The organism is Rugosimonospora acidiphila (assembly GCF_039543385.1).
GTDB classification, from domain to species: Bacteria; Actinomycetota; Actinomycetes; order Mycobacteriales; family Micromonosporaceae; genus Rugosimonospora; species Rugosimonospora acidiphila.
Map to the genome: position 1 here is coordinate 1 of NZ_BAABJQ010000004.1, position 115,015 is coordinate 115,015.

104 protein-coding genes, 3 tRNA genes and 1 pseudogene (1 of these 108 cut by a window edge) are annotated in these 115,015 nt (G+C 72.0%); 47 read left to right on the plus strand and 61 right to left on the minus strand.

The genetic code is table 11. The annotated features are described in order from the left end of the window. Nucleotides 1-73: 73 nt before the first annotated feature. The 5 genes from ABEA87_RS07645 to ABEA87_RS07665 form a co-directional block, all read right to left on the minus strand. The gene (locus tag ABEA87_RS07645; protein WP_345627390.1) at nt 74-1,318 is read right to left on the minus strand and encodes a hypothetical protein; all 1,245 of its coding nucleotides are present in this window, start codon (nt 1,316-1,318) and stop codon (nt 74-76) included. Nucleotides 1,319-1,321: 3 nt separating this feature from the next. Next, nucleotides 1,322-1,834 carry a SigE family RNA polymerase sigma factor gene (locus ABEA87_RS07650; RefSeq protein WP_345627392.1) on the minus strand — a complete coding sequence of 171 codons (513 nt, stop codon included), beginning with the start codon at nt 1,832-1,834 and terminating at the stop codon, nt 1,322-1,324. 168 nt (nt 1,835-2,002) lie between these two features. After that, nucleotides 2,003-2,548 carry a 2'-5' RNA ligase family protein gene (locus ABEA87_RS07655; RefSeq protein WP_345627394.1) on the minus strand — a complete coding sequence of 182 codons (546 nt, stop codon included), beginning with the start codon at nt 2,546-2,548 and terminating at the stop codon, nt 2,003-2,005. Between the two features lie 78 nt (nt 2,549-2,626). Next, nucleotides 2,627-3,253, minus strand: a complete 627-nt coding sequence (locus tag ABEA87_RS07660) for a DUF2625 family protein (RefSeq protein ID WP_345627395.1) — start codon at nt 3,251-3,253, stop codon at nt 2,627-2,629. A 185-nt stretch (nt 3,254-3,438) separates the two neighbouring features. After that, entirely contained in the window at nt 3,439-4,323 is an 885-nt protein-coding gene (locus tag ABEA87_RS07665; RefSeq protein WP_345627397.1) for an NAD(P)H-binding protein, read from the minus strand. 162 nt (nt 4,324-4,485) lie between these two features. Here ABEA87_RS07665 and ABEA87_RS07670 point away from each other — a divergent pair, with 162 nt between their 5' ends. Beyond that, entirely contained in the window at nt 4,486-5,403 is a 918-nt protein-coding gene (locus ABEA87_RS07670) for a LysR family transcriptional regulator (RefSeq protein WP_345627398.1), read from the plus strand. Here the strand turns inward: ABEA87_RS07670 and ABEA87_RS07675 are convergent. Continuing rightward, nucleotides 5,350-6,123, minus strand: coding sequence for an SDR family NAD(P)-dependent oxidoreductase (locus ABEA87_RS07675; RefSeq protein ID WP_345627400.1), 774 nt, complete (start codon nt 6,121-6,123; stop codon nt 5,350-5,352). The two genes, ABEA87_RS07670 and ABEA87_RS07675, sit on opposite strands and share 54 nt — an antisense overlap. A gap of 267 nt (nt 6,124-6,390) precedes the next feature. On the opposite strand from ABEA87_RS07675, the gene ABEA87_RS07680 reads away from it, so the two are divergent. The 3 genes from ABEA87_RS07680 to ABEA87_RS07690 all read left to right on the plus strand — a co-directional run bounded on the left by ABEA87_RS07680 (nt 6,391) and on the right by ABEA87_RS07690 (nt 9,081). Further along, entirely contained in the window at nt 6,391-7,011 is a 621-nt protein-coding gene (locus ABEA87_RS07680) for a TetR/AcrR family transcriptional regulator C-terminal domain-containing protein (protein ID WP_345627402.1), read from the plus strand. Nucleotides 7,012-7,086: 75 nt separating this feature from the next. Then, entirely contained in the window at nt 7,087-7,776 is a 690-nt protein-coding gene (locus ABEA87_RS07685) for a putative quinol monooxygenase (RefSeq protein ID WP_345627404.1), read from the plus strand. 120 nt (nt 7,777-7,896) lie between these two features. Beyond that, complete coding sequence (locus tag ABEA87_RS07690; protein WP_345627406.1) at nt 7,897-9,081, plus strand: epoxide hydrolase family protein; 1,185 nt, start codon at nt 7,897-7,899, stop codon at nt 9,079-9,081. Here ABEA87_RS07690 and ABEA87_RS07695 read toward each other — a convergent pair. The 4 genes from ABEA87_RS07695 to ABEA87_RS07710 all read right to left on the minus strand — a co-directional run bounded on the left by ABEA87_RS07695 (nt 9,074) and on the right by ABEA87_RS07710 (nt 12,886). Further along, nucleotides 9,074-9,805, minus strand: coding sequence for a TetR/AcrR family transcriptional regulator (locus ABEA87_RS07695; protein WP_345627408.1), 732 nt, complete (start codon nt 9,803-9,805; stop codon nt 9,074-9,076). The genes ABEA87_RS07690 and ABEA87_RS07695 overlap by 8 nt on opposite strands. A gap of 24 nt (nt 9,806-9,829) precedes the next feature. Beyond that, complete coding sequence (locus ABEA87_RS07700) at nt 9,830-11,197, minus strand: MFS transporter (protein WP_345627410.1); 1,368 nt, start codon at nt 11,195-11,197, stop codon at nt 9,830-9,832. Between the two features lie 452 nt (nt 11,198-11,649). Further along, nucleotides 11,650-12,234, minus strand: a complete 585-nt coding sequence (locus tag ABEA87_RS07705; RefSeq protein WP_345627411.1) for an SUKH-4 family immunity protein — start codon at nt 12,232-12,234, stop codon at nt 11,650-11,652. Nucleotides 12,235-12,412: 178 nt separating this feature from the next. After that, entirely contained in the window at nt 12,413-12,886 is a 474-nt protein-coding gene (locus ABEA87_RS07710) for a helix-turn-helix domain-containing protein (protein ID WP_345628161.1), read from the minus strand. Nucleotides 12,887-12,915: 29 nt separating this feature from the next. Between ABEA87_RS07710 and ABEA87_RS07715 the strand changes: the two genes are divergently transcribed. From ABEA87_RS07715 to ABEA87_RS07725, 3 genes are all read left to right on the plus strand, one after another. After that, a complete protein-coding gene (locus tag ABEA87_RS07715; RefSeq protein ID WP_345627413.1) occupies nt 12,916-13,509 on the plus strand; it encodes a hypothetical protein in 594 nt (197 codons plus the stop codon). 68 nt (nt 13,510-13,577) lie between these two features. Beyond that, nucleotides 13,578-14,240 (plus strand): tyrosine-protein phosphatase, encoded by a 663-nt coding sequence (locus tag ABEA87_RS07720; RefSeq protein ID WP_345627415.1) that lies wholly within the window; start codon nt 13,578-13,580, stop codon nt 14,238-14,240. A 66-nt stretch (nt 14,241-14,306) separates the two neighbouring features. Next, nucleotides 14,307-14,528: a hypothetical protein gene (locus ABEA87_RS07725; protein WP_345627417.1), complete on the plus strand. Its 222-nt coding sequence runs from the start codon at nt 14,307-14,309 to the stop codon at nt 14,526-14,528. Between the two features lie 98 nt (nt 14,529-14,626). On the opposite strand, the gene bla is transcribed toward ABEA87_RS07725, so the two are convergent. Both bla and ABEA87_RS07735 read right to left on the minus strand, forming a co-directional pair. Beyond that, nucleotides 14,627-15,547 (minus strand): class A beta-lactamase, encoded by a 921-nt coding sequence (gene bla / locus ABEA87_RS07730; RefSeq protein ID WP_345627418.1) that lies wholly within the window; start codon nt 15,545-15,547, stop codon nt 14,627-14,629. A 299-nt stretch (nt 15,548-15,846) separates the two neighbouring features. Continuing rightward, complete coding sequence (locus tag ABEA87_RS07735; RefSeq protein WP_345627419.1) at nt 15,847-16,230, minus strand: hypothetical protein; 384 nt, start codon at nt 16,228-16,230, stop codon at nt 15,847-15,849. A 320-nt stretch (nt 16,231-16,550) separates the two neighbouring features. Between ABEA87_RS07735 and ABEA87_RS07740 the strand changes: the two are divergent. Both ABEA87_RS07740 and ABEA87_RS07745 read left to right on the plus strand, forming a co-directional pair. Further along, nucleotides 16,551-16,695 (plus strand): annotated as a pseudogene (locus ABEA87_RS07740) (DNA-binding protein). Continuing rightward, on the plus strand, nt 16,695-16,901 hold the full coding sequence (locus ABEA87_RS07745) for a hypothetical protein (protein WP_425570794.1): 207 nt from the start codon (nt 16,695-16,697) through the stop codon (nt 16,899-16,901). The pseudogene ABEA87_RS07740 and the gene ABEA87_RS07745 overlap by 1 nt, the downstream one beginning before the upstream one ends. Before the next feature lie 184 nt (nt 16,902-17,085). Here ABEA87_RS07745 and ABEA87_RS07750 read toward each other — a convergent pair. The 8 genes from ABEA87_RS07750 to ABEA87_RS07785 form a co-directional block, all read right to left on the minus strand. Then, nucleotides 17,086-17,160: transfer RNA gene (locus ABEA87_RS07750), tRNA-Val, on the minus strand. Between the two features lie 12 nt (nt 17,161-17,172). Further along, a tRNA-Cys gene (locus tag ABEA87_RS07755) sits at nt 17,173-17,243 on the minus strand. A gap of 25 nt (nt 17,244-17,268) precedes the next feature. Then, nucleotides 17,269-17,341, minus strand: a tRNA-Gly gene (locus tag ABEA87_RS07760). 390 nt (nt 17,342-17,731) lie between these two features. Continuing rightward, nucleotides 17,732-18,694, minus strand: coding sequence for a TAXI family TRAP transporter solute-binding subunit (locus ABEA87_RS07765; protein WP_345627420.1), 963 nt, complete (start codon nt 18,692-18,694; stop codon nt 17,732-17,734). Nucleotides 18,695-18,813: 119 nt separating this feature from the next. Continuing rightward, nucleotides 18,814-19,227, minus strand: coding sequence for a roadblock/LC7 domain-containing protein (locus ABEA87_RS07770; protein WP_345627422.1), 414 nt, complete (start codon nt 19,225-19,227; stop codon nt 18,814-18,816). 98 nt (nt 19,228-19,325) lie between these two features. Further along, nucleotides 19,326-22,130 carry a sensor histidine kinase gene (locus ABEA87_RS07775; protein WP_345627424.1) on the minus strand — a complete coding sequence of 935 codons (2,805 nt, stop codon included), beginning with the start codon at nt 22,128-22,130 and terminating at the stop codon, nt 19,326-19,328. Between the two features lie 360 nt (nt 22,131-22,490). Next, nucleotides 22,491-23,246, minus strand: a complete 756-nt coding sequence (gene bioD / locus ABEA87_RS07780; RefSeq protein ID WP_345627426.1) for a dethiobiotin synthase — start codon at nt 23,244-23,246, stop codon at nt 22,491-22,493. Continuing rightward, the gene (locus tag ABEA87_RS07785; RefSeq protein ID WP_345627428.1) at nt 23,234-24,514 is read right to left on the minus strand and encodes an 8-amino-7-oxononanoate synthase; all 1,281 of its coding nucleotides are present in this window, start codon (nt 24,512-24,514) and stop codon (nt 23,234-23,236) included. Before ABEA87_RS07785 ends, bioD begins: the two co-directional genes overlap by 13 nt. A 75-nt stretch (nt 24,515-24,589) precedes the next feature. On the opposite strand from ABEA87_RS07785, the gene bioB reads away from it, so the two are divergent. The 4 genes from bioB to ABEA87_RS07805 all read left to right on the plus strand — a co-directional run bounded on the left by bioB (nt 24,590) and on the right by ABEA87_RS07805 (nt 28,295). Continuing rightward, complete coding sequence (gene bioB, locus ABEA87_RS07790; protein WP_345627430.1) at nt 24,590-25,627, plus strand: biotin synthase BioB; 1,038 nt, start codon at nt 24,590-24,592, stop codon at nt 25,625-25,627. Next, nucleotides 25,624-25,836: a biotin synthase auxiliary protein BsaP gene (gene bsaP / locus ABEA87_RS07795; RefSeq protein WP_345627432.1), complete on the plus strand. Its 213-nt coding sequence runs from the start codon at nt 25,624-25,626 to the stop codon at nt 25,834-25,836. The genes bioB and bsaP overlap by 4 nt, the downstream gene beginning before the upstream one ends. Nucleotides 25,837-25,922: 86 nt before the next feature. After that, entirely contained in the window at nt 25,923-26,486 is a 564-nt protein-coding gene (locus ABEA87_RS07800; RefSeq protein WP_345627434.1) for a DJ-1/PfpI family protein, read from the plus strand. A 261-nt stretch (nt 26,487-26,747) separates the two neighbouring features. Then, nucleotides 26,748-28,295, plus strand: coding sequence for an aldehyde dehydrogenase family protein (locus ABEA87_RS07805; RefSeq protein ID WP_345627436.1), 1,548 nt, complete (start codon nt 26,748-26,750; stop codon nt 28,293-28,295). Between the two features lie 5 nt (nt 28,296-28,300). Here ABEA87_RS07805 and ABEA87_RS07810 read toward each other — a convergent pair whose 3' ends face one another. After that, a complete protein-coding gene (locus ABEA87_RS07810) occupies nt 28,301-28,543 on the minus strand; it encodes a hypothetical protein (RefSeq protein ID WP_345627438.1) in 243 nt (80 codons plus the stop codon). 142 nt (nt 28,544-28,685) lie between these two features. Here ABEA87_RS07810 and ABEA87_RS07815 point away from each other — a divergent pair, with 142 nt between their 5' ends. The 5 genes from ABEA87_RS07815 to ABEA87_RS07835 all read left to right on the plus strand — a co-directional run bounded on the left by ABEA87_RS07815 (nt 28,686) and on the right by ABEA87_RS07835 (nt 33,224). Then, nucleotides 28,686-28,940, plus strand: coding sequence for a hypothetical protein (locus tag ABEA87_RS07815; RefSeq protein ID WP_345627440.1), 255 nt, complete (start codon nt 28,686-28,688; stop codon nt 28,938-28,940). A 145-nt stretch (nt 28,941-29,085) separates the two neighbouring features. Then, a complete protein-coding gene (locus tag ABEA87_RS07820; RefSeq protein ID WP_425570812.1) occupies nt 29,086-29,577 on the plus strand; it encodes an NUDIX hydrolase in 492 nt (163 codons plus the stop codon). Between the two features lie 96 nt (nt 29,578-29,673). After that, a complete protein-coding gene (locus ABEA87_RS07825) occupies nt 29,674-30,657 on the plus strand; it encodes a hypothetical protein (RefSeq protein ID WP_345627443.1) in 984 nt (327 codons plus the stop codon). A gap of 88 nt (nt 30,658-30,745) precedes the next feature. Continuing rightward, a complete protein-coding gene (locus tag ABEA87_RS07830) occupies nt 30,746-31,549 on the plus strand; it encodes a hypothetical protein (protein ID WP_345627444.1) in 804 nt (267 codons plus the stop codon). Between the two features lie 172 nt (nt 31,550-31,721). Next, on the plus strand, nt 31,722-33,224 hold the full coding sequence (locus ABEA87_RS07835) for a cellulase family glycosylhydrolase (protein ID WP_345627446.1): 1,503 nt from the start codon (nt 31,722-31,724) through the stop codon (nt 33,222-33,224). Nucleotides 33,225-33,289: 65 nt separating this feature from the next. On the opposite strand, the gene dpgB is transcribed toward ABEA87_RS07835, so the two are convergent. Beyond that, entirely contained in the window at nt 33,290-33,982 is a 693-nt protein-coding gene (gene dpgB / locus ABEA87_RS07840) for an enoyl-CoA-hydratase DpgB (protein ID WP_345627447.1), read from the minus strand. Nucleotides 33,983-34,052: 70 nt separating this feature from the next. Next, nucleotides 34,053-35,102, minus strand: a complete 1,050-nt coding sequence (dpgA, locus tag ABEA87_RS07845; protein WP_345627449.1) for a 3,5-dihydroxyphenylacetyl-CoA synthase DpgA — start codon at nt 35,100-35,102, stop codon at nt 34,053-34,055. Between the two features lie 413 nt (nt 35,103-35,515). On the opposite strand from dpgA, the gene ABEA87_RS07850 reads away from it, so the two are divergent. Continuing rightward, on the plus strand, nt 35,516-36,277 hold the full coding sequence (locus ABEA87_RS07850; protein ID WP_345627451.1) for a polysaccharide deacetylase family protein: 762 nt from the start codon (nt 35,516-35,518) through the stop codon (nt 36,275-36,277). Nucleotides 36,278-36,317: 40 nt separating this feature from the next. Then, nucleotides 36,318-37,349: a glycoside hydrolase family 26 protein gene (locus ABEA87_RS07855; RefSeq protein WP_345627452.1), complete on the plus strand. Its 1,032-nt coding sequence runs from the start codon at nt 36,318-36,320 to the stop codon at nt 37,347-37,349. Nucleotides 37,350-37,483: 134 nt separating this feature from the next. Here ABEA87_RS07855 and ABEA87_RS07860 read toward each other — a convergent pair whose 3' ends face one another. From ABEA87_RS07860 to ABEA87_RS07880, 5 genes are all read right to left on the minus strand, one after another. Beyond that, nucleotides 37,484-38,818, minus strand: coding sequence for a hypothetical protein (locus tag ABEA87_RS07860; RefSeq protein ID WP_345627454.1), 1,335 nt, complete (start codon nt 38,816-38,818; stop codon nt 37,484-37,486). 101 nt (nt 38,819-38,919) lie between these two features. Further along, nucleotides 38,920-39,918, minus strand: coding sequence for a glycosyltransferase family 2 protein (locus tag ABEA87_RS07865; protein ID WP_345627456.1), 999 nt, complete (start codon nt 39,916-39,918; stop codon nt 38,920-38,922). A gap of 40 nt (nt 39,919-39,958) precedes the next feature. Next, entirely contained in the window at nt 39,959-42,412 is a 2,454-nt protein-coding gene (locus tag ABEA87_RS07870; RefSeq protein ID WP_345627458.1) for a hypothetical protein, read from the minus strand. Continuing rightward, entirely contained in the window at nt 42,409-43,398 is a 990-nt protein-coding gene (locus tag ABEA87_RS07875; RefSeq protein ID WP_345627459.1) for a DUF1616 domain-containing protein, read from the minus strand. Before ABEA87_RS07875 ends, ABEA87_RS07870 begins: the two co-directional genes overlap by 4 nt. Beyond that, the gene (locus ABEA87_RS07880; protein ID WP_345627461.1) at nt 43,395-45,356 is read right to left on the minus strand and encodes a hypothetical protein; all 1,962 of its coding nucleotides are present in this window, start codon (nt 45,354-45,356) and stop codon (nt 43,395-43,397) included. Before ABEA87_RS07880 ends, ABEA87_RS07875 begins: the two co-directional genes overlap by 4 nt. Nucleotides 45,357-46,101: 745 nt before the next feature. On the opposite strand from ABEA87_RS07880, the gene ABEA87_RS07885 reads away from it, so the two are divergent. Then, entirely contained in the window at nt 46,102-46,305 is a 204-nt protein-coding gene (locus ABEA87_RS07885) for a hypothetical protein (protein ID WP_345627463.1), read from the plus strand. Between the two features lie 1,078 nt (nt 46,306-47,383). Here ABEA87_RS07885 and ABEA87_RS07890 read toward each other — a convergent pair. The 4 genes from ABEA87_RS07890 to ABEA87_RS07905 all read right to left on the minus strand — a co-directional run bounded on the left by ABEA87_RS07890 (nt 47,384) and on the right by ABEA87_RS07905 (nt 52,697). Next, nucleotides 47,384-48,778 (minus strand): glycosyltransferase family 2 protein, encoded by a 1,395-nt coding sequence (locus tag ABEA87_RS07890; protein ID WP_345627464.1) that lies wholly within the window; start codon nt 48,776-48,778, stop codon nt 47,384-47,386. Then, nucleotides 48,775-49,758, minus strand: coding sequence for a glycosyltransferase family 2 protein (locus tag ABEA87_RS07895; RefSeq protein WP_345627466.1), 984 nt, complete (start codon nt 49,756-49,758; stop codon nt 48,775-48,777). The genes ABEA87_RS07890 and ABEA87_RS07895 overlap by 4 nt, the downstream gene beginning before the upstream one ends. A 5-nt stretch (nt 49,759-49,763) precedes the next feature. Continuing rightward, complete coding sequence (locus tag ABEA87_RS07900; RefSeq protein ID WP_345627467.1) at nt 49,764-50,654, minus strand: glycosyltransferase family 2 protein; 891 nt, start codon at nt 50,652-50,654, stop codon at nt 49,764-49,766. A 639-nt stretch (nt 50,655-51,293) separates the two neighbouring features. After that, the gene (locus ABEA87_RS07905; RefSeq protein WP_345627469.1) at nt 51,294-52,697 is read right to left on the minus strand and encodes a nitric oxide synthase oxygenase; all 1,404 of its coding nucleotides are present in this window, start codon (nt 52,695-52,697) and stop codon (nt 51,294-51,296) included. Between the two features lie 261 nt (nt 52,698-52,958). Here ABEA87_RS07905 and ABEA87_RS07910 point away from each other — a divergent pair, with 261 nt between their 5' ends. Beyond that, nucleotides 52,959-53,291: a PadR family transcriptional regulator gene (locus tag ABEA87_RS07910; protein ID WP_345627470.1), complete on the plus strand. Its 333-nt coding sequence runs from the start codon at nt 52,959-52,961 to the stop codon at nt 53,289-53,291. On the opposite strand, the gene ABEA87_RS07915 is transcribed toward ABEA87_RS07910, so the two are convergent. From ABEA87_RS07915 to cydD, 3 genes are read right to left on the minus strand one after another with little or no spacing between them, the layout of a single operon-like run. Next, nucleotides 53,266-53,970 (minus strand): permease prefix domain 1-containing protein, encoded by a 705-nt coding sequence (locus ABEA87_RS07915; protein WP_345627472.1) that lies wholly within the window; start codon nt 53,968-53,970, stop codon nt 53,266-53,268. The two genes, ABEA87_RS07910 and ABEA87_RS07915, sit on opposite strands and share 26 nt — an antisense overlap. A 4-nt stretch (nt 53,971-53,974) precedes the next feature. Continuing rightward, on the minus strand, nt 53,975-55,849 hold the full coding sequence (locus tag ABEA87_RS07920; protein WP_345627474.1) for an amino acid ABC transporter ATP-binding/permease protein: 1,875 nt from the start codon (nt 55,847-55,849) through the stop codon (nt 53,975-53,977). After that, entirely contained in the window at nt 55,846-57,693 is a 1,848-nt protein-coding gene (gene cydD / locus ABEA87_RS07925) for a thiol reductant ABC exporter subunit CydD (protein WP_345627476.1), read from the minus strand. Before cydD ends, ABEA87_RS07920 begins: the two co-directional genes overlap by 4 nt. A gap of 502 nt (nt 57,694-58,195) precedes the next feature. On the opposite strand from cydD, the gene ABEA87_RS07930 reads away from it, so the two are divergent. Both ABEA87_RS07930 and ABEA87_RS07935 read left to right on the plus strand, forming a co-directional pair. Beyond that, nucleotides 58,196-59,590, plus strand: coding sequence for a sensor histidine kinase (locus ABEA87_RS07930; protein ID WP_345627478.1), 1,395 nt, complete (start codon nt 58,196-58,198; stop codon nt 59,588-59,590). After that, nucleotides 59,587-60,261, plus strand: coding sequence for a response regulator (locus ABEA87_RS07935; RefSeq protein ID WP_345627480.1), 675 nt, complete (start codon nt 59,587-59,589; stop codon nt 60,259-60,261). The genes ABEA87_RS07930 and ABEA87_RS07935 overlap by 4 nt, the downstream gene beginning before the upstream one ends. On the opposite strand, the gene ABEA87_RS07940 is transcribed toward ABEA87_RS07935, so the two are convergent. From ABEA87_RS07940 to ABEA87_RS07975, 8 genes are all read right to left on the minus strand, one after another. After that, complete coding sequence (locus tag ABEA87_RS07940; RefSeq protein ID WP_345627482.1) at nt 60,251-61,324, minus strand: GNAT family N-acetyltransferase; 1,074 nt, start codon at nt 61,322-61,324, stop codon at nt 60,251-60,253. The genes ABEA87_RS07935 and ABEA87_RS07940 overlap by 11 nt on opposite strands. Before the next feature lie 8 nt (nt 61,325-61,332). Continuing rightward, entirely contained in the window at nt 61,333-62,115 is a 783-nt protein-coding gene (locus ABEA87_RS07945) for an ACT domain-containing protein (RefSeq protein ID WP_345627484.1), read from the minus strand. Between the two features lie 257 nt (nt 62,116-62,372). Then, complete coding sequence (locus ABEA87_RS07950; RefSeq protein WP_345627486.1) at nt 62,373-63,419, minus strand: LacI family DNA-binding transcriptional regulator; 1,047 nt, start codon at nt 63,417-63,419, stop codon at nt 62,373-62,375. A 39-nt stretch (nt 63,420-63,458) separates the two neighbouring features. Beyond that, nucleotides 63,459-64,889: a GH1 family beta-glucosidase gene (locus tag ABEA87_RS07955; protein ID WP_345627488.1), complete on the minus strand. Its 1,431-nt coding sequence runs from the start codon at nt 64,887-64,889 to the stop codon at nt 63,459-63,461. Then, a complete protein-coding gene (locus tag ABEA87_RS07960) occupies nt 64,886-65,797 on the minus strand; it encodes a carbohydrate ABC transporter permease (RefSeq protein ID WP_345627489.1) in 912 nt (303 codons plus the stop codon). Before ABEA87_RS07960 ends, ABEA87_RS07955 begins: the two co-directional genes overlap by 4 nt. A gap of 10 nt (nt 65,798-65,807) precedes the next feature. After that, on the minus strand, nt 65,808-66,797 hold the full coding sequence (locus ABEA87_RS07965; protein WP_345627491.1) for a carbohydrate ABC transporter permease: 990 nt from the start codon (nt 66,795-66,797) through the stop codon (nt 65,808-65,810). 150 nt (nt 66,798-66,947) lie between these two features. Next, nucleotides 66,948-68,267: an extracellular solute-binding protein gene (locus tag ABEA87_RS07970; RefSeq protein WP_345627493.1), complete on the minus strand. Its 1,320-nt coding sequence runs from the start codon at nt 68,265-68,267 to the stop codon at nt 66,948-66,950. Between the two features lie 474 nt (nt 68,268-68,741). Further along, nucleotides 68,742-70,361 (minus strand): AMP-binding protein, encoded by a 1,620-nt coding sequence (locus ABEA87_RS07975; RefSeq protein ID WP_345627494.1) that lies wholly within the window; start codon nt 70,359-70,361, stop codon nt 68,742-68,744. Between the two features lie 153 nt (nt 70,362-70,514). Here ABEA87_RS07975 and ABEA87_RS07980 point away from each other — a divergent pair, with 153 nt between their 5' ends. Next, nucleotides 70,515-71,165: a PadR family transcriptional regulator gene (locus ABEA87_RS07980; protein ID WP_345627496.1), complete on the plus strand. Its 651-nt coding sequence runs from the start codon at nt 70,515-70,517 to the stop codon at nt 71,163-71,165. 194 nt (nt 71,166-71,359) lie between these two features. Then, nucleotides 71,360-72,034 carry a class I SAM-dependent methyltransferase gene (locus ABEA87_RS07985; RefSeq protein ID WP_345627498.1) on the plus strand — a complete coding sequence of 225 codons (675 nt, stop codon included), beginning with the start codon at nt 71,360-71,362 and terminating at the stop codon, nt 72,032-72,034. 86 nt (nt 72,035-72,120) lie between these two features. On the opposite strand, the gene ABEA87_RS07990 is transcribed toward ABEA87_RS07985, so the two are convergent. Further along, the gene (locus ABEA87_RS07990; protein WP_345627500.1) at nt 72,121-72,666 is read right to left on the minus strand and encodes a plasmid pRiA4b ORF-3 family protein; all 546 of its coding nucleotides are present in this window, start codon (nt 72,664-72,666) and stop codon (nt 72,121-72,123) included. A 237-nt stretch (nt 72,667-72,903) separates the two neighbouring features. Here ABEA87_RS07990 and ABEA87_RS07995 point away from each other — a divergent pair, with 237 nt between their 5' ends. From ABEA87_RS07995 to ABEA87_RS08025, 7 genes are all read left to right on the plus strand, one after another. After that, nucleotides 72,904-73,635, plus strand: coding sequence for a pyrimidine reductase family protein (locus tag ABEA87_RS07995; RefSeq protein WP_345627502.1), 732 nt, complete (start codon nt 72,904-72,906; stop codon nt 73,633-73,635). A gap of 74 nt (nt 73,636-73,709) precedes the next feature. Beyond that, complete coding sequence (locus tag ABEA87_RS08000) at nt 73,710-75,461, plus strand: ATP-binding protein (protein ID WP_345627504.1); 1,752 nt, start codon at nt 73,710-73,712, stop codon at nt 75,459-75,461. A gap of 16 nt (nt 75,462-75,477) precedes the next feature. Continuing rightward, entirely contained in the window at nt 75,478-76,632 is a 1,155-nt protein-coding gene (locus ABEA87_RS08005; protein ID WP_345627506.1) for an exonuclease SbcCD subunit D, read from the plus strand. After that, entirely contained in the window at nt 76,629-79,172 is a 2,544-nt protein-coding gene (locus tag ABEA87_RS08010; RefSeq protein ID WP_345627507.1) for an SMC family ATPase, read from the plus strand. Before ABEA87_RS08005 ends, ABEA87_RS08010 begins: the two co-directional genes overlap by 4 nt. Beyond that, nucleotides 79,169-80,107 (plus strand): hypothetical protein, encoded by a 939-nt coding sequence (locus ABEA87_RS08015; RefSeq protein WP_345627509.1) that lies wholly within the window; start codon nt 79,169-79,171, stop codon nt 80,105-80,107. The genes ABEA87_RS08010 and ABEA87_RS08015 overlap by 4 nt, the downstream gene beginning before the upstream one ends. A gap of 10 nt (nt 80,108-80,117) precedes the next feature. After that, nucleotides 80,118-81,053, plus strand: a complete 936-nt coding sequence (locus tag ABEA87_RS08020; RefSeq protein ID WP_345627510.1) for a DNA-3-methyladenine glycosylase family protein — start codon at nt 80,118-80,120, stop codon at nt 81,051-81,053. 21 nt (nt 81,054-81,074) lie between these two features. Beyond that, entirely contained in the window at nt 81,075-81,698 is a 624-nt protein-coding gene (locus tag ABEA87_RS08025; protein WP_345627512.1) for a hypothetical protein, read from the plus strand. 7 nt (nt 81,699-81,705) lie between these two features. Here the strand turns inward: ABEA87_RS08025 and ABEA87_RS08030 are convergent, their stop codons facing one another. The 4 genes from ABEA87_RS08030 to ABEA87_RS08045 form a co-directional block, all read right to left on the minus strand. Continuing rightward, the gene (locus ABEA87_RS08030) at nt 81,706-82,701 is read right to left on the minus strand and encodes an ROK family protein (RefSeq protein WP_345627513.1); all 996 of its coding nucleotides are present in this window, start codon (nt 82,699-82,701) and stop codon (nt 81,706-81,708) included. Between the two features lie 126 nt (nt 82,702-82,827). Beyond that, nucleotides 82,828-83,823 carry an ABC transporter substrate-binding protein gene (locus ABEA87_RS08035; RefSeq protein ID WP_345627515.1) on the minus strand — a complete coding sequence of 332 codons (996 nt, stop codon included), beginning with the start codon at nt 83,821-83,823 and terminating at the stop codon, nt 82,828-82,830. A gap of 23 nt (nt 83,824-83,846) precedes the next feature. Next, complete coding sequence (locus ABEA87_RS08040) at nt 83,847-84,908, minus strand: ABC transporter permease (protein ID WP_345627517.1); 1,062 nt, start codon at nt 84,906-84,908, stop codon at nt 83,847-83,849. Continuing rightward, nucleotides 84,905-85,666, minus strand: a complete 762-nt coding sequence (locus ABEA87_RS08045; protein WP_345627519.1) for an ATP-binding cassette domain-containing protein — start codon at nt 85,664-85,666, stop codon at nt 84,905-84,907. The genes ABEA87_RS08040 and ABEA87_RS08045 overlap by 4 nt, the downstream gene beginning before the upstream one ends. 316 nt (nt 85,667-85,982) lie before the next feature. Between ABEA87_RS08045 and ABEA87_RS08050 the strand changes: the two genes are divergently transcribed. The 3 genes from ABEA87_RS08050 to ABEA87_RS08060 all read left to right on the plus strand — a co-directional run bounded on the left by ABEA87_RS08050 (nt 85,983) and on the right by ABEA87_RS08060 (nt 89,179). Beyond that, a complete protein-coding gene (locus tag ABEA87_RS08050; protein WP_345627521.1) occupies nt 85,983-86,990 on the plus strand; it encodes a LacI family DNA-binding transcriptional regulator in 1,008 nt (335 codons plus the stop codon). Between the two features lie 295 nt (nt 86,991-87,285). Next, nucleotides 87,286-88,833 (plus strand): alpha/beta hydrolase, encoded by a 1,548-nt coding sequence (locus tag ABEA87_RS08055; RefSeq protein ID WP_425570813.1) that lies wholly within the window; start codon nt 87,286-87,288, stop codon nt 88,831-88,833. A 151-nt stretch (nt 88,834-88,984) separates the two neighbouring features. After that, nucleotides 88,985-89,179, plus strand: a complete 195-nt coding sequence (locus tag ABEA87_RS08060; protein ID WP_345627524.1) for a hypothetical protein — start codon at nt 88,985-88,987, stop codon at nt 89,177-89,179. A gap of 78 nt (nt 89,180-89,257) precedes the next feature. On the opposite strand, the gene ligD is transcribed toward ABEA87_RS08060, so the two are convergent. Next, entirely contained in the window at nt 89,258-90,268 is a 1,011-nt protein-coding gene (gene ligD, locus ABEA87_RS08065; RefSeq protein ID WP_345627526.1) for a non-homologous end-joining DNA ligase, read from the minus strand. Nucleotides 90,269-90,508: 240 nt separating this feature from the next. On the opposite strand from ligD, the gene ABEA87_RS08070 reads away from it, so the two are divergent. The 3 genes from ABEA87_RS08070 to ABEA87_RS08080 are packed head-to-tail and all read left to right on the plus strand — an operon-like array spanning nt 90,509 to nt 92,731. Further along, the gene (locus ABEA87_RS08070) at nt 90,509-91,786 is read left to right on the plus strand and encodes an acyltransferase family protein (RefSeq protein ID WP_345627528.1); all 1,278 of its coding nucleotides are present in this window, start codon (nt 90,509-90,511) and stop codon (nt 91,784-91,786) included. A gap of 32 nt (nt 91,787-91,818) precedes the next feature. After that, a complete protein-coding gene (gene msrB, locus ABEA87_RS08075; RefSeq protein WP_345627530.1) occupies nt 91,819-92,235 on the plus strand; it encodes a peptide-methionine (R)-S-oxide reductase MsrB in 417 nt (138 codons plus the stop codon). Next, entirely contained in the window at nt 92,225-92,731 is a 507-nt protein-coding gene (locus ABEA87_RS08080) for a GNAT family N-acetyltransferase (RefSeq protein WP_345627532.1), read from the plus strand. Before msrB ends, ABEA87_RS08080 begins: the two co-directional genes overlap by 11 nt. A gap of 83 nt (nt 92,732-92,814) precedes the next feature. Here ABEA87_RS08080 and hemQ read toward each other — a convergent pair whose 3' ends face one another. Together hemQ and hemG are read right to left on the minus strand one after the other, a co-directional pair. Beyond that, nucleotides 92,815-93,516 (minus strand): hydrogen peroxide-dependent heme synthase, encoded by a 702-nt coding sequence (hemQ, locus tag ABEA87_RS08085; RefSeq protein ID WP_345627533.1) that lies wholly within the window; start codon nt 93,514-93,516, stop codon nt 92,815-92,817. Continuing rightward, nucleotides 93,513-94,934 (minus strand): protoporphyrinogen oxidase, encoded by a 1,422-nt coding sequence (hemG, locus tag ABEA87_RS08090; RefSeq protein WP_345627534.1) that lies wholly within the window; start codon nt 94,932-94,934, stop codon nt 93,513-93,515. The genes hemQ and hemG overlap by 4 nt, the downstream gene beginning before the upstream one ends. A gap of 31 nt (nt 94,935-94,965) precedes the next feature. Between hemG and ABEA87_RS08095 the strand changes: the two genes are divergently transcribed. Next, nucleotides 94,966-95,721: an SDR family NAD(P)-dependent oxidoreductase gene (locus ABEA87_RS08095; protein ID WP_345627536.1), complete on the plus strand. Its 756-nt coding sequence runs from the start codon at nt 94,966-94,968 to the stop codon at nt 95,719-95,721. A gap of 72 nt (nt 95,722-95,793) precedes the next feature. Here ABEA87_RS08095 and ABEA87_RS08100 read toward each other — a convergent pair whose 3' ends face one another. Beyond that, nucleotides 95,794-96,162, minus strand: a complete 369-nt coding sequence (locus ABEA87_RS08100; protein ID WP_345627538.1) for a DUF3140 domain-containing protein — start codon at nt 96,160-96,162, stop codon at nt 95,794-95,796. Between the two features lie 309 nt (nt 96,163-96,471). On the opposite strand from ABEA87_RS08100, the gene ABEA87_RS08105 reads away from it, so the two are divergent. The 3 genes from ABEA87_RS08105 to ABEA87_RS08115 all read left to right on the plus strand — a co-directional run bounded on the left by ABEA87_RS08105 (nt 96,472) and on the right by ABEA87_RS08115 (nt 98,710). Continuing rightward, a complete protein-coding gene (locus tag ABEA87_RS08105) occupies nt 96,472-97,053 on the plus strand; it encodes a hypothetical protein (protein ID WP_345627540.1) in 582 nt (193 codons plus the stop codon). A 164-nt stretch (nt 97,054-97,217) separates the two neighbouring features. Continuing rightward, a complete protein-coding gene (locus tag ABEA87_RS08110) occupies nt 97,218-98,174 on the plus strand; it encodes a hypothetical protein (protein ID WP_345627542.1) in 957 nt (318 codons plus the stop codon). After that, nucleotides 98,171-98,710, plus strand: coding sequence for a hypothetical protein (locus tag ABEA87_RS08115; protein WP_345627544.1), 540 nt, complete (start codon nt 98,171-98,173; stop codon nt 98,708-98,710). The genes ABEA87_RS08110 and ABEA87_RS08115 overlap by 4 nt, the downstream gene beginning before the upstream one ends. Here ABEA87_RS08115 and ABEA87_RS08120 read toward each other — a convergent pair. Further along, on the minus strand, nt 98,707-100,803 hold the full coding sequence (locus tag ABEA87_RS08120) for a hypothetical protein (RefSeq protein WP_345627546.1): 2,097 nt from the start codon (nt 100,801-100,803) through the stop codon (nt 98,707-98,709). The two genes, ABEA87_RS08115 and ABEA87_RS08120, sit on opposite strands and share 4 nt — an antisense overlap. 136 nt (nt 100,804-100,939) lie before the next feature. Further along, nucleotides 100,940-101,980, minus strand: a complete 1,041-nt coding sequence (gene hemE, locus ABEA87_RS08125) for a uroporphyrinogen decarboxylase (protein ID WP_345627547.1) — start codon at nt 101,978-101,980, stop codon at nt 100,940-100,942. 86 nt (nt 101,981-102,066) lie between these two features. On the opposite strand from hemE, the gene ABEA87_RS08130 reads away from it, so the two are divergent. Further along, entirely contained in the window at nt 102,067-102,636 is a 570-nt protein-coding gene (locus ABEA87_RS08130; protein WP_345627549.1) for a DUF3000 domain-containing protein, read from the plus strand. Between the two features lie 15 nt (nt 102,637-102,651). Here ABEA87_RS08130 and ABEA87_RS08135 read toward each other — a convergent pair whose 3' ends face one another. After that, nucleotides 102,652-103,674, minus strand: a complete 1,023-nt coding sequence (locus tag ABEA87_RS08135; protein WP_345627551.1) for a hypothetical protein — start codon at nt 103,672-103,674, stop codon at nt 102,652-102,654. Nucleotides 103,675-104,203: 529 nt separating this feature from the next. Here ABEA87_RS08135 and ABEA87_RS08140 point away from each other — a divergent pair. The 3 genes from ABEA87_RS08140 to ABEA87_RS08150 all read left to right on the plus strand — a co-directional run bounded on the left by ABEA87_RS08140 (nt 104,204) and on the right by ABEA87_RS08150 (nt 109,215). Next, nucleotides 104,204-105,586, plus strand: a complete 1,383-nt coding sequence (locus tag ABEA87_RS08140; RefSeq protein ID WP_345627553.1) for an HRDC domain-containing protein — start codon at nt 104,204-104,206, stop codon at nt 105,584-105,586. Between the two features lie 256 nt (nt 105,587-105,842). Then, nucleotides 105,843-107,075 carry a thiolase family protein gene (locus ABEA87_RS08145; RefSeq protein ID WP_345628163.1) on the plus strand — a complete coding sequence of 411 codons (1,233 nt, stop codon included), beginning with the start codon at nt 105,843-105,845 and terminating at the stop codon, nt 107,073-107,075. A gap of 76 nt (nt 107,076-107,151) precedes the next feature. Further along, on the plus strand, nt 107,152-109,215 hold the full coding sequence (locus ABEA87_RS08150; protein WP_345627555.1) for a 3-hydroxyacyl-CoA dehydrogenase NAD-binding domain-containing protein: 2,064 nt from the start codon (nt 107,152-107,154) through the stop codon (nt 109,213-109,215). A 58-nt stretch (nt 109,216-109,273) separates the two neighbouring features. Here ABEA87_RS08150 and ABEA87_RS08155 read toward each other — a convergent pair whose 3' ends face one another. The 6 genes from ABEA87_RS08155 to ABEA87_RS08180 all read right to left on the minus strand — a co-directional run. After that, the gene (locus tag ABEA87_RS08155) at nt 109,274-109,747 is read right to left on the minus strand and encodes a VOC family protein (RefSeq protein ID WP_345627556.1); all 474 of its coding nucleotides are present in this window, start codon (nt 109,745-109,747) and stop codon (nt 109,274-109,276) included. 41 nt (nt 109,748-109,788) lie between these two features. Then, on the minus strand, nt 109,789-110,304 hold the full coding sequence (locus ABEA87_RS08160; protein ID WP_345627558.1) for a gluconokinase: 516 nt from the start codon (nt 110,302-110,304) through the stop codon (nt 109,789-109,791). Between the two features lie 24 nt (nt 110,305-110,328). Further along, nucleotides 110,329-111,534, minus strand: coding sequence for a sensor histidine kinase (locus tag ABEA87_RS08165; RefSeq protein WP_345627559.1), 1,206 nt, complete (start codon nt 111,532-111,534; stop codon nt 110,329-110,331). After that, the gene (locus tag ABEA87_RS08170) at nt 111,531-112,208 is read right to left on the minus strand and encodes a response regulator transcription factor (protein WP_345628165.1); all 678 of its coding nucleotides are present in this window, start codon (nt 112,206-112,208) and stop codon (nt 111,531-111,533) included. The genes ABEA87_RS08165 and ABEA87_RS08170 overlap by 4 nt, the downstream gene beginning before the upstream one ends. Nucleotides 112,209-112,327: 119 nt before the next feature. Next, on the minus strand, nt 112,328-113,818 hold the full coding sequence (locus tag ABEA87_RS08175) for an outer membrane protein assembly factor BamB family protein (RefSeq protein WP_345627561.1): 1,491 nt from the start codon (nt 113,816-113,818) through the stop codon (nt 112,328-112,330). Then, nucleotides 113,815-115,015, minus strand: partial view of an outer membrane protein assembly factor BamB family protein gene (locus tag ABEA87_RS08180; protein WP_345627562.1) — the 3' portion only. 125 nt of this gene lie beyond the right edge of the window; 1,201 of the gene's 1,326 nt are visible here — the last part of the coding sequence; the start codon falls outside the window, past its right edge — the gene reads right to left on this strand; its stop codon occupies nt 113,815-113,817. Before ABEA87_RS08180 ends, ABEA87_RS08175 begins: the two co-directional genes overlap by 4 nt.

A 115,015-nucleotide genomic window follows, 5' to 3' on the forward strand; every position in this document is an offset into this window, starting at 1 on the left:
GTCACCAGCGCGGCGCGGCGGGCGCCCGTTCCCGGTTGGGGGGACCTGTCCGGGAATCCGGTGGGGTCGAGGGTCAGTGGCAGTGCCAGACGGCGGCTTCCTGCTCGCCGTTGGGTGCCACGGCCTGGCCGGCCAGCGTGCTGCCGTCGTCGCTGATCACGTACGCGATGTTGGCGATCTGGTCCGGGGCGCCGGCCAGGTTGGGCAGGGCGAGTTCCTTGCCGTCGGCCAGCAGCCCGGCGTGCTTGCCCTTGTCCGTGTCACCGGCGATCCACCCCTGCGCGTTGACCGACACGGCCAGCCCCTGGGGCTTCGTGACGTCGATCTTGCCGGTGGTCAGGTTCCACCGGATCAGGTCGCCGTAGGCCGGGGCTTTAGCCCCCGAGTTGTTTCCTCCTGCCGCCGGTGCGCCGCTCAGGTCGCCCATGCCGATCACCCAGCCGTCCCGGATCGCCGAGGCGAAGTACCCGTTGACCGGCTTGCCGTTCACAGTGGGTGCGGGCAGTTCCTTGCCGGTACCGTCGGCCGACCACTCGTACCCGAGGGCGGGAGTACCGGGCGCACCCTGCACCCTCCCGACGATGGTGCCGTCTTCGTCGATTCCAGTGGCCGAACCGGTTCCGCCCGCCGGCACCACCAGCATGGTCGGCTGGGCCGAGGCGGAGCTCCACATCGCCGGCTTCTCGTCGACCGACCCGACGATGACGCCCCGCTCGTTGATGCCGAGAACCTCGGAGTTCGAGCCGGCCAGGCGGGTGAGCCTGCCGTTCTGGTAGGCCCAGGACATCTCGCCGCTGGAGCCGAAGCTGTTACCGATCGCCTCGCCGGCCGAGTTCATGTCGGTGAAGTTCTGGTCGGTGCCGCTCATCGCCACCGTGTGCGGCTGCCCGTTGTCCCAGATGATCAGCGGGTGGTTGTCGTCTCCGGTCGGGTACGACCGGCCGAAGACGTACCGCCCGGACGGGTCGCCGCCGGTCGCGACGCTCTCGGTGCCCTGCCCCGCCGGCATCGGCAGCCGCGCGATGGTGCACGAGTTCGGTGCGGGCGCGGCGGCCGGCGTGCTCGGGCCGGACGAACCGGCTCGGGCCGGCGCGCCGGCGAGCGGCGCCGGCGTGTGGTCGTGCCGCACCACCAGCGCGCTGCCGCCGACCACCAGCCCGACCGCTACCACGGCGGCCGCCGATCCGGCCAGCCCCAGCGCAAAACGGCGCCTGCGCCCGGCCGCGATGGCCCGCGCCACGTCGATGGCGGGTGGTCCGGCCGGCTCCCGGTCGAGCGGGCGCAGCAGCGAGACGCCGTACTCCTCGTCAGATTCCATGGGTTATCTTCTCCTCTGTGCCGCGATCAGCTCATTCCCGTCCAACATCCGGCGCAGCGTGGCCAGCCCGCGTGAGGTCTGACTCTTCACCGTCCCCTCGGAGCAGTTGAGGGCCCGCGCGACGTCCTCGACCGACTGGTCGTAGAGGAACCTGAGCACGAGTACCGCCTGCTGACGTCGGGGCGTGCGGGCCAGCGCCTTGCGCAGCACCATCCAGTTCTCCACGCGGTCGTCCCCGGGCATCGGCGCGTCCGGCACCTCCGCCACCAGACCGACCCGCGACCACGGCCGGCGCTTCTCGTCCACGAACGTGCGCACGAGCATGGTCCGCACGTACTGGTCCAGGTGCTCCATCGCGCTGGTCCGCTGCCATCGCACGTACAGCTTGGTGATGGTCTGCTGGACCAGGTCGTCGGCGCGGTGCTCGTCCCCGCACAGCAGGAAGGCCAGCTTGCGTAGCGAAGGTAGCCGGGCGGTCACGTAGTCGACGTACTCCTGCTTCGCCCTCGCCTGCATCCATCGCTCCTTTGCCGGGTGTCGAGACTTGAACGGGCGCCGGGCCGCGGCGGGTTGCGTCCGGCACGGAATTCTTCGCGCCGGATCGCGCAGACGCCGCTTACCGGGAGACGCCCGCCAACGGGCGGCACCGCTGCGCGGGAGACGCCGGCCAGCGGGAGACGCCGCTCAGCGGGAGACGTCGTCAGCGGGTCGGCCATGCCCCAGCGGGTGGGCTATGTCGTTGGCGTGGTCGGTGACGGCCGCTCCGGTCACCGTCGCCCGCACCGGCAGGATCTCCAGGCACCGCCGGATCGCGTGCCCCATCAACGGATTGGGTACCCGCATCGACACCGTGCAGTGAGGTACCCACCGGCCCGGCCGGTAGTGGTCCCAGACCTCGACGCCCGCGGCGGTCAACCGTTCGTGTACCGCACGGTGATGCGCCAGCAACTCCTCGGTGACGGTGGCCCCCAGCCACAGCACCCGCCCGACGAACTGGCCGACGAAGTCCAGCTCCAGCGCCAACCCGCGCCCCACGTCGAGGTCGCGCAGCGCCTCCGCGACCGCGTCGGGCGCGAGCCGGTGCGCCGCGGCGAGGGACAGGTGCGGGCGGTGCCGCTCGTTGAGCAGCGAGGCCAGCGTGGGGATGCCTTCCGCCTCCAGGGCATGCCACAGCGCCCGGATCCGCCGCGTCGCGTCGGTGTCCAGGTACAGCTCGATGGCGGCGACCACCATCTCACCGTAGTGGTTGGCCGGGCGCGCCCGACGCCGCCTGGAACCGCCGGCCGGGCGGCGCCCGGCGGGTCGCGGTCAGGACTGTTCCGGCGATCCCAACTGGTCGGCCGTGTCCTGGTAGAAGGAGACCACCTCGGCGAGCGGGACCGCCTTGCGGGACGCCGCGGAGACGTCCTTGCCCTCGCGGCTGAACGGCGGGGGCCACGCGCTGATCCCCTGGTCCGGGGTGAGCCCGCCGACCTCGGCCTCCCAGCCCGCCCACCGCAGGGTGCGGTAGAAGTCGGTGAGCGCCCCGCCGAGCATGGCCGCCAGCCAGCCGGCGTACCCCTCCTTGAGGTCCTCCCAGCCAAGGCTGTCCGGTCCGAAGTAGTGCACGGTCGCCGGCGCGCCGGGCTGGGCCTGCATCCAGGCGAACTGGCCGCCCATCACGTCGTACGCGACGATGAGTCGCTGCGCCTGCGCGTCCGCCGCGGCGTCCACGCCCGGCAGTCCGTCGTGCCCGCAGCCGAGCACCCGCAGCCAGCCGTGGTCGACCACGAGCGCTCCGACGTTGGAGACCACGGCGCCGAGCCACGACCGGGTGGTCATGCCCAGCGTCGCCAGGCATTCCTGGGCGCGGGCGGGGTCGGCCGGCAACACCTCGACCGGGTACGGGGCCGCGCTCACCGCGGCGGCCACCTCGGTCCACGCCGACTCTTCCATCCCCCGTACACCTCCCGAGCGCCTTACCCTGACCGGCTCATTGGATCATGACCGGCGGCAGCGCCCGACCATGGGGCGCTGCCAGCGACCACGGAAGCTACGCCGGCCGGCCCTCGCCGTGTCCGGCGGTCACGGCGTCAGGCGGTCACGCCGGCCGGTGGCCACGGCGTCAGGCGGTCACGGCGTCAGGCGGTCACGGCGGGCCTGAGCGTCTCCTGGCACCACTGACGGAAGCTGGTGGGCGTGCCGGTCCGCTCGGTGCGGGTGACCGCGTTGTCGAGGCCGGCGTCCTTGGCCTGCCCCATGTCGACCAGGCCCTGCGCCATGGCTTCGGACATTCCGAACCGCAGCATCGCATCCTTGAAGGCACCGCCCGGTACCCGCTGGTAGCGGATCGGGCGGTCCAGCACCTCGGACATGATCCTCGCCAGGTCGTCGCAGGAGAGGTCCTCGGGGCCGAGCACGGGCACCTCATCCACGCCGCTCCAGGAGCCGTCGAGCAGCAGCTCCACGGCGACCGCCGCGATGTCGCGGGTGGCACAGGCGGGGGCCTTGTGGTCGCCGGCGACGAGGTCGGCGAAGACGCCCTCGTTCTTGATCCGCTCCACCTGGCGCAGCAGGTTGTCCATGAACGACGGCATCGTCAGCGCCCGGTAGCTCACGCCCGTACCGGCGATCAGATCGTCCATGGCCAGGGACGCCGTCACGTGTCCGGCGCGGCCGGCCATCGGCGTACCGCGGCCGAGCGCCGAGACTCCGACCACCCGGCGGACGCCCTGGGTCCGCAGTGCCTCGGCCGCCGGCCGGGTGAAGTCGACGAACGCTGACTCCAGGCTCGCCGCTCGCGGATTCGGCGGCGGCAGCCAGAAAACCGCGTCCGCGCCATCGAATGCCTTGGTGGCCACCGTCAGGTCTCCGTGCGAGCCCTCGACGACCTCGACGCGGGCGCGCACCGACGCGGGAAGGCGCGAGGCGTCCCGCACCACCACCCGGACGGGAACGTCCCGCACCACGAGGCGCTCGAGGACCTGCCCGCCGATGTTTCCGGTGGGCGTAGTGACGACGATCATGACAACTCCTGAACACACATGAGAGAGACAGCGGGCGCGAATGCCCGAGCCGAGGCGGACCCGGTGGGAACCGGTCGCCCGTCGGCGATGACGCTGTTCAGTAAATGCCCGCCGGCCGCGTACCTGAAGGACCGATCCGGGCCGCACTGATACCCTGCCGGTATGAATGATCCGGAGGTACGCCAGCTCCGCTACTTCGTCGCCGTCGCCGAGGAACTGCACTTCGGGCGCGCCGCGCAGCGGCTGGGCATGGCGCAGCCACCGCTGTCCCGGGCGATCCGGCACCTGGAGCACGACCTGGGCGTGCGGCTGCTGGAGCGCACCACGCGCCAGGTCACCCTCACCCCGGCGGGGCAGGTCCTGCTCGACGACGCCCGGATCGCCCTCGACGCGATCACCGCCGCCGCCCAGCGCGCCCGCAACGCCGGGCGGCGAGAGCCGATGCTGCGCGTGGCGCTGAAGGCCGACTACGACGGCGGCCTGCTGCCCCAGATCCTCGCCGCGTACCGCGACGACCCGGCCGCCCTTCCGGTGGACCTCGTGATGGGCGGGCCCGGAGACCAGCTTCGGGCCCTGCGCGAGGGGAACGCCGACGTCGCGCTGCTGCCGCACCCGTTCGACACCCGGGGCCTGGACGTCGAACCGCTGGTGACCGAACCCCGGATGGTCGCGCTGCCCGCGGCCGATCCGCTCGCCGCCCGCACGTCCCTGTGCCTGGCCGATCTGGCCGGTTGGACCCTGCCCGACGGAACCCCCGCCGAGCGGGACGGGCAGTTGGTCCGCCCCGCCAGCGTCGGTTCGCCGCCTCGACGCCTGGACCTGGCGCAGCTGCTCAGCCACATCGAGCTGGGTACCTTCGTCTGGTTCCCGCCCGTGACCATCGTGCGGAGCCATCCACGCCCCGGCATCGCCTACCGGCCGGTCAGCGACCTTCCTCCGCTGGAACTCGCGCTGGCCTGGCCGCGACACTCCCGCTCGCTTGCCGTCGGAGCCTTCGTCCGCACCGCCACCCTCATCGCGGCGACCTCATCCGAAGTACCCGCCGTGAATGGTGAGGATCTGACCCGTCAGGCTCCGTGACTCGTCGGAGGCGAGGAAGACGGCGGCGTAGGCGATCTCGACGGGCTCGATCATGCCCATCACCTGCCGCGCCATCGTGGCCCGCGCCACGCTCGACGCCTCCAGGAGCTTCACGATCCGCTCGGTCCGCACGCCGGCGGGTGCGATCGCGTTGACGCGGACGCGGTCGGCCGCGAATTCCCGCGCCGTCGACTGGGTCAGGGTGAGGACCGCCCCCTTGGCGCTGCTGTAAGCATCCCGGTCGGTCACCAGGCCCAGGCCCGCCAGGGACGCCATGTTGATGACCGAGCCGCCACCGCTGGCGATGAGCTCCGGGATCGCGACCCGATTACACAGGAAGGTCCCGAACAGCTCCACGTTTATCTTGTTCCAGAACTCCTCGATCGAGGCGGTGGTGACCCGACCGTCGGCCGCCGTCGATCCACCGGCGTTGTTCACCAGGACGTCGAGTGAGCCGAAGGTATCCACGGCTGCCCGGACCGCGTTGGAGACCGACTCCTCGCTCGTGACGTCGAGGCTCACGTAGATCGCCTCACCACCCCGCGCGCCGATCGCCTCGACGACCTCCTGCCCCTCGGCGCGACGCCGGCCGCCCACCACGACCCGGGCACCCTCCTGGGCGAACACCTCGGCGATCGTGCGGCCGATGCCTCCGGTGGCACCGGCCAGAAAGGCCACCTTGCCGCTCAGCCGACCGGCAGCCGGCGCAGTCTCGCTCATCAAACTTCCCTCTCATCGGCATGCCGTGGACGACCCGACCGGTCACCGGACCGGCGACGGCGGACCCATCGGGTGTCCGCTTTGTCGACCACGGGCGAATCGGCGCCCGGCGCGCTATTCTTCCTGCTCAAGGCGTTGTCCACTGGACAACTCTTGTCCGGTGGACAAGAGTACTCGACCGACGGAACCGCCGCACCGGGGCGCCAGAGCCGCGCGCCAGTACAGTTCTGCCGGACACGAGCGCCAGACATGCCGAGGAGGATGGCGGTGGGCACGACCCGGGCCGACGTCGTTTCGGCCGCGTTGCGGATCCTGGACGAACGAGGGCTGGACGGACTCACCATGCGTGCCGTCGCCGACCGGCTCGGGGTGCGGCACAACACCGTACGCTGGCACGCCGCGAGCAAGGGGCGCCTGCTGGAGCTGGCCTCCGATGAGCTGCTCGCGCACTGCGCCGACGAGCCGTTGCCGGAGGCATGGGACGAGCGGATCCGGACACTGAGCCACCGGCTGCGCGACGCCCTACTCTCCCGCCGCGACGGGGCCAGAATGATCACCATCGCGTGTGGTCCGGACCCGCACTCGCTGCGCTACGCCGAAGCGGTCGTGTCGACCCTTGTCGAGGCCGGTTTCGGCGGCCGTACCGCCTCCTGGGCGCACTGGACGATCTTCTATCTCACCCTCGGCATCACCCAGGAGCAGCAGGTCGCGCGGGACTCGCCCGCCATCATCACCGCGGCGCAGGTGCCGGCCGACCGGTACCCGGCGCTGGGAGCGACGCTGGCGCACGTCGGCCCCGCGGACTTCGACCAGCGCTTCGAGTTCGGCCTCGACCTGATCCTCGACTCCCTCCGGGCGCGGCTGTCCGCCCGACCCGCGACAGACTGAGCGGCTTCCCGGAGTTACTCGGTTGCCTGCCCGGGTAGCAGCGTGGTCAGAAAGCGTAAGGCCGGGAGGACCGCCATGTCCGACACGCCGTCGCCGTCACCGGTGCCCGATCTGGTCGGGGTACTGGCGCAGTTCATCGCCAGAGCCGGCCGGGCGGCACAGGTCTGCGAGGGGCTGCTGCGGGTGGTCGACGGTGCGCGCGCCGAGGACGGCAGCCTCGACTACGACCTGTACCAGGTCGACGACCGGCCCTGGGCGTTCTACGTGCTGGCCAACTGGGCCGACCGGGCGGCGGCCGACGCCCACCTGACCAGCGCGCACGTGCGGAATTTCGTCGCCGCGCACGCCGAGGCGGATCTGGCGGCGCCGCCCACCCGCACCAACGCCCGGATGCTCTCCCGCCCCAACGGGCAAAAGGACCGGCCCCGCCCGGTACCCGGGTCGGACCAGCTCACGTTCTTCCCGTTCTTCACCATCCGGCCGGGGCAACTCGACCCGGTGCGCGACGCGCTCCTCGGTGCCGTGGACTCGACCCGCGCCGAACCGGGTTGCCTGGAATACGACCTGTACCAGGCGTCCGACGACCCGACCGTGCTGTTCTACCGGGAGACCTGGACGAGCGGGTCCGCGCTCGACGAGCACCTGAACCGGCCGGGCTTCTACGAGATCGTACGGCGCCAGGTCGATCCGCTGCTGGCGGTGCCGTGGACCGGTTTGAGCATGACGATGGTGAGCCAGCCCGGCCCCATCCGCCTTCCCGGCTGAGTCGGTACCGATCGACAGCACCGCTGTCCCGATGGCAGGGAGTGTCCCGTGTCGCGCCGCGACTCATCGCACCCACCGGCATCCGGCCGCCACGACGCGGGCGGCACTACGCGAACGCTGGTGGCGGCGACCGACCTGGAACGCCTGTCCGTCCCGCCCGCGACGCCGGCCGTCACACCCCTGACGTTGCGCGTACCGGAGCACCTGCTCGACGATCTGCGCCGCCGGCTCGACGCCGCCCGGCTGCCGGAACGGGAGACGGGCACCGGCTGGTCCCAGGGGGTGCCCCTGGACCGGTTACGGGACCTGGTGGAGTACTGGCGCCGGCACTACGACTGGCGACGCCTGGAACGGCAACTCAACGACCTCGGCCAGTTCCGTACGCTGATCGACGGGCTCGGCATTCACTTCCTGCACATCCGATCCGCGCACGCCGACGCCGTGCCTATCCTGCTCACCCACGGCTGGCCCAGTTCGGTGGTCGAGTTCCTGAAGTGCGTCGGCCCGATGACCGATCCGCAGGCCCACGGCGGCGGCGCCGAGGACGCGTTCCACGTTGTCATCCCCTCCCTGCCCGGGTTCGCGCTCTCCGACAAACCCACCGCCACTGGCTGGCATCCGTCCCGCGTCGCCGGGGCCTGGGACGCGTTGATGACCCGGCTCGGCTACGAGCGCTACCTCGCCCAGGGCGGCGACTGGGGCGGCATCGTGACCACCCAGCTCGGAAAGCTGCGGCCGGCCGGCCTCGCCGGCGTGCACTTCACCCTCCCCGAATTCCCGATCGGCGCCCCGCCGCTCGCCGGACAACCGACCGCCGAGGAGCAGGCCGCCCTGGCGCAGATGCGTTCCCTGGACACCGGCTCGGGGTACGCGAAGCAGCAGTCGACGCGCCCGCAGACCCTCGGGTACGGGCTGGCCGACTCCCCCGTTGGGCAGGCCGCCTGGATCTACGAGAAGTTCGGCGAGTGGACGGACACCGACCACGACCCGGAGCAGGTCCTGACCCGCGACGAGGTGCTGGACGACATCACGCTCTACTGGCTCACCAACACCGCGGCCTCCTCCGCCCGGATCTACTGGGAGTACGCGGTCGCGAACACCACCACGGTCGAGTTGGATCTGCCCGTGGGGGTCAGCGTGTTTCCTCGCGAGATCGTCCGCGTCCCGCGGATCTGGGCGCAGCGCGCGTTCCACGACCTCGTCTACTTCAACGACCAGGTCCCCGCCGGCGGCCACTTCGCCGCGTTCGAACAGCCCGAGATCTTCGTCGAGGAGATCCGGAAGTTCGCCCGCCTGTTCAGGTGACCGAGCCCTCGCCGCCCGTTTCCGTTGCGGTTGACGGCGAGTCGAGCCGTAGCCCATCGACGAGCAGGTCCGCGACCAGCCTGGCATGCTCCTCGACCTCTTGTGGGGCCAACGGCGGGGTCGGGTCGAAGTGTTCGGCCAGCGCGGTCAGCGTGTGCGAGGCCGCGCCGCCGTGGACGACGAGGAAGTGGAAGGTGCGCAGCGGGACGCGCCGGATGCGCCCGGCGTCCGCGAGATGTTCGAGCAGTACCGACGCGGGTGCCATCGCGGGCTGCACGTAGGTGTCGTAGAGGTACGCCAGCCGTGGCGTGTCCTGCCGACCCTCGATGTTCATCAGGCCGACGAGTTCCGGGTGTCGCGCGGACAGTTGCAGGAAGCGGCGGATCCACAGGCGCAGCTGCTCCAGCGGATCGGTGAGCGTCGGATCGAACACGCCGGCCAACTCGCGGGTGATCTCACCAAAACCGTAATCGACGGCCGCCCGCCACAGCCCCTCCTTCGACCCGAAGCGCTGGTTGATCAGGCTGTGGCTGACGCCGATCTCGCGGTTGAGCGTGCGGACCGAGACGCCGTCGTACCCCTGGGTCGCGAACGCGTGCAGCGCCGCGTCGAGGATGCGCTGCGCCGACACGGCGTCGCCGGTGGCCGGCGGCCGGCCCGGCCCTCGGCGTCGCTGCCCGCTGGAGCCACCCTCCGGCCGGCCCGGCTGTCGGGTCGGTTGCATCACTGTCCGCCTTTCCAGGTGCGATCAGATGCCGTGTCGGGCGGCAGAGCCGAAAAGCCCGGCGACGACCGCGATTATCCCACCGGCGATGAACACCAGGCTCAGGCCCGCGGAGTCGACGAGCACGCCTCCGAGAGCCGAGCCGACGGCGATCGCCAACTGCAGCACACTCATCAGCACGGCGGCCGATGCCTCCGGCGCGTCGGGAGTCGCCGTCAGCATCTGGGTCTGCAGGGCGAGCGGTACCAGTCCCCAGATCAGTCCCCAGACCACGAACAGGACGCCGACGACGACCGGTGCGTCGCGCAGGGCGGGGAGCAACACCAGCACGGCCCCGAACGCGACGGCCGCCCCGACGAAGGTCCAGATCCGGCTGCGCGCCACGAGCCCGCTGCCGAGCAGCGTCCCGGCGATACCGGCGAGCCCGTAGCCGAGCAGTACCACGGTCGCCAGATCGGAGGCCAGGTTGGCCTTCTGCAACAGGAACGGGGTGATGAAGGTGGAGGCGGAGAACTGCCCGACGGTGACCACCGCACCGGCGATCAACGCGGTCCGGGCGATCGGCACCCGGAAGACCGTGGCCAGATGGGTGAAGCGCATGCCTCCGCTGGACGGAATCCTCGGCAGGAGCACGCGTTGCGCCGCGACGATCAGGATCGCCGCGCCCGCGGCACCGGCGAAGGTCGCTCGCCAGCCGATCAGATTCCCGAGCAGTTGCCCGGCGGGGAGCCCGACGACCGTGCCCGCGGACAGGCCGGCGAGAATGACCGAGGTCGCGCGGGTGCCGGCTCGGGCGCCGGCCAGCCGGAAGCCGAGCGGGGGTACGACACCCCAGAACCCACCGATCGCGATGCCCAGGAACACCCGCGCCAGCAGCACGACCGAGAAGGTCGGCGCCACCGACGCGAGCAGGTTGGACACCGCCACCAGCAGGCCCAGCACCACGATCATGCGGCGACGGTCGAGGCGCCCCGCGCCGACGATGACCAGCGGCGCCGCCACCGCCGCGCTCAGGCCCGGTACCAGCACCATCAATCCGGCGGTCCCGAGGGACACGTGCAGGCCGGTCGCGACGTTCGGGAGGAAGCCGACCGGGATGAACTCGCTCGTCACGATCATCGCCGCGCCCAGCGCCAGCGAGAACACCGCCAGCCAGGTCCGCAGCGACGGCCCGCCGTCCGGCGTTAGCGGAGCGTCCGGCGTTAGCGGAGCGTCCGGCGTTAGCGGAGCGTCCGGCGTTAGCGGAGCGTCCGGCGTTGGAGCGTCCGGCGTTGACGGAGGGATCGTCGCGGCCGTGGCCGGTCCGCTGGATTCGGGCGCGGCGGTCGCGGCGCAGGTCTGGTCGGCACCGTCGGTGATCGTCGAGTTGTGGTCGACACAGGTCAGGCTCATGACGGGCTCCGTTCTGTCAGGGGGTCGCCTATGACTCGGGAAATTTAGCACTTGTCTAGTAACAAGCCGTCGACTGACTAGTATTTCCGGGGTGACCCCGGTCACCGGCACGGAGGCCTCCCGGTATGCGCCCGCTCCACACCTCCGCACCGCCCGCGACGAGGCCAGGCATGGCGAAACTCGGCGGCTCGCCGCACGGACAGGTGGCCGACGCGGGGAGGAGGCGGCGCGATCCCCTGCGGCGGCACGCCTCGGTGACCGGCGCCGTGGATGCCGGATCGTGCGCGGCGAGGCCCACGCGCAGCGGGCTTGTCCGGGTGGCCAACGCCGCGGAGGGGTACGTCACCAGCCGGCTGATCTTGCGGCTCGGATCGGGTGCGGCGCCGTGGCCGCTCGACGGGCTCCTGGACGATCCCCCGGCGGACGGCCGCGTGGTCGCCTCCCGGGCGACGCTACCGGGGCTGGCGGGGGTACATGCCGCTGCCGAAGGTCTCGATGAATCCGGTCCAGAAGCCGTCCGGGTCGGCGAAGGGCGCGGGGTCGACGGCCCGCATCTCCGCCTCGATCTCCTCGGCGGCACGCACGTACAGCGGTAGGGCCTCCGCGGCGTAGAGCCCGGGGTCGGGCGACTTCGACTCGACCAGCAGCAGCAGTTTCGCCAACGAGGAGACGTCCGAGTTGAGCCGCTCGTACTCCTCGTCCGCGCTCTCCGACGTCGCGAACACCACGCCGTCGGCGCGGCGCACATACACCAGGGCATATTGGAGTGCACCCAGCGAGCCCAGCTCGCCGAAGGGCGTGTCGATCACCATCGGCAGGCCGCCCTCTTCAATCACCAACCGGCCAGGCGTCGACGCCGCGGCGAGCGAGGCGGACAGTTGGAACGCGCCGCCGCACCACGGCACCCCGACCTCGCTGAGGAACCCGACAGCGTCGGGATCGCCGATCACCTGCGCGGCAGCCGCTGGATCGACCCGAACCACCTCGTCGGCCGGGACGACGGCAGAAAGGTCGGCCCGCGTCAGGGAGAAGAGCACGAGATCTCCTGGTGGATCGCTGAGTTTGGTGGTTCCGGTGCGCGCCACGGCGCCGCGGGGCCAGCAATGCCCCGACCCCTGGTGCCAGCCGTCCCACCGTAGTCGAGCGCGCGTCCAGCACGATCGGGCGCCCCGTCGCCTGGCCGCTACGTCGCCTGGCCGCTACGTCGCCTGGCCGCTACGTCGCGGCGGGGAACTGCGCCGAGGTGCTGATGGCCCGGGACTTGCGATATTCCGTCGGCGACTGGCCGGTCACCCGCTTGAGGGTGCGGCTGAAGGCGCTCTCGGAGCTGGAGCCGAACTCGGTGGCCAGCGACCCCACCGTGCGGTCGGTGGCCCGCAGAATGCGGCTGGCGGAGTGCACGCGCCATCTCGCGAGATAGTCCAGCGGCGGCAGTCCGACGATCGCCCGGTAACGTTCGGCGAATGCACTGCGGCAGCCCGTAGCGGGGAGTGAGCCTGCTGAGCTGGGTGGCGTTGAGCTTCCTCCGACACGAACCGCGCCGCGGCCGATGGCCGACGACGCCTCACGATGCTCACGCGATGCCGGGTTGACGCGGAGACGGGCGTGGGCAGAATGGTGGCGTGAGGTTCGGGGGCGTCGTCGGCGAAGACGAGCCCGACCCGCGCCTGCGGTGGAGTGAAGAGGCACGGCGTCTGCCAATGCCGATCATCGGTCTCTTGCCGCAGCCCCATCTGGAGGACTGGGGTGCGATCGGCGTGGGCTCGGGAACTCGCAACGGGATCCTGGACTCGTGCGAGGCGAGCATTAGCTATACGCTGTGGCGCAACCCCGACGAGCCCGACGACCCGGCGAATCTAGCGGCGTTGGACGAGCAGGAACGCCGCGCACCGGAGATGGAGCCTCCATGGCCCCGTCCGCCATGGCTCGTCGAGCAGGTCCGGCGAATGCGTTACCCAACGCTCTGGGAATGCGTCCGGACCCAGTGGAGCCGTGAGCCGGGCGCGTCCGACGCCGCCCAGACACTGCTGGTCGCACACGTGAACCACGTCCTGGCCAACCGGTTCCGGCACTCGCGGGTCGGCGGCGACGACCCGCCGTACGCGCTCAGCGGTGCGGTGCATCAGCGGTGCGTTGAGTCGCAGGTCCCGGTCATGGTCGACGGGACCACCCGCAACGGCTTTCGGATCGACACGGACCCACACGTCTACGGGCTGGCTGTAGCTCTTGACGCGCACACCGTACTCACGGCGGCGCTACCCCGCGACGTCCTGCCGTACCTGGAAATCGCCTTCGCTGTGCGGCCGGCCTGACCTCGGCGCACGACCCGGACGGCCCTGACGCATCGACCGGCGCGGTTCGACCGTTCTACGCTTGCTGGGTGACAATCACCGCGTTGGCGTGGCCGGGCCTGCGTAACGCCCGCGATCTGGGTGGACTGTCTACCGTGGACTGTGGCCGGGTGCGCCACGGCGCGGTGGTGCGCGCGGACTCGCCACACGCGCTCACCACGGATGGGATCGTCGCGTTGCGCGCATACGGGATCACCCGCATCATCGACCTGCGTAGCGCCGACGAGGCGCGGATGCGGCCGAACGTACTCGCGGACGATCCGATGTACCGCCTGATCCCGTTCACCGATCCCGACGACGACCCCGCCGACGAGCTGTCGGATCTGGCCGGGATCGACGAGTTGTACCGCTGCCGCATCGCAGGCGACGCCCGCCGTGTCGTGACCGCTGTGGCGGCCGTCGCCGACGCCCCATCCGGAGCGGTTCTCGTGCACTGCCAGGCCGGTCAGGACCGTACCGGCATGCTCGTCGCCCTGCTGCTGCGCGTTGCGGGCGTGACCGATGACGTCATCGCCGAGGACTACGCGTATTCGTCGGTGTGCTGGGACTCTCCGGGCGAGTGCGAGCCAGCGGCGATCCTGTCCATGCTCGCCCTCATCGACGATCGTTGGGGCGGCGCCGAGGGCTATCTTCTTGCGCACGGCCTGTCTCCTGGACAACTGTCCGCCCTCCGGACCAGGCTGCGCGGCTGACCCGATCGCCGCGGCAACGGGCTCGGCGACGTTAGCCCGCCACACTGGTATCGGCACGACCGGACATTGGCCCGGTCGGGGTCGGGTGCCGATGACGACCTTCAGCCGATCGTGGACGCGGGCAGCAAGTCGACTGACACCGGAGTGGCTTCCCAGCGCAGGATGCTGCGCGACGCACCGGACGCGGCGAGGGCGGCCGGCCCCGGCGACGTAGTGGCCAACTCCAACCTGGGGACGGCCAGCGTCCAACTGGAGTTGGCTCGCGCGGCCGCCAACCTGCTTCCCTGAGGCCGCCCGCCCCTGGTACACGACGGTCGATCTGCCCCTGACCTTGCCGGTACGTCGCAGCGCGGTCGAGCGTATTCAGCAGGTCCGCTGAGCGTTGCTCAGCTCGCCAGCGCGCCCATCACTGCCTTGGCGGCGTTAGCGATGAGGGCGTCGTCGTACGTGGCGTCCCGGGTCGTACGTGTGGACATGATCGCGAGTACGATCGGTGCCCGGTTCGGGGGCCACACGACGGCGATGTCGTTGCGGGTGCCGTATTCTCCGGCACCGGACTTGTCGCCGACCGTCCAGCCGGCCGGAACCCCCGCCCGGATGAGGGTTCCGCCGACGGTGTCGCCCTTCAGCCACCCGTCGAGCAGCGTGCGCTTGTCGCTGGGCAGGACGTTCCCGACGGCGAGCTCCTTCAGGTCGGTACCCATGGCCCGTGGCGTGCTGGTATCGCGGACATCGCCCGGTACGGCGTCGTTGAGGTCGGGCTCGACGCGATCGACGTGAATGGTGTCGTCGCCGATTTTCTTCAGGTCGGCGCCCAGCGCGTTCGGTCCTCCGAGCTCGCGAAACAGGAGATTGCCCGCGGTGTTGTCGCTGTAGCGGATCGCGGCGTCGCAGATGGCGCTGACCGTCATCCCGTCCTCGACATGCTGCTCTGTGATGGGAGAGTAGTCGACCAGGTCGGCGTTGGTGTAGTGGATCACCTGGGCCAGCTGGGCGGTCGAGTCCTGCCGTAGCACCACCCCGGCGGCGAGCGCCTTAAAGGTGGACGCGTAGGCGAACCGCTCGTCGGCCCGCCAGGCGACGGTACGGTTGCTCCCGGTGTCGAGCGCCCAGACGCCGAGTCGGGCACCGTACTCGCTCTCCAGAGCTTGGAATGTCTGATCGGCATGCACCAGTGCCGGGGTCGCGGACGCCGCGGGGGCGGTAGCGGTTGAGACATCGGCGCTCGTGCCACAGGCGGTCAGGGCGGCAACGGCGACAGTGGTGAGTGCCGCGAGGATCGCGAGCCGGCGGAGTTGGTTGCGCATGGTCGGGCCTTCCTCTCGTGGTTGGTCTGAGATGACCACACTCGCCGGTGGTACCGATGCGGTCAAAGACGCACAAGCTCGGTTCCATGCCGAATCGGCATGGATGCCGGAGCCGCCCGGTAGCGGGCGCCTGGGCTGCCATCGACGTCAACGAGTCGCGATGACCACGTTTGCGGCGCAGCCCGGGATGGCTCCGGAGCCATCCCCACCCCGGACCCGCCACCGGAAACCGATCATCCTGGTGGTCTGCCCGTCCGGCGAGGACAGCCCTCCGCTCTGACCTGTTCGACCCGTCCCCGTTATCTTTGCTCCGGGGAACGCCGGCTGATCGCCAATCCGGCCTCAGTGCAGACGAGGGTCAGCGTTCCGATCCAGCTCTGGTCGTCTGGGTACTCCCAGTTGGCCGGATCGGCGAGCACCTGCGGAAGTTCCGCTCTGGGGACGACGTCTCCGGGAATGAGCCCTTCGAGGCCATCCTCAGTGATCCACCGGGCGTACCGGCGTGCTTCGATCCAGCCGCGATCGATCAGCGGCAGCAGTATCCCGGCGAGATCGTCGAGCGGGAGGCGCCGCTCAAACTCCTCAAGGTCCCCGAATACGCCCGGCAAGATGTCGTGCTCTATCGCGTTGATGAAGAAGCACCGCTCAATGTGCGTCAGATTTTCCCAGTCGCGTTGGCTCACCACGCGATCTTGACAGGTCACCTACGGGCGCCCCAACCCTTCCCGCCCTTCACGGCCGACCGGTGTCAGTCAAACGCTCGTCGCACCGTCCGCGGTGGAGGGTCAGGCTCAGTGACCGAGGCGCCGGAGAGCATCCGGCGGCAGCCATCACACCGGCCCCTCACAGTTCCTGGTTCAACGCGGCTCTCAACGGGCCGCTGTACGCCCCGCTACCGGCAACCGATCCGTACGCAGAGCCCAACCCCTCGAACGCCCGAAGGGCCGCCACTGTGCCACTCAAGGCGCTCTACCGCGTCTCCGAAGCGACGGTCCTGCTGAGCATGACCCGCACCGTCATCTACGAAACAGCCGCGCGCCGGCCGCCTCCGCTCCGTCCACCAGGGCCGCGTCCGACTCATCCCCGCCGCCGCCATCGCCGACTACGTCGCGCTCCTGGAGGCCGAGACCGCGGGGAGGGCCGCCTGATGGCACAGCAGCGACCCGGACGCGGCGAGGGCGGCCTGTACTGGGACACGGTCACGGAATATGAATTCCTCTGCAACGGCCACATCATTGCTGATCTCGGCGGCCGCAGATTGCGTGAGCCGAGCGCTTCCGATGTCGACCGTTGGTCGGCCGACAAACCGAAGATCTTCAGCACGAGCACGTACGACGGCTTCACGAGTGCCTGAACCGCGCCGGGGCGATGGCGCGGGACAAGGTCAAGCGCAACGTCGGCCGGTACTCCTGAACGGCGCCGTGGCGATGGATCGGATCTTCAGCGCCGGGTAGCCATCCACGGAGGCTTGGTCATTCAATTAGTCACTCAGCGCACGAAAAGAGGGCATATCCATCGATTGGATATGCCCTCTGAGCTGGTGGGCGATACTGGGATTGAACCAGTGACCTCTTCCGTGTCAGGGAAGCGCTCTCCCGCTGAGCTAATCGCCCGTGGTCCTGCTGAGGTGGAGACGGGATTTGAACCCGTGTACACGGCTTTGCAGGCCGTTGCCTCGCCTCTCGGCCACTCCACCGAGGTGGTTGCCTCTGGCGGCCCCGAGCGGACGACGGGACTCGAACCCGCGACCCTCACCTTGGCAAGGTGATGCGCTACCAACTGCGCTACGTCCGCACTTCGTCTCCGGCTGTTTCCCGGCGACGGATGAGAACTTTAGCCCAGCACGCCACCGTCTGACAAACCGGATCGGCCTTGGCGCGTCGCCGAGGCCGGCCTGGACCGGAATGTCACCCAGGATCATCAATATCCTGATCGACGATCGTCTCCCCGAGCGCGCGAATCCACGCAGGCGGGAGCCCGTACGCCGAGCACGCCGGCGCGTTCGTACCGCCCGGTACGACAATTTCACAAGATGCCTCCGGAACCGGCCGACGGGCGGGTTTTCCGGGCCCGGCCGCCGGGCGGACGGCCGGCGGCCGGGCCGCCAGAGAGGCCGAAATCGGCCGGTGGAACGCGAACAGGCACGGAGATCACAATCTCCGTGCCCGCCGGTAGGACCTAAATCTAGGTGCGGTAGAACCTTGCCGCGCCCGGGTGCAGCGGCACCGGGTTGGTGTCCGGTGCGGTGTTCCGCAAGATGTCGTTGGCGACCGGATGCACCCTCGCCAACTCCGACTGGTAATCGAACAGCAGGCCGGTCAGCCGGTACGCCAGGTCCGACGGCATCCCCGCGTCGACCACGATCATGTTCGGTTCCGCGACCGTCGGCACGTCGGCGGACAGCCCGTACGTGGCCTTGGGCAGGGTGGCCTTCGTGTAGATGCCGGCGCCATACAGCTTGCTCAGCTGCGGAATCAGCCCGTCGACGGGCAGGAACCGGACCTTCCCGGCGGCCTGGCGGAACAGGTCGCCCACGCCGGTGGTGGGCAGGCCGCCGGACCAGAACATGCCGTCGATGGTGCCGCTCGCCATGGCCGTCGTCGTCTCGCCCAGCGACATCGGCAACATGTCCACCTCTTTGGTCGGGTTCAGGCCGGCCGCAGTCAGCATCCGGATGGCCATCACCTCGGTACCGGAGGAGTGCGTACTGGTGGAGATGCGCTTGGATCGCATGTCGGCGACCGACTCGATGCCCCGGTCGGTGCGCACGATCACGTGGGCGTAGTTGTTGTAGATCCGGGCGAGCGCCCGCAGCTTCTGGGGCTTGCCCTGGAACGTTCCGGTCCCGTGCAGCGAGTCGGCGGCGTTGTCCGCGAACACCAGGCCGACGTCGACGTTTCCGCTGGCCAGCCGGTTCAGGTTGTCCACCGAGCCGTTGGTCGGGGCGGCGACCGCTTCGTACCCGGACAGGTGCCGGTTGATCACGTCGGCGTAGGCCGCGCCTACCTCGTAGAACACTCCCGTCGGGTTTCCGGTGCCGATGGCCAGCTCGCCCTGGTGGTACAGCTTGCTGGCCGGGTCGGTGGCGGCCGCGCAGCCGGCCAGGGCCAGCACCGGCAGCCCGAGGAGGGCTCGGCGACTCAGCACCAGTCCCCGCGCCGCAGCCAGCCCCCGCGCCGCGGAAGCGTGGGGATCGCGCGCCACCGCCACAGCCGGAGCCGGCCCACCGTGCGTGGCCGGGCCGCGGCGCATCCCCGGCCAGCGGCTCACAACTGGCCCGTCACCCGGGCGCCCGGCTCCAGGGCGCTGGACACCCGGTGCGCCAGCAGGGCCGTCTCGTACCCGACCTGCCCCAGGTCGCAGCCGGCGCTGCCCAGTACGGCCAGGTGCGCCCGGTCGCCCACCGCCATGACCAGCAGCACGCCGTCGTCCATGTCCACGACCGTCTGCCGTACCCGACCGGTGGACAGGCACTTCGCCGCGCCCACGGTCAGGCTCGCCAGCCCGCTCGTGATCGCGGAGAGCTGGTCCGCCCGGTCCACGGGCAGTCCCTCGGAGGCCGCGAGGGTCAGACCGTCGACCGACACCGCGAGCGCATGCGCGATGTCCGGTACCCGTCGGGCGAACGTCGTGAGTAACCAGTTCAGGTTGCCTTCGACGGACTCGGTCGAGATGCTCATCATGCGTCCTTCGCTGATCGGTCAGGCCCGGTGGAACCCGGGCCAAGTCTGCCGGTGCGGGGCTCTCGCCGCGGCCCCAGGGGGGCGCTGGGCCGGGTTCAGGACGGTGGCCGGGAGGTGTGCCGGGCGGCGGCCGCCAATCCGCTTGCCAGGCCGCTGAGCCGGGCGCGGATGGCGTCGGGGTCCGGCGGCCGGGTGGGGTCGTCGGCGGGGGCGGGTGGCCGGCTCACCTGGCCGGGTACCAGCAGGCGGCCCGGCCGGCGCCGGGGCAGCCCGAGGCTCGGATCCACCGCGATGGTGGGCATCGACCCGGCTCCGCCCGGCCCCGCTCCCTGAACACCTGCTCCGTTCACCGCGCCTCCCTTACTGCCCGCTCCGGCTGCCACCGCGCCGTTCGACCGCTCCCCGCCGCCGGGCCCCGCGACGTACGACTGCGGTACGGGTGGCGGATAGGCCCCGACGGGCGCCCCGGGGTACGCGGCACCGGCCGGAACCGCTGCGGCCGGAACCGCGACCGTCGGGCCGGCGAAGCCAGCCGGGCCGCCATTCGAGGCCGGGCCACCGTTAACGGCCGGGCCGCCGCCGTGAGCCATGCCGCCGCTATGAGCCGGGCCGCCGCCGTGAGCCATGCCGCCGCTATGAGCCGGGCCCCCATTCGAAGCCGGGCCTTCACTGACGGCGCGGGTACCGGCCACGGCCGGGGGGACGGTCGGAGCCGGAGCGGCGTACGCGGCCGGGGCGGGTACGACCGGCGCGAAGCCGCCCACCGCCGGAGTGACCCGCTGCCCGGCGGCCTCCCGCGCGCCCCGGGCCGGATACGGCGCGACGGCGCCCGCCGGCGCCGGGTCGCTCGCCTGCTCCGCGCGCCCGATGGATAACGGTACCGGCGCCAGCACGCCGATCGGCAGCGCCACCAGCGCGGCCGTGCCGCCGCCCGGCGCGCTGCGCAGCTCCACGGTGACGGAGTGGCGGGCCGCCAGCCGGGACACCACCAGCAGGCCCATGGTCCCGGCCAGCTCGGCAGTGAGCATGGTGGTGCGACTCAGCCGGCCGTTGAGCTCGGCCACCTGGGCCGGCGGCATCCCAATACCCTCGTCGAAGACCGTGATGGTCACCGTGTCGACGGTACGGCGGGCGGACACCCGCACCCGGCTGGTCGGCGGCGAGAACTGCGTCGCGTTTTCCAGCAGCTCGGCGAGCAGGTGGATCAGGTCGCGGACCACGGTAGCGGCGACCGCCACGTCGGCCACCGCGACCGGCTCGACCCGGCGATAATCCTCGATCTCGGCCGACGCCGCCCGGATCACGTCGATCAACGGTACCGCCGTCATCACCCGGCCACCCGGCTCGCCACCGGCGAGGACCAGCAGGTTCTCGTCGTTACGCCGCATCCGGGCGGCCAGGTGGTCCAACGCGAACAGCCGGCCCAGCGCGTCCGGGTCGGTCTCCGCCCGCTCGAAGTCCGCGATCAACTGGAGCTGGCGGTTGACCAGCGTCTGGCCGCGGCGGGACAGGGCGACGAACAGCCCCGCGATGTCCAGCCGCATCAGCGCCTGATCGGCGGCGAGCCGCAGTGCCTGACGGTGCACAGTGGACAGTGCGGCGCCCACCTCGCCGATCTCGTCGTTGCCGGCCATGGACAGCGAGTCGGCCCGGGCGGCGGAGGTGTTGAGCACGCCGCGCACCGCCTCGGTGTCCGGCGCGGCGGTCAGCGAGGTGATCGTGCCGGGCAGCTCCACGCCGGCCACGGTCAGCGCCGCGCGGCGCAGCCGGCGCAGCCGGCGGCTGGTGCGCACCGCGAAGAACAGGGCCGCCCCGAAGGCGATGACGATGAGCGCCGCGGTGGCCAGGCTGGTGATGATGGCCTGGTTGGCCGCTGCCGCCTGCCGCTCGCGGGAGGTCTGGTCCAGCGTGTGCGACAGGCTCAGCTGTACCGCGTGTAGCTGGCGAATCAGGTTACTCTGCGTGATGTACCAGCCGTCCGGGTCCGTGTGCAGGGACGCCGCCGTGGGGGTCGGCTGGAGCACCGCCGTGCGCATCGCCGTCGCCGTGACGACATCGGGCCCGCTGAAGTCGTGTTTGTACAGCGTCTGCTGCTGTGCCGTGGCGTTGCGGTTGAATTCGGCCAGCAGCTCGTCCTGCGCGCCCACCGACTGGGCCAGCCGGGCCTGCTCCCCGGGCAGGAAGCTGCCGCGCTCGAACACCTGGTGCAGCAGGTCGCGCTGCTGCGCGCCGTAATACTCGACAGAGGCGATGGCGGCGACCGCCCGTGCGGTGGCGGCGAGGTCGGCGTCCGCCAGCGCGGTGGGTAGCGCGTCGGCGACGCCGAGTACCGCCTGCCGGATCTCGTCGTACTGGTTGCCGGACAGCGCGTTGGAGCTCAGTTCCTGCACCTGGCGGCGTACCGCGTCGAGGGTGGCCAGCTGCCCGGTGGCCGCGCCCAGCACCCCGGCCAGGTTGGGGGCGGCCATACGGGCCTTACCGCTGACCGTGCGGAAGTCGCTGACCGCCAGGTCAGTCTGCCCCTCCGCCGCGGTGAGCAGCGCGGCACCGTCACCGCCCCGGGCCCGCAGCCGGTCGGCCTCGGCGATCTCCTGCTCCAGCTCGGTCTCCAACCGCAGGGTCACGATGGCGGTGTTCGCGACCGCCTCGCCGCGCTTGGCGGCGGTCGCGGAGTGGACGGCGGTATCGGTCTGTGCGGTACCGAGACCCAACAACCCGATCGCGGCCAGCACGATGGGCAGCATCAGTCGCAGCCGGATCGAATGCACGCCGCCCGTGCGGGTGTGCCCGGCTACCTGATGACCACGGCCGGCGCGCGGCGTGTCCCCGGCACCGATGTTCTCCTCCGTGGCGACCTCTCCCCCCAAAACCGCTGGTGCCCTTGCCCCGTCGGCCACCATGTCGCGAACCCCATGCAAGGTTGCTTCCCGGCCCACCGGTCCGCAACCCCTGCGGGTCGCTGCCCGCTGGCCGGATGGACCATACGGGGCTAAGCCGTTGGTACGTTCACGCTGCACCGCGAAACGCGCGGAACGTCCTCATTGACCGGTCGGTAGGGAGTGATTTCCCCCATTGAAACGCTTGCGTGAACAGGGCTTTGCGAACCGCGAGGAGCCGCTCGCCACTCGCCGACAGGGAGCCGACCATAGCCGATAGGAACGCACCATGATCGATCGGCATGGGCGGCCAGCGCGGCGCCGGGGCGGGCGGCGATCTCCTGTCGGCTTCGCGACAGGACGGGCGTCGGAGGGGACGGGCGGCTAGAGCAGTGCCACCGGCCCCGGCCAGTCCGGCGGCGGGCCGGTCACCCCGTCGGTACGCAGTCGCTGCGGGTCCGCCCGCCCGTACAGCAGCGGGCTGAGCCAGGACCGTGCCGCGGCACGGAACTGCGCCGGATCCATCGCGCCCGCCCCCTCGGGCAGCACCCCGACCAGTTCGCCGGCCAGGTCGGCGAGGTTGCGCCAGTGCACCAGCTCGGGCGTGCCCGGCCAGGCCCCGATCACCGGGTACCCGATCAGCGAGCGGCGCTCCAGTGCCTCAAGGGTCAGCGCGGTGTGGTTGAGAGTACCGAGGCCGGCACGCGCCACGACCACCGTCGGGCAGCGCAGCGCCAGGGCCAGGTCGGCGACCGTCCAGCGCCCCTCCCCCATCGGCACCAGCAACCCACCCGAGCCCTCGATCAGCACCACGTCGTGGTTCGCGGCCGTCCGCTCGACGGACTCGATGACGTCGCCGAGCGCGAGCGGCGAGGCGCCCACCTGCTCCGCGGCGGCCAGCGGCGCGAGCGCGTCCGGGTAGTTGGCCAGGGTGAGCGCGGTGACCGGCGCGGCGAGCCGGTTCACCACGTCGACGTCGGAGGGCTCGCCGGACGCGATGCCGCTCTGCCCGGGCTTGATGACGGCGACCCGGTGACCGGCCACGGACGCGGCGGCCGCGATCGCGGAGGTGACCACCGTCTTGCCCACCTCGGTGTCGGTACCGCTGACCACCCATACGGTCGCCGTCACGGCGCACACTCCGCGATCACGTTCAGTGCCTCCTCGAACGCCGCCCTCGGCACCCCGACATTGATGGTGAGCCGGAGCCGGGACCGACCGTCCGGTGTGGACGGTGGCCGGAAGCAACCGACCGCGACGCCCCGCTCCCGGCACGCCTGCGCCCAGGCGACCGCCTCGTCCGGCCCGGGCGCGGCGACCGAGACCACCCCGGCGGCCGGTTCGGACACGTCGTGGCCGACCAGCCGCTTGCCGACCAGCGCGGCGCGCTCGGCCGACTCCGCCCGCAGCGCGTCGCCGTCCCGGATCAGCTCCAGCGCGGCCAGCGCGCCAGCGGCCACCACCGGGGGCAACGCGGTGTCGTAGATGAAGGTACGGCCGGTGTCCACCAGCTTACTCACCAGCGCCCGGGGCCCGGCCACCACGCCGCCGGCCGCGCCGAACGACTTGGACAGCGTCGCGGTCACCACCACGTCCGGCGCTCCGGCCAGCCCGGCGGCGGCCACCGCGCCCGCCCCGGACGGACCCAGCAGCCCGACCGCGTGCGCGTCGTCCACCAGCAGCAGGGCGCCGTGCCGTCGGCAGGCCGCGTGCAGCTCGACCAGCGGCGCCAGGTCCCCGTCGACGGAGAACACCGACTCCGTCACCAGTACCGCCGGGCGCCCGCCCCGGCCGGCGAGGGTGCGCTCGACCGCCGCGACATCGGCGTGCGGCACCACCACGACCTCGGCCCGCGAGTTCCGGCAACCGTCCACGATGGATGCGTGGTTGTACGCGTCGGACAGCAGCAGGGTGCCGGGGCCGGCCAGCGCCCGTACCGCGCCCATGTTGGCCAGGTACCCGGACGAGTAGACCAGGGCCGCCTCGCTACCGAACAGCCCGGCGAGCCCGGCCTCCAGCTCGGCGTGTTCGGCCGTCGACCCGCGCACCAGCCGCGAGCCGGTCGCGCCCAGCCCGTACCGGGTCAGCGCGTCGGCCGCCGCGGCCAGTACCCGAGGGTGCCGGGACAGCCCGAGGTAGTCGTTGCCGGCGAGGTCCACGGCGTCGTCGCCGGCCTCCCGCGGCCGCAACTCTCGGCGCAGCCCCGCGCGCTGGCGGCGCGCCGCCTCGTCGTCGAGTTCGCTCAGCCAGCCCGCCGGCGAACGGTCCTGCTCGGCCTCGCCGACGCCGGCGCGGCCCGCGGGCGAGCCCGGCCCGCCGGGGGGACTCGCGGCCGGACCGGCAACGCCGCGGGGGCTCGCGGCCGGACCGGCCATGCCGCCGGAGCCCGCGCCCACTCCGGAGCCCATCCCCACCTCCCGGTTCGCCCCGCCAGACGAAACCGGCTCGTCGGGCGCGTGAAGAGCGACTTGTAGAGTACGACCATGTCGCTGACGCCTCCCGATACCGGTACCGGACTCGCCCTGAGCGATCCCGGGCTCGCCGCCGCCGTCGCGTCCGTGCTCGAGACCGGGGTGGGCCTGTCCGAGCCCGACGTCCTCGCCGTCCTCCGGCTACCCGACGAGGAGCTGCCGGCGGCGCTCGCCGCCGCGCACCAGGTGCGGGTGCGCTGGTGCGGCCCGGAGGTCGAGGTCGAGGGCATCGTGTCGGTCAAGACCGGCGGCTGCCCCGAGGATTGCCACTTTTGCTCCCAATCCGGACTGTTCACCTCGCCGGTGCGCGCGGTGTGGCTGGACATCCCGGCGCTCGTCGAGGCCGCCAAGCAGACCGCCGCGACCGGCGCCACCGAGTTCTGCATAGTGGCCGCGGTGCGCGGGCCGGACCGGCGGCTCATGGACCAGCTGCGTGAGGGCGTCAAGGCGATCCGGGCAGAGGTCGACATCCAGATCGCCGCCTCGCTCGGCATGCTCAGCCAGGACCAGGTGGATGAGCTGGTCGGGATGGGCGTACACCGGTACAACCACAACCTCGAGACGGCGCGGTCGTTCTTCCCGCGGATCGTCACCACCCACTCCTGGGAGGAGAGGTTCGACACCCTGCGGATGGTTCGCGACTCGGGCATGGAGGTCTGCTGCGGCGGCATCCTCGGCCTGGGCGAGACCATCGAGCAGCGGGCCGAGTTCGCCGCCCAGCTCGCCTCGCTCCAGCCGGACGAGGTGCCACTGAACTTCCTCAACCCGCGGCCCGGCACGCCGCTCAGCGACGCCGAGCCGGTCGACGCCAAGGACGCGCTGCGCGCCATCGCCGCGTTCCGGCTCGCCCTGCCGCGCACGATCCTGCGGTACGCGGGTGGGCGCGAGATCACGCTCGGCGACCTGGGCACCCGCGACGGCCTGCTGGGGGGCATCAACGCGATGATCGTCGGCAACTACCTGACCACGCTCGGCCGCGCGCCCGGCTCCGATCTGGAGCTGCTCGACGAGCTGAAGATGCCGGTCAAGGCCCTGTCGGCGACGCTGTGAACCCGATCGCGATCGAGCATCCTGCCGCCGACGTCTACTGCGACCGCTGCGGCGGCGAGCTCGCGGGCGGCGCGCACCCCGCCTGCCGGGCCGCCCGCGCTCTGGAGCCGCCCCGGTACTGCCCGACCTGCCGGCGGCGGATGAAGGTACAGGTGCTGCCGGCGGGATGGCGCGCGCAGTGCGTGGAGCACGGCGAGGCACGCGGCTGACTGTTGGCGACGGCCTGTTGCCCGAGGCCGGACGCGGGGGGATCGTGGGGGCGGAAGTCGACCATGCCGACCCCAAGGAGACCGCCATGGCCAAAGTTCTCATCCTCACCGGCGACGCCGCCGAGTCCCTCGAAGTCATGTACCCCTACCAGCGCCTGCTGGAAGAGGGGTACGAGGTGCACATCGCCGCGCCGAGCAAGCGCAAGCTCCAGTTCGTGGTGCACGACTTCGTGGACGGATTCGACACATACACGGAGAAGCTCGGCTACACCTGGCCGGCTGATCTCGCGTTCGCCGACGTCAACCCGGACGACTATGTAGCGCTGATCATTCCGGGCGGCCGGGCGCCCGAGTACATCCGCAACGACGCCGACGTGCAGCGCATCGTGCGGCACTTCTTCGAGTTGGACAAGCCCGTCGCGGACCTGTGCCACGGCCCGTTGGTGCTGGCCGCGGCCGGGGTGCTCGAGGGGCGGACCACGGCGGCGTACCCGGCGCTGGAGCCCGACGTACGGGCCGCCGGTGCGACATTCCGGGACAGTGAGGCCGTCATCGACGGAGTAGTGGTCTCCGGTCGCGCCTGGCCCGACCACCCGGCCTGGATGCGCGAGTTCATGCGGGTACTGCGGGACAAGGCGCCGGTTAGCTGACTCACCCGGGACCCACCCCTACCCTGGCCAATGTCGGTCCGCCGCCGCCGGTTGCGCGAAGAAATATAGGGGATAACCGTGAAGCGGGGCGGTTAACCGGCGCTGAGCAGCGGAGATTCGCTTGATCAGGCGGGTAGGGGTGGGCCGCGAAGTAACGTAGGTCACATTGTGGTATCGGGTCGCGCAACGGCACATTTGCGGCTGAGCCAGCGGTGCCATCGACGCTGCCGCCCCCGCGCCGGACTCCCAAAGGATACGACGATGACCATGCGATTGGCTCCCGGCACTGACTGGGACGAGACCCTGCGGCGCGCCATCGCCGCCACCCCCGAGGCCTTCACCGAGGACCGCCTACGCAACCTCATGGAGGGCGACTGGCAGGACATCGGTACCCCATCCGCGCTGCACACCCCGCTGGACGGCAGCACGCTCGCGAAGCTGTCCCGGCTCGACGCCGAGGCCGCCACCCGCGCGGTGCGCGCCGCCTCCGACGAACACAACAAATGGGCAAACACCCCACTGGAGCAGCGCCGGGAGCAGGTGATCGAGGCCCTCGACGCGCTGTCCGAGCACCGTGACCTGCTGGCCATGCTGCTGGTCTGGGAGATCGGCAAGCCGTGGCGGCTGGCCTGCGCCGACGTGGATCGGGCCCTGTCCGGTGTGCGGTGGTACACCGAACAGATCGAGCGGCAGGTCGCCGGCCGCACCGCGCTCTGCGGCCCGGTCTCCAACATCGCCAGCTGGAACTACCCGATGAGCGTGCTGGTCCACGCCGAACTGGTCCAGCTGCTGGCCGGCAACGCGGTGATCGCCAAGACCCCGTCCCAGGGCGGTGCGGTCTGCCTCACCGTCGCGCACGCGCTCATGCGCCGCGCCGGGCTGCCGGTCACCCTGCTGTCCGGCGGCGGCGAGGAGCTGTCCGAGGTGCTCGTCCGGGCGCCGGAGATCGGCGCCGTCGCGTTCGTCGGCGGCCGGTCCAACGGCGGCAAGGTGGCCGCCGCGCTGCTCGACACGGACAAGCGGCACATGATCGAACAGGAGGGCCTGAACGCCTGGGGCGTCTGGGAATTCTCCCAGTGGGACCTGCTGGCCGGGCACCTGAAGAAGGGCTTCGAGTACGGCAAGCAGCGGTGCACCGCGTACCCCCGGTTCGTCGTGCAGCGCGACCTGATGGACAAGTTCCTCGACGTGTACCTGCCGGTGGTCAAGTCGATCAAGTTCGGCCACCCGCTCGCCGTCAACGCCGACGGCGACGCCCTGCCCGAGCTGGACTTCGGCCCGCTGATCAGCGCCGCCAAGGCCGACGAGCTGCACCGCAAGGTGGACGAGGCGATCAGGCACGGTGCGATCCCGCTGCACCGGGGCACGCTGGCCGACTCGGCCGGCTTCCTCGACGGTCAGGACACCGGCGCCTACGTCGCGCCGACCGCGCTGCTCGCCCCGCAGGGCCGGTCCCGGCTGATGCACGCCGAGCCGTTCGGCCCGGTCGACACCATCGTGGTGGTGGACACCGAGGAGGAGCTGCTGGCCGCGATGAACGCGTCCAACGGCGCGCTGGTCGCCAGCCTCGCCTGCGACGACTCGGAGCTGGCCGGCAAGCTGGCCGCCGACCTGCAGGCGTTCAAGGTGGGCATCAACAAGCCGCGCTCCCGGGGCGACCGCGAGGAGACGTTCGGCGGCCGGGGCGCGTCGTGGAAGGGCGCGTTCGTGGGCGGCGACCTGCTGGTACAGGCGGTGACGATGGGCGAGCCGGACGAGCGCCTGTACGGCAACTTCCCCGACTGGACGGCGATGCCCCCGGACGTGTGAGCCGATTACGCGGCGGCCTGAGGGTCCGGTGCGAGTGTGACGACGAAGGCCGGCAGTTGACCGACGAGCGACAGCGGAAACTCCGCGACGCGCCCGGTCCACTCGCCGGCCTCGTTGATGGCGACGACCGGTTCAGGCGCATCGAAGTACTGAATCAGCTCGATGACGAAGCCCGCGTGATGAAGCTCGGCACTGACATGCTCGCGCCCCGATCGGTGATCGGCCGTGCACCACGGCGGACAAGTCATGGTCGTCCCCTTCCGAGAGAGCGTGGTAGCTAGCAGGGGGAAGGGGGCGAAGCTCCGCAATGCCTCGCCCTGGACTCAAGCATTGTTGGCCAAAGTCTGCGTATCGAAGTGGGCAAAATAGGGCCCATGTCACCATTGCGACATGGGCCAACTCGATGATGCCGCCAAGGCCTACCGCGCGTCGGAGACGGCGTTGAGACGGGCCCAGGAGGCGGCGCAGGCGCGGATGGACGCCGCACGCGAAGCCCGTGCACAGGCGCGTGAGAGGCTGGCCGAGGCGATCGCCGCCGAGGCACGGGTCGGCACGCCACAGGTCGAGATCATCCGGATAACCGGGTATTCCCGCGAGCGCGTCCGCCAGATCCTGCGAGCGGCAGGCATCGAAGCGGACAGCTGAGCATGTCGCCCGCGCCAGTCCGCGGTTCACGTCCAGATCATGGTGGCGATCCCCCCCTCGGGGGGCGGGTTTGCCACCATGATCTGACGGCACCGGCCCCGAAGCAGACGCCTGCGCGCCCGATCGGCCTGCTACGGTCCGGGCAATCGGTCGTCGCCGGTTCGGAAGGACGCGTGCCGTGGTCCACTCGACGCAGTTGTTCCCGGTCTCCGTCAAGGGCGTCGTCATCCGCGACGGCCGGGTCCTCTTGCTGCGCAATGAGCGCGACGAATGGGAACTCCCCGGCGGCAAGCTGGAACTCGGCGAAGCCCCGCAGCGCTGCTTGGCGCGCGAGATCGCCGAAGAGGTCGGCTGGACGGTCGCGGTTGGCCCCGTCCTCGACGCGTGGCATTACCACATCCGTGACGGGGTGGACGTGCTGATCCTGACCTACGGCTGCCACACCAGCAGCGGAGCGCCACCCGTGGTCAGCAGCGAGCACAGGGAGGTCGGGCTGTTCACCGCCGGCGAGGTGGCCGACCTGCGCATGCCGGACGGGTACAAGAAGTCGATCGCGGCATGGCGGCCGCGCGGCGGTTCACCCCCAGATCATGGTGGGGATCCCCCCTCGGGGGGCGGGTTTGCCACCATGATCTGACCGCATCGGCCGCGCCGTCCGGCAGGACCTGCGAGCCGCTGGCATCGAGGCCGGCGGCTGCCGGTTCTGTCAGACCCCCGGCGCAGGATTCGGCTCGTGAGCCCTCGTCTTCCGGTCGACGACGCCGACCCGCTGGCCTGGCTGCTGTTCGCGCAGAACGGCGTCGTCACCAGGCAGCAGTCGTTGGAGCACCTCACCGAGAAGGCGCTGGAGCACCGGGTCCGATCCGGCCGGTGGCAGCACGTGCATCGCGCGGTCTACCTGGCGCACAGCGGCGAGATCACCGTCGAACAGGAGGAGTGGATAGCGGTACTGGCGACCGGTCCGCGGTCCTACCTCGCCGGGCTGACCGCAGCAAACCGGTACGGGCTGCGCGGGTACCGGACCGACCACGTCCACGTCCTGCTGCCGGCGGGGCGTCGGGCCGACCGACCCCCACCGGGGGTGATCGTGCATCGCAGCCGGGTCCTGGGCGACCCGGATGTCGTCGCGGCCCGACCGCCGATCAGCCGGCACGTGCGCGCCCTGGTGGACGCCGCGCAGTGGGCGCCCGACGATGACCGGGCGCGGGCCATCATCGCCGCCGGTTACCAGCAGCGGCTGGTCTTCGGCTCCGAGGTCCCGGAGCTGCTCGCCCGGTTGCCGACCGCGCGCCGGCGTCGCCTGATCGCCCGGACCGCCGCCGACGCGTCCGGTGGGTCGCACTCGATAGCGGAGGTCGACTACCTGCGGCTGTGCCGCCGGTACCGGTTGCCGCCGCCGAGCCGGCAGGTCGAGCGCACCGATCGGGCCGGGCGCCGACGGTACCTGGACGCCGTTCACGAGCCCTGGGGCGTGCACGTCGAGGTCGACGGCGGGCAGCACACCGACGCTACGGCCTGGTGGGCCGACATGCGGCGGCAGAACGACCTGTGGATCCCGGGCGATCGGGTGCTCAGGTTTCCCGCCTGGGTGGTCCGCGAACGGCCGGGCGAGGTGGCGGCGCAGGTGCGGGCCGCGCTGTCCTCCGCAGGCTGGCGGCCGACGCTCGACGGCGCCCGCCGGGACTCGACGGTGAAGCAGAAAGTTACCGATCCGTAGAGCTACCAACACAACCCGATCGAACGGCGTACCACAGCTCACGTATCGTCTGCGACGTTTTCGACGTCCATCGAGACTGAGGTGAGTCATGGCACTGGTACGTCGGTCCGCACTCCTCGGACTGCCGGGGTATGCGGGCGAGTCGAGTGTCGACGAAGGTCCCAGCGCGGTCGGCACGCTGGAACACCCATCCACCCACAGCGTCGGCGCGGAGCCCACGGTGAGGCTGCCCGCGAATGGCGGCGCGCAGGCCGCGCTCCCGCTGCCCTCACTGGCCGCCGGACGCGCCCCGACAGCGACCGCCGGACGCGCCTCCACGACGGCCTGGGCCGCCGACGCCGAGGCGGCGGCGGTCGCCTCGAAGGGCGCGTCGATCGGCAGCATCTTCGGCGCGTTCGTGTTCGCCGCGATCGGCACCGCCGCCGGCTATGTGGTGCATCGCTGGGGCAGCCACGTTGAGCCGTTCGAGATCGGCAACCAGGTCTCCGCGTACGCCGCGATCATCGTGTTCGCCGGCGCGGTGGAGCGGCTGCTGGAACCGTTCTCCAACCTGCTGCCGGGTGCCCGCGCCCGGGCCGAGTACGAGAGCACCGTCGCCGCGCTGACCAACCTGGACCCGGCGATCACGCTGAAGGACGTCGCGGCGGCCCGGGCGAGGCTCGACCGCGCGCTGGCCAACCGTGCGGTACTGATGTGGGGCCTGGCGACCGGCGTGGCCGCGCTGGTGTCGGCGGCCGGCGGCTTCTACCTGCTGCACATGATCGCCGAGAAGGGCTGGGTGTCGCAGATCCCGACCTGGGTCGACGCGCTGATCACCGGTCTGGTGGTCGGTACCGGCACCAAGCCGCTGCACGATCTGATCAGCCGGGTGCAGGCCGCCAAGGGCGAGTAGTCGCGGACCGGGCGTCTCGGCTCGGGCCGAGACGCCCGCCCGACCGACCGACCGCCCTCCCGCCCCGACAGTCGCCCACCCGACGGTCGCCTGACGTGACAGTCGCCTGGCGTGACAGTGGTGACACGGGGGCCGTTAGGTCTTGTTGAGGTTGCCGCGCGAGACTTCGACCATGGCGGGGGAAGCACGACTGGTCGGCCGGCGTAGACGTCGCCCGGCCCGGTGGCTAACGCGGCTCGCCGTCTCGGCGGTGGCGCTGCTGGCCGTGGCCGGCTGCACGAGCAGCGGGGGCGACCCGCCGGCCGCGGTCGTGTCGTCGCCGGCCGCGTGCCAGATCCAGTACGTGGTGCGGGCGCAGCCCGCCGGCTTCACCGCCGACGTGAACGTGACCAACCTGGGCGGCCGGCTGCGCGGCTGGACCGTCGGGTTCGACTTCGCCGGCACCGACCAGCGCCTGGCCTCCGGCTGGAGCGCGACGTGGACCCAGACCGGTACCCATGTGACCGCCGCGGTCGCCGGCACGGACCTGGCGCCGCACGCCTCGGTGACCGCCGGATTCGACGGCGTCGGGCCGGTCGGCGCGGCACCCGCCAGGTTCACCCTCGACGGCGTGGTCTGCTCGCTGAAGGTCGACTCGGACGCCACCGCGCCGGCGGCGGACCCGCGCACACCGGCCCTGCACGTGTCCGGCAACCAGATCGTCGACGCGGCCGGCCACCCGACCAGTTTGATCGGCGTGAACCGGTCCGGCGGCGAGTACATGTGCGTGGACGGCCACGGCATCTGGGACGGGCCGGTGAACGACGCCGCGCTGGCCGCCATCGGATCGTGGAACGCGAAGGCGGTACGGGTGCCGCTGAACGAGGACTGCTGGCTGAGCCTGGGCTCGCTCGACCCGCGCTACTCCGGGGCCCGGTACCGGGCCGCCGTCGCGGCACTGGTCGGCTCGCTGGAGGCACACGGGCTGGTGCCGATCCTGGACCTGCACTGGACCGATGGCAGCTTCACCGGGGACGGAAGCCAGTGCGCCAGCGCGGCGGCGAAGTGCCAGAAGCCCATGCCGGACACCAACGCGGTCACGTTCTGGCGATCGGTCGCGCAGACCTTCCGTGACGACCAGTCGGTGGTCTTCGACCTGTTCAACGAGCCGTACCCGAGCGACACCTCAACCATGTCGCGCGGCCAGTCCTGGGACTGCTGGCTGTCCGGCGGCTCCGCCTGCCACGGGCTGGGCTACCCGGTCGCCGGCATGCAGCAGCTCGTCGACGCGGTGCGCTCGACCGGCGCCAGGAACGTGACGCTGGTCAGTCCGAACAGCTACTCCAGGGACCTGACAGGGTGGCTGGCGCACCGGCCAAAGGACCCGACCGGGAACCTGGCGGCGGCGTGGCACTGGTACAACGACGGGTCCTGCACCACGGCGGACTGCTGGCAGCGGGAGGTCGGACCGGTGGCCGCCCAGGTACCGGTGGTGACCACGGAGATCGGCGAGATGGACTGCTCGTCCGCCCTCGTCGATCCGCTGATGAACTGGCTGGACGCCAAGGGCGTCAGCTATCTGGCGTGGACGTGGAACACCTGGGGCTGCGGCGACGGGCCGGCCCTGATCAGCGACTGGTCCGGCACGCCGACGCCGTACGGCCAGGGAGTGCGCGACCACCTCCGAAGCCGGTGAGCGCTCATGGCCCCGCCGCGGGCAGCCCCGGTGCGGGCAGCCCCGCCGCGGGTGCTGGCCATGGGTCAGTGGGCGACGCCCTCGCCGCGCGAGCGGCGCAGCGCCCGGTCGCAGGCGGCCAGGTGCGTGCCGAGCGCGTCCTCGAAGCTGGTGGTGGCGGCCTCGAACAGCAGCTGCCGGCGGATGGCCAGCTCCCTGCCGTGCACGCCGCCGGCCGAGGCGAGGACCTCTCGTACCCGTGCCGCCGGCTCCTGCGCGACCTCGTCGACCAGCCCGACGCGGGCCGCCTCGGCGGCCGACAGCGGAGCCCGCAGCACCAGCATGCGCCGCGCGGCGGCCACCCCGAGTTGCTGTCCCAACCGGTACAGCGCCATGCCCGGCCAGGCGCTGCCGGCCACATCGACCAGCTCCAGGGTCAGGTCCTCGGCGGCCACCCGGTAGTCGCTGGCGAGCAGCAGGTCGAAGGCGGGTCCGCGGCACACCCCGCCCGCCACCACGGGTACCAGCACGGGCAGCCGCTCCAGCCGCCGCAGCGCCCGCTCCCACTGGTTCACCAGGTGGATGGGGGTCTCGTGCGGCCACGGCTCGGCCTCGCCCGACCCCGCGCCGTCGATGTGCACGAGCAGGGTGAGCCCCTTGCGTTCGTCCTCCTCGACCCGATCACACACCTCGTTGACCTGGGTGATCAGCGCCTTGGACAGCGCCGTACCGCCCTCGACCCGCAGGTGGACATCGGTCAGATCGGAGAAACTCGACACCGGGACGCCTCTCTTGAAAAACCATCCGGACTTCCTGTCGCGGGGCTCGCACACGCGACCCGCGACCGCGCTACCACCGCAGCAGTGCCATCTCGATGGTCGAGCCCGGACCCATCGTCATGAACACGCAGTGGTCACCGGGGGCGATCCGCCCCTCCTCGACCAGCTGACGGTACGAGAACAGGAACGAGCCGCTCGAGAGGTTCCCGTAGTTGCGCAGCACCGATTCGGTGTGCCGCAGATCGTACGCGGTGAGTCCAAGGTTCACCCGCACCGAGTCGATGACCTTCTTGCCACCCGAGTGGACTATCCAGTGAGCCACGTCGCTGCGGCGCACGCCGGTGCCGTCCAGCAGCGCGGCGAGCACCTCTTCGGCGTGGGCGCCCACGACGTAGGGCACGTCCCGGTCGACGTAGAAGCTGAACTTGTGCTGATCGTCATCCCAGTCGTAGCGCATGGCGTCCATCGCCTCGGGAATCAGGCGACTGGCGAACTTCAGGACGGCCGGGCCCTGCCCGGGCCGCGGGGAGTCCGCCGTCAACGCGACCGCGGCGGCGCCGTCACCGAACAGGCTGTTGACCACGGCGGTACGCATGGTGCCGTCGAATACGTACGCGGCGGAGCAGACCTCCACGCAGATCATGATGGCCAGCCGGCCCGGGTTGGACTGCGCCCAGGACGTCACCGCGTTGAGCCCGTTGAGCCCGGCGTTGCAGCCCATGCCCACGACATCGGCGCGGTGGCAGTCTCGCGGGATGCCCAACTCGTTGATGAGCAACGCGCTGAACCCGGGAGTGAGGAACCCGGTCGACGTCACGCAGCACAGGTAGTCGATGTCGTCGACCTCGGCGCCGGCGTCCTCCAGGCAGCGGCGCAGCGCCTCGGCGGCCAGCTCGATGCCGTGCGAGCGGTGCTTGACCAGCAGCTGTCCCTGGCTCTCGTCCACCGGATTGCCATCATCGTCCAGATCGGGCAGGAGAAGATGACGCTGGTCGATGTGACTGTTCTCGAAGATGGAAGCAATTCTCGGGTCGGTCATCCCGTACCGCTCGAGAAGCTCACTCTGGCTGTACGCGGTCTTCGGGTTGGCGGTGCCGATTCCGTTGATTCGCGGTCGCATGACCGCTCCCGCTGGCACCACTGCATACTCCCGTCGCCGAGACACGAAGCCGCATCACCAGATCAAGTTCTTCGCGCCCGCCCCCGACCGGCCCCGTTTGTCGGGAGGACCCCGCAGCGTTCATACGATAGCCGACGATACAGCGCGGGCGACCGGCCGATCGGCTGGGGCAGCGAGAGCCGGGCGGCGTAACGAACGCCCGGAGCGGCCATTCGCGGGCGGACGCACGGTTGGTTCATACTTGCCGCTCGTATGCTGCCGTGCGGGAACGGTCGCGGCGCGGGCCTCGGCTCGACCGGCGGCACCGGGAGGCACAACGACCAGCACAGCGAAGACGAGGACGAGGACGAGCTGACGTGGCAGAACCGCAACCATCGGCAGGGCGAAGCCTCGCGGTGCTCATGTACCACTCCGTGTCAAGCATCGGCGAGGGTCCGCTGCGGGTCTTCGGCGTGCCGCCCGAGCTGCTGCGCGAACAGTTGGCGGCGCTGTCCGGCGCCGGGTACCGGCTGGTCGGCCTCTCCGAGGCCCTCGATCTGCTTGACGGCGGGTGCACCGACCCGCTGGTGGCGCTCACCTTCGACGACGGGTACGTCGACTTCCTCGACCACGCGGTCGGGGTGCTGGCCGAGGCGGGCGCCGGCGCGACGCTCTACATGTCGGTCGGGCACATGGGCGAGCCGGCTGGTTGGCTCGGCGCGCAGGCCGGGACGCTCGGGCCGATCATGGACTGGGCGCAACTGGCCGAGGTGGCCGGTGCCGGCATCGAGATCGGCAACCACAGCCTGATTCACCACCCGCTCGACGTGCTGCCCACCGCGCAGCTCGATCAGGAGATCCGCGACAGCCACGTCCGGCTCGCCGACGCCATGGCGCGGCCGATCCGGTCGTTCGCGTATCCGCACGGATACAACAGCGCGGCGGTGCGCGCGACGGTCGCCCGGTACGGGTACACCAACGCGTGCGAGGTGGGCCGGCGGCTGTACCGCGACGGCACCGACCGGTTCGCGGTATCCCGGTTGCAGCCGACGCCCGACCATTCCGGCGAGGACCTGCTGGAGCTGGTACGCGGCGGCGGATCGCGCCTGGTGCCGGGGCTCAAGCGGGCCGCGCAACCCGGCTGGCGAGTGGCGCGGCGTGTTGCACTTCGGGTTTTCCACGCGAAACTGACGTGAGTCGGGCAGCCGTTCCGGCCGAGAGCCACTTGGAGACTTTGTGAAGCGCTTAGACCGGTCGCTGCGGCGCGTCCTGGTGGCGACGGTACTCGCCGTGACACTCGTCCCACAGCTCGTAGGCTGCGCGGGGAGCACGACGGAGAGTTCGGCGGCCTGGGTCGGACCGACCTCGACAGCCCGGCCCAGCGCCACGCCGTCGGCCAGCCCGTCGGCTCAGGCACCGGACGGCTCCACGAAGCCCGAGCCGGTACCCGGAAAGGTCATGCTCGGCGAGTACCTGGACCTCAAGGGCAAGACCACGCAGCAGAGCCTGGCCCTGCGCCAGCAGCAGCTCGGCCGGCAGCAACGGATCATCCACGAGTACTACTCCTGGCAGCAGCCGATGCCCACGTCGCTGGCCGGGCTGCCGGAGGGCAGCATTCTGATGATCTCCTGGGACGGCACCAAATACGCGCCGATCCTCAACGGCTCCCAGGACGCTCTGATCGCCAGCGCGGCCGACGCGCTGGCCGCGCTGAAGGCGCCGGTGTTCCTGCGCTGGGCGTGGGAGATGAACGGCAACTGGTACGACTGGGGCGGCGCGGAGAACGGCAAGAACCCGGGCAACTTCATCAAGGCGTGGCGCCACATCCACGACATCTTCGTGGCGCACCACGCGACCAACGTGGCCTGGGTCTGGGGGCCGAACGCGGGCTCGGCCCCGGCGGCGTCGTGGAACGACATGAGCAACTACTACCCGGGCGACAACTACGTCGACTGGGTGGCCGTCTCCGGGTACTTCACCGGCCGGGAGACGCCGGCCTCGCTGTTCAGCGGAATCACCAGCAGGTACGGCGCCCGGAAGCCGGTGATGATCGCCGAGACCGGCGCGCTGGAGCGGGGCGGCACGGTCAAGGCCGACTGGATCCGCGCCCTGGAGTCCTGGATCAAGGCCAACCCGCCGGTCGGCGCCCTGGTCTGGTTCGACACCGACAACGACCACGACAACGGCAAGAACTGGCGCATCGACAGCTCGACGTCGTCGCTGTCGGCGTACCGCTCGCTCGCAGACGACCCGCACTTCTCCGGCTGACCGGCTGCGCTCCCCCGGGGCTACGTTGGGGGTGCTCGCCTCCGCCACAACCCGGCTCCGGCTGCGCTCCCCCGGGGCTACGTTGGGGGTGCTCGCCTCCACCACAACCCGGCTCCGGCTGCGCTCCCCCGGGGCTAGCTGGGCGAGCGCTCCTCGATCAGGCCCACCGGGTCCGCACAGATCAGCTCGGCGACCCGGCGCATCGCCTTCTCGTCGAACGTCGAGCGGTGGAACGTCAGGTTCAGGTGCAGCACGCCGGCCAACTCGGCGAAGGTGACCGTCACCGCCTCCGGACCGGCCGGCGTCGGCGCGCTGAGCACCATGCGATTCTCCGGCACACAGGCCCACGGCAGCCCGCCGTAGCGCTCGTCGAGCCGGCCGATGTGGGTCAGCGTCAGCGCGGGGCTGGACTGCACGCGTACCCGCGTCGGCCCCGGCACGTGACGGGCGCCGGGCCGCAGCGCGTACACGTCGCGCAGCGCGAGGCTGGCCAGCGGCCACCCGGACTCGACCATCGCGTTCATCACGCCATGGATCGCCTGGGGGTCCAGCGTGCTGGCCGGCACCAGATACTCCCCCGGCGAGAAGTTGCCATCGACGGTCGCACCCCGGCCCAGGTACCGGCGGGCGTCGAACAAAATCATCAGGCCCGCGCCGTCCGGCCGCAGCCCGCACGCCTCGAACGCGGGAGTGGTCGCGGCGAACAGCAGCGCCGCGATCGACGTACCGGGCAGGTGGGCGTCCCGCCACTTCCGCACCGCGCCGAGCGTCCCGGTGTCCGAGCGGGCGTAGGTGGCGCACACCTCCGGCTGCCACGCGCGGCGCGGCTCGTTTCCGGCCGGCTGCGGCAACACCGGCCGCGGCGTCCTCAGCAGGGTCAGCGCCCGGCGCGGGGCGCGGCCGAAGAAGCGCAACGACGCCCGGGCCAGCGGCAACCGGGTGGGCCGCGGGAACGGCAGGCGTGGCGCACGGCCCGCCGCCCCGGCGCCGAAGATTTCGGTCGCGAGTGAGTTGAAGACCTGGCCGTCGCCGATCGCGTGGCTCATCCGGATGCCCACGAAGTCGCCGCAGACCAGTACCTTCAGCGGCCGGTCACCGAGTTCCAGCGCGATCAGCGCCTCGCGCAGCGCCTCGGCGGTGGCCACCTCGTGCGGCGCCGTACCGACGCGCTCCCCGGCCGCCCGCGCGGCCGCCACCGCCACGGCCTCCGGCGTACCGGGCTCGGGCCAGTCCAGCACCTCGACATCGGTGTTCGTCAGGTAGGCGTACTCGGCGCTGGACTGCGGTACCCATCGACGCGAGGCCCGGTCGAGGCGACAGACGCTGCCGTGCTCCGGGTGCTGCCGGTGCAGGGCGATCAGCGTCTCGCGGATCACCGGTGCGGTCACCCCGGCCAGGGGCCCCACCACCCGGATGTGATCGCAGGACAGCCACTCACCATCGCGCAACGACATCCGCCGGCCAGGCACGCCCCCGACACTCCTCTCGTCGGCAACCCCGATACTCATCGGCAACCCCGATACTCATCGGCAACCCCGATGCTCATCGGCTACCCGATAAGCAGCCGACCCTACCGGTACCCCGTGGACGCGTACTCGGCGACACCGGCCGGCCGTGCCTCGGGCGGCTCCGCCCGGTACTCGCGGTAGCCCCGGTGCAGCTCGATCTGGCGCAGGCACCGGGCGGACGCCGACTCCAGCCGCCACAGCCTGGCCCGCCCGGCGTTCCGGACCGACCACAGCAGGGCCGGCACCGTCATCCGGCGCATCCCCCGCGCCGCGGCCAGGGCGACCGCGGCGCGCACCGCCGGCGACAGCGGGTCGTCCAGCTCCCCCGGCGAGATCAGGTCTCCGAACAGTTCCTCGAGCGCCCGGCGATCCTGTCCGCGCAGCCTCGACTGCCGGACGAACGCGTCCAGGTCACGCTCGTGCAGGTGCTCCGCCCGCAAGGTGCGGTCGAAGACGCCGACCAGCCCGGCGCGCAGGCAGCGCAGGCCGAACGCCTGATCGCTGTGGTACCCCAGGCGCCGGCCGTCGGTTCGGAACCCGATCCGTAGCGCGTCCGACCGCCGCAGCGACACGTTCCCGGTCCACAGGCTGCGCAGGATCGTCGACCGGTCGGCCTCGTACCGGCGGCACTGCGCCTCGTACTCGTCGGCGTACAGGTGGCTCGCGAAGCCACCCGGGCGGCGTGCCGGTGACCGGCGCACCGGCATATACCCGAGCACCACCGCACTCGGCGTACCGGCGTGCACCCGGGCGTGCTTTTCGGCGAGACCGGGTCCGGCCAGCACGTCGTCGTCCAGGATCAGCACCACCTCGCCGGTCGCGTGCTCCACCCCGGCCTGCCGGGCGGCGGCGTCCCCGGCGTTGTCCTGCCAGACCGGACGGATCCGCGGATCCGCTGCCGCCAACTCGCTGAGCAGTTCGTAGGAGCCGTCGTACGAGCCGTCCACGACGACCACGATCTCCGTCGCGTACGCGTCCCGGGCCACCGCGGCGACCGTCTCGGCGAGCCTGTCCCGGCGGTTGTAGGTGACGATGACCGCTGACACGGATGGGAGACTCATCGGCTCCTCGACCTGGAGCCGGTGACGAAACATAGCGGGATCATATGCCGCGAGCTGGTGGTTGTGCGGATTCGTCCGGACGTGGCCGTGGGATGACCACCGTCTCGTCGATGGCCACGGTCGCCAGCTGCGAGACCACGTCCGCCGGGATCCGGGGTATCACCGCCGTCTCGTCGGCACGGGAGGGCGCTGGCCGCTCGGCCGCGCTCCCCCGGGACGGCGTCGGCGGGTGCGCGCCCGGCCCGGACCCGCTCCTGCGGGGCCGCGGGATCACCGCCGTGTCGTCCGGCCGCGGCTGGGGAATCACCGCCGTGTCGTCCGGCCGGAGTTGGGAAGCCACCGGCATCTCGGGGACCCGGGGTCGGGGGATCACCGCCGTGTCGTCCGGCCGCGGCTGAGAAGCCGCCGGCATCTCAGGCAGCCGGGGGCGGGGAATGACCGCCGTCTCGTCGGGCCGGGGCTGGGAAGGCACCGGCGGCTCACCGACCCGGGGTCGGGGAATCACCGCCGTCTCGTCGGCCGACACGGGCGTGAACAGTTCCCGGGCGTCCGCGGTGAACCACGGATTGACTTCACCCATCTTGACGGGCCCCCGCGGCGCCGAGGCCGGCCCGCCCGCACTCGGCCCGCCCGCACTCGGCCTGCCCGCACTCGGCCTGCCCGCACTCGGCGTGGCCGCGGGACGGCCCGCACCCGGCGCGGCGCCAGGCCTGCCCGCAGTCGGCGCCACCACCTGCGTCGCCGCGGGATCGTCGGCCTTGGACCGGGAAATCACCATGGTCTCGTCCGGCCTGGACCCGCCGAGCACCATGGTCTCGTCCGGTTTGGAGCCGGTCAGCACCATCGTGTCCCCGGGTGCGGCGCGCGGGATGACCATCGTCTCGTCCGGCCTGGAGTTGGTGAACACCACGGTCTGCTCACCCGGCAGCTCGGGCGCCCGCTTCTTGCCGGACGTCGACTTCTTGCGCGGCCGGGCCGGCACCACTGGCGTGGTCAGCGCCTTCGCCGCGGCCGACTGCGGGTCGCTGGACTGCTCGCCGCCCGTCCCGGACTCCGCTGCCCCGGCCGATTCCTCCGCGGAGGTCGAGTCCGCCGGGGGCGTCGGGGCGACCCGGACCAGCGCGACCCGGATCACGGTCGGTGCCATGAACACGCCCTCGACCACGAACGCCCCGGCGAGCCAGGCCACCAGCCCGGACAGCCCACCGTGGTGGCCGCCGACCCAGGCCGCACCGAGCTCCATGATGCCGATCGCCACCGCGTAGATGCTCGCCTGGCGCGCCCGCTGCTTCACCCGCGAGATGGCCACGTAGAACTGCCGGACGACGCCCACCACGTAGGTCAGCGCGAGAACCGACAGCGCACCGGAGGCCGAGGCGGCGTACTCGTGCCCGAACACGCTCATGATGGGCTTGGCGAGCACCGCGATGCCGGTCGACACCGGTACGCCGACGCCCAGCGCCAACGTCAGCCCGATGCGTACCCGTGCCCGCAGCCCGGCCAGGTCACCCCTGGCGACCGCGAACAGCGTGGTGGCGATGCTGCCCGGGATCATGGAAAGGAAGGACATGACCATCCACGCCGTGTAGAACGCGGCGTTGGCCCGGGTGGAGATCACCCCCGTGACCACCAGCGGCAGCGACGTACGCGGCAGGAACAGCGCCACGTTGAGCAGGTTGTGGTCGAGCGCGTTGCGCCCCAGACCCCGCAGGGCCGACAGGTGCGGCCGGACCGAACCGATCTCGCGGGAGCGCAGCGACAGCCAGAGCAGTGGCAGGGACAGCAGGATTCCGGCCACCCACGTGGCCAGGATCTCGCCGCCGGTCACCGCCACCGGCAGGAGGGCGACCACGCCGACGACCACCAGCTTGCCGACCGCGAAGTACGCGTTGCGCAGCAACTGCAGATGCCCGAGCAGCAGCCCGACCAGGCCCTCGTCGAACACCAGCATCGCGCCGTTGAGGCCCATCGCGACGATCAGCAGCAGGATGCCCAGCGGGGAGCCGAGCGAGCCGCGCAGGCCGGGGATCACGAACAGCGCCAGCCCGACGTAGATGAGCCCGCCGAGCGTCGACGCCGCCGCCGCGACCGTGACGCAGGTGGAGATCAGGCTCCACTGCCCCCTCTTGGCCTTGGGCAGCTCGGAGATGAGCAGCGTGCCCATCCCGAACATGCCCAGCGTGCCGACCAGGGTCATCGCGGAGATTCCCGCCGAGGCGGCGCCGACCGCGTCCGGCGAGAACGACCGGTCGGCGACCCACCAGTACACGAAGCCGAGCAGCGAGGTCATCACGCTGGTCGCCATCAGGGCGCCGGAGTTGCTGAGCAGGTCGCCGTTGCGCTTGACCACCCGCTGCAGCCGGTTACGTGGAGTCGCGGCGGTCGCGCTCTCGTAGACCGTCATCCAGCGCAGCGCCTCGAGCAGCGCCTCCCGGCGGTCGGCGGGGTTCGCGTGCGGGGTGTCGCGGGCGTTGCCGCTGTTGTAGAACGTCACTGCGGTAGCAGCCCGGACACGAAGACCGTGCGGTACGGCGTGGTCCCGTCACCCTTGAACAGGTTGGCCGTGACCCGGTCGCTGATCGGCACGTTCAGATCCTGCTTCCACACCTCGCCGGGCGCCAGGGACACCTGGTACCGCGGTCCGTCCGCGTCGCCCTCCTGCACCTGAACCGTGTACCGGGTCTGCTCCACCTCGTGGCAGTCCACCGAGAGGGTCACCGGGCGCACCTGGTCCGTCGAGTTCGGATCGTCGTCGGGCAGCATCGACAGCGCGGTGAACGCCTCCCGCCGCTGCAGGTTGGCGCTGTGCAGGCCGATGTAGGCCGCGCCGGCGAGCACCACCACCGCCAGCCCCAGCGGGGCGAGCCGCAGGGCGGTCCGGCGCGACCACCGGCCCTCCGGCGGCCGCACCGCCTGCGTGGTCACCGCCTGGGTGGTGGACGCCTGCGCGCTGACCGCCTGGGTCTTGATCGCCTGGGTTCTGACCGCCTGAGTCGTTCCCGGTGGGATCCGGGTCGCCTGGGCTGTTATCACCTGGGTGGCCGCCGCCGACAGGTCGCCCGGACGCTGCCCGGCGGGCGCTCCGAGGCCGTGCCGCCCACGCAGGTATCCGACGCCGGCCAGCACGACCGTGGTGAGCGCGCCGAGCCCGCCCCAGGTACCGGCCGTCAGGTGCAGGCCCACGACGTCCAGCAGCACGCCGCCGATCACCGGCACCGCCAGGCTCAGCGCCGGTACCAGCACCACGCGCTCCAGCCGGGACGGCCGGGCCGAGTCCGCGCCGGCGCCGGCACCCGTGCCCGTGTCGGGGAACAGCGCCAGGTTGCCCGCGACGCCGGGGAGCACGAAGACCAGCAGCAGTCCGGCCACCACCCGGGCCGGTCCGACCGCGTGCTGCAACGCGACGAGCCAGGCCAGCAGCGCCAGGGCAGCCGGCGCCGCGGCGGCCACCGCCGCCGAGCGCGTACCTGCCAGCCTCATGCGTTCCTCATGTCGTAAATCCGGATGGCGCCGTTGTCGTACACCCGGTTGATGCCCGCGACCTCGTCGAACTTGTTCAGGTTCCCGGCCGGGATCGGGGTCGTGCGCTTGCCGGCCTGCGGATCAACCGGAAAGTATGCCCCGGAGATGGGCAACTGCTGGGACATCCGGGTGTCGTCCCAGAGATAGTCGACCCCCAATGACTGGAGCAACAGCTCGTCATCAAGGTTCCACGTGCCGTCGTAGTAGAGCTTCGATGCCTCGCCGACCGGATTCTGCTCGCCGTAGGTGGACACCAGGGTAGCGCCGGTGATGTCGGCGGCCACCCGGTGATCCGGCCCGAGCCAGTCGTGCGTCCACACCGCGGCGCTCACCCCCTCCTCATCGACCGAGCGCTCATACCCCGACACCAGGTACGGTCCGGGCAACTCCTCCCAGTAGGGCGGCCACCCGCCCACCCGGGCACCAACCATGAGCAGGACCACGATGACCGGGCCGAGGATGACCGGGGGTACCCAGATCGGTCTTATCCGGTTCAGCCAGCCCTGCACCACCCGGCTCAGCGCGGCCGGCCGGGACGGCGGCCTCACCCGGGGTCGCCAGCCGACGAGCACCCCGGCCGCCACCATCGACATCGGGATGTACGTGAAGGTCGACGCCCGGCCGGCGAGTTCCGGCCCCTCAGCACCGACGAAGCGCACGGCCGTCGAGGCGAAGAAGACCAGCGAGCCGATCAGCGCCGCCGCCCGCCACGGGTCGAACCGGCCGGTCGCCCGCCAGCTCACCTGCGCGGCCCGGATCAGCAGGGCCAGCAGCGCCAGCAGGCCCAGCGCCTCCACCGCGAGCTGCCACAGCGGGTTGCCCGGCGATGACGATCCGCCGCTCGAACTCGCCCCGCTCAGTATCCCGGTCAGCCCGCTGGCCATCTGCTGGATCGGCGGCCCCAAATAGCCGAACACCTCGCGGGCCACCAGCGAGAACCACGCGATGACCACGACCGCGCCGGCACCCGCGACGATCAGGGTGCCCCAGCGCCGGGGCCGGGTCATCATCACCTCACAGATGCCGATCAGGCCGAGGGTGGCGACCGTGGCCGCCGCCGTGACATGGTGCGACATCGAGACCCCGACCAGCGCCACTCCGCACAGCACCGCGTACGGCACGGTCCGCCGCTGCCGGGGTTGCCATTTCCGGCTGGCCCACACCGCCAGCATCATGAAGGGCAGCGCCGCCGTCTGGTAGATGAACATCGAGTCGAAGAAGAGGTAGTGCAGCGCGGTCGCGTAGATCACGCATACCGCGCCGGCCAGTTCGGGCGAGCCTCCGGTGCTGCGTACCACCAGGAACAGCAGCCCGATGAAGGTCAGGTGGGCCACGGCGGCGACCAACAGACCGGCGTTGGTAATGGACAGTCCGGTGAGCGACGACAGCGACGCCGTCAACTCCTCCAGCCCAGGGAAGTGCACCGCCACCGGTAGCGCGTCGTTCGGTTGGAACAGCCGGCCGGCCTGCAGCAGGATGCTGGTACCCACCCAGTGCTGCAACTCGTCCGGGAACCGGAACTGATCCGGGCTGTAGAGCCATTTCTGCAGGTACTGGTCGACCGCCAGACCCATGACGAGCAGGAACGACTCCACGACGCCGGCCAGGCGGCCGAAGAACATCCGCACGGCGACCGGGGTGAAGACCAGGAACTGCCCGAGCCAGTACGCCGCGCCCGCCCAGCCCGCCCCGGTACGACCGCCCTGGTAGGACAGCGCCACGAGGAGCACGCCGAACGCGCACAGGGCGAGGATCTCCGGTGCCCGGCCGAGGGACGGCAGCAGGCGAGACGCGGGCGCGGCCGACCCGGCGGGCGCGGGAGCCTCGGCCACGCGGGGCAGCACGACGGTGGTGTCGGGCGCGGGTACGCCGAGCCGGGGCAGGACGGCCGTCTGATCCGGGGCGACCGCCGGCACCCGCGCGGCACTCTCGCCCTTTCGCTGCGCGGGTACCACCAGCCGGGCCCCGGTGTCTCCCGGCCGTGTGGCCCGAGGCCCCGCCCCAGAAGCAGCAGCCTGGGGTCCCTGAGCCCGTGCGGTGTTTGGCGTCCGTGCGGTGTTTGGAGTCCGTGGAGTGTTTGGAGTCTGTGGAGTTCCGGGAGTGCGTGGCGTTCCCGGCGTTCCCGGGCCGGCCGGCCTGGGCGGAGTCGCGGGACCGGCCGGCGGGCCGGACGGTGCCGTGCGTTGCCTGGGCACCACGGGCGCGGACGCCTGAGCCGCTCGTGACGGGGGTGGCGGGGCCGCGGGCGACCCGGGTACGCGCGCCGCCGACGGAGACGGGGTCGACTGGGGCGAGGTTGATTGCGGCGCGGCCGACTGGGGCGCGGCGCGCTGAGGTGACGCTGACCCCGCGGCTGGCCGGGACGCCGGAGGCGTACGCGGCGGCGCTGGAGGCGTGCGCGGCGATGCCGGCGAGGCTGGCGTTGTCGACGGCGCCTGCGAGGGCGGCATTGCCGGCGGCGCGACCGGCCTGGACGCTACCGTCCGTGCGGGCGGCGTCACCAACCTGGACGCCGGCTGGGCCGGCTGTGACGCCGCGCGCTGCGCGGGTACGCCCGGCTGGGCCGGCCGCGCGGGCTGCCCGGGCTGGGCCTGCCGCGTGGGCTGCCCGGGCTGGGCCTGCCGCGTGGGCTGAGCCTGCTGCCTGGGCTGAGCCTGCTGCGTGGACTGGGCCGGCCGCGTGGACTGGCCCGGCTGGCCCGGCTGCGTCGACTGGCCCGGCTGCGTCGTTCGAGCCGGCGCCGTCGACTGGGCCGGCCGCGCGGGCTGCCCGGGCTGGGCGGGCTGCGTGGACTGGGCCGGCCGGGTGGGCTGGACCACCGGTGCGGAGCCGGCCGGTCTGGCCTTGGCCGGAGGCACCGATTGAGCCGGCGGCTGAGTCGTTGCCTGCGGTGTGGGAGCCGATGGATGCGGCGCCGCTGACCGAGCCGGAGCGGCTGGTGGTGCCGAAGCCGCCGGTGGTGCCGGCGGAGTCACCGGCCTGGACGCCACCGTGCGTGCGGGCGGCGTCACCAACCTGGACGCCGGCCGAGCCGCTTCCGACGCCGTGCGCTGAGCGGGTACGCCAGGCTGAGCGGACGCACCGGGCTGAGCGGACGCACCAGGCTGAGCGGACGCACCGGGCTGAATAGTCGCGCCGGGCTGAGCGGACGTGCGGGGCTGAGCGGGGGCCGCACCCCGAGCGGGCGTTCCCGGCCGGGTCTGCGCCGAGGACTGAGCGGGCGGCACGGACCGGGCGGGCGGCACGGACCGGGCGGACGGCGAAGGCTGAACTGGCGCCGAAGGCTGAGCGGGCGGCACGCGGGAGGCCGCCGGCCGGGCCACCTCCGGCCGCACGGGCTGGGCCGGTACCGACTGAGCCGGCGCCGCACGCTGGACCGGCGGCGCGGGCGGGGCCGGCTGCGCGGCCGACGCCGGCTGCGCACGCTGCACCGGCTGCGTGCCCGAGCCCGGCTGCGCACGCTGCGCCGGCTGCGTGCCCTGGACCCGCTGCGTCCCCTGGGCCGGCTGCGCCGACGATGCGCCCTGCGCCGGCTGGGCCGGCGATGCGCCCTGGGCCGGCCGCGCCGGCGATGCGCCGTGCGCCGGCTGCGCACGCTGGGCCGGTGGCGTAACCGGCGCGGAGGCCTTGGGGCGCTGCTCCGAGGCGGGCCGGGGCCGCGGAATCCCGGCCGGCTGCTGACTCCCCGCCGGCTGCGAAGTCCTGGCCGGCTGCTGACTCCCCGCCGGCTGCGAAGTCCCGGCCGGCTGCGGCAGGCTCGAGTCCGTCCGGGGGTTCACCGCCGTCTCGTCCGGTTTCCGCGTCGCGGCCGCGATCCGCGGGATGACCGAGGTCTCCTCGGCCGACTGCGCCGGTGGCCGCTGGCGCGCCGCACGGTCGGCCGCAGGATCATCCCGTCCCGATCGGGAGCCGTTCGGGGCGGTCGAGCCGTCGTCGTTCTCGTTCATGTGCGCCGCATCGTCTGTGTTCGACTGGTCTGGCTCGGCGCGTCTGGTGCCGCGCGACGACCGAGACCAGTCGCGCGTCGCGGTGCGAGCAAGCCTCGCAGGTACGCCAGCGGACCGGCGAGCATCCCCCGCCGGTTGGCCGACATCAGCTCGGCCGGGAAGTTCTCGTCGAGGCCCGCGTTGCGCAGGCTGTCGTCGCCGTTCAGGTCGCGCAGCGCGGTGGGAATCAGGCGCAGCAGCGGAAACAGCACGAGCGGATTGTGCAGCACCAGACTGGTGTACGCCGCGGTGAGCCCGCAGCCGTACCCGCGCATCTGCCGCCTGAGCCCGTCCAGGTCGCGCCGGTGGTAGTGGCGGCAGATCGCGCTCGGCTGGTAGACGATCGTCCCGCCCTTGCGCAGCACCTGCGTGAAGGCCAGCGTGTCCTCGGAGCCCATGGCCGGCGTACCGGCGCCCAGCGCGCGGTCGAAGCCGCCGATGCGCTCGATGACGCCGGGCCGGAACGTCATGTTCGCTCCGGTACCGAACGGTGGCAGCGGGTACAGCGGGCTCTGCCGGTGCGCGGTCGCCGGACCGAACACGTCGGGAGTGAACCCGCGACCCTTGCTGTGCCCGCCGAACTGTTCGAACAGCAGCTGCGCCTGGGTCTCCAGCTCGGCCGGCACGATGACCCCGGACACCACCGAGGCGTCTGGGTGGTCGGCGAGCGCGCGGGCCACCTCGGCGAGCCAGTACCGGTCAGCCCGCTCGTCGTCGTCGATCCAGGCGAGGATCTCGCCGGGTGCCGAGGCCACCGCCCGGTTCCGGGCGCGGGACAGACCGGGTACGGGCTCGACCAGGTAGTCCACCGGCCCGCGTTCGGCGGCCGCCCGGGCCACCCGGGCCGTCGCGTCCGTCGCCGGCGCGTTGTCCACGACCAGTACGCGCAGCCGCGGGTACGCCTGGTCGAGCAGGCTGTCCAGGCACGCCGCGAGCTGTTCCGGACGTTCACGGGTGCACACGACCACCGTGATCGGCGGCGCGTCGCGCAGCACCTCCTCGCGCCGGGCCAGGAACGGCACCGGCCCCGGCACGGTGATCCCGCCAACCGGGAGCTGCCCGTCGGCGATCCCACCGGCGGCGGCGACCCGCTCGGCGATGGCCGGACCGAACCGGGCCAGCACGGCACCCGCGAGCTGTTCGGGTGCCAGCCCCCCATCCGGTACGTCGAGGACGGCGAAGCCCAGCGGCTCGGTGAACAGCCGTACCAGCAGCCAGATCCGATCGGCGCGGCGGCCGGCCGGGTCGGTGGCCGGAATCGCCGGCAGCGCCTCGGACAGCTCCAGGTCACGCACGACCGCCGGTACCCGCGCCCCGGCACCGGTCGGCTCCACCACGGATGCGAGGCTCACGCCGGCTCCCTCACCGCTGTGCCGGTCGAGGGCTGGCCGGAGGGAACGGGCGTACCCGCGCGGTTCGGCCGTACCGTCTCCATCGCGCCACCGGCCGCGGCGGCGCACATTCCGGCGAGCACCGCGGCGGCGCGTCCGGCGTTGGCGACGCCCTGGCCGCGCAGCGCGCCGCTTACTCCCCGGCCGATCGCCCGGGGCAGCGTGCGGCGCAGGTAGTCCCGCTCGGAGTCCAGGCTCTCCCGCCCGTCGTTGAGCCGGCCCATCTCAACCTTGCCGCGGCCCTCGTTGAAGCAGCGGCCCAGGAAGAATCGGACGGTGGTCCGCGCGGTGGGCACCGGGTGGTCGATGCGCGCCTCCGGCACGTACATCCACCGGCCGCCGGTCGCCTTACTCATCCGCAGGCACAGGTCGGTGTCCTCCGGCCGGGCCCGGTCGCCGACCTTGCCGAAGCCGACCCGGAAGCCAGCGACCGCGTCAAAGGCGTCCCTGCGCACCGCCATGCTGGCCGACCACACGTTGCGCACCTGCGCGGTGACTGTGGGCATCCCGGTGTACGAACCGCCGACGGCCCACAGGAACTCGTCGGGAAACCACGACGGCCGCGGGCTCTCCCACACCGGCACGATCGCCCCACCCGAGCCGACGACCCGCGGATCCTCGAACGGTTCAGACAGGCCGGCCAGCCACCCCGGGTGCGCGTACGCGTCGTCGTCGAGCAGGGCGATGATCGGGGTGCTGGTGTGCGCGACCCCGGTGTTGCGGTTACCCGAGACGCCGCGGTCGAATTCGTTGGCCACCACCGTCACGCCGGTCAACGTCGAGGCCGCGTAGTCCAGTAGCGCGTCGTTGTGGTCAACGCTCACCACGACCTGTGCCGGGGCCGGTCGCTGCGCCTGCGCCGAGGCGACGGCCCGAGCCAGCTGCTCCTTGCGCTTCTCGGTATGGCACGGAATGACCACGCTGACTCCAGCGTCCGCCACGGCTATCACTTCCTCTCGGCGGTGACCTGGCCGGATGCCGGCTCGGGCGGCACCTCGGCCGGCCGTGCCGGCGCCGGCAACTCGACGGTGTCGGAGTCGACCGACATGATGCGCCGCTCCCGCTTGAGCAGCTCACGGTGGCGACGGTACTCGGCGAAGATGGTGCGCAGCACCCGGCGGCCGTCACCGAACGCGTTGAGGTTGCTCACCCCGTGCAGGCGCGCCGCCTCGACGCTGGCGACCTCCGCGATCCGCAGGCCATGGCTGGCGACCCGGACGTTGATGAGGGTTTCGATCTCGAACCCGTCGCCCCACAACCGGTCGCCGTTGGCCGGCCTGGGCAGCTCGACGTCGGGCAGGTCCATCACCTTCAGTGCCTCGCGCCAGAACGCGTTGTACCCGTAGCACAGGTCGGTGAAGTGTGTGCGGAACAAGAGGTTGACGGTCGCGTTGAGGAAGTAGTTGCCCAGCTTGCGGAAGCGCGTGATGTCGTGGCTGCCGCCGCCCGGCCGGAACCGTGAGCCCTTCGCGTAGTCGGAGCCGGCGAGCAGCGCGTCGACGAAGCGCGGGATCTCGGCGGGATCGGTCGATCCATCGGCATCGATCATCACCACGATGTCGCTGGTGCTGACGGCGAAGCCGCAGGCCAGCGCGTTGCCCTTGCCGGTACGCGTCTGCTGCACCACGATCACTGACGGCATCACCTCGCGCGCCTTGGCGACCGTACCGTCGACCGAACCGCCGTCGACCAGAATCACCTCGGCGATGTCGGCCGGCATGCGGCTCAACACATAGGGAAGATTGCGTTCCTCATTGAGCGCCGGAACGATGACGCTGACCCGCAGCCTCGGTTGTTGAGTGTGGGATGTCTCACCCGAGCCCGCTGGCTGCCCCATCTGCCGCCTCCCCACGCTCGGCCCATCCGCCTCGACTCTCTCGCTCATTGGATAGCGCTTTGCGGCTCACATGCATTACAGATGGTTGCGGGAACGATCAACCTGAATCTCCAAATGCCGTAACACTCACCGGTCCAACGTCCCCCGGTGAGCAGGCGACGCCGCGCCAGAATAACGGCTCCGAACCGTACCCACGATAGGCGAGGCTCGGCGCCTCCCTCTGATCAGATAAGAGTCACGACAAGTCGGATACGAGTGTTGGCGAAGCAGACGATCGACAGTGGCCCAGGTCGGCAATCCGACATGCCAATGCGGTGCGGGGCGGGGGCCCCGGTCGGCGGTGCCGGGCACGGCGAAACGCGCTGTCCGCCACCCATCCACGGTCAGCAATCAATACCTTTTTTTACAGTGCGCTAGCAGGAAAAACTACAGTTGGTAAAATGTGAGCAACGATTTGTACATGCACCTCTGGAACGGCTGAACCTTGCTCTGTCTGTGTGGTCACTCGCGTGACGAGCACACGCACTACCGATCGGGATCGGAGTGCGTCACGTGCCCCGCTGGCCACTGCGACCGGTACCGGCGGATGCCCTGGTGGCGACGTACCGCCGCGGCGGTACGTCGCCAATCCGGCCGAATTCAACGCAAGGAGCTGAGGACCTCGCGCCCCAGCGGCTGACGCGGCTCCGGCACCCGCGGCTCGGGCGCGGCCGGCACGCTCCGCCGGGGCTCGGCCGGCCGCCGCGGCTCGAGCCGGGCCGGCTCCGGCGCGGACGCGAGCGGGCACCCGCCGACCGACTGGCGCGGCTTGGGCACCACTCGCGGATCCGCCACCGCCGGCGCGGCGATCCGGCCGTACCGGGCCAACTCGGCGGCCACCGCGTCGAGGTAGAAGTTCGGCCGCTGGTCGGCCTCGTGGTAGTACCGGTGGAACACCGGGGTAGCCGCGCCCGACATCGGCGGCACTATCCAGCTCCAGTCCGCCGGCGTGCGGCGGCCGGCCCGCCGCTCCCGCTCCACGTGCGCGAGGAAGCGGCGCGCCTCGGTGTGGTGGTCCGAGATGCGTACCCCCGCCGCCTGGAAGGACCACAGCACCGCGCGGTTGAGCTCCACCAACGCGCGGTCGCGCCACAGCGTCGCCTCGCTGGTGGTGTCCAGCCCCAGCCGGGCCGCGATCGCCGGCAGCAGGTCGTACCGGTCCGGGTCGGCGAGATTGCGCGCACCGATCTCGGTACCCAGGTACCAGCCGTTGAACGGCGCGAGCGGGTAGTGCACCCCGCCGATCGTCAGCCGCATGTTGGAGATCACCGGTACCGCGTGCCAGCGCAGCCCCAGTTCGGCGAACCACCGCTGCTCCGGGTGGCGCAGCGACACCTCGAGCACCGTGTCCTCGGGCAGTTCGAACAGGCGCACCCCGTCCCCCGGCGCCTCGATGGCCAGCGGCAGCACGTCGAACTCGCCCCGCTTGCCCTGCCACCCCAGCCGGGTCACCGTCTCGGTGAAGTCGACGTACCGCGGGTCGCCGACCACCCGGCCGTCGGGCAGCCGGTACCCGGCGTAGCGGATCAGCTGCTCGTTCCACACCCGGGGGTACGGTCGGCCCGGCCGGGCGGGGGCGAAGATCGAGATCACCGGGCGGATCCGGCCCGCCCGGCGCGTGGCGTCCTCGGCGTGTAGCTCGGACGCCGGGCCACCGCCGGCCAGCCGCAGGTGATCGACCAGGTCGTCGAAGATCTGCTCGGCCGTACCGGACCCGCGCCGGTCCCGCACGACCAGGCTGCGCCAGTACAGGCGGCCGACGCACCGGCTCGCGTTGCGCCAGGCGGCCTGCGCGCCGAAGGTCAGCTCCCGGCGGGTGTGCGCGTAGGTGCCGGTGTCCTCGATCTCGGCGCGTACCCGGGCCAGCCGCCGCTCCACCGGGCCGACGTCCCGATTCTCCCGGTGGAACAGCCGGATGAACTGCTCAGCCTCGTCCCAGCTGACCGAGGCGGTGTCGTCCCACGGCTGGATCGGGGTGTCGCGGTAGCCCGGTATGCCGGCCATGATTCCTCCATCCTGCATTGATGCCGATTGCCACCAGAAGGTCGCATGGCGTCACAAATGGATTCCAGGGCGTGTCGCTGACGGTCGCACAGGCCGTCCGTCTGCGCCGGCGGCCGTCAGCGCCGGTGCCTCGATACTCCGGACTGCCGTCCCAACATCCGGTAAGCCATCGCCCCGTGGGGCGCCCGGGGGACGGCTCGCCCACGTCCCGGGGGGTGCCCGCTGGCGGGCAGCGCCGACTAACCCGTAGACTCGCTACACATGAAGGCCGATGCTCTCCGCGGGCACCTCGACGCGCTCCTACTCGCCGTGCTCGACAGTGAGCCCCGGCACGGGTACGCGATCATCGAGGCGCTGCAGGAGCGCAGCGGAGGCGTGCTCAACCTGCCCACCGGCACCGTCTACCCCGCCCTGCGCCGCCTCGAGCGCGCCGGGCTGGTCGAGAGCGCGTGGAGCACGGTCGGTGGCCGGGAACGGCGCACCTATCAGCTGACCGCCGCCGGCCGCCGCACGCTGACCGCCGAGCGCACCGCCTGGCACGAGTTCGCCAGCACGATCGGCGCCGTGCTCACGCCCCGACCGGCCGCCGGCTGATCCGTCGCTGGGCCGCACGCTGGGCCCGGCTCGTGGCCAGGCACCGCCACGCGCACACCGCCGCGTAGTCGAACGCCACCCACATGGCCGCCCCGGCGCCCAGCAGCGGCCACCGCACCGCCGCCGGCCACTGCGCCACGCTCCACAGATAGACCACGCCGCCGGCGATGCCGTGCACCAGCAGGAAGGTCAGGGCCCCGTACCCGACCGCGTGGGTCAGCCGCACGCCGTCCCGCACGTACCGGCTGCCCCAGCCGAAGCCGAGCAGCACGACCGCGGCCAGCAGCCCGCCGGCCAGGGAGAGGTAGTCGAAGCTGGAGGCGAGCCTCAGGTACCCGGCGGACATGGGGTGCCCACCCGGCCACGGGCCGTGCCGCCACATCAGGGGGGCGAGCAGGTACAGCGTGGGCAGCGCCAGCGCGATCAGCATGGCGGTGCGCCGGCCCTGCGCCACCGCCAGCTCCGCCTGGTAGTCGGGGACGATCTCCTGGTACGAGCCGAACTCGGCGACCGCCCGGCGCTGGGCGTCCGCCGGACTCAGCCCCGCGTCCTCGTATGCCTCGGCCGCGTCGATCAGGCTGTCGCGCGCCTCGGCCACCAGGTCATCGCGGACCCGGCGCGGACCGCGCAGTGCCGCGGCCAGGCCGGCCGCGTAGCCCTCGATGTCAACAGCGGACACCATTTCAGCGTCCCATACCACTGGCGAAGGTCGACTCCGGGACCTCCCTGATTCCGGCCCACGTGGAGTACCATCCGGGCCCTTCGACCAGGGCGTCGTGCGGGCCACGCTGGGAGATCCGGCCGTCGATGAGCACCACGATCTCGTCAAAGGCGCGCAGATCAACCAGCCGGTGAGTGACCATCACCACGGTGTGCCCGTCGGCGGCCCGCAGCACGTCGGCCAGGACCGCGTCGGCGGCCTCCGGGTCCAGCCCCTCGGTGGGCTCGTCCAGCACCAGCACCGGCGGCGGATCGAGCAGCGCGCGGGCCAGCAGGAGCCGCTGGCGCTGGCCCCCGGACACCTGGGCGCCGTCCTCGCCGACCAGTTCGTCCAGCCGCTGCGCCCAGTCGGCCAGCCCGGCGACCGCGAGCGCCCGGCCCAGCGCCGCATCGTCGAACCCGGCCCGGCCCAGCGTGAGGTTCTCCCGTACCGAGGCGTGAAACACGTACCCGTCGGCCAGCACCCCGCCGGAGCGCGGCCAGCCCAGCGCCTCGCGCCCCTCTGCCGCACCGCCCTCCGACGGGCCCACGCGCACCGGGCCACCGTCCGGCGTGGCACCGTCCGGCGTGGCACCGTCCGGCGCCGCACCGCTGACCGAGAGCCGGCCGGCGGTCGGCTGGACCGCCCCGGTCAGCACCCCGAGCAGCGTCGACTTGCCGGCACCGCTGGGCCCGACCACGGCCACCCGGCGGCCGGGCGGCAGTTCCAGGTCGACGCCGTCCAGCGCGGGCACCGGGCCACCGGGATACCGCACGGTGAGCTGCCGCGCCACGATGGCCGGTGGAGCCACGATGGCCGAGGGCTCACCCGCCCCGGGCTCAGCCGACCCGGGCTCACCCGCCCCGGGCTCAGCCGACCCGGACTCGCCCGGTAGCTCGTCGCCGGCCAGCAGCAGCGGCCGGACCCGTTGCCAGGCTCCGCGCAGTTCGGCGTAGCGCACCGCCGCACCGAGCAGCGGGAGAACCGCCTCCACCGCCGCCAGCGCCAGCAGGGACAGCACCGCCACCATGACCGACGGGCCGCCCCGCACGCTCAGCGCGAGCACCCCGATCGCCGTGGCGCCCGGCACGAGCGCGCCGACCGCTCCGGTCACCGCGCCGGCCACGCCAGCCCGGCGCTCCAGCCTGGCCAGGGCCGAGGACTGCCCGGCCGCGTCGGCCAGGGCCGCCTCGGTAGCGCCGAAGGCGGCCAGGTCCGCGGCGCCGGCCAGCACATCCACCGACGCAGCCAGGTACCGGCCGCGCACCTGGGCTATCCGCGCGGCGGCGCGGCTGGCCAGCAGGTACGCCAGCGCGGGCAACGCGAGCCCGGCCACCAGCAGCCCGGCCAGCAGCAGCAGCGCCGCCCGGCCGGAGAACGCGGCGGTGAACCCGACCGTGACCAGCGCCACGATCCCGCCGACCCCGGCCGGGATCGCGCAGCGCAGCAACAGATCCTGCACACTGTCCACATCGGACACCAGGCGGGCCAGCAGGTCGCCGCGCGGAAGCGGATCGGTGCCACGGCTGGCGGTCGCGTAGACCCGGGTACGCAGCCGGGCCAGTACTCGAAGCGCCGCGTCGTGGCCGGCCAGCCGCTCGACGTAGCGCAGCGTCCCCTTGGCCACGGCCAGCCCGCGCACGGCCACGATGGCCACGGTCAGCGCGACGATCGGTGGCCGCTGCGCGGCCCGGCTGATCAACCAGGTGGCCGTGGCCAGCAGGCCGAGGCCGGACAGGTCGGTGGCGGCAGACAGCAGCGCCGCCAGGAGCAGCTGCCAGATGCCCCCGCCCCGGGCAACCAGCCGCGCTCCGGCGAACCTCGCGCCCGGCGCGCCGGTACCGGCGGGCCTCGTCACGCGACCCCACCCCCCTCGGCCACCACGAGACCGGCGTGATCGGCGTCGCGCGAATAGTGACGACGGTCTCCCTCGCCCCGAGCGCCGCCGCCCGGGTCGGGCTCGGCGACCCGCTCGCGTACCGCTCCGTCGGACACCTCGAGGATCCGGTCCGCCCTCGCGACCAGGGCGGGCCGGTGCGCCACCAGCAGCGCGGTTCGGCCCTGCGCGAGGGTGCCCGCCGCCGCCAGCACCGCCGCCTCGCTGGCCGAGTCGAGGCGGGCGGTCGGTTCGTCGAACAGCAGCAGTGAGGCGCCGGAGCGCAGGTACGCCCGGGCCAACGCGAGGCGCTGGCGCTGCCCGCTGGAAAGCCCGTACCCGCGCTCCCCCAGCACCGTCGCGTACCCGGACGGCAGGGTGGTCACGAACCCGTGCGCCTGGGCCGCCTCGGCGGCGGTCGCCACGGCCTCGGCGGTGGCGTCCGGCGCACCCAACCGGATGTTGTCCAGCACGGAGGCGGCGAACAGGTGCGGCCTCTGCGGTACCCAGGCCAGCCGCTCTCGCCACGCCCGCAGGTCCACCGTTGACAGGTCGGCACCGTCGACCAGGATCCGACCGTCCCGCGGCTCGAGGAACCCGAGCAGCAGGGAGAGCACCGTGGTCTTGCCGGCGCCGCTCGGCCCGACCAGCGCGACCCGCTCACCGGGCGCGACGGTGAAGGACACCTCGCGCAGCACCGGCTCGCCCGAGTACCCGGCCGACACCCGGTCGAAGATCAGCTCCACGGCGCCCGGGTCGGGCACCCGAGCCTCGGTCCGGCTCGGGGCCTCGGTCCGGCTCGGGGCCTCGGTCCGGCTCGGGGCCTCGGTCCGAGCCCGGGTCTCGGTCCGGCTCCGGGTCTCGTCCGCGCCGGCGGCTGGCGGCGACTCCGGCTCCAGTACGGCGAACGCGTCCGCCGCGGCCGCCAGCCCTTCCTGGCTGGCGTGGAACTGCGCGCCGGCCGCCCGCAACGGCGCGTACGCCTCCGGCGCGAGCAGCAGCACCAGCAGCGCCACCGGCAGTGTCACCCTGCCGTCGAGCAGCCGCAGGCCGACCGGCACCGCCACCAGCGCCACCGACACGGTGGCCACCAGTTCCAGCACCAGGGCGGACAGGAACGCCACCCGAAGCGTGGCCATGGTCGCGCCGCGGTACTTCTCGGCCATCCCCCGGACCACGTCGACCTGTGCCCGGGCCCGGCCGAAGGCGCGCAGCGTCGGCATACCGGAGAGCATGTCCAGGAAGTGGCCGCCGAGCCGGGACAGCAGCCGCCACTGTCGCTCGGTACGCGACCGGGTGTGCACCCCGACCAGGATGGCGAAGATCGGGATCAGCGGCAGAGTGAGCAGGATCACCAGTGCCGAGGTGCGGTCGCCGAAGGCCAGCCGGGCCAGCACCGCCACCGGTACGGTCACGCCGAGCACCAGCGTCGGCAGGTACCCGGTCAGGTAGTTGTCCAGCGCGTCCACCCCGCGGCCGACCAGGGTGGCCAGTTCACCCGCGCGCTGGCCGGCCAGCCAGCCCGGTCCCCGCTGGGTCGCCGCGTCCAGCAGCCGCTCGCGCAGGCCGGCCTTCACGTTGGCCGCGGCGCGGGCGGCCAGCATGCCCTGGCCGGCGTGGTGCGCCGCGCGCAGCGCCACGACCACCGCGGTCGCCACCAGCGCGGCCCGGTCCAGCCGCCCGCCCACCCCGGCCGCCACCAGCCTGGACAGGGCGCTGGCCTGTGCCACGACGAGGATCGCCGCGAGCACCCCGGAGCCGGTCACCGCGATGAAGTAGCCGCGCAGGCCCGGCAGGCGCATCAGCCGTGGATCGACCGGACGCATCGCGGAATCACCACCCGAAACGGCATGACAGATACCTCCGCGACATGTTGTCAGCCTACATGTGAGCGCTTGCCGCCCACCATTCGCCTCCGTGTGATCCCGGGCCCGACCGGGCGCTCTCATCCGGACCCGGCACCGGGAATCACGTCCAACCCTAGGCCGGGGTTCGACCGGGACGCCGGCGCGGACCAGGCAGGACCCGGTCCGGGCGCACGGGGGCCGGATCCGGTGCCGGGACCCGACCCCGTTGCCCGGACCGGTCGCTGCCAGGGCGCCGCCGAGCGGGCCCGCCGCGCCAACTAAAGCCCGGCACTGTTAAAGGCGCCTCAAGATGGTCCGGCCGGTGCGCCGCGCCGGGGTCCCCGGCCACCGTGACCGGCGTGACGGATCGGCGACGAAGAACCGGCCGAAGCGTCCCAATCGGCCCGATCTCACCGAGACGCCGGCCTCAGCCGTGGTGACCGGCGCAGCCGGTATCGGCTACCAGCCGTATAACTGAATCGTGATCGCGCAGCCCCGCTCGACGGCCCGAACCTGGCTGGGGCTCGGGTTGGGCGTCGCCGGCCTGGCCTGCCTCAGCGCGATGCTGGAACGGGACAACCTGACCAACGCCGCGCTGCTCTACCTGGTGCCGGTGGTGGTGGTCGCGGCCGTCGGCGGCGTGTGGCTGGGGCTGGCCGCCGCGGTGGCGTCCGACCTGCTGCTCAACTGGTACTTCGTGCCGCCGGTACACACGCTGACCGTGGACCGGCGGGGGAACCTGATCGCGTTGCTGGTCTACGTGCTCGTGGCGGTCAGCGTCAGCGTGGCGGTCGACCTCGCCGCCCGGCAGCGCGCCGCCGCGGCGCGCAGTGGGGTCGAGGCCGAGCTGCTCGCCCGGATCACCGCCACGCCGGTGGTCGATCAGTCCCTGAACCAGCTGCTCGGGCACGTACGGGACACCTTCGACCTGCGGGGCGTCGCGCTGATGGAGCACGGCGCCCTGGTGGCCGCGGTCGGCGAGCCGATCACGTCGGCGCCCACGCTGGAGGTGGAGGCCGCGCCCGGGCTGCGCCTGCTCGCGGCGGGCCCGGACCTGCTCGACGATGATCGGCGGCTGCTCGGCCGGCTGGCCACGGCGGCGGCCCGGACGCTGGAGGCGCAGCGGCTGGCCGAGCAGGCCGCGAAGGCGGCCCAGCTGGCCGAGGTCGACCGGGTGCGCACGGCGATCCTGGCCGCCGTGGGCCACGACCTGCGCACCCCGCTGTCCAGCATCAAGGCCGCCGCCTCCAGCCTGCGCGCGGGCGACGTGGCGTTCTCCACACAGGACCGCGAGGAGCTGCTGGAGACCGTCGAGGAGTCCACCGACCGGCTCGACGATCTGGTGGAGAATCTGCTGGCCATGAGCCGGCTGCAGGCCGGGGTACTGTCAGTCCAGGCTCGGCCCGTGGCGCTGGACGAGGTGGTGGCGCGGGCTCTGCTGCACGCCGCGCCCGGCGCGGCGCTGGAGGTGGCCGTCGGCGACGACCTGCCGCTGGTGTCGGCCGACCCCGGGCTGCTGGAGAGAGTGGTGGCAAACCTGGTGAACAACGCGGTCACCGCCTCGGCGGGATCGGCGGTCACCCTGTGCGCATCGGTCGCCCCCGCGACCGTCGACCTCGCCGTGGTCGACCACGGCTGCGGCGTACCACCGGCCGATCAGGAGCGGATGTTCGCACCGTTCCAGCGGCTGGACGACCGCACCGCCAACGGCGGACTGGGTCTCGGGCTGGCCATCGCCCGCGGGTTCACCGAGGCGATGGGCGGGGCGCTGCACCCCGCCGACACCCCGGGCGGCGGGCTGACGATGACCGTGACGCTGCCCCGGGCACCCCGGGATCCGGCCGCCCAGGAACGTCCACAGTGGACTGGACAATGAGCCGGATCCTGGTCGTCGACGACGATCGCCAGTTACTGCGAGCCCTGCGGATCAACCTGAGCGCCCGGGGCTACGAGGTGGTACTCGCGCCGGACGGCGCCACCGCGCTGAACGCCGCCACCCGGCAGCCCCCGGATCTGGTGGTGCTCGACCTCGGCCTGCCCGACATGGACGGGGTAGCCGTGGTCGAGGGCATCCGGGGCTGGTCCAGCGCCCCGGTGATCGTGCTGTCCGCCCGGCACCTGGAGCAGTCGAAGGTGCGCGCGCTGGACGCCGGGGCCGACGACTACGTCACCAAGCCGTTCGGCATGGATGAGCTGCTGGCCCGGGTGCGCGCGGCGCTGCGCCGGGCCGCCCCGACCGTGCATGAGCCGGTGGTCGAGACGGAGGCGTTCACCATCGACCTGTCCGCCCGCCGGGTCACCCGGGATGGCGCCGACGTGCGGCTGACCCCGACCGAGTGGCACCTGCTGGAGGTGCTGGTACGCAACGCCGGCAAGCTGGTCTCGCAGCGCCAGCTGCTGCAGGAGGTCTGGGGTCCGAAGTACGAGACGGAGACCAACTACCTGCGGGTGTATGTGGCTCAGCTGCGCGCCAAGCTGGAGCCCGACCCGGCCCGGCCCCGGTACCTGTTGACCGAGCCCGGCATGGGGTACCGCTTCACCCCGTGATCCCGGGCAACGCCGGATTGGGCTCGGTCGACGGCCCCGGGCCGAGGTCCGGCCGCAGATCGGCGGTCACGCTCAGCAGTGGGCCGTCGAGCACCTGGTGCAGCGGGCGGCCCAGCCGGCCCATGGTGCGCACCATGGCCAGGTTGTCCGGGCGCCCGTACGCGTGCAGCGCCTCCACCCCGTCGCCGGCCGCCAGCCGGGCCGCCCGCCGCAGCAGCGCGCCGCCCACCCCCCGACCCCGGTACGCCTCGGCGACCAGCAGGGCCACGTCCGCCTCGGTACCGTCTCGGAAGATCTCCGCCATGCCGATCACCCGCCCTTCGGGCTCCGCCTCGGCGATGAGCACCATTCCGTCCGGCGCCTCCAGCCGCCGGCGCAGCGCCGTGGCGGCCGACCGGCCGGTGCGTGGGTACCCGCCGTGCCGGCTGGGCCGGGAGCACTCCGCGTACAGCGCCGCGACCGCCTCGGCGTCCTGGAGTCCGGCCCGCCGGACGGTCAGCTCGTCCCCGCCGGGCAGCAGCAGCTGCCAACGGCTGGTGGCCCGCCGCAGGACGGCGCCGGCCAGGTCCACCAGCGCGTGCGCACGGGCGAACTCGGCCGGGGTGAACGGCGGCTCGTCCCGCCGCACCAGCAGCGTCCCGCCGGCCGGGTCGGGCAGCCGCATCAGGCCCTCACCGAAGTCCCGGCCGGCCGGGCAGTCCTGCGGGTGCCACGAGACCGTGGCCCCGCCCAGCAGCCCGGCCAGCGCCACCCCCAGCTCGTCCTGCTCGGCCACCAGCCGGGTGGCCACCCCCAGCAGCTGGGTCTGCGTGTCGACCAGGCCGCGCACGTCGGCGCGGCCGACCCAGGCGTCCCGGCCCCGACCCTTGGCCACGGCCGCGAGCAGATCCGCCTCGGTCAACGCGTCCGGCGCGTCGATCAGGAAGTCGTCCACGGCGCCGGCCTCGGTCGCGTGTACCTGCACCGACAGGATGTTCACCGAGCGCAGCGCGAGGCTGGCCGTCAGCACCGACAGGTACCCCGGCCGGTCGTCGACCGTCGCCCGTACTCGCCACAAGGTCATGTCGACTCCTAGCTGTCCAGTAGCGAGGTGAGGTCGGAGCCGGCCGGGTTGACCGGCCAGTCGGGCCGCCGGTGCCCGCGCCCGGCCGCGCCCGAGGCGACCGACTCCTCCAGCCGATCGCCGAGCACCTGCGCGCAGGCGCGAACCAGCTGGGACAGCCGGTCGACCTCGGTGACGTGGAACGCCGGCACGGGCAGGTCGTGCTCGCCGCCTCCCCGGGCCACGAGCAGCACCACGCCGGACCGGCCGAACGGCGCGGCGGCGTACCGGAGGCCGTCCGGCCCCTCGAAGGCGCGCGGCCGCAGCGGGGTGACGTCGGGCACCCGCAGCGGCTCGGGCGCCTGCCAACTCGCGTACGCCACGGCCGGTCCGCACGGCGGGGTGCCGCGCTCACCAGGGCTCGCCCAGTTCGCCGGTACCACCAGTGCGGCGGCCCAGTCCGCGGACAGCAGCCCCGGTACGGCATCCACCAGCGTGGTGATCCCCCCGTCCGCGCTGGCCGCCACCTGCCCGACCAGTTCGGCGTCGGCGCCGCCGGCCGCCGGTGCGCCCCCGGTCGACCGCCAGACCCCCTCCACCACGACCCCGGGGATGGCGGCGAGCCCGGCCAGGATCCGGTTCACCGGCGTCGCGGCCGGCCAGATGACCGTGAAATCATCGACGGCCCGCCCACCGACGCGTTCGAGCACGATCATCTGAACGATGTCGGCCCCGGTCACGCCCAGGGTCCGGGCGACCTGGCCGAGCGAGCCGGGGCGATCGGGCAGCCGTACCCGCAGCCGCAACAACATGGAGGACCCCCTCTGAACTGTGTGCCGGGTCCAGCCTGGCGCAATTACGTTTCAGGACGATTGCGACACTGTGTCCCCGCCACAAAGCCCGCCAATCCTCGCCCGACCAGCGACATTGGGGGAAAGATCAGCCGGCGGCGGGGCGGCGCTGGCGGCGGGGCAGCGCTGGCGGCGGCGGGCCCGGACCAGACCCACCCGGGCCCGGGCCCGACGATCGGGCGGGGTCAGTCTTTCGGCGACGAAGCGGCCGGAACGGGTCAGGCCGAGGCCCGGCGCACCAGGTGGGTGTCCAGCATCACCGAGCGGTGCTCGTCCGCCTCGCCCCGGATCCGGTCCAGCAGCAGCCGGGCCATCTCCCGACCCATCTCCTCCACCGGCTGGTGCACCGTGGTCAGCGGCGGATCGGTCTGCCGCGCCAGGGCCGAGTCCTCGAACCCGACCACGGCCACGTCCGACGGGATCCGCCGGCCCCGGTCCTTGAGTACCCGCATGGCGCCGAAGGCCATCAGGTCCGAGGCGGCGAACAGCCCGTCGATGCCCGGCCGGGCGGACAGCAGCCCGCGCATGGCCGCCGCGCCGCTCTCCTCGCTGAAGTCGCCGTACCCGATCAGGGCCTCGTCCAGCTTGAGCCCGGCCTCCACGATCGCCTGCCGGTACCCGGCCAGTCGATCCACGCCCACGCCCATGTCCTGCGGCCCGGCGATCACCGCTATCTGCTGGCGCCCGTCCGCCGCCAGGTGCTCCACCGCCTGCCGGGCGCCCCCAGCGTTGTCCACGTCCACGAAGTTGATCGGTTGATCGTCCGGTATCAGCATGCCGGCCGGCCGGCCGCCGAGGACCGCGGGCAGCCCGCGCTCGCGCAGCCGGCCGGGCAGCGGATCGTCGTCGTGCAGGGACAGCAGCAGAACGCCGTCGACGTGCTGGCGGGTCAGGTGCTGGTTGACCCGGTCGCGCTCCTCCGGCGACTGGGCCATCGCCAGCCACAACTGCAGCGGGGTCTCCAGCAGCACGCTGCTGATGCCCCGGATGATGCCGGCGAAGAACGGCTCCCCGAACACCCGGGCCTCGGACTCGGAGACGACCAGCGCGACAGAGTCGTTACGCTGCGTGACCAGTGCCCGCGCGGCCCGGTTCGGTACGTAGCCCAACTCCTCGATCGCCCGCTGGACCGCCGCCTTCGCCTCGGGGCTCACCTGAGGGGATCCGTTGACGACCCGGGACACGGTGCCACGGCCGACACCCGCCCGGGCCGCCACCTCGTCCAGCGTGGGTCGTCCGGCGGAACGGGTTCGCTGGGTCGTCATGTCACAAATCTCCTCGCCGGTCCGAGCCTGATCGCCTCCCTATTGTGCGGTCAGCCCGTTCCGCCTGGTTACCTGCGCGTACCACGCGCCGCTGGCCTTGAAGACCCGGCGCTGGGTCGTGTAGTCCACATACACCATGCCAAAGCGCTTTTCGTAGCCCCAGGCCCACTCGAAATTGTCCAGCAGCGACCAGGCAAAGTATCCGCGAAGTGGGACTCCCTCGCTGATCGCCTGGTAGCAGGCGCGCAGGTGGCCGTCCAGGAATCCCACCCGGTCCAGGTCGTCGACCCGACCCTCGGCGTCCGGTACGTCGTCGAACGCCGCGCCGTTCTCCGTGACGTACAACGGCAGCTCCGGGTACTCGTCGTGCACCCGGCGCAGCACCTCGACCAGGCCGGGAGCGTCGATCTCCCACTTCATGCCGGTCAGCGGCACGTCCCGGCTCACGAACCGGACGTTCTCGCTGCCCGGCCAGTCGGAGGGTCCGGAGCCGGCCATCGGGGTGCCCGCCGGGGGCGCGGCCACCACGTACCGGCTGTAGTAGTTGATCCCGAGCAGGTCCAGCGGCGCGCTGATCACGTCCAGGTCGCCGTCCCGGACGTGCCTGAAATCGGACAGCCCGCGCACGTCGTCGATCACGTCCTCCGGGTACCGGCCGAGGAGCAGCGGATCGAGGAAGATCCGGTGCGCCAGCCCGTCGATGCGGCGGGTCGCGTCGAGGTCCTCGGGGCACTCGCTGGCCGCCGACATCGCGTACAGGTTGAGCGTGATGCCCACGCTGGCCGGCGGGCCGGACTGCTGCCGGATCGCCCGGGTCGCGAGGCCGTGGCCGAGCATGAGGTGGTGCGCGGCCGGAATGGTGAGCGCCGGCTCCCCCCGGCCGGGCGCGTGCTGGCCCGAGCCGTACCCGAGGAACGCGGAGCACCACGGTTCGTTCATCGTGGTCCAGTGCGACACCCGGTCGCCGAGCGCGAGGTGCAGGGCGGCGGCGTAGTCGGCGAACCGGTAGGCGGTGTCCCGGTTGGGCCAGCCGCCGGCGTCCTCCAACTCCTGCGGCAGGTCCCAGTGGTACAGCGTGAGCCAGGGCTCGATGCCCCGCCCGTTCAGCTCGTCGAGCAGCCGCTTGTAGAAGTCCACGCCGGCCTGGTTGAGCGGGCCGGAGCCGCCGGGCTGCACCCGTGACCAGGACGTCGAGAACCGGTACGAGCGCAGGCCCATGCGCTCCATGAGGTCCACATCATCCCGGTACCGGTGGTAGTGGTCGCAGGCGACGTCGCCGGTGTCGCCGCCGGCCACCCGCCCGGGAGTGTGGCTGAAGGTGTCCCAGATCGAGGCGGTCCGACCGTCCTCTGCCGCAGCTCCCTCGATCTGGTAGGCGGCAGTCGCCGCCCCCCACAGGAAATCGGCGGGGAACGTCGCGGCATCCTGTGCCAGCAGGACAGCTTCGGGCGCGAGATTGTAGGTAGTCACGCTTTGAGAGCACCTTCCATGATGCCGCCGATGATCTGACGGCCGAGCACGATGAAGACGATCAGCAGCGGCACTGTCGCCACCGCCGTACCGGCGAACACCTGCGCGTAGTCCTGGTAATACCCGTTGCCCAGGTTGCGTAGGGATATCAGGACCGTTGGATTCGCCGGGTCCTGCATGGCGACCAGTGGCCAGAGGAAGTCGTTCCACGTCTGCATGAACGTGAAGATCCCCAGTACCGCCGCGGCCGGGCGCAGCGCCGGCAGCACGACGTGCCAGTAGATGCCCCACGTGTTGCTGCCGTCGACGCGGGCCGCCTCGATGAGCTCATCGGGCACCGCCTGGCTGGCGTACTGCCGCATCATGAACACGCCGAAGCCGTTGACCAGCACCGGCACGATGACCGCGGCCAGACGGTTCTCCCAGCCCAGCTTGACCATGATCAGGTACAGCGGGATGAGCCCGATCTGCACCGGGATCATCATGCTGCCGAGGATCACCAGCAGCATCGCGCTCTTGCCGCGGAAGCGCAGCTTGGCGAACGCGAAGCCGGCCAGCGAGGAGAAGAAGACCACCGAGAGGGTCACGCAACTGGCGATGATGACCGAGTTGAGCAGGCCCTTGCCGACGTTCGCGCTCTCGTTGGAGAAGACCTTCGACAGGTTGCTCATGAGGTGACTGCCGGGCAGCAGCGCCGGCGGGGACTTGTAGATGTCGTCGTTGTCCTGCGTCGCGCCGATCAGCATGAAGTAGAGCGGGAAGATCGACAGGACGATCGCCACGAGCAGGGTCAGGTAGGTCAGCGGGCTGGTCTGCCACAGCCGGGAGGAGGCCGCCCGCACCCGCCTGGGTCGCTCGCGGTGTTGGGGTTCGTCGACGCGGGCGTGCGAGGTGTAAAGCGTCGCCATCACAGCTCCTTTACTTGTCCGAGTTGATCCGGCGAACGATGAGGAAGTTCAGCACCGACGTGATCAGGATCAACAGGAACAGGACCCACGCGATGGCGCCGGCGTAACCCAGCCGGGAACGGTTGAACATCTCCTGCAGCAGGTACATCGTCACGGTCTGGAACTGGTGCAGCGAGCCGCCGCCCAGATAGTTCGAACCGCTGCCGAACAGCGCCGGTTCGCCGAAGAGTTGCAGACCGCCGATGGTGGAGATGATCACGGTGAACACGATGGTCGGTCGCAGCATCGGTACCGTGATCCGCCAGAACTGGGTGATCGGCCGGGCGCCGTCCAGCGAGGCCGACTCGTAGATGTCCTTCGGGATCGTCTGCATGCCGGCCAGGTAGATCAGCGTGTTGTAGCCGGTCCAATGCCAGTTCACCATCGTGGCGAGGGCCGACCACGAGGCCACCTTGCTGGCCTTCCAGTCGATGTGGTGCACGCCAACGAAGTGCAGCAGGTAGTTGATCAGCCCGAAGTCCTTGCTGTAGAGCTGGTTGAAGACCAGGCCGATGACCGCGGTGGAGGTCACGATCGGCGCGACGATCCCGATCCGCAGCAGCGTGCGCCCGCGCAGGGCGCGGTTGAGCAGGTTGGCCAGGAACAGCGCCATGAGCAGCTGGGGAATCGTGGAGATCACGAAGATCCCGAACGTGTTGCCGACCGAGTTCCAGAAGTCGTGGTCGTGGTACAGCTCGACGTAGTTGGACCATCCCACCGAGGTCGAGGTCTGCGCGCCGAGCTGCCAGTTCCGGGTGGACACGAAGAGCGTGTAACCCAGCGGGTAGAGCATGAACAGCGCGAAGATGATGAAGAACGGTGCGACGTAGAGGTATGGCGAACCCTTGATGTCCAGAGCGGTCAGGCGGGATCGCAGGGTACGGGGCGGACGAGGTGGTAGCGCCTGTCTGGCCGCGTCGGTCGGGCCGTGCGCGGGCGTCGCGTCGAGGTGCAGGCTCATCTGATTCTCTCCCGATCAGGGCCGACGGGCGGGGCGCCGGGCGCCATCGCCGCCGGCGGCCCAGGTCCATGCGCCGGGCCGGTCGTGGTCGGAACCGGTACGCGGGTGGCCACCACCCGGACCGATCCGGCCACGACCGGCCTGTGGCCGCTACTTGGCCGCCGCCGCGCCGCTGCTCAGCGCGAGTTGCCAGGCCTGGTCAGGGGTCTTCTTCTTCTGCTCGACCGCTTGCAGCGTGGCCTCCACCGCCGTACGCACGTCGTTGTTCTTCGCACCGAGGTAGACCGGCTTGAGTGCCTCGGCACCCGCACCGAAGATCTGCCCGGTCGGCGCGTTGCTGAAGTACGGGTTCTTGAACGCCTGGAAGGTGGGGTCGTCGTAGTCCTTCGGCGAGGACGGCAGGTTGCCCAGCTTCTCGAACACGGCCAGCTGGCTCTCCGGGCTGGTCAGGAACTTCACCAGGTCCGCGGCCTCGGCCGGGTGCTTGCTCTGCTTGGTGACCGACAGGAACGAGCCGCCCCAGTTGCCGCCGTCGCCCGGCGCCTTGGCGATGTCCCACTTGCCGGACAGGCCGTCGCCGGAGTTCTCCTGGATGTTCGCGAGCATCCAGGCGGGGCAGGCGATGGTCGCGAACTTGGAGTTCTTGAAGCCCGCGGTCCACTCGTCGGAGAACGAGATCTCGCCGGCCGACAGGCCCTGGCTGATCGCCTTCGTGGTCATGTCGTACGCGGTCTTGATGTCCGGGTTCGAGCTGAGCACCAGGTTGTTCGACTTGTCGAAGTAGGTGTAACCGGTGTTGGCGCCGGCCACCTGCATCAGGATGTTGTTGTAAAGGTTGGTCGCCGCGTCCACCCACTTGGCCTTCGAACCCTCGGGTGAGCCCGCGAACTTCACGCCCTGGTCGAGGTAGGCCTGCCAGGTCGGCCACAGGTTGCCGACGGCGGTGCGGTCGGTGGGCAGGCCGGCCGCGGCGAACATGTCGGTGCGGTAGCAGATGCCCATGGAGCCGACGTCGGTGCCCAGGCCGAGCAGCTTGCCGTCGGAGGTCGTGCCCTCCTGGAACTTCCACGGCAGGAAGTTGTCCTTGAGCGCGGCGCCGCCGTAGTTGTTGAGGTCAACGAAGTCCTGCGCCAGGCCCTTGTACTTCGTGATGGTGCCCTCTTCCAGGGCCACGATGTCGCCCGCGCCGGCGCCCGCGGCGAGCGTCTGGTCCAGCTTGGTGTTCTCGTCACCAAGCTGCTGACCCTCGCCGATCTCCTTGATGGTGATATTGGGGTGGGTCTGCATGTACTTGTCGTACAGGCCGGCCTTGGCCGTCTCGTAGCCGAACTCCCCGTAGACCGTGACGGTCAGTGTGATCTTCTTGTCGCCGGAGGCAGTGTCGCTCTTCGAACAGCCGGCCGCGACCAGCGCGGCGGCGGCTACCACAGCGACCGCCGCGAACCCGCGGCGGCGCGAGATGACGCCCATCCTTATGACCCCTCTCAGGTCGCGATGTGTGGCGAAGGTGCCGGCCAGGGCCGGCCTTTTCGTTGGGGTGTGCCCGGCCCGCCAGTGACTGGCCGGACCGGGACGCCACACCGTGAGTGGGGCCCGTGGCTTCCAACCACGAGCCTCGGGAGCGCTCCCATGAGAGTGCCGCCGAGTTTTCGGGCTGTCAAGGGCGGCTTGGGAGCGTTCCCATTTCGTTACGGGCTCCACCTGGCCCCCCACAAGGCCGAGCACGCCGTCCAGGAGAGGAAAAATTCGCGGGTCTCACGACATCGCGCGCGATAAATCCCGCCGACGGCGGGGCCCACCGAGGTATCGGCGGATCGGCGTCGCGCGGTCCCACACCGGGACGTCACTGCGTGCGATCGTCGCCCGCGCGACGCACCCCGCCCGGACGCCCGGACCGCCCGGACCGCCCGGACCGCCGAAGGACGCCGCGACCGACCGGCGCGATCAGCCGCCCAGCTCGGCGATGGAGATCTCGCGCATCTCCACCTTGCGCACCTTGCCCGTCACCGTCATCGGGAACGCGTCAACCACCCGGACGTACCGCGGGATCTTGTAGTGCGCGAGCTTGCCGGCGCAGAAGGCGCGCAGCTGCTCGACGCCGAACTCCGCCGCGCCCTCGCGCAGCTTCACCCAGGCCACCAACTCCTCGCCGTACTTCGCGTCGGGGACCCCGATCACCTGCGCGTCCACGATGTCCGGGTGGGTGTAGAGGAACTCCTCGATCTCGCGCGGGTAGATGTTCTCCCCGCCCCGGATCACCATGTCCTTGATCCGCCCGACGATCGACAGGTACCCGGCGGGGTCCATCACGGCCAGGTCGCCGGTGTGCATCCAGCGCCCCGCGTCGATCGACTCCGCCGTCATGTCGGGCAGATTCCAGTACCCGAGCATCACGCTGTACCCGCGGGTGCACAGCTCACCGGCCTCGCCGCGGGGCACCGGCGCCCCGGTGGCCGGATCGACCACCTTCACCTCGACGTGCGGGTGCACCGCGCCGACCGTGGACACCCGGCGCTCCAGGTCGTCGTCGCCCCGCGTCTGGCAGGACACCGGGGAGGTCTCCGTCATCCCGTAACAGATGGTCACCTCGGCCATGCCCAGCTCGCCGATCACCCGCTTCATCACCTCGACCGGGCAGGGCGAGCCGGCCATCACGCCGGTACGCAGGCTGGACAGGTCGTGCTCGGGCAGCGACGGTTCGGCCAGCTCGGCGATGAACATGGTGGGCACGCCGTACAGCGCGGTGCACCGCTCGGCGGCGACGGCGCGCAGCGTGGCGGCCGGATCGAACGCCGGGCCCGGGATCACCACGCAGGCACCGTGGCTGGTCGCCGCGAGGTTGCCCATCACCATGCCGAAGCAGTGGTAGAACGGCACCGGTACGCAGATCCGGTCCGCCTCGGTGATGCCCTGCCCCTCGGCCACGAAGAACCCGTTGTTGAGGATGTTGTGGTGGGACAGCGTGGCGCCCTTCGGGAAGCCGGTGGTACCCGAGGTGTACTGGATGTTGATCGGGTCGTCGAAGGTGAGGGTGGCCTCCCGGTCCGGCAGCAGCGCCTCGTCGACGGTCGACCCGCCGTCGAGCAGTTCGGACCAGTCGGCCGTGCCGAGATAGACCACCTCCCGCAGCGCGGGGCACTCCGGCCGGATCTGGTCCACGATAGCCCGGTAGTCCGACGTCTTGAACGTCTCCGTCGAGATCAGCGTGCGCACGCCGGCCTGTTGCAGCACGTAGGACAGTTCGTGGCCGCGGTACGCCGGGTTGATGTTGACCAGGATCGCGCCGATCCGGGCGGTGGCGTACTGCACGAGCAGCCACTCGGGGACGTTCGGCGCCCAGATCCCCACCCGTTCGCCGCGGTCCACCCCGAGCGCGAGCAGGCCCAGCGCCACCCGCCGCACGTCGGCGTCGAACTCCCGGTACGTCCACCGCCGGCCGCTGGGCACGTCGACCAGCGCCTCGCGATCGGGAAAGCGGGCCACGGTGGCGGCCAGGTTGGCGCCGATCGTGTCGCCGAGCAGCGGCGTGGTGGACGGACCGTTGGCGTAGGACAGTGCCGGCATGGCGCACCTCCGCGAAGCGGCGTCCCCGGCGACGCCGTTCCAATGATTGTCATCACTGAAGATCCCGATCGGAAGAGGCGCGGTCGACGGCTTGTGATCGAGATACTCGCGAACGTATGCTCGTCCGCGAGTATTTGTGAACGAGGAGTTGTCATGGCGAAGCGGCGGAAGGTCGGAAACCTGCTGGCGCTGGCCCTGCTCGCCCTGCTCGCGCCCGGGGACCCGATGCACCCGTACCAGATGGCGCAGCTGCTCCGGCGCACCGGCAAGGACCAGGACATCAACATCAAATGGGGCTCGCTCTACACGGTGGTGGGAAACCTCGAGAAGCACGGCTTCGTCGAGGCCACCGGCAGCGACCGGGAGGGGCGCCGGCCGGAGCGCACCTCCTACACGATCACCGCCGGCGGCCGGGCCGAACTGCTGGACTGGCTGCGCGAGCTGATGGCCGCGCCCGAGCCGGAGTACCCGAGGTTCGCCGCCGCGCTGTCCGTGCTGTCCGTGCTCGGGCCCGACGAGGCGACCGCCCTGCTCGAACAGCGGGAACGCGCGCTGGCGGACGACATCGCCACCCAGCGCGCGCAGCTCGAAGGCGCCGCGCGGGTGCCCCGGCTTTTCCTCGTCGAGTCGGAGTACACGCTGGCGATGCTTTCGGCCGAGGCGGCCTGGGTGCGCTCGCTGATCGCGGAGCTGCGCGGGGGCACGCTGTCCGGCCTGGCCGAGTGGCGCGACTACCACGAGACCGGCCGACGCCCGGTCGAGTGGTTGCGGATGCTGTGGGAGGGAGAGCCACCCACCCGTTGACCGGCGAGGGATCCCGGTGCGGTGCGCCAACACCGCACCGGGGTCGGGCCTCGCAACCATCCCGCGCGGGACGGGACCTGGTACCCGAGGTGTAGCGATCTCAAGGGTAACCGGGCTCCACGGCCGCACGCGCCGAGCGGCGCGCGGCTCCTTCGCGGGTACACATCACCACCCGTCGTAAGGGAGTTGGCGAAGTGGAAGACGGCAATCACAAGCGACTCAAACTGCTACCGGAGATGGAGGGCGTGACCGCCCGGTGGTACGCCCGCCAGCGCGGATCGGACGACCAGCGCGCGCGATTCCGCGAACAGGCCGCCCACCTGACCGCAGGCCTGCCGGACGGCGCCGACGTGCTGGAGGTGGCGCCCGGCCCCGGGTACCTCACGGTCGAACTGGCCCGGTCGGGGCGCTACCGGGTGACCGGGCTGGACATCGGCCGCACGTTCGTGCGGATGGCGGGCGAGTACGCCCGGCGGGAGGGCGTCGACATCGATTTCCGGCACGGCGACGTGTCGGCGATGCCGTTTCCGGCGGACTCCTTCGATTTCGTCATCTGCCAGGCGGCGTTCAAGAACTTCGTCCGCCCGGTGCTGGCGCTCGACGAGATGCACCGGGTATTGCGCCCGGGCGGGGTGGCGGTGATCCAGGACCTGCCGGCCGATGTCACGGGGTCCGAGATCGACCGCGAGGTGCGGCGCATGGGCGCGTCGGGGGTCAGCGCCTTCGTGGTCGGGTTCGCGCTGCGTGGGCTGCGCCGGCGGGCCCGCTCACGAGCCCAGTTCGAACAGCTCGTCGCCGCGAGCGCGTTCCGGACGGGTGAGATCCGGGTGGACGGCGTCGATCTGGAGGCGCGGCTGGCCAAGGCGTAGGCGGAGGCGGCGACCAGGGACCGCGTGGCGCCGGCACGGACGGCCGGCGCCACGCGAACCGCCCCTTCACCACCCGGGGTTCGGGGTCAGGCGAGGCGGCGCAGCAGCACCGTGGCCCGGTCGGGGTCGAAGAACGCGGGATCGAAGCGCCGGCCGATCCACTCCCGCATCGCCTCGTGTTCCGGGTGACCCGGGTCCCGCAACGCCTCCAGGAACCGGGCGTACCCCTGTGCCCCGCCGACGTCCTCCGGCGGGCAGCCCCGGTCCCCTTCCAGGCACAGCGGGTACCGCTCGTCCGGCTCCGCCGGGTAGAGCGCCTCGACGGCTATCTCGTGCTCCCACCAGTCGCCGAAGTCGTAGACGTAGCTGAACCGGCCGTCCTTGCCGGCGATCGCGTCCAGCCGGACGTCCAGTTCGTCCCGCAGGTCGAGTTCGCCCTCCGGATCCGGTACCCCGAACTGCACGCCCTCGATCTCGAACGAGTGCAGGTGGTAGTCCTGCCAACCCATCGCGTACTGGATCACCCGGTGCAGCCGATCCAGCGTGAACCCGCCTGGCACCGCCACCCGTCGCCAGATCACGGGTGCGACGTCAATAAGGGAAATCCTGAGCTGAAAGATCTGTCGAGACATCGTGTCCTCTCGGCTCGCCGGTCGGCCGGCGTGCTCATTCTCGCCGAGTGCCCCATTCTTGACGCAAGAGGGCGAGCGAAGGAGGTTGTCGTGATCTGCCAGGCGTGTCGCGACCGGCGGCATGATCAGTGCCGGGGTGGCAACTGGTGTGACTGCCAGCACCGGTCGCCGGACCCCTCGCCACCGGCCACCGGGCCGGCCGGAGAGTAATACACCCGACACTTACGAGGAGCCGCCGTGCACCGGATCTGGCCAGCGACCGACCCGACCCCGCTCGACGACGCCGCGCTCATAGCGCTGTATCAGCCCACCACCGCCGTACTGCGGGTCAACTTCGTCACCAGCGTGGACGGCGCGGTCGAGGTGGAGGGGCACTCCAAGGGCCTCCAGTCCCCCGGTGACCAGCAGGTCTTCCCGCTGCTGCGGATGTTCGCCGAGGGGCTGATGGTGGGCGCCGGCACCATCCGCGAGGAGGGGTACGGCGGCGTCCGGCCCAGGTCGGAGCGGCGCGACTGGCGGGTGGCGCACGGCCTCGACCCGTACCCCCGGTTGATCATCGTGTCCCGCCGGCTCGACCTGTCCCCGACCCACCCGGCGTTCGCCGACGCCGCGACCCGGCCGATCGTGATCACCTGTGCCGGCTCCCCGGCGGATCGGCGTGCCGCGCTCGCCGAGGTGGCCGACGTGCTGGAGCACGGGGAGCACGAGGTCGACCTGGCGGCGGCGGTGACCGACCTTCGGGCACGCGGGCTGGACCAGATCCTGTGCGAGGGTGGGCCGCACCTGTTCGGCTCGCTGACCGAGGGCGGCCTGGTCGACGAGGTATGCCTGACCATGACGCCGATGCTGGCCGGGCCCGGCGCCGGCCGGATCACCGCGGGCGTGGGCACCGGTGTCCAAGGGCTCACGCTCGCTCACGCGCTGTACGACGACGGAACGCTCCTCCTGCGGTACGCGAGGAATGCGTAGCTTGTCGTGCCGACCTCGTCGCTTCCGGGCGTGCCCCGACCATGGCCGTCGTACGCGTGAGGCACGATGCCCGAATGGACTTCTCCGGGCAGGCTCCGGTCGGTCGGGTGCTCGGCACCGCCGACGCGACGCCGTTGCAGTTCTGGGTGGCCGTCGCGCCGGGCGAGTACCTACAGCTCGACGATGTCGTGGTGACCAGACGTGACCTGCCCGACCAGCCGCCGGTGACGATCGCCGGGGTGGTCACCGCCGTACGGGCCAGACACGAGGGTGCGCAGTTCGAGTCGGACGTGTTCGCCATCGCGGACGGCACGCTGCCGGCCCAGGTGCAGGAGGCCGCCGAGATCACCACCACCCGGGTGGACCCGGAGCTGTACGTGCCGCCGTCGCCGGGTTCGCTGGTCCACCGGGCGGCCGGCGACGACCGGTCCCGGGCGCTGTACTTCGACCGGATGGAGCAGAAGGTGCCGCTGGGCACCGGCCGGGACGGCCTGCCGGTGTTCCTGAACTTCGAGTTCCTCAACGGTCAGCGCGGCGCACACGCGTCCATCTCGGGCATCTCCGGCGTGGCCACCAAGACGTCGTTCGCCACGTTCCTGCTGTACTCGGTGTTCCGTTCCGGGGTGCTGGGGGCCGAGTCGGTCAACACCAAGGCGCTCATCTTCAACGTCAAGGGCGAGGATCTGCTGTTCCTCGACCACCCGAACTCCCGGCTCACCGACGCCACGGCGGCCTCGTACGCGAAGCTGGGCCTATCGGCCGCGCCGTTCTCGGACGTGTCCGTGTACGCTCCGCCACGCCCTGGTGACCCTTCGGGTACCCCGGACGTGTCCAGCCGACTGTCCGGAGTGGACAGTTTCTACTGGACGCTGGCGGAGTTCTGCGCGGACGGGCTGCTGCCCTACGTGTTCGCCGACGCCGACGACGAGCGGCAGCAGTACACGATGGTGGTGCACTCGGTCGCCGCGCACCTGACCAGGGTGGCCACCCCGGCCGACGGCGGGGTGACCATCGACGGCGTGCGCATCGGCTCCTACGCCGACCTGGTGGACTTCGTCGTCGCCCAACTGGCCGACGAGGCCACCCGCGGCTTCTGGGCCGGCTCGGCGGTCGGGCTGGGCACCGTCAACGCCTTCTCCCGCCGGCTCATCGGGTCGAAGAAGGACCTCGGCCGGCTGGTCCGCGGCGACCTGGCGCCGGGTACCCGGCATTCGGTCAACACGGCCGAGAGCGCCCAGGTGACAGTGGTCGACCTGCACAACCTGCCGGACCGGGCGCAGCGGTTCGTGGTCGGCGTCACGCTCAAGACCGAGTTCGAGCGCAAGGAGAAGGCCGGCACCGCCAAGCCCCTGCTGTTCGTGGTGCTGGACGAACTGAACAAGTACGCGCCCAGGGAGGGCACCAGCCCGATCAAGGAAATCCTGCTGGACATCGCCGAGCGCGGCCGGTCGCTGGGCGTGGTGCTGATCGGTGCGCAGCAGACCGCCAGCGAGGTGGAGCGGCGCATCGTCGCCAACTCGGCGGTGCGGATCGTGGGCCGGCTCGACCCGGCCGAGGCGTCCCGCCCGGAGTACGGATTCCTGCCGCCGGCCCAGCGCGCCCGGGCGCTGATCGCCAAGCCCGGCACCATGTTCGTCAATCAGCCGGAGCTGCCCGTTCCGCTGGTGGTGGAGTTCCCGTTCCCGGCGTGGGCGACCAGGCCGGCCGAGGCGGGCCAGCCGCCCCGGGCCACGCTGCGTTCGCTGACCCAGGCCGCCGACGCGTTCGCCGTCGTGGGCGCCAGACCGCCCGGCGCCTCACTGTCCGATGAGGACATCCCGTTCTGATGGGAGCCTGGGACCGATGAGAATCCTGCACACCTCGGACTGGCACATCGGGAAAGTCCTCAAAGGACAGTCCCGGGTCGAGGAGCACATCGCGGTGCTCCGACAGCTGGTCGACATCGCCCGCGAACAGCGGCCCGACCTGGTCGTCGTGGCCGGCGACCTCTACGACACGGCGGTGCCCACGCCGGACGCGACCCGGTTGGTCACCCGCGCGCTGTCCGCGCTGCGCGGCACCGGAGCCGACGTGGTGGCCATCGCCGGCAATCACGACAACGGCGCGGCCCTGGACGCGCTGCGGGCCTGGGCCGACGCGGCCGGCATCGTGCTGCGCGGCACGGTGCGGGACCGGCCGGACGACCACATCGTGACCGGTCAGACCCGGGACGGTGAGCCGTGGCGGCTGGTGGCGCTGCCGTTCCTGTCCCAGCGGTACGCGATCCGGGCCACCGAGATGTTCGACCTGTCGGCGGCCGAGGCCACCCAGACGTACGCCGACCACGTCGGGCGCCTGTTGAGGAGGCTGAGCGAGGGCTTCGGCGGCGACACGGTGAACCTGGTGACCGCGCATCTGACCGTCATCGGGGGAACGATGGGCGGCGGCGAGCGGGACGCACACACCATCCAGGCGTACGCGGTGCCCACCACGGTGTTCTCCCCCGCCACGCACTACGTCGCGCTCGGGCACCTGCACCGCGCCCAGTCGATCCTCGGGCCGTGCCCGGTGCACTACAGCGGGGCGCCGCTGCAGGTGGACTTCGGCGAGGAGGAGAACGTCTCCTCGGTCACCATGGTCGAGGTGGGCACGAGCAGCGCGGCGAGGACCCGGCAGGTCCCGGTGGCTGCCGCGGTGCCGCTGCGCACCGTACGCGGCACCCTCGATGAACTGTCCAAAGTGGACGGTTCCGAGGGTTGGCTGCGGGTGTACGTGCGGGAGCGGCCCCGGGCCGGGCTGCGCGAGGCGGTGCAGGAGCTGTTGCCCCGCGCGCTGGAGGTGCGCATCGATCCGGCCCTGGTCGCCGAGTTGGCCGAAAGCGGCCAGCGCGGGACGGCCCAGCGCACCGGCCGGGCGCCGGGCGAGCTGTTCGCCGACTACCTGACCAGCCGGGGGCACGCCGACCCGGCGGTCAGTCAACTGTTCGACCGGCTCTACGGCGAGGTGCGCACGTCATGAGGCCGCTGCGGCTGGACATCGAGGGCTTCACCGTGTTCCGCGAACTGACCACGGTGGACTTCACCGACGCGGACTTCTTCGCACTGGTCGGCCCCACCGGGTCCGGCAAGTCCACCATCCTGGACGCGATCTGCTTCGCGCTCTACGGCACGGTGCCCCGCTGGAACGACCGGCGGGCGGTGGCCAACGCGCTGCCGCCCTCGGGTGCGCAGGCCCGGGTGCGGCTGGTGTTCGAGTCGGCCGGCTCGCGGTACGCGGCCACCCGCGTGGTGCGCCGGGACAGCAAGGGCCGGGTCACCACCAGCCACGCCGGGTTGGAGCTGCTGCCCAAGGGCTTCGATCTGTCCATATTGGACAAAGACTCGGCGGCCGGCGACCCGCTCGACCTCGGCGAGCCGCTGGCCGGCACCCCGGCCGAGATGGAGCAGGCCGTCCTGTCCGCGATAGGGCTGCCGTACGAGCAGTTCACCAGCTGCCTGGTGCTGCCGCAGGGCGCGTTCGCCGAATTCCTGCACGCGAAGCCGGCCCAGCGCCAGCAGATCCTGGTCAACCTGCTCGGGCTGTCCGTCTACGAGGAGATCCGCAACCGGGCCACCACCCTGGCGACCGAGGCGGACGCTCAACTCGCCGCGGTCGACCGCCAGCTGGGCGAGCTCGCCGACGCGACCGACGAGGCGCTGGCGCTGGCTGCCGAGCGGGTGGACGCCATGCGGTCGCTCGCGGTGGAGGTCTCCGCCGCCGTACCGCTGCTGGTCGTCGCCCAGCGCGACGCGCAGGCCACCCGCGCCGCGCTGGCCGACCTCGACGGCGAGTTGGACCGGCTGGCCGAGGTGCGCGCCCCGGCGGAGGCGGGCGACCTCGCCGCGGCCGGTGCCGCCGCGGACGCCGAGCTGGCGCGGACCACCGACGAGGTGACCGCGGCCGAAGAGCACGAGGAGCGGCTGCGCGCCGAGCTGGCCGAGGCCGGCGACGTGCCCACCATGCACCGGTTGCTGGACCAGTTCGTCGAGCGGGACCGGATAGCCGTACAGGGGGGCGACTTCACCGGCGCGGTCGGGCAGGCCGAGGCGGAGTACGAGAAGGCGGTGCGGGCGCTGGACGCGGCGAGCGAGGCGTCCGCGATGGCCGCCGAGGAGGTGGCGGCCGCCGAGCACGCCGTCGAGCAGGCGCGCACCGCGGACCGGGCCGCGAGCCTGCGCCCGCACCTGCGCGTCGGGCACGCCTGCCCGGTCTGTACCCAGCAGGTCAGCGAGCTGCCCGCCATGCCTGAGGCGCCCGCGCTGACCGCCGCCTCGGCCCGGCTCACCGAGACGCGGCGGCGGGCCGAGGCGGCCGGCGCGGTGGCGGTCTCCCGCGACCGTGCGGTGCGCGACCTGGACAAGGCGGCCAGCCGGGTGCGGGCCGAGCGCGACGCGCTGAACCGGCAGCTGGTCACCCTGGACGCGAAGCTGGCGGGCGTGGAGCCGGCGGCGCTGCGGGCCGGGCTCGACGCGGCCGGCCGGCTGCAGCGGGACCTGGACACCGCGGGCCGGCGCGTCCGCACGACCCGGGACGAGCACCGCCGGGCGTCGTCGCAGGTCTCCCGGGCCCGGCAGCGGCTGGCCGCGGCATGGCGCGCGTTCGACGAGGTACGCGACGCGGTGGCCCCCCTCGGGCCGCCGCCGACCGACCGCGAGGATCTCGCGGCGGCATGGCGCCTGCTGTCCGAGTGGGCGCGCCTGGAGTGGAACGCTCGGCGCGACCGCCGCACCGAGTTGGCCACCGCGCAGGAGGCGGCGCAGGCGGCAGCGGTCGCCGCGACCGCGAAAATCGCGAAGCTATTCACCGACGCGAACCTGCCGGTGCCGACCGGGCCGGTGCAGCCGGCCGGCGACGGTCCGGCCGGTGCGGGCTCGGCACGCGCCGAGCGGGTCGGGCCGGCCGAGGCCGCGGCGATAGCCGTCGAGCGGGCCGAGTCCGCGCATGCCCGACTGGTCGAGCGGCGCGAGCAGGCCGACCGGCTCGCCCAGCGGCGCGCCGACCACGAGCGGGACGGCCAACTGGCCCGCGCGCTGGCCACCCACCTGCGGGCGAACAACTTCGAGCGCTGGCTGCTGGAGGAGGCGCTCGACCGGCTGGTGGAGGGCGGCTCCCGGATCCTGCGCGAGCTGTCCGGCGGCCAGTACGAACTGGTCCACGACAAGGGCGAGTTCTTCGTCATCGACCAGCACGACGCGGCGCTACGCCGGGGCGTGCGCACGCTGTCCGGCGGCGAGACGTTCCAGGCGTCGCTGGCCCTCGCGCTGGCACTGTCCGAGCAGCTGACCGGGATGTCGACCGGGGCGGCCAGTCTGGAGTCGATCCTGCTCGACGAGGGCTTCGGCACCCTGGACGTGTCCACGTTGGACACCGTGGCGGCCACCCTGGAGAACCTGGCCGCCCGCGGCGAACGGATGGTGGGCGTGGTCACCCACGTCGGCGCGCTGGCCGAACGGGTACCGGTCAGGTTCGAGGTGCGCAAGGACGCGCGGACCGCCCGGGTGGAACGGGTACAGGGATGAACGCGCTGTCCTGGGAGTCGTGGGGCACCGCGTACGGCACCAGCGTCGACATCGACGACGGGCCGTCGACCGACCGCAGCGGTCAGGTCAACGACGAGGTCGAACTGCCGGCCGCCGCCTGGAAGGCGATCCCGCCACCGGACGCCTCCCTGCGGCCGGACGTGGTGACGTTCGTCGACGGCGTGATGCGCAACGATGCCCGGGGCTGGCTGACCGACGACGCCGGCGACACCCACCCGGTGCTGGCCGCCTCGTACGCGGCCGGGGCGGTGCGCTGCGACCGGCGGCGCGGGGTCGCCGAGGTGATCGGCCCGGTGGTCGAGCGCGCACTGCTCAGCGCCATGCCCGACGCACCATCGATCGGCACCGAGCCGGCCCGGTACGCGGCGCACCGGGCCAGCCGGGACGCCGCCGAGCACCTGGACCGCGACCTGAGCAAGCTGCTGTCCGCCCTGGAGCTGAAGGTCTCCCACGAGGCCGGGGCGGTCGCCGCCGAGGACGAACTCCTGGTGGTCGACGGGCGGCTTCGGGAGCGCCGCGACCTGCCGAATACCCTCGGATACGTGAAGACCCAGCACAGCCGGTACCTGGAGCCGCCGCTGGTGAGGGTGGTCACCGGGTTGGCGGTCGGGCACCGGACCCCGGTCTTCTCCTTCTCCGGCCTGTTCTCCTGGTACCTGCGCCTGCCCGGCCCCGTCGGCTCGCCGTGGAGCGGCATCGTCCGGCTGGAGTGCGCCGACCGGATGACCGCGGCGGACGCGATCCGGCTGGCCGGCGTGTCGGCCGCCACCCTGCCGGGCTTCGCCTCCAGCGCGTACAAGGATCCGCGCGCACCGCAGAACCTGATCCCCATCGCCGGGCTGGAGCGCCGGCTGCGCGGGCTGCTGGGCGATCCCCGGTTGCTGCAGCGCACGCTGCGCACGGCAGTCCGATGAGGACAGTCCGATGAGGACAGTTCTGGAGCTGCCCGCGCACTACGACTTCGCCGGTACCCTCGCCCCGCTGTGCCTGGGTCGGGCCGACCCGGCGGCCCGGCTGAGCCACACCGAGCTGTGGTGGGCCGTGCGCACCCCCGACGGGCCGGCCACCCTGCACCTGCGCCGGAACGGCGACACCGCCGAGGCGACCGGCTACGGTGCCGGCGCCGGCTGGGTGATCGAGGCGGCCGACGCCATCGCCGGCCTGCACGACGACGTGCGCGGGTTCGCCACCCTCGCCGACCGGCACCCGGTGGTGCGCCGGGCCTGGCACGACCGGCCCGGGCTGCGGATGACCCGCACCGGCCGGCTGTTCACCCATCTGCTGCCGACCGTCCTGGCCCAGAAGGTGTCCGGCAAGGAGGCGTTCCGAAGTTACGCGAAGATCGTGCGGCACTTCGGCGAACCGGCGCCCGGCCCGCTCGACGGGCTGCTCCTGCCGCCCGATCCGGCGCGGATCGCGGCGTCGCCGTACTGGGTGTTCCACCCGCTCGGGGTGGAGCAGAAGCGCGCCGACACGCTGCGCCGGGTGGCCGCCGTGGCGGACCGGCTGGAGGCGGCACCGGATCCGGCCACCGCCACCGCCCGGCTGACCTGCCTGCCCGGCGTCGGGGACTGGACGGCGGCGGAGGCCGTCCGGCCCGCGTACGGCGACCCGGACGCGGTCACCGTCGGCGACTACAACATCCCGCACCACGTCGGGTACGCGCTGACCGGCGCGGCGCGCGCCGGCTCCCGGGAATCGGCACCGGGCCGGATCAGCGAGGCGGACGCCCGGATGCTGGAGCTGCTGGAGCCGTTCGCCGGGCAGCGGGCCCGGGTGGTCCAGCTGCTGATGGCCGCCACGCCCGCGCCGCCCCGGTTCGGGCCCCGGATGCCGCTGCGCTCCTTCGCCCGGTTCTGACCGCCGGCCGGGAGCACGACGATGAGGGGTTTCGCCCGGTACGAGTTCCAGCTCGTGCTGCTGCGGCGAATGGCCGATCACCAGCCCGACCTGGTCGCCGCGGCCCGGTCCGAGCTGGGCGCCACCCGCGCGCAGGCGCTGGCGGCGCACACCCGGTGGCAGCGGCTGCTGCACTCGCCCCGCGCCCCGCGCGACCTGGGCCTGTACCGGGCCGTGCTCGGCCCGCCCGACGAAGAGCGCAGCCGGCAGGTGGGCGACCTCACCGTCACCGCGCACACCTGGCCATTGCCCATACTGTGGCCGCACCTGCGCTGGGAGGTGCTGACCGATTCCGCCGGTGCCGTGCTGCACGCCTGGCTGGTCCGGGCGCCCGGCCAGGCGATCCCCGTGCTGCCCCCGCCGGACCGGCTGGCGCCCTGGTCGTGCGTGGTGGGCGACGCGCTCGCCAACTACCCCGACGCCCAGCCCGCCCCGCCGGACACGCCGTCGTACTGGCCGATCGACGTGGCCACCGAGCACGGCGAGCCGTACCGGCTGCTGTTCGTGCACGGGCTCTTCCAGCTCGCGCGGCCGACCCGACCGGCCGGCTGGCCGAGCGAGCGACGGCCGACCCGACCGGGCGACCGCGCGAGCGGTCAGTCCTGAACCCGGGTCAGGCCGCCACCAGCGTCGCGGTGACCCGCCCCTCGACCGCGTACGTGCCGGCGTCGTGGATCAGCGCCGCGGCGCCCATCAGGCTCGCCCGCGGGCCCAGCAGCGCGCCGACCACCTCGACCCGGGCCACGAACGGCAGCCCCGCGTGCTCGGCCAGGGACCGGCGCAGCGGCGCCATCAGCAGCTCACCGGCCTGCGACACGCCACCACCGATGATGGCGCGGCGCAGATCACAGGTGGCCGTCGCGCCCGCGATCATGGCGCCGAGTACCCGACCGGCCCGCTCGAACGCCGCCAGGGCCACCGGGTCACCGGCCCTCGCCGCCGCCGCCAGCTCAACTCCGTCCGCGCTGGCCTGCGGTGTCCAGCCGTTGGCGCGGGCCCAGCGCACCATGGACGGCCCGCTGGCGTACGCCTCGGGACAGCCCCGGCCGCCGCACTGGCACGGATCGCCGTCCACCACCACCGGCGCATGACCGACATGTCCGGCGTTGCCGGATGCCCCACCGTGCAGCCGGCCACCGAGGATCAGGCCGCCGCCGATGCCGGTCGAGACCACTATGGCGAGCAGGTCGTCGCAGCCCCGCCCGGCGCCGCGCCAGTGCTCCCCGGCCGCGGTCGCGGGGCCGTCGCCGGCCAGCCGGGTGGGCCGGCCCGGTACCAGGTCGGCGAGGCGGGCCAGCAGCGGCGCCCCGTGCAGCTGCGGGATGTTGACCGGGGTCACGGTGCCGGCGGTCAGGTCCACCGGGCCGGCGCTGCTGATCCCGATGCCGGTCACCCGGTCCAGCCCGTACGGCGCGGCCACCTTGGCGATCAACTCACGTACCCGGTCGATCAGGCCGACGCCCGAGTCACCGTCGCCGCCCGCCGTCGGGATCGCCGAGTGGTGGTAGACCCCACCGGCCTCGTCGACCAGGGCCACCGCCGCCTTCGTGCCGCCCACGTCGACCGCGACGGCGACCTGACCAGCCGTGTCGGGTACCGGCTCCGTCATGATGGTGCAGTCCTTTCCCTTGCCGGCGCGCCACCCGCTCGCCGGCACCGCCCCGAGGGGTGCGGCGACGGGCGGGCACGCCAAGCGGGGCGGAGCAACAGCCCCACCCCGCCGGTTGTCGTCAGTTCAGCAGGATTCCTTGTAGAAATACTTGCTCACGCTCGGGTCGTTCAGGTTCTGAGAGGTGATGGCGACCAGGTCGGTGCCGATCGTCGCCTGCACCGACTTGCCCTGGATGGCCGCGACGGCCTGGTCGACGCCCTGCCGGCCGATGCTCGCCGGGTCCTGGGCGATCAGCACCTGGACCGTACCATTCTTCAGGTCATCGACCTGCTGGGGACCGGCGTCGAACGCCGAGATCTTGATCTGCCCCTTCTTGCCGGCCTGGGTCACGCCCGCGGCCACGCCCTCGGCCGTGTTGACATTGTCCGCGAAGACGCCGCCCAGGTCCGGATGCGCCGCGATGGTGGACTGCACGATGGACGTCGCCTTTGCCGGGTCGTCGTTGTCGTACTGCACCGGCAGCAGCGTGATGCCCGGGTGCGCCGCCTTCATCTGATCGTTGAAGCCCTTGATCCGGGCATCGGTCGTGGACACGCCCGGCTTCACGCTGATGACGATCGCCGAGCCCTTGTCGCCCATCTCCTTCGCCAGCGCGTCGGCCGCCGTCTTACCGCCCGCCTCGTTGTCCGAGGAGATCCGGGAGACCCCGACCGAGTTGTCGGTGACCGAGGTGTCAACCAGCACGACCTTGGTACCGGCGCCCTGCATCTGCTGGATGTCGGGGGTCAGCGCGTCGGTGTCCACCGGCGAGATGAGCAGCGCGGCCGGCTGGGTGGCGGCCACCGAGTCGATGATCGGGCGCTGCAGCGACACGTCCCACTGGGCCGAGCCGTCCGCCTTGAACTTCACACCCTGCTTCTGCGCCTCCTGCTGGGCCGCGCAGGTCATGGTGATGTAGAACGGGTCGCTCTTGACCCCGGTAATGAGCTCCACGGTCTTGCCGGACAGCGAGCCGCCGGAGGATCCGCCGGTCGACGAGCTGGACTTGCCGCAGCCGGCGGCCGCGGCCACCACGGTGAGCGCGGCGACGGCCACGCACGCCGTCCTTCTTGTGCCCATGTGTGCCTCCAGAAGGTGAGTTGTCAGCTGCGTTCCCGGGAACGCCGGCGCAGTTGGTCGAGGTAGACCGCGAAGACGAGGACGACGCCCACCGCAACGTCCTGCCAGTACTGCTGGACGCCGATGATGACCAGCCCGCTGTTGAGCACGGCGGGGATGAACACGCCGATGACCGTGCCGACGATGGAGCCGCGCCCGCCGAACAGGCTGGTGCCGCCCATCACCACGGCGGTGATGACGGCGAGGTTGTCCGTGCTGTGGCCGGCAATCGTGGTGGTGTGGAAGAAGGCCAGCGACATCACGCCGGCGATGCCGGCCATCGCGCCGGACAGCGCGTACACCTTGATGAGCTGGCGCTCGACCTTGATGCCGACCCGCCGGGTGGCCTCGGCGTTGGAGCCGATCGCGTACGTGTACCGGCCGAACCTGGTGTACGCCAGGATCAGCCCGAACGCGACGGTGCACACCACCGCGACCACCACCAGCCACGGGATGACCCCGAACAGCTTGCCCAGGCCCAGCGTCGAGACCAGGGCGTTCGGCGCGCCACCGGCCACATCATTGCCGGTGGTGACGATCCGGGCGACGCCCAGCGCCACACCCAGGCCACCGAGCGTGACGATCAGCGGCGGTACCTTGGCCTTCGCGCATACGAAACCCTGCAGCACGCCCCAGGCGGTACCGGTGGCCACGCTGATCAGGATGCCGACGATGATGGTCGGCCAGCCCGCCTTGTACCCGCCGTGGTGCGCCACGTACTCGGCGGCCAGCACGCCGGACAGGATGAGTACCGAGCCGACCGACAGGTCGATGCCCCCGGTGATGATGACGAACGTCATGCCCACGCCGAGCACCAGGTAGATGGCCGCGTTGGTGGCGATCTGCGTGACGTCGTACTGGGTCAGGAAGGTGCCGGGCGCGGCGATGGTGAAGAACACCACCAGCCCGACCAGGATCAGGAAGGTCCACAGCGCGTTCGCGCCGAGCAGCCGCTGGGCCAGCGGAGTGCCCGGGTCTTCGACGGCCGCGCCGTTGTCCTGCGCCTGCGTCTGTACCGCGCTCGTGCCGGATCGACGCTCGCTCATGCCGGATCCTCGCTGAGCGCACCGGTCATGGCGCCGACTAGTTCCTCCACCGTGGACTCCGCCGCGGTGAACTGGGCGACCCGCCGGCCCAGTCGCAGCACCTCCACCCGATCGGCCACGGCCAGTACCTCCGGCATGTTGTGACTGATGAGCACCACCGACACGCCGCGGTCGCGGACCCGCCGGATGGTGTCGAGCACCCGGCCGCGCTGGACCACTCCCAGCGCGGCGGTCGGCTCGTCCATGAAAATGACCTTGTCGGCGTACGCCACCGCCCGGGCCACCGCGACCGACTGGCGCTGCCCGCCGGACAGCGAGCCGACCGGCACCGAGATGTCGCGCAGGTCGATGCCCAACTCGGCGAAGGCGGTCCGGGCGGCCCGACGCATCGCGCCCCGGTCCAGGATGTTCAGCGGGCGCAGCAGGCCGCCGAGGTACAGTTCGCGCCCCAGGTGCAGGTTGGCCGCGGCGTCCAGGTCGGGCGCGAGAGCGAGATCCTGGTACACCGTCTCGATGCCCTGCCGCTGAGCGTCCAGCGGGCTGTCCAGGTGCACCACCCGCCCGTCCAGCACCATCTCGCCACCGTCCGGCCGGATCGCCCCGGACAGCACCTTGACCAGGGTGCTCTTGCCGGCACCGTTGTCGCCGATCAGCGCGACGACCTCGCCCCGGTACGCGGTGAAGTCGGCGCCCTGCAAGGCCTGCACGTGCCCGTACCGTTTGGTCAGGCCGCGAGCTTCGAGCAGCGGTTCGGTCATCGGCAATCCCCGAGCTTTATCGATGAGATTTGCTGGTAACGTTCACACGGTTCCGCGATTCTGTGCAGGCCAAGACGGTGTGTCAAGACCATCGATGATCGCCGACCGGCCCCATTGCCGAGCCGGCCACCTGCGGAAACATTGACGAATTCCACCGCCTCGAGCAGCGGCATCGTTGCCGGATCGTGATGGCGCCGAACCCCGCCCCGTTACCCGGGTTGCCAGGTCGATCGATGGTGTGGCAACATCCACGCCGGTTGATAACGTTCCCTGATTCGCCGCCCACAACGCGCGAACGTGAACTAGGTGATCGCCAGTGGCCGCTCGACCGACCATGAAGGACGTCGCCCAGGCGGCCGGGGTCAGCCTGATGACGGTTTCCCGGGTGGTCAACGGCGATCGCGGGGTGTCGGCGCAGACCACGGCGCGGGTCGCGCAGGCGGTGGCCCGGCTCGGATACCAGCGCAACGACAACGCGTCGCACCTGCGGCGCAAGGCGCAGACCACGCGCACCATCGGACTGGTCGTGGACGACCTGGCCAACCCGTTCTACGCCACCCTGGCCCGCGCTGTAGAGGACGAGGCCTACCGGCGCGGTTATCTCGTGCTGGTCAGCAGCACCAACGACGATCCCCGCCGGGAGCGCGAGGTGGTGCTGGCGTTCTCCGCGCGGCAGGTGGACGGCCTGATAGTGGTGCCCACGGCCGGCACGCACAGCCTGCTCAAGGCGCAGATGGCCCAGGGCATGCCGGTGGTCTGCGCGGACCGGCCGGCGCGCGGGCTGGGCGCCGACACGGTCACCGTGGACAACCGCGACGCGACCCGTCGGGCGGTGATCCACCTGCTCGACCACCGGCACCGCCGGATCGCCTACCTCGGCGACCAGCGCGAGATCTGGACCCTGCGCGAGCGCTTCGCCGGCTACCAGGAGGCCCTGCGCGGGCACGGCGTGGAGCCGGACCCCGGGCTGGTCCGCCACGGGCTGCGCAGCCGGGACGAGGCGGCCCAGGCGGTCGCCGAGCTGATGCGCCAGCCGGACCCGCCGACCGCGCTGTTCAGCAGCAACGACCTGATAACCATCGGCGCGATCGACGGGCTGGGCGCCCCGCTACCCGGGGTCGCGCTGGTCGGCTTCGACGACTTCCCGCTGGCCGACCGGCTGCCCCGGCCGGTTACCGTGGTCAGCCAGGACCCGGCCACCATCGGAGGTACCGCCGCCCAGTTGCTGTTCTCGCGGATCGACGGGTACCGGGCCCCGCCCCGGTCCGTCGTGCTGATGACCAGGTTCATCGTCCGCGGCTCCGGCGAGATCGCACCACCCTGACCGCCCGCCGGACCCCGCCGGAGTTCCGGGGAGGGTCGGAGCGGCGGATCGCGGACACCCCACGGAAAACTCCATGATCGGGACCTCACGGAACGTGAGAACCACACACGATGGCATCCTCCCATCTGGGAGGATGGCGGAAGCGACCGAATCCCGGGGGGCGTAGGCCGGCGGACAGGCAACAGCTCCGTCCCGGGGGACCGTTCCGCCCACGGCGGCCGATCGAGGTGGGGTACGCGCAATGGAGGGTGACCGCTCCGGTTGCCGCAGGACCAGGTACTCGGTGGCCCCACGCCTGACCCGCCAGCGGGCCGCGATCCTGGTCATCACCCTGTTCGCGCTCGCCATGGCCGGCTGCACCCCGAGCCTGCGCTGGGTGTCCGCGCCGGCCGCCGGACGGCCACCGGGCGCGGCCGAGACGTCGGCGCCCGGCACCGGCGGGACCGCCGTCCGGTGGACGCCGTGCCAGCAGGAGGCGAGCGCCCTGCTGACCCGCTTACCGAGCGGCATCACGTACGACTGCGCCACGATCGAGGTACCCCAGGACTGGGCCGCGCCGGACAACGGCAAGACCTTCGACCTCGCGCTGACCCGGGTGCACAGCGCCAACCAGACCGCCCGGCTCGGCTCGCTCGTGGTCAACCCCGGCGGCCCCGGCGCGTCCGGCGTGGACCTGGCCATGTATTTGTCGACCGAGCTACCCCAGGACGTCCTGCGGCGCTTCGACGTGGTCGGCTTCGATCCGCGCGGCGTCGGCAAGTCCGACCCGGTCAAGTGCTTCACCGACGCGGACGAGGACGCCACGTTCGGCGCCAACCCCGATCCGGTCAGCCAGGCGGATTTCGACGCCGAGGTGGCGCTCAACCAGAAGATGGCGCAGGGCTGCCAGGCGAAGTACGGCGACACCCTGCGGCTGTTCAGCACCGAGCAGGCGGCCCGGGACCTGGACGCGGTCCGCGCGGCGGTCGGCGACTCGAAGCTCACCTACCTCGGCTACTCGTACGGCAGCCTGCTCGGCGCCACGTACGCGCAATTGTTCCCGAAGAACATCCGGGCGATGGTGCTCGACGGCGCGATCGACCCCACCGCCAGCACGGTGACCGCGGTCGAGGGCCAGGCCCAGGGTTTCGAGCACGCCTACGACGAGTTCGCCGCCTGGTGCAAGCAGAATTCCTGCCCGGCCGGCGCCGATCCGCGCGCCACCCTGACCGGCCTGCTCGACACGGCGAAGACCCAACCGGCGCACAATGCCGACGGCCGCGACGCCACCGGCGGCTGGATTCTGACCGGCGTGGCGGAGTCGCTGTACTCGCAGGAGGAGTGGCCGCTGCTGGGGCAGGCGCTGGGCGACCTGACACACGGTAACCCCGCGAAGATCTTCCAGCTCGCCGACGCGTACGCCGAGCGCGACTCGTCCGGGCACTACACGAACATGTTCGACATCTTCAACACGGTCGAGTGCGACGACGACAACAGCGGCGAGACCGTCTCGCAGGCGCGTGCCCTGCAGAGCCAGTGGCGGACCAAGTACCCGATCTTCGGCACCCAGATGGCACTCGGCCTGATCTCGTGCGCCGTCTGGCCGGCCAAGCGGGACCCGTACCCGACCGGCAAGGCAGTCGGGGCGCCGCCGGTCGTGGTCATCGGCACCACCAACGATCCGGCCACGCCCTACGAGCAGACCGCGAAGCTGGCCAGCATGCTCGGCGTCGGCCGGGTGCTCACCTGGCAGGGCGAGGGGCACACCGCGTACCCGCAGACCGAGTGCATCCGGCAGGCCGTCGACGGATACCTGGTCGACCTGAAGGTGCCGGCCGCCGGGACAACCTGCCCGGCACAGTGAGCGCACGGCACAGTGAGCGCACGGTGACGCGCAGCCGATAGCCCTCCGATAGACCTTCGTGAGATCGTGTAATCCGACGGGAATCGACCGTGCGGATCCCCCGTCATCCCTGTGTCGTTGACGACGTTCCTTCCGACGGGGGTTGGTATCCATGGCCGACACGGCTCTTACGCCGGCCGACGAGCGGCGGTTGATGGAGATCGTTATGGCGCACGACGCGCCACCAGGCCAGTCCGCCTGCCAGGCGTGCGGACTGCCTCATCCCTGCACGGCGAGCGCCGACGCCCGCCGTCGCCTGATCGCGGCCGGCATCGACCTCGATCTCGCGTCCACCATCTGGAGCTGAATCCCGCGAGTCCCTTGGCGCTCAGCCTGTGGGGCGGCGGCCAGCCTGTGGGACGGCGGTCAGCCGGTGGGGCGGCGGTCAGCCGTTGCGGGCCCGGCTCGGCTGCACCCGCAGCGGTTCGCCCGGCATCTTCGGGTAGTCCGGCGGGTAGGGCAGGTCGCCGATGCCTTCGCTCTCGTCCTGCCGCGCCCATTCCAGCAGCGGGGTCAGGTCGTGCTCGACGTCGTCGATGCCGGCGTGCGGGTCGGCGCCGGCCGCCAGCCGCGCCGGTACGGTGCGCAGATCGAAATCGTTCGGCTCGACCTGGGTCAGCTCGTCCCAGCTGACCGGCGTGGACACCGTGGCGCGCGGATTGGCCCGCAACGAGTACGCGCAGGCGATCGTGCGGTCGCGAGCCATCTGGTTGAAGTCGACGAACACGCGCTCGCCCCGCTCCTCCTTCCACCAGTTGGTGGTAACCAGATCCGGCCGGCGGCGCTCGACGCGTCGGGCCAGCGCGATGGCCGCCCGGCGTACCTGCACGAAACTCCACTGTGGACTGATCCGGACGTACACGTGGACCCCGCGACCGCCGGACGTCTTCGGGTACCCGATCCAGCCGAGTTCGTCGAACAGGGCGCGCACCTCGCCCGCGACCGTCACCGCGTCGGCGAAGTCGGTGCCGGGCTGGGGATCCAGGTCGATGCGCAGCTCATCGGGGCTGTCCACGTCGGTTACCCGCACCGGCCACGGGTGGAACACGATGGTGCCCAGCTGCGCCGCCCATGCCACGTGCGCCAGGTCGGCCGGGCACAGTTCGTCGGCCTTCCGGCCGCTCGGGAACGCGATGCTGGCGGTCCGCACCCACTCGGGCACGCCCCGGGCCGGTACCCGCTTCTGGAAGAACATCTCCCCGTCGATGCCGTCGGGGAACCGCTGCACGGTGGTGGGCCGCTCGCGCAGCGCCCGCAGGATGCCCTCGCCGACCGCGAGGTAGTAGTCGAAGACGTCGCCCTTGGTGAAGCCGCGCTCGGGAAAATAGATCTTGTCGCGGTTGGTCAGCCGGACGTCACGCCCGGCCACCTCGATCTCCTCGGCCTTTGCCGCCATTCCATGACCCTAGAGGATCCGCGGCCGCTCGCCGGGTACGCCACGGGGAAGGATGGACCCGATCGTCCCGTAACGTGCGTAAAGCTCCGTCTGGGGCATTTTCCCGAAACGGTGGGACTATGGCGATCTTTCCTGGTTATAGTCGCTGAGTCGTCCGCGAGGCGGTGCCGCGCGGGCATCGATCGCCACGCCAGGAGAACCGCCGCGCCAGGGCAACAGCCGCGCCAGGAGAACAGCCGAATGCGCATGCTCAACCACAACGACTATCGGGCAGCGCGCCGGTTCCCGGCGCTCGATGGGCTGCGTGCCGTCGCGGCACTGATGGTGGTGGCCTTTCACTTCGCCGGCGAGCGCTGGTCGGGGCTGTCGGGGTGGAGCGGCGTACAGATCTTCTTCGTCCTGTCCGGCTTCCTCATCACCACCCTCGCGCTGCGGGAGGAGGGCAGGGGCGGGCGGATCTCGCTGCGCGCCTTCTACCTGCGCCGGGTGTTCCGGATCCTGCCCGTGTACGGCGTGGTGCTGGTCGTGCTGGTCGGCGTGTACCACGCCCAGGACCAGTTGCGCGCGTCCGGAACGCTGGCCGCGCTGCCCTACTACGCCTCGACGGTGTTCACCGACTTCGCCCCGCCCGGGGGCTTCATGCAGTCCTGGACCATCGGCGTCGAACAGAAGTTCTACCTGCTCTGGCCGCTGCTGGCGTTCGCCGCCGGGGCGGTCGCGCTGCGCCGCCGGGTCGCGCTGACCGTCGGGCTACTCGGGGGGACTCTCGGGGTCATGGCCGGCTTCGACCAGGGCGCCGCGGTGCACTACGCGACCATCCTGATCGGCTGCCTGCTGGCGCTGCTCATGCACGACCGGCGGACCTTCCGGTGGGTACGCCCGTTGACGCACCCGGTGGTCGGGGCGCTGATCGCGGTCGGGTTCGCCGTGGCCCAGCTGACCATCCGGCCGGCGGTCGACTGGTTCGGTGGCGAACCAGTGGTGATCGCCGGGTACTCGGTGGCGGTCGCGCTGCTGCTGCCGTCCCTGCTGCACACCGGCCCGCTGCACTGGGCGCTCTCCCGCCGCCCGATGACCTGGGCCGGCGAGCGGTCGTACTCCCTGTATCTCGTCCAGGGGCTGGCCGGCATGGTGGTGATCGACATGCTGCGTACCCACCCGGGTGGCATCCAGGCCGCGCTGACCGCGCTGGTGGGACTGATCATGGCTGACGTGCTGCACCGCTGGGTGGAGCGTCCAATGATCGAGCTGGGTCGCCGGCTGAGCCGGCCGCGCCCTGTTCGCGAGCCGCGCCCCGTGCCCGAGGCGCGCCCGGCCGCTTGGGCGCTCGCGGGGGCCGAGGCACACCTGGCGGCCGAGGCACATCTGGCGGCCGAGGCACATCTGGCGGCCGAGGCCTACCTGGCGGCCGAGACCCGGCCGGCCGCGCCGAGGTCGGCGGTGGCGGCGACGGCCACCCGGCTGGCCCGAGAGGCCGCGCCCGGCGAGCCGACGCGAGCCGCAACGGGTTCGTCCTGAGCGTTCGGCCAATCGCGCCGTACCGTTGAGGCATGGATCTTTCACAGACCGACCTACCCAAGACCGAGGATGAGTGGCGGGTCCGGCTGACCCCGGCAGAGTTCCGCGTGCTGCGCCAGGCCGGCACCGAGGCGCCCTGGACCGGTGAGTACACCGACACCAAGACCGTGGGCGTGTACCGCTGCCGGGCGTGCGGCACCGAGCTGTTCGCCAGCGACACCAAGTTCGACAGCCACTGCGGCTGGCCGAGCTTCTTCCAGCCCCTGGCCGGGGACCGGGTGCGCTACATCGAGGACACCTCGATGGGCATGAAGCGGGTCGAGGTGCGCTGCGCGAACTGCGACTCGCACCTGGGCCACGTGTTCGAGGGCGAGGGCTACGGCACCCCGACCGACCAGCGGTACTGCATCAACTCGATCAGCCTGACCCTCGAGCCCCGTGAAGGCTGAGCCGGCGCTGGCCGGGTCGGTGGGGGCCGAACCGGCCGGCATCGCGCTGGCGAGCTTCGACGAGCTGGCCGCCGGCACGCTGTACGCGCTGCTGCGGCTGCGCGTGGACGTGTTCGTGGTGGAGCAGAACTGCCCGTACCCGGAGCTGGACGGCAGGGACACCGAGCCCGGTACCCGGCATGTCTGGACCGGCTCGGACGGCCTGCCCACCGGGTACCTGCGGATCATGGAGGAGCCGGACGGCAGCGCCCGGATCGGCCGGGTCTGCGTCGCCGCGCCGCAGCGCGGCACCGGCCTGGCCCGGCGGCTGATGGCCGCGGCGCTGGAGCGGGTCGGCGACCGCGCCTGCGTGCTGGACGCCCAGTCCCACCTGGCCGGCTTCTACGCCAGCCTGGGCTTCGCGCCGACCGGGCCGGAGTTCGTCGAGGATGGCATCCCGCACATCCCGATGCGGCGAGCCGGCGCGGTCGCCCGGACGGCCGCCGTTTCCGGCTGAGAGCCGCGTCACACCTCGCCGCGCGCACCGAGGACGGGCCGCACGCCGGAGGCGGCGGCCCTCACCGGCGACCCGGGCCGGCGTTACGGCAGGCCGGCGATCAGCTCCGGGACCGAGCGGCGCCGGCCGGTGTAGAACGGCACCTCCTCGCGCACGTGCCGGCGCGTCTCCGAGGCGCGCAGGTCACGCATCAGGTCGACGATGCGGTGCAGCTCGTCCGCCTCGAACGCGAGGATCCACTCGTAGTCGCCCAGCGCGAAGCTGGCCACGGTGTTGGCCCGCACATCCGGGTACCCGCGGGCCAGCTTGCCGTGCTCGGCCAGCAGATCGCGGCGCTCCTCGTCGGGGAGCAGGTACCACTCGTAGGACCGGACGAACGGGTACACGCTGACGTACGGGCGGGCGTGCTCATCGGCGAGGAAGGCCGGCAGGTGGCTCTTGTTGAACTCGGCCGGCCGGTGCAGCGCCATCTGCGACCAGACCGGGGTCAGGTGCCGGCCCAGGACCGTGCGGCGCAGCAGCCCGTAGGCGTCCTGGAGCAGGTCGGAGCTTGGCGCGTGCCACCAGATCAGCAGGTCGGCGTCGGCCCGCAGCCCGGCCACGTCGTACGTGCCCCGGATCACCACGTCCTTCTCGGCCAGCTGCTCGAACAACCCCTCGACCTCGGTGATCAGGTCGTTGCGCAGCAGGGGCAGCGGTTGGCTGACCCGGAACACGGACCACATCGTGTATCGAATGGTCGCGTTCAGTTCTTTGATCCGCGCGGCGTTGGTCTGGTCGCTCATGCCAACGAGTCTAAGAGGTGCTCGGCGGCCGCCTCGCCGGAGCGTACGCAGGCCGGGATGCCAACCCCGTCGTACGCCGCCCCGGCCACCGCCAGGGTCGGGTGCGCGGCCAGTGCGGCCCGGACGGCGGCCACCCGTCCCAGGTGCCCGGGCTGGTACTGCGGCAGCCCGCCGCCCCAGCGAACCACGTCCGCGGTGACCGGCTCCGGCAGCACGGTGTCGAGCAGCCGCCCGAGTTCGTCGCGGGCGAGCGTGATCAGCTCGGAGTCGGTGCGCTGCAGGACGGCGGTGTCGCCGTACCGGCCGACCGACGCGCGCAGCAGCGCCACGCCATCGGCCCGGCGCAGGTGATCCCACTTGGTGCTGAAGATTGTCAGTGCCTTGACCGCGTACCCCTCCACGGCCGGTACCAGCAGCCCGGACAGCGCCGGCAGCGCCGGCTCCGGCACCGCCATCCGCACGAGCGCCACGCTCGCGTAGTCCAGCACGCCGACCTGCTCCGCCGCGGCGCGGTCGACCTCGGACAGCAGCCGCGCGGCCGGCCGGGCCGGCACCGCGAGCACCACGGCATCGACGTCCACGGTGGACGGATCCCGGGTGGAGCCGACCACCAGCCGCCAGCCGCCGCCGGCGCGCGACAGGCTCCGCACCGGCAGTCCCAGCCTTACCCGGGCGCCGGCCGCCTCCGCGACCGCCGCCACGAGCCGGCTCAGGCCGCCGTCGATGGTGCCGAAGACCGGCCTGGCGCCCCCAGCCGCACCGCGCGCCGCCGACCGGGCGCCGGCCGCCATCGCGGCCCGCACCGCGGCGGCCAGGGTCGACTCCACGCGGGCCGCGCGGGCCAGCGCCGGCACCGTGGTAGCCAGCGAGAGATCGTCGGCCCGGCCCGCGTACACCCCGCCCAGCAGCGGGTCGACCAGCCGGTCCACCACCTCGTCCCCGAACCTGGCCCGGACCAGCGCACCGACCGCCATGTCCTCGTCGGGCGCGAGCAGCGGACCGCCCAGGTCCCGGTCCCGGTCGAGGTCCGGCCGCGCCACACCGTCGAGGCTGGCCGGGTCGGCCGGCACCCCCATCAGCGTGCCGCGCGGGATGGGCCGCAGCGCGTTGTCCACAGCGAGCGCGGCCTGGCTGGTCGCCGGGTGCCGGATGGCGTCGCCGAGCCCCACCCGGCGGACCAGTTCGGCCGCGGGGCTGGGCGAGCCGTCCGGGTCGCGCATGAGAAAGCTCTCCGCCCCGGCCTCGAGATATCCCTCCCCGAAGGCGTCCGTGCGCAGCTTCCCGCCCAGCCGGGCGCTCTGCTCGAAGATCGTTATGCCGGCGCGCGGCCCGAGCCGCTCGCGCAGCCGCAGGGCCGCGGCCAGGCCGGCGATGCCGCCTCCTATGACCGCGATCTCCACTGACCGGGTTACGTCCACCCTCGCAGCCTAGGCACTTAGAGTGTTGGCCATGACCGGGGTAGCGGTGGTGACTGGTGCGGCACAGGGAATCGGGCGGCGTTGCGCTGAGGTGCTCGCCGAGGGCGGGTACGAGGTGGTGCTGTTCGACCGGCAGCCGATCGACGACTTCTCCGGCGGCTTGACGGTCGCCGGCGACGTGACCAGCGAGGCGGACGTGGCGGCGTGTGCCGCCGCCGTGACCGAGCGCTACGGCCGCATCGACGTGGTGGTCAACAACGCCGGCATCGCCAGCATCGGCCCGGCCGAGGACATGGCGGTGGAGGCCTGGCGCCGGGTGCTCGACGTCAACCTGACCGGGCCCTTCCTGATCAGCCAGGCGTTCGGCCGCACCATGCTGGCCCAGCGCTCGGGCTCGATCGTCAACGTCGCGTCCGTGGCGGGGCTGCGGGGCGTGGCCGACCGGTCGGCGTACAACGCCAGCAAGCACGGGCTGATCGGGCTGACCCGTACGCTCGCCGCCGAGTGGGGCGGGCGCGGGGTGCGGGTGAACGCGGTGTGCCCGGGCTGGGTCAAGACCCCGATGGACGACGCGAACCAGGGCGAGGGCGCGTACGTGGACGAGGACATCACCTCGCACGTTCCGCTGGGCCGGTTCGCCAGCCCGGACGACATCGCCCAGGCGGTGCTGTTCCTCGCCGACCCGGCGCGCAGCGGCTTCATCAACGGCACCGCGCTGTCGGTGGACGGCGGCTGGTACGGCGACGGGTCCTGGCAGTCGCTGCGACTGGGTACCAGGACCCGCTGAGGCCACCTCTTCAGGGATGAGCCGGGCGGCGCCGCTGACGGTGCCGCCCGAGGTTCCGGCGGCCGCCTCCGCTCAGGCCTCGGCGTCGGGGCCTCTCGGCGAGTCGGCCCGCGTCGGGTCGTGGCCCAGGGTCATCAGCGTGCTGCGCCACGGGTCGTCATTGATGTCCGACTCGGGGGCGTTCTGCAGCCTGCCACGGATCAGGTCCGAGACCTGACGCATCGTGTCCAGGTCGGTACCGGTGATGTCGGTGCGCCGCTTCTCCTTGATCTGGAGTACCTGTAGCCCCAGCGCGTGGATGTCGATGTCCGGTTCGGGGGCGTAGGTATCCGCCCCGTCCGGGGTGTTGAACAGCCAGTCGCGCAACTCCGGGGACTGCATGTTCACCAGAGCGTGGAAGTTCTCCCACGACTCAACAAACTCGGAATCGTTCCTGTTCACCACGGAAGAGACCCCCTACCGAGACTCGACGGACTCGGAATCATGGCGATTCATTCGCCCATGACCTCGACTGAACCTGTACCCGATCGACCCCGGCACAACCCTCAGGCCCGAGGATCTCGTCTCCGGCACGGGCCGGTGGCAGAGCCGGATCCGCCGGCGCTCCGCGCGACGTGAACTCATTCGGGCCGGTACCCGGCAACCCCTGTACGAGCGCCGTCCCGCCGGCCCATCGTGACGCCAGTACCCATATTGACCCGACGCATATACTCCGGCATCGGGGTGGCTCAAGGGACGGGGGAAGCCATTGTGCCTGGGTTTGTGACGAGCCGCCTGGCCTCGTTGCCGATGCGTTGGCTGGGGGCCGGAGCCGGGGTCCTCGCGCTGGGAGTCTCCGGGATCTTTGGCGGTCTGAAGTCGGCCGATCCCGGCATCCCACAGCTCAAGCCGAACGTGGTCAGCAAGGACGGCCCCTGGAACGTCAGCGTGATTGCGTGCCGGGTGGTCGACGACCTCTCCCCACTGCATCCGGCGACCGACGGCGACCGCTGGTTCATCGTGCTGGCCAACGTCGACGTGACCGCCGACAACAGCCAGAGCGGCATCGGCGGAATAATCCGGTTGCCGAACGTCGCCGGCCTGGTCGACCAGGCTCCCGATCACGTGCTGCTGAGCCGGGACGGCTCTGTCGTCGACTACCTGAACCCGGGCATGACGGAGCGGATCGGCTTCGTCTGGGAGCAGTCCAGCAAGGTACCGGTCCCGACCCAGGCTCTGGTGCAGGTCTACGGCGCGACGCTGCGCGACTCCTCGCTGACCGGCGACAAGGAGTGGCTGGACTCGTCGGTGCGGGCCACGGTGCTCGCACCGGTGCAGGACAGACGGACATGAGCCAGCCCCCCGCCAGCCCGCCACCGGGCGGATGGCAACCCGGCCAGCCGGTGCCCCCGGGTTGGGTTCCGGGCCAGCCCCCGGGACCCTGGCCGCCCCCGAATCCCCCGACCTCGACTCACCCGGCGCCGACTTCCCCGACCTCGACTCATCCGGCGCCTCCCGTGCAGGCGGGGCCGCCGCCCAGCTACGCGCCCCCGGCCTACGTGCCGCCGCCCGCCAACGTGCCGCCGCCCGCCAACGTGCCGCGACCCACCCACGCTCCGGCGCCGGCCTACGCGCCACAGCCCGCCTATGCGCCACAGTCCGCTCCCGCGCCGCCGTCCGCCTATCCACCGCCGTCCGCCTACGCACCGGCGCCCGCCTACGCACCGCCGCCCGCCTACGCACCGCCGGCCGCCGGCGCGGGACCGCTGGGCGACCCGCCCTCCGCCGATCCGGCCGGCCCGGCCGACGGATCGGCACAGCAGCAGACGCCGATCCGCAGCCACCGGATGCGCGAACCCGGCCGAGTGCTGCGCCGGCGGGTTCTGGCCGCCGCCACGGTCATCGCCACCCTCGCCCTCGGTGCTCTGATCACCGACCACATCCCCGACACCGACGAGCAGGATCAGCCGTTCATCCGCACGGGCAGCATCGGTCAACTCGTCAACGCGCGCACCTTCGACGCGAGCGTGCTCTCGGTACGCGGCGCCGCCGTCCTCAACGATCCCGATCCCGATCTGGCTCTCGGCGCCAGCGCCACCCGCGATACCAGCGGGGTGTGGGTACTGGTCCGGGTCCGGCTGGTCGCGGTGGGCAAGCCGGCATCGGTGGGCTACGCCGCGGTACTCGACGGGAACGGCCACGAGTACCGGGCCAGCACCAGGTTCGACCAGCCCCTCGCGGACGGCGGGTACATGCTGGAACCGGGGATACCGGTCGCCGGGGAACTCGCCTTCGAGGTGCCGGTCGCCGCCGCCACCCAGCTGTCGATCCGGCTCGCCGCACCGCCGGCCACCGACGATTTCCGGCTGGACGCGATGGCCGAGATACCGCTGCCGGTGAGCGCTGGCACCGTGCGGCAGTGGAAGGCACAGACCAAGCCGGCGACGGTCGCGGCCCCTACGGTGGTCAAATGAAGACCAACTGGTGGCGGCGCAACCGGTGGGGGACGCTGCTGCTGGTACCCGCGCTCGTCGCGGCCTTCTACTCCCCCGTCAAGGACCTCTACTCCTCGTACTGGCAGGGGATGCCGCACCGGGCCGTCACCGGCTCGCCCGGCGGCTGGGTCGGCTTCGCCGGCTCGCGGATGCGGCTGGAGCAGCTGGCCGTCGCCCACGGACTCCAGGACTTTCTCGGCGAACCGATCGTCATCCCGGCCGGTACGCAGGCATGGCAGGCGACAATCGACTTCGACACCCCCAAGGTCAGCCTGATCGAGGACTGCCGCGTGTACCTGGAGGCGGCCGACGGCCAGACCTTCAGCGCGGGTGCCCCGGAGCTGAAGGGCCTGGACTCCCCGGTCGACTACTGCACCCCGCCCGACCTGGACACCAAGTCCGGCACGTTCCAGACGGTGGCCGTCTTCCTGCTGCCGCGGGACGCCCGTCCGGTCGCGCTGCAGGTCACCCTGACGACGAGGATGCCCGCGTACGCCCGGCTCACGCCGCCCTAGCTCGCGTTCGGCCCGACAATCGGATGCTCGACCGTCGGCGGGTCCACGGCGGGGGCCGGGTCAGCGGGGGCCGGGTCAGCGGGGGCCGGGTCAGCGGGGGCCGGGTCAGCGGGGGCGGGGTCGGCGGGCGGCGCCACCGCCGCTGGCGGCGAGGGTAGGACCTGAGCCTGGGCGGGCGGCACCGACGGAACGGCCATCGGCTGCGGATACGCCGACTGCGGGTAGGCCGGCTGCGGATACGCCGACTGCGGATAGGCCTGCTGCGGGTAGGCCTGCTGCGGGTAGGCCTGCTGCGGCGGTGCGGTCCGCGGCAACGGCGGCTGCGGAGCTGGGTTCTGCCACTGCACGTTCAACGGGGGTGCCGGCTGCGCGACCGGACGCTGCGGCATCGCCTGGAGCGGCACGGCCTGCGAGGGAACGGACTGCGAGGGAACGGACTGCAAGGGAACGGACTGTGGGGGCATCGTCTGCGCGGGCACGGGCATCGGTGACACGGGATGTGGTGGCGCGGGATGCGGCGGCATCGGCGCCACGGGTTGCGGCCATGAGCGTTGCGCGGGCGCGGACGGCGGCCACCCGGGCGGCGGCCCTCCGGGAGCCTGGGACGGCCCTCCGGGAGCCTGGGACGGCCCTCCGGAAGCCTGGGGCGGCGCCGGGGACCCCGGCAGCGGAGGCCAGGACCGCGGGGGCGCGGCCGGCACGAGCGACGGCACGGGCATGGCCGAGGAGGGCATCGGCGCCACGGGCATCGGCGCCACGGGCATAGCCGCAGAGGGCATAGCCGAAGTGGGCATCGGCGCGGAGGGCATCGGTGCGGCTGCGTCCGCGCGAGCGGTCGACGCGGCCGGCGCCGACACCTCGACCTGTTGAACCCGCAGCACCCGGTCGACCGCGGAGCCGAGCAGCGCTACGAGCAGCACCAGGCTCACGCCATCGTTGAACGTGCTCAACGTCTTGGATAGCGGCATCCAGAGCTGCGTCAGGTTGTGCGGACCGATGAGCCACCGCTCGATTTCCCACAGCCAGGTCGCGGCCGGCTGGATGATGACGAAGGCCAGGCAGAACAGCAGCATCGGGCGCAGGCCGGTCCGGGTCAGCAGCTGAAGCCCGCGGATGAGGGGGCCGAACCGCTCCCGCAGGCTCGCGCCCGCCTCCGCGCCGACCCTGCGCACCACGCCCGGCATCCTCGACCACCGACGATCGAGCAGCTCTTGTAGCTCGATCGCGAGCGGCTCCGCCGGAGCGATCTTGTACCCGTACACCACGGCACCCACCGCGAGCCACGCCACCGGTACCACGATCACCGTGTCCACCGAGTCGAACAACGTACCCACGATGGACAGGACGGCGTGCCCCAGCCCGGCGAGCGGGCCCAGATGGTCCACGGCGGCATCGAGCCCGCTCACCAGTCCGTGCACGACCCGCCGATCCTCTACCCACTTGTGGCTGGTGCCGTTCAGTTGCGAGAGCAGCCCGGCGACCAGCGAGATCCAGATGACCTCGACGTACGCGCCGACGATGCCCAGCCAGCCGTACCGCTTCGCGAGCTTCCACTTGCCGAGCACGAACCGCGCGACCACCGAGACCACGACCACCGACACCACGGACGTGGTGAGCGAGAACGGCAGCCGCGAGGCCACGTCTATCGCACCGCCGTTGAAGATGTCCGCGTTGTTGAACACCGCGTCGTACAGCACCGAGTAGACGTAGTTGGAGAGGTCCTGCTTGAGGTACCCGTAGGAGGCGTAGACCGCCAGGAACGGAATGAGCACGCTGCCCAGATGGTCCAGCAGCGCGCCGCGCGCAGCGGCAGGCGTTCCGGCGGCATCGGACCCCCGGCGCTCGGCCAGGAACAGCCACGGCAGTGAGCCTCGCACCACCCGCATCATCAGCACGAGGGAGGTCAGCGTGGTCATCGGCACCAGCACGAACACCAGGAAGCCCAGGGCGGCGTTGACCTTGCTGGCCTCCACCGCGGCGCTCGTCAGCAGGGCGCGGGCGCCCAGCCCGGCGAAGCTCAGGGTGAACAGCGCCGGCCAGTGCCGGAACAGAACCCCCGCCGCGGTCTCGATGACCGCGGTCGCTTCGCCCAACGCGGTACGACGGAGCCACCATTGGCGACGGTGCGCCGCAGTTGGCGACGAGAGTCCCACGGCCACGTCGGACAGGCTACCGGCCGGAATCAACAGCCGAGACCCCGGTGCGAACGGCAGGGCCCGGCCGGACAGCTCAGACGGCGGACACCTCGTGCACCAGCTTGACCACCCTGGTGAGCACCTCCGGATCGGTGTCGGGCGGCACGCCGTGACCGAGGTTGAACACGTGCCCGTGCGCCGACCGGCCCTCGGACACGATCCGGCGCACCTCGGCCTCGATCACCGGCCAGGGAGCGAAGAGGATCGCCGGGTCCAGGTTCCCCTGTACGGCGCGGTCCGGCCCGACCAGCGCGGCGGCGGTGTCCAGCGGGGTGCGCCAGTCCACCCCCATCACATCGGCGCCGGCCTCCGCCATGGCGGGCAGTAGGTGAGCCGTACCCACCCCGAAGTGGATCCGGGGCACCCCGGCATCGGCGAGCCCGGACAGTACGGCCGCCGAGTGCGGCATCACGAACCGGCGGTAGTCCGCCTCCGAAAGGGCGCCCGCCCACGAGTCGAACAGCTGGACCGCCGACACGCCGGCCGACACCTGTACCCGCAGGAAGGCCAGCGTGATCTCGGCGAGCCGGGAGCACAGCGCGTGCCACACATCCGGCGCGCCGTGCATGAGCGCCTTGGTCCGTTCGTAGGTGCGTGACGGCCCGCCCTCGATCAGGTAGCTGGCCAGCGTGAAGGGCGCGCCCGCGAACCCGATCAGCGGGGTACCCGCCAGCGCGGGGATGAGCAGCCGGACCGCCTCGGCGACGAATTCGACGGCATCGGGCTCCAGCGAGGGCAGCGCGGCGACGCCGGCCGCGTCGCGGATCGGGTTGGCGATCACCGGTCCGACTCCCGGCTTGATGTCCAGATCGACGCCGGCCGCCGCGAGTGGCACCACGATGTCGCTGAACAGGACGGCCGCGTCCACGCTGTGCCGCCGTACCGGCTGGAGGGTGATCTCGCAGACCAGGTCGGGTCGGCGGCAGGCCTCCAGCATGGGAGTGCCGGAGCGGATGCTCCGGTACTCGGGGAGCGAACGACCCGCCTGACGCATGAACCAGACCGGCACATGCGGAACGGATTCGCCATGACAGGCGCGGACAAAAACGGACTGTTCAACGGTCGTGTCGCTCATCGCGGCCCATCATCGCACGGGTTACTCAAGGGGTGATCGGCGCGCCGTGGGGGCTCCCACGGCGGTAATCGCAATAGGCTGCCAACATGGCGCCCTCGTCCGTACTTCCAGAGACGTTCGCGCGCGCCGTCAGTACGCTGCGGTCGGTCGCCGCGCGGCCAGAGATCGTGATTGAGGATCTCGCCGCCCCCACCCGGCTGGCACCGTACGCGCACGCCTTCGCCGGCACGGTCAGCCGAGCCGGCGACGAGGTGGCGACCGGCCGGCTCGTGCTACTCCACGATCCGGCCGGCCAGGACGCATGGGACGGCACGCTGCGATTGGTCACCTACCTCACGGCCGAGCTCGAGCCCGAGCTGGCCGGTGATCCGCTGCTGCCCGCGGTGGGCTGGAGCTGGCTGACCGACGCGCTGACCACGCACGGCGCCGGCTACACGGCCATCGGTGGCACCGTCACCCAGACCACCTCGACCCGGTTCGGCGACCTGGCCGGGCCGCCGACAAGCGCCGACCTGGAGATCCGGGCGTCCTGGACCCCGCTGGACCGCGACCTCGGCGGCCATTGCTCGGCGTGGTTCACGCTGCTCGCCTCGACGGCCGGCCTGCCGCCCCCGGGGGTCACCGCGCTGGCCTGGCCGGCCGCCCACGGAACCTGAGGCGCTGGCCCACCGTCAGTTGTTCAGGTAGCTCTCCGCCTGGTCGCAGATCGGGTCGGCCTGATCCAGCAGCTTGTTCGCCGTGGTCGTGTCGCCCCGCAACTCCGCGTTCACCGCCTGCCCGGACAGGTCCAGGCAGTTCGCGATCACCCGCATCTCCTGGTGCAGTTCGTTCACCTCGCTCGCCGAACCATCGGCCAGCTGCGTCTCCAGCTTGAGCTGAGCCTCCAGGTTGTTCAGCTGATCGGTCGCGACGCCGAGCTGGCTCTGCTGAGCCGCGATCGTGGCGTTGCGGGCCCGCAGCTGCTTGCCGTCCGTGCTGGTCTTGCTGACCAGCAGCCCCAGCATCACGACCGCGGCGACGAGGAACAGGGCGGTCAACCCGGCGAAGATCGGTACCGCGGCATTCCGCCGGGCCGGCGGCTGGCCGTACCCGGGCGGTGGGAAGCCCGGCGGCATGCCTCCCGCCGGGTACCCGGCGCCGGAGGTGGGCGGGGCGCTCGCCACCGGTACGGCCGAGACCGGCGGGTACCCGGCCGGGGGCGTGGCGTCGGCGGGGCCGGGTACCGGGGCGGCTCCGGTCCCGTAGCCGTAGGTCGGCGCATCGGGTGGGCTGGGTGGCGCGGAGACCGGCTGGCCGAACGCCCGGGGCTGGCCGAACCCCGGCTGCGGGCCGAACCCCGGCGGCTGCGCGGGGGGCTGGCCGGATGCCGGCTGCGCGGGCGGCAGCAGGGCGGGGGCGGGCGGTTCGCCGGCCGGGGTCACGGCGGCGGGCACGGCAGTGCCGGCGGGCACGGTGGGATCGGCGGGCACGGTGGGATCGGTCGGGTTGGCCCGCTCGGTCGATCCGGCGACCGGCGCCGGCCTACCCCACAGGAGGTCCTCCAACGACGAATCGGCCGCGGCGGCCGGGTCGGAGTCAGTCGGCTCGGGGCTGGTGGGCGCCGGGTTGGCCGGCTCGGTGCGGTCCGAGGGTCTGTGGGCTGGGGTACCGCCGGCGGGTTGGTCGCCGTCCGGTGCGGTTCCGAGGTGCGACATGCTTCCTCCAGGTCGACCGCCGCCGGCGCTCCGGCGGCGGGCAGTAGGTGCCGCGATCAGCAGTTGGCGGTTGACGGGCGACCGCGGCGATCGAACTGGCCGGGCCGGCGTCCTCGGCGTCGTCGGGCGAGGCGGGCGTGGCGGGCTTACCGGGCGTGGCTGCTTAGCGGGCGTGGCTGCTTAGCGGGCGTGGCTGCTTAGCGGGCGTGGCTGCTTAGCGGGCGTGGCTGCTTAGCGGGCTTTGCGGGCCTAGCGGGCGTGGCGGCTTAGCGGAAGCGCTCGACGGGATTCGGCGCGGATGAAACGGAGGCGGTCGATCAGACGCATTGATCACCGGCACACGTCCTCCCATGGACGTACGGCTGACGGTATCGACGCCACGCCACCCCGGCCCCGTACCGGGCAGTCGGCGACGTACCGCCCCACTTGGGATCTTGCGACCCGGCGATTGGGTCTCAGCTCTGCGGCGATACGGCGCGCCGGACGAGGCTGTGAACAGACGGCGCCACCGGCACCGTAAGTTGTATAGGTGACCGACGAAACACCTGGGCGCTCCCGGGACATGAAGAGTCGGGACCGGAACAGCGGAAACCAACCCGTATCCAACGAAAGCGCTCCGGACCGGCCACCGTTGACAGCGACGGACGAGTTCGAACCGGACGCCCTCGACGGTGGTGAACAGCCCGTCCCGCTCACCGAGCCGCGCGACGGTACGCCCGATCCCGTGACCACCCAGGCCGAGCTGGCCGAGGTCGTGGCGCGTTTCGCGGCGGGCTCCGGTCCCGTCGCCGTGGACGCCGAACGCGCCTCCGGCTACCGGTACACCCATCGGGCCTACCTGGTGCAGCTGCGCCGGGCCGGCGCCGGTACCGCGCTGATCGACCCGGTTCCGTTTGGCGACCTGTCCGTGCTGGGCAAGGCCATCCAGGACGAGGAGTGGATCCTCCACGCCGCCAGTCAGGACCTGCCCTGCCTCGCCGAGATCGGGCTGCGCCCCGAGCGGCTGTTCGACACGGAACTGGCCGCCCGGCTGGCCGGATTCGAACGGGTCGGTCTGGCCGCCCTGACCGAGCAGCTGCTCGGTTACACGCTGGAGAAGCACCACTCGGCGGCCGACTGGTCCAACCGGCCGCTGCCGCGCTCCTGGCTGACCTATGCCGCGCTGGACGTCGAACTGCTCGTCGACCTGCGCGACCTGCTGGCCGCGGAGCTCGCCCGGCAGGGCAAGGCGGACTGGGCCGGCGAGGAGTTCGCCGCGCTGGTGGCGCACGGTGCCACCCCGAACCGGTCCCGCCCAGATCCGTGGCGGCGCACCTCGGGCATCCACAAGGTGCGCGGGCCGCGCGCCCTGGCCCGGGTGCGGGCACTGTGGTACGCGCGGGACGCCATCGCCAAGCGCCGAGACAGCGCGCCCGGCCGGGTACTGCCCGACGCCGCGATCATCGCCGCCGCCGACGCCGACCCGAAGGACGAACGGGCGCTGCTGGCCCTGCCCGGATACGGTGGCCGGTCCATCCGCCGGTCGTCCCGGGTCTGGCTGGACGCCCTCGATGAGGCGCGCCAGCTGCCCAGCGACGAGCTGCCGGTGACCCCGCCCAGCGAGGGCCCGCCGCCACCGCATCGGTGGGCCGAGCGCGATCCGGCCGCCGCCGCCCGGCTGGCCCGCTGCCGGGAGGCGGTCAGCAAGCTGGCCACCGCACACACGCTGCCGCCGGAGAACCTGCTCACTCCGGACACCATCCGCCGGCTGGCCTGGGATCCGCCCGAGCCGGCCGACGAGGCCGCGGTGCGGGCGGTACTGGCCGGGCATGGGGCTCGCCAGTGGCAGATCGACCTGACCGCCGCCGCGCTCACCCACGCCCTACCAGTACCGCCCAGCCCACTGCCGCCCGCCGAGGCCGAGGCGGGGTGATCGTGCCTACCGGGCCGGCCCTTCCGGTCCGGTAGGGCGCGCCCGGTCGGGGTCGCACGGTCGGGGTCTCCCGGCGGCAGGGATGAGTGACCTGGGGCACAGCGGGGCGGTTCCCGACCCATAGTTACTGACGAGTAGCATCGTTGGTTGACACCGTCTCTTCCTGGAGGCTCCCGTGCCCGGCTCCACTGACTCCCGGTCGCCCGGCGACGCTACGGCGGGCCGTCTGACCGCGCCCCCCGATTCCCCGGCGCCACTGACGGCCGATGCCGGCCGCCCGCGGCAGCACTCGCGCCCGACCACCGTTCGTGAGGTCGTCTTCGTCGACGGCGTACGCGTGCCGTTCGGCAAGGCCGGCGGCATGTACGCCAACACCCGCGCCGACGATCTCGTCATCCGCTGCATCCGCGAACTGCTGCGGCGCAACCCCGGCCTGCCCCCCGAGCGGGTCGACGAGGTGGCCATCGCCGCCACCACCCAGATCGGCGACCAGGGACTGACCATCGGCCGCACCGCCGCACTCCTGGCCGGCTTGCCCAAGTCCGTACCGGGCTTCGCCATCGACCGCATGTGTGCCGGCGCCATGACGGCGGTCACCACTGTCTCCTCCGGGATAGCGATCGGCGCCTACGACGTGGCCATCGCCGGCGGCGTCGAGCACATGGGGCGGCACCCGATGGGCGAGGGCGTCGACCCGAACCCGCGGATCCTCGCCGAGAAGCTCGTGGACCCGTCCGCGCTGGTGATGGGCTCGACGGCGGAGAACCTGCACGACCGCCTGCCGGCCGTCACCAAGGAGCGGGCCGACCGGTTCGCGCTGGCCAGCCAGCAGAAGACCGCCAAGGCGTACGCCAACGGCAAGCTGCAGCCCGACCTGGTCCCGATGGCCACCCGCGACCCGGAGGCCGGCTGGTCGCTGGCCACCGTGGACGAGGCCCCGCGCGACACGAGCCTGGAGAAGCTGGGCAGCCTCAAGACGCCGTTCCGCCCGCACGGCCGGGTGACGGCGGGCAACGCGGCCGGAATCAACGACGGCGCGACCGCCTGCCTGCTGGCCGCCGAGGACGTGGCGACCGAACTGGGCCTGCCGGTGTCCATGCGGCTGATCAGCTACGGATTCGTCGGCGTCGAGCCGGAGGTCATGGGGTACGGGCCGATCCCGTCCACCGAGAAGGCCCTGCGCCTGGCCGGACTGTCCATTGAGGACATCGGCCTGTTCGAGCTCAACGAGGCGTTCGCCGTGCAGGTACTGGCGTTCCTCGACCACTTCGGCATCGCCGACGACGACGAGCGGGTCAACCCGTGGGGCGGCGCGATCGCGATCGGGCACCCGCTGGCCTCCTCCGGGGTCCGGCTGATGACCCAACTGGCCCGCGAGTTCGGCGAGCACCCCGAGGTGCGGTACGGGCTCACCGCCATGTGCATCGGCATCGGCATGGGCGGCACCGTGATCTGGGAGAACCCACACTGGGAGGGGCAGAAGCAGTGAGCGAGCGCCAGCGAGCGAACCAGAGTTGCAGCGCATTCGTGCCTCATGTCGGACCGCAGCGAAGCGAGGATCCGGCATGAGCACCCCGGAGTTCGCGTCCGAGATCGTCACCAAGGCGCTGCTGCGCCAGGTCAACGTGCCCGGCCTGGCCAAGCCGGCAGCACTGATCACTCTCGACAACGGGCACGACCACAAGAAGCCCAACACGTTCGGGCCGGCCGGCCTGGCCAGCCTGGACGCCGCGCTCGACCAGGCGCTGGCCGCCGAGCCGGCGTTCATCGCGGTCACCGGCAAGCCGTACATCTTCGCGGTCGGCGCCGACATCACCGGCATGCCGCTGATCCGCGACCGCGAGCAGGCGCTGGAGATCGGCCGGCTCGGCCACCGCGTCTTCAAGCGGCTGAAGGACTCCACCGTCCCGACGTTCGCGTTCGTCAACGGCGCGGTCATGGGCGGCGGCCTGGAGTTGGCCCTGCACTGTCACTACCGCACCCTCTCCGGCGGGGCGGCCGCGGTCGCGTTCCCCGAGGTGTCGCTGGGCATCATCCCGGGCTGGGGCGGCAGCCAGCTGCTGCCCAACCTGATCGGCGTCATCGGCGCGGCCCAGATGATCGTGCAGAACCCGTTGCAGATGAACAGGATGCTGCGCCCGGCCGAGGCCCGCGAGCTTGGCATCTTCGACGAGCTGTTCGAGCCGGCCGACTTCCTGGAGCGGTCGCTCGGGTGGGCCGCCGCGGTGGTGAACGGCCAGACCGAGGTCCAGCGGCCCGAGGTGGACCGCAGCGAGATGTGGGATGCCGTGCTGGGCTTCGCCCGCCAGCAGCTCGACGAGCGGCTGCACGGCGGGCCACTGGCGCCGTACCGGGCGCTGGACCTGCTCGCGCTGGCCAAGACGGCGAGCTTCGAGGACGGTACGGCGGCCGAGGACGAGGCGCTCGCCGACCTGCTGATGACCGACCAGCAGCGAGCCAGCCTGTACGCCTTCGATCTCGTACAGCGCCGCGCCAAGCGGCCGGCCGGGGCGCCCAGCCCGGGGCTGGCCCGCGAGGTCACCAAGGTGGGCATCGTGGGAGCCGGCCTGATGGCCGGCCAGATCGCGCTGCTGTTCGCCCGCCGGCTGGAGGTACCGGTCGTGCTGACCGACCTCGACCAGGCCCGGGTGGACAAGGGCGTGGCCTACGTGCACCAGGAGATCGACAAGCTGGTCGGCAAGGGCCGGCTCGACCCGGGCAAGGCGGCCAAGCTGCGCGGCCTGGTCACCGGCGACGTGGACAAGGCCGGGTTCGCCGACGCGGAACTGGTCATCGAGGCGGTGTTCGAGGACCTCGAGGTCAAGAAGCAGGTCTGGGCCGAAGTCGAGAAGATCGTCGGGCCGGAGTGCGTGCTGGCGACCAACACGTCCTCGCTGTCCGTGACCGGGATGGCCGAGCACCTGGAGCACCCCGAGCGGGTGGTCGGGTTCCACTTCTTCAACCCCGTCGCGGTGATGCCGCTGCTGGAGATCGTGCGCGGGGCCAGGACCGACGACGCCTCGCTGGCCACCGCGTTCGCGGTCGGCAAGCAGCTGCGCAAGTCCTGCGTACTGGTCAAGGACGCGCCGTCCTTCGTGGTCAACCGGCTGCTCACCCGGTTCCTCGGGGAGATCCTCTCGGCGATCGACGAGGGTACCCCGCTGGACGTGGCCAACGAGGCGCTGGACCCGCTCGGGCTGCCGATGCGGCCGCTCGCCCTGCTGACCATGGTCGGCCCGGCGGTGGCGGCCCACGTCGGGCAGACCCTGCACGAGGCGTTCCCCGACCGGTTCGGGGTCAGCGAGAACCTGGGTCGCGTGGTGGCGGCCGGCAAGCCGCTGACCGACCGGGACGGCGCCATCAACGCGGAGGTCGCCGCACTGTTCCAACTCGGCGACACCGCACTGACCGCCGAGCAGGTGCGCGACCGGGCGCTGCGGGCGCTGGCCCAGGAGGCCCGGCTGATGCTAGACGAGGGCGTGGTCGCCGAGGCTCAGGACATCGACCTGTGCATGATCCTCGGGGCCGGCTGGCCGTTCCACCTCGGCGGCGTCACGCCGTACCTGGACCGGGCCGGCTACGCGCAGCCGCGCTTCCTGGCGCCCGGGGTGGCCAGCCTCCCGGCCTGACCACGCACAGCTGTGTCGCGGGCGCTCCTACCGTCGCGGTCGGGGCGCCCGTCGCCGTCTACCCCAGCGGCGGCTCGGTGGCCGGGTCCTCCAGCCCGACCTGCTGCTGCGACGCCTCCGGGGCGGCGACCCGCTGCGGGGCGGGAGGGGTCGTCGCGGCGCGCTCGGCCGCCGAGCGCACCACGCAGAACTCGTTGCCCTCGGGGTCGGCCAGCACTACCCAACCCTGGCCATCCGGCAGCCTCCGGTCGTCGACCATCCTGGCGCCGAGCACGATGAGCCGGTCCGTTTCCTGGTCGCGTCCGGTATCCGGCTGGAGGTCCAGGTGCAGCCGGTTCTTCGCGGACTTGCCCTCCGGTACCCGAAGGAACAGCAGCGCCGGCCCGGCCCCGTCCGGAGCGACGAGCGCGGCCCCGTCGTCGCCCGGTACGTCGTCCGGATGCCGCGGGTACCCGGTGGCCTCCTGCCAGAACGCGGACAGCGCCCACGGGTCCGCGCAGTCGAAGGTGACGTTGCGCACGGAAGCGGTCATGGCGTCACGCTCGCACACCCGGGCGGACAGGCGCGACCCGCTTACCGACTCGCGAGGTCTCCGTCCAGGCCGCTGATGATCTCATCCACAACCTGCCGGGGGGTGCCGCCGATGGCGATCGTGAGGACGTTCTCGTCGGCGGTCGGCTCCTCCAGATCGGCGAACTGGCTGTCCAGCAGCTCGGCGCGGAAGAAGTGCCCCTGCCGGGCGGTCAGCCGCGACTGGATCAGTTCGCGGCTGCCCTCCAGATAGACGAACTTGACGTGCGGGCGGCGCAGCAGGTCGCGGTACGCGTGCTTGAGCGCCGAGCAGGTCACCACGGCGGGCTGCTCGGCGGTGATCTGGATGTCGATCCAGGCGCCGATGGCGTGCAGCCACGGCCAGCGGTCCTCGTCGGTGAGCGGGTGCCCCTGCGCCATCTTCTCGACGTTGGCCGCCGAGTGGAAGTCGTCGGCCTCGGCGTACTGCCAGCCCAGCTCGCCGGCCAGCATGGCGCCGATGGTGGACTTTCCGCTGCCGGAGACGCCCATCACGACGATGATCGAGTGTTTCGCCACCCGATCAACATAGCCTGACCGGCCTCAGCGCGCCGGAACGCTCGCGGACGCCGCCACCACCGGAGTGGTCGCCGCCGCCGGGAGCGTCACGGTCACCTCCAGACCGCCGCCGGGCAGCACGACCGCGGTGACGGTGCCGCCGTGCGCGTCGCAGACCGCCCGGACGATCGACAGTCCGAGCCCGGAGCCGCGTACCCCCGTCCGCTCCCGGCCGCCCCGCCGGAACGGCTCGAACAGCCCGGGCAGGTCGGCCTGCTCCACCTCGAAGCCGGTGTTGCCGACCACCAGCGTCGCGTGCTCGTCGTCGGAGTAGGTGCGCACCCACAGCCGCCCCTGCAGGGTGTTGTAGCGCACCGCGTTCTCGATCAGGTTGCCGGCCAGCCGGTCGAGCAGGCTCGGGTCGCCGACCACCGGCGCCGGGTGCAGGTCGACGTCGACCGACAGGACGAGCCGGCGGGTCTCCGCCTGTACCGCGGACAGCGCCGAGGAGACCCCGGCGGACAGGTCGGCCGGTACCTTGCGGACCAGCCTGCGGCCCGCCTGGGCCTCCGTACGGGCGAGCACGAGCAGCGCCTCCACCAGCGCGTTGGCCCGCTCCGACGCGTCGCGCACCACGGTGCCCATCCGGCGGTACTCGGCCAGGTCGGCGTCCGGATCCGACATGGTGACGTCGATCTCGGTACGCATCACCGCCAGCGGCGTACGCAGCTCGTGCGAGGCATTGGCGACGAACCGTTTCTGCGTCTCGAACGAGCCGGCCAGCCGCTCCAGCATCGCGTCGAAGGTCGCGGCCAGCTCGGCCACCTCGTCGTCCGCACCGTCGTAGCGGATGCGCTGGTCCAGCGTCTCGCCGGACAGCCGCCGGGCGGTGGAGGTGACCCGGTGCAGTGGCCGCAGCGCCCGGCCGGCCACCACGTACGCCCCGGCCACCCCGACCAGGCTGATCGCCAGCACCGCGACCAGGCCCTTGACCAACAGTTCCCGCTCGGCGGAGCCGATCAGGTCATGCTGCCAAGTCCGGGCGTCCAGCTGCCGCCCGTCGGCCAGTACCACCTGGTTGCCGGCGGCCAGCATGTGCGAGGGGCGCAGTGCCTGGTGCACCACGAGCCAGGCGAGCAGCACGAGCAGGGCCGCCGCGCCGACCAGCAGGATCCCGTTGAGCAGGGTCAGCCGCAGCCGCAGCGTCGGACGCAGCCGGCCGCGCTCCCGCCGCCCGTCGTAGACGGTCATGCCGGTTCCGGTTCGGTGACCGTGACGCGGTAGCCCGCCCCCACCACGGTCTCGATCACTGGCGGGTCGCCCAGCTTCTTGCGCAGCGTCCCCACCGTCACCCGCACGGTCGTGGTGAACGGGTCGGCGTTCGCGTCCCAGACCCGTTCCAGCAGTTCCTCGCTGGAGACCACGGCACCGCGCGCCTTGATCAATTCTTCCAGGATGCCGAACTCCTTGCGGGTCAGGTCCAGCGTCCGGCCCGCCCGGCTGACCGAGCGCCTGGCCTGATCCAGCATCAGGTCGCCCACCGCCAGGACCGGAGGCGCCGCCGGGGTGGCCCGGCGGCCGAGCGCCCGTACCCGCGCGATCAGTTCGTCGAAGGCGAACGGCTTGGACAGGTAGTCGTCCGCGCCCAGCCCCAGCCCCTCGACCCGGTCCGCCACGCTGCCGCTGGCGGTGAGCATCAACACCCTGGTCAGCGCCCCCGACTTGACCAGGTCGGCGCAGATCTCGTCGCCGTGGATCCCGGGCAGGTCCCGGTCGAGGACCACCACGTCGTAACGGGTCACGAAGGCCATCTCGTGCCCGTCGCGACCGTCATAGGCGACGTCCACCGCCATGCCCACGCGCCGCAGCCCCCGCGCTATCGCGTCTGCGAGGTTCCGCTCGTCCTCGACCACCAGTACCCGCACGCCTACCTCCGGCCGGCTCATCCACCCTGAACAGCGTAGAACCCCCGGTCGCGCCGGCCCGGCCTCATGATGATCATGGAGGTATCGCCGGTGACGCATCACCGGCCAAAGCCCTCGAATCAGGCGAAGTAGCGCCAGACGCGCAGGCGCTCGCCGAGCGTCTCGCAGACCAGGTAGTCCCCGAAGGCGCGGCACTGGCCCTTGAGCACGTCGGAGGCGAAGCCGATGGTGCTCATCGCCAGCGGCTTCGCGCCCACCACCCCGAACCACACCCGCCCGTCCGGCAGGTCCGGCCACCGGGCGAAGATCGGCAACCGGGTGCCGCCCATGATCGACTGCCAGCCGTCCAGGTCCAGCAGGCTCCGGCCGGTACCGGCCACGACCAGCCCGGCCGTCGAGTTGCCCAACGGCTGCACCAGCACGTCGCCGGCGAGCGCCGACGGCAACTGCGACGCCAGGCCGCCGCCGGGCACCTCGACCGCCACGTGTTGGGGCGACTGCCACCGCTGCCGACCGGTGACCGGATCCAGCACGGTCAGCCCGTGGTCGTCGGACAGGCAGAGCAGCCGCGCGCACGGGTACGTGCCGTAGGTGACCCCGGTGCCGGTAACCGTCCACAGTGGATGCAGCGTGGCCGAGTCGTACGCGATGACCCGGGTGGAGCCGTTGCCGTCGGAGCCCACCAGGAGCCGATCGCCGATCGTCGACAGGACCGGGGCGAGGCCCAGCGTCTCGGCGTCGACCTGGTCGCCCGGATCGGGATCCGACCGCGCCTCGGTCGAGCCGAAATCGCCCTGGTCGGAGTCGCTCGGGTCGGCATCGGCCGAGTCGGGATCGGCCGAGTCGGGATCGGCCGAGTCGGGATCGGCTGAGGGCACCCGGACCGTACCCAGCGTCCGGCCGCTGAACAGGTCGACCACGCGCAGGTCGCCATCCGGACACAGCACCGCCATCCGGGTGCCCGAGCCCGGCTCCCCCGTCACCGCGTGCTGGCAGCCGGCCGACAGCTCGTAGCTCCATGCCGCCGCGCCGCTGTGCAGGTCCACCGCCTCGACGACGGTGGCCAGCTGCTCGGAGAGCATCACGCCCTGCCGCGCGACCGGGCCGGTGTCCACCGCGTACGCGTGCGCCAGCAGCACCCGGCCGCCCGGCGCCAGCATGTCCATCGAGTACCGGTTGTGCCACAGCAGCCGGCCGGTCGCCTCGTCCAGGGCGACCGTGTGGTCCCCGTCCAGCCCGGGCGCGTACATGGTGGCCACCAGCACACCCTCGCTGGTCTGCAGGCTCACCAGCGTGGAGAGCGCCGAGACGGCGGTGCTCCAGCGCCGGTGCCCGGTCCGCAGGTCGTAGCCGGTCACCCGGTTGCCGCCGGGGCCCACCTGGGCGACGAAGATCTGGTCGCCGTCCACGATGTACTGGGCGCCGGCCGCGAACGGCAGGGTGCTGAGGACCCGCAGTCTCGACGAGGCCGGACCGAGCTCCCCCGTGAGCGTCAGGCTCAGCGCCAGGATCAGCAGCGCGGCGGCGAGCCTGGACCCGCGCCGGATCGCGTGCCGCCGCGACAGGTGGGAGCCCTCGGCGCCGGGCTCCAGGACGCCAAGCTCGATCATGCCGCGTACCGCCACACCGAGACGTCGCTCTCCATGCTCGCGCAGAACAGCAGGTCACGGTCTGGCTGGCAGCCCTGCAACCCGATCCCGGTCACCCGGGCCATCGGGTGCAGCACGGCACCCCCGGGGTCCAGCCTGGCGAACCAGGTGTACCGGTAGTCCGACGAGTCCGGCTCGGCCATCAGCCGGGCCGTGCCGAACGCCGCCAGCGGTGACCAGCCGCCCAGGCCGAGCAGCAGCCGCCCGGTGCGCGCGTCCAGCACCCCGCTGCGCTCGCCCGCGGCGATCCGGTACCCGAGCAGCTCATCGCCCTCGATGAGGCTGGCGCCCTGCCAGTCGCTCACGCTCCACCGGATCGAACCGCTGCCCGGATCCAGCCCGACGAGCCGGTCCAGTTCGGCCACGCACAGCACCGGTCCGCAGTCGCCGGGGAAGCCGAAGTACGGGCCCGATCGCTGCCACCGGCGAGTCAGGCCGGGCAGCGTGTAGTCGGTCAGCGCGGTGACGGAGCCGGCGCGGCGCTGCACGATCACCGAGGTACCCACGACGCTCACGCTGGTCTGCCCGGTCGGGTCGTTCGCGCCGTCCGGGCCGGACATGCCGGCCAGCCGCGTCCTGCCGAGCACGGCGCCGGTGGCACGGGCCAGTACCGTGGCGACCCCGTCCGGCCCGACCACCAGGATGTCCGGCGCGTCGCTGCGCCGCCAGTCCGCGAGCTGCACCTGGGAGCCCGCCTCGATCGGCCGCGACCAGCTCACATGGCCGGTACGCATCTGCACGAACCGAAGCTGCCTGGGGCCGGCCGGGGCGCCGAGCAGCAGCAGGGCGTACTGCCCGCGCTGCGCCTGCGCGTCGGGCGGCCAGGACCACAGCGGGTACCCGGCGGTGCTCCACAGCCGCCGCCCGGTGTTCACGTCCAGCACGGTGAGCCGCGCCGAATCGGGTACCGGCTCGAACGTGCTGACCGCGACCACCCCGGCCGCGCCGATGTACCGCAGGTTCTCCGGCGTGTCCGAGACCGGCGTACGCCAGAGCCGCCGCCCGGTCGCTATCGAGTACCGGCTCACGTCCTGACCGCCGAGCGTCTGCTCGCCGACGAACACCGACCGCGGCCCGGGCTCGACGGTGACCTGCCCCTGCACCGAGATCGTGGCCACCCGGACGAACGCCGAACGGGGCGGCGCCGCGGAGACCGAC

Coding starts and splice junctions, on each gene's coding strand:
- ABEA87_RS07675 (WP_345627400.1), bottom strand. CDS start 6,123: ATGAGCGAGACTGCGCCGGCTGCCGGTCGGCTGAGCGGCAAGGTGGCC.
- ABEA87_RS08165 (WP_345627559.1), bottom strand. CDS start 111,534: ATGACCGTCTACGACGGGCGGCGGGAGCGCGGCCGGCTGCGTCCGACG.
- ABEA87_RS07665 (WP_345627397.1), bottom strand. CDS start 4,323: ATGATCGTCGTCACTACGCCCACCGGAAACATCGGCGGGCAGGTCCTC.
- ABEA87_RS08115 (WP_345627544.1), top strand. CDS start 98,171: ATGAAGACCAACTGGTGGCGGCGCAACCGGTGGGGGACGCTGCTGCTG.
- ABEA87_RS08000 (WP_345627504.1), top strand. CDS start 73,710: ATGGACTTCTCCGGGCAGGCTCCGGTCGGTCGGGTGCTCGGCACCGCC.
- ABEA87_RS08175 (WP_345627561.1), bottom strand. CDS start 113,818: ATGATCGAGCTTGGCGTCCTGGAGCCCGGCGCCGAGGGCTCCCACCTG.
- ABEA87_RS07700 (WP_345627410.1), bottom strand. CDS start 11,197: ATGAGCCTGACCTGTGTCGACCACAACTCGACGATCACCGACGGTGCC.
- ABEA87_RS07770 (WP_345627422.1), bottom strand. CDS start 19,227: ATGAGCATCTCGACCGAGTCCGTCGAAGGCAACCTGAACTGGTTACTC.
- ABEA87_RS07935 (WP_345627480.1), top strand. CDS start 59,587: ATGAGCCGGATCCTGGTCGTCGACGACGATCGCCAGTTACTGCGAGCC.
- ABEA87_RS08150 (WP_345627555.1), top strand. CDS start 107,152: ATGAGCACCCCGGAGTTCGCGTCCGAGATCGTCACCAAGGCGCTGCTG.
- ABEA87_RS08045 (WP_345627519.1), bottom strand. CDS start 85,666: ATGACCGAACCGCTGCTCGAAGCTCGCGGCCTGACCAAACGGTACGGG.
- ABEA87_RS08060 (WP_345627524.1), top strand. CDS start 88,985: ATGGCCGACACGGCTCTTACGCCGGCCGACGAGCGGCGGTTGATGGAG.
- ABEA87_RS07775 (WP_345627424.1), bottom strand. CDS start 22,130: ATGGTGGCCGACGGGGCAAGGGCACCAGCGGTTTTGGGGGGAGAGGTC.
- ABEA87_RS07905 (WP_345627469.1), bottom strand. CDS start 52,697: ATGGCCGGCATACCGGGCTACCGCGACACCCCGATCCAGCCGTGGGAC.
- ABEA87_RS07875 (WP_345627459.1), bottom strand. CDS start 43,398: ATGAGGCTGGCAGGTACGCGCTCGGCGGCGGTGGCCGCCGCGGCGCCG.
- ABEA87_RS08135 (WP_345627551.1), bottom strand. CDS start 103,674: ATGTCGCACCTCGGAACCGCACCGGACGGCGACCAACCCGCCGGCGGT.
- ABEA87_RS07670 (WP_345627398.1), top strand. CDS start 4,486: ATGAATGATCCGGAGGTACGCCAGCTCCGCTACTTCGTCGCCGTCGCC.
- ABEA87_RS08040 (WP_345627517.1), bottom strand. CDS start 84,908: ATGAGCGAGCGTCGATCCGGCACGAGCGCGGTACAGACGCAGGCGCAG.
- ABEA87_RS07830 (WP_345627444.1), top strand. CDS start 30,746: ATGGCACTGGTACGTCGGTCCGCACTCCTCGGACTGCCGGGGTATGCG.
- ABEA87_RS08035 (WP_345627515.1), bottom strand. CDS start 83,823: ATGGGCACAAGAAGGACGGCGTGCGTGGCCGTCGCCGCGCTCACCGTG.
- ABEA87_RS07910 (WP_345627470.1), top strand. CDS start 52,959: ATGAAGGCCGATGCTCTCCGCGGGCACCTCGACGCGCTCCTACTCGCC.
- ABEA87_RS07685 (WP_345627404.1), top strand. CDS start 7,087: ATGTCCGACACGCCGTCGCCGTCACCGGTGCCCGATCTGGTCGGGGTA.
- ABEA87_RS07975 (WP_345627494.1), bottom strand. CDS start 70,361: ATGCCGGCACTGTCCTACGCCAACGGTCCGTCCACCACGCCGCTGCTC.
- ABEA87_RS08025 (WP_345627512.1), top strand. CDS start 81,075: ATGAGGGGTTTCGCCCGGTACGAGTTCCAGCTCGTGCTGCTGCGGCGA.
- ABEA87_RS07900 (WP_345627467.1), bottom strand. CDS start 50,654: ATGGGGCAGCCAGCGGGCTCGGGTGAGACATCCCACACTCAACAACCG.
- ABEA87_RS07945 (WP_345627484.1), bottom strand. CDS start 62,115: ATGTTGTTGCGGCTGCGGGTACGGCTGCCCGATCGCCCCGGCTCGCTC.
- ABEA87_RS08095 (WP_345627536.1), top strand. CDS start 94,966: ATGACCGGGGTAGCGGTGGTGACTGGTGCGGCACAGGGAATCGGGCGG.
- hemE (WP_345627547.1), bottom strand. CDS start 101,980: ATGAGCGACACGACCGTTGAACAGTCCGTTTTTGTCCGCGCCTGTCAT.
- ABEA87_RS07970 (WP_345627493.1), bottom strand. CDS start 68,267: ATGGGCGTCATCTCGCGCCGCCGCGGGTTCGCGGCGGTCGCTGTGGTA.
- ABEA87_RS08030 (WP_345627513.1), bottom strand. CDS start 82,701: ATGACGGAGCCGGTACCCGACACGGCTGGTCAGGTCGCCGTCGCGGTC.
- ABEA87_RS08130 (WP_345627549.1), top strand. CDS start 102,067: ATGGCGCCCTCGTCCGTACTTCCAGAGACGTTCGCGCGCGCCGTCAGT.
- msrB (WP_345627530.1), top strand. CDS start 91,819: ATGGATCTTTCACAGACCGACCTACCCAAGACCGAGGATGAGTGGCGG.
- ABEA87_RS07650 (WP_345627392.1), bottom strand. CDS start 1,834: ATGCAGGCGAGGGCGAAGCAGGAGTACGTCGACTACGTGACCGCCCGG.
- ABEA87_RS07810 (WP_345627438.1), bottom strand. CDS start 28,543: ATGACTTGTCCGCCGTGGTGCACGGCCGATCACCGATCGGGGCGCGAG.
- cydD (WP_345627476.1), bottom strand. CDS start 57,693: ATGCGTCCGGTCGATCCACGGCTGATGCGCCTGCCGGGCCTGCGCGGC.
- ligD (WP_345627526.1), bottom strand. CDS start 90,268: ATGGCGGCAAAGGCCGAGGAGATCGAGGTGGCCGGGCGTGACGTCCGG.
- ABEA87_RS07960 (WP_345627489.1), bottom strand. CDS start 65,797: ATGGCGACGCTTTACACCTCGCACGCCCGCGTCGACGAACCCCAACAC.
- ABEA87_RS08070 (WP_345627528.1), top strand. CDS start 90,509: ATGCGCATGCTCAACCACAACGACTATCGGGCAGCGCGCCGGTTCCCG.
- ABEA87_RS07645 (WP_345627390.1), bottom strand. CDS start 1,318: ATGGAATCTGACGAGGAGTACGGCGTCTCGCTGCTGCGCCCGCTCGAC.
- ABEA87_RS07695 (WP_345627408.1), bottom strand. CDS start 9,805: ATGCAACCGACCCGACAGCCGGGCCGGCCGGAGGGTGGCTCCAGCGGG.
- ABEA87_RS07800 (WP_345627434.1), top strand. CDS start 25,923: ATGGCCAAAGTTCTCATCCTCACCGGCGACGCCGCCGAGTCCCTCGAA.
- ABEA87_RS07940 (WP_345627482.1), bottom strand. CDS start 61,324: ATGACCTTGTGGCGAGTACGGGCGACGGTCGACGACCGGCCGGGGTAC.
- ABEA87_RS08015 (WP_345627509.1), top strand. CDS start 79,169: ATGAACGCGCTGTCCTGGGAGTCGTGGGGCACCGCGTACGGCACCAGC.
- ABEA87_RS08155 (WP_345627556.1), bottom strand. CDS start 109,747: ATGACCGCTTCCGTGCGCAACGTCACCTTCGACTGCGCGGACCCGTGG.
- ABEA87_RS08010 (WP_345627507.1), top strand. CDS start 76,629: ATGAGGCCGCTGCGGCTGGACATCGAGGGCTTCACCGTGTTCCGCGAA.
- ABEA87_RS07785 (WP_345627428.1), bottom strand. CDS start 24,514: ATGGGCTCCGGAGTGGGCGCGGGCTCCGGCGGCATGGCCGGTCCGGCC.
- hemQ (WP_345627533.1), bottom strand. CDS start 93,516: ATGAGCGACCAGACCAACGCCGCGCGGATCAAAGAACTGAACGCGACC.
- ABEA87_RS08005 (WP_345627506.1), top strand. CDS start 75,478: ATGAGAATCCTGCACACCTCGGACTGGCACATCGGGAAAGTCCTCAAA.
- ABEA87_RS07745 (WP_425570794.1), top strand. CDS start 16,695: ATGGCACAGCAGCGACCCGGACGCGGCGAGGGCGGCCTGTACTGGGAC.
- ABEA87_RS07660 (WP_345627395.1), bottom strand. CDS start 3,253: ATGGAAGAGTCGGCGTGGACCGAGGTGGCCGCCGCGGTGAGCGCGGCC.
- bioB (WP_345627430.1), top strand. CDS start 24,590: ATGTCGCTGACGCCTCCCGATACCGGTACCGGACTCGCCCTGAGCGAT.
- ABEA87_RS07865 (WP_345627456.1), bottom strand. CDS start 39,918: ATGAGTCTCCCATCCGTGTCAGCGGTCATCGTCACCTACAACCGCCGG.
- ABEA87_RS07990 (WP_345627500.1), bottom strand. CDS start 72,666: ATGTCTCGACAGATCTTTCAGCTCAGGATTTCCCTTATTGACGTCGCA.
- ABEA87_RS07950 (WP_345627486.1), bottom strand. CDS start 63,419: ATGACGACCCAGCGAACCCGTTCCGCCGGACGACCCACGCTGGACGAG.
- dpgA (WP_345627449.1), bottom strand. CDS start 35,102: ATGCGACCGCGAATCAACGGAATCGGCACCGCCAACCCGAAGACCGCG.
- ABEA87_RS08020 (WP_345627510.1), top strand. CDS start 80,118: ATGAGGACAGTTCTGGAGCTGCCCGCGCACTACGACTTCGCCGGTACC.
- ABEA87_RS07980 (WP_345627496.1), top strand. CDS start 70,515: ATGGCGAAGCGGCGGAAGGTCGGAAACCTGCTGGCGCTGGCCCTGCTC.
- ABEA87_RS07815 (WP_345627440.1), top strand. CDS start 28,686: ATGGGCCAACTCGATGATGCCGCCAAGGCCTACCGCGCGTCGGAGACG.
- ABEA87_RS07965 (WP_345627491.1), bottom strand. CDS start 66,797: ATGAGCCTGCACCTCGACGCGACGCCCGCGCACGGCCCGACCGACGCG.
- ABEA87_RS07835 (WP_345627446.1), top strand. CDS start 31,722: ATGGCGGGGGAAGCACGACTGGTCGGCCGGCGTAGACGTCGCCCGGCC.
- ABEA87_RS07805 (WP_345627436.1), top strand. CDS start 26,748: ATGACCATGCGATTGGCTCCCGGCACTGACTGGGACGAGACCCTGCGG.
- bla (WP_345627418.1), bottom strand. CDS start 15,547: ATGCGCAACCAACTCCGCCGGCTCGCGATCCTCGCGGCACTCACCACT.